Here is a 98725-nt window from a genome sequence, read left to right as displayed (position 1 = left end):
AGACTTCCTCCACACCTACAACCATCACCGCTGCCACACCGCACTCGACGGCAACCCACCCATCAGCCGTGTGAACAACCCTGCGGGTCAATACATCTAGGCCGTGTCTTTCGGATCATCGGATCGTTGGTTGATGTGTGTCGTTGACTGATGCCCAGTGGGCCCGCATCGAGCCGTTGCTGCCGGATCGGGCGCCTCGGCGGGGTGGGCGGTGGCGGGATCACCGGCAGGTGATCGACGCGATCGCGTTCAAGTACCGCACCGGGACGCCGTGGATGGATCTACCCGAGCATTTCGGGTCGTGGAAGGGCGCCCACAACCGGCTGCGGATGTGGGCGGCCGACGGGACGTGGGCGAAGGTCTTCACCGCTCTCCTTGCGCAGGCCGACGCCGAGGGCGACCTGGACTGGGTTGTCCCGGTCGATTCCACGATCGTGCGAGCACATCAGCACACGGCCGGAGCCCGCCAAAAGGGGCCCCGGCCGGCGCGCCCGCCGACCATGACCTCGGACGCTCCCGCGGCGGACTGACCACAAAGATCCACCTCGCCGCGGACAGCCGCTGCCGCCCACTCGCATTCGTCGTCACGCCCGGCCAGGCCGGTGACGCACTCGCGTTCCCCCAGGTCATGGCCCAATTACGAGTACCCCGACGGACCGGCCGCCCCAGGACCACGCCGGACGTGGTCCTGGCCGACAAGGCCTATTCATCCCGGGCGATCCGCCGTCATCTGCGGCGGCGCGGGATCCGGGCGGTGATCCCGCAGCCCGCCGACCAGGCCGCGAACCGCAAGCGCCTCGGCCGACACGGCGGCCGCCCGCTGTCCTTCGACCGCGAGGCCTACAAGCAGCGGAACACCGTCGAGCGGTGCACCAACAAGCTCAAGCAGTGGCGCGGCCTGGCCACCAGATACGACAAGACCGCCACCATCTACCTCGCCGGACTCCACCTCGCCGCCATCTTCATCTGGTCAGCAAGGTGATCCGAAGGAAACGGCCTAAGCCCGGGCCGTACCGGAACAACCCCGGGCGGTCACTCATCCGTCTCGTCCGTCCGACACAAGCCGCGGGTGCCGAGGGGGACATCGGGAAGCTCCCGTTCGACTCTCTCGGCCTCGAAGAAGTCCAGCTCCGTGGGTCCCATGTCCAGCACCGCGCAGAGCTCCTCATGGAGCACGACGAAGGCCAGGAACCGCTCCTCCGCCCAGTCCTCGAAGTCGTCCCTTCCGGTCACTCTGAAGGCGGAAGGCTCCAGGTCGAACACCTCGCTCGCCCAGCTTCGATACCACTCGAAGACACGGTCGGCCGCCGAGGCGACCCCCTCACCGCCCAGCTCGCACAGCTTGTCGGCGGAGGCACGGGCGACGGACGCCGCCCTGCGGACCGGCTTCAGATTGCTGGTCGGAAAGCCGCCGGAGGAGAAATTGACTGCCGCGACCAGCTCGGAGATGGCCTTGTGCCAGCCGGTCATGTCGCTCTGGAACAGCCGGTACGCCCGGATGAGACCCGCTCTCGGAGAAGGATCCTCGGGCGCCACGCGGTTGGGGTTCGGCAGCCGCAGCAGCTCCTTGTAGCGGAACATGGCCTGGCGGTCGATGCCTCCGCGATCGAAGCGGGTGTGGCAGTTCGGGCACAGAACGATCATGTTGTGGAAATCGTGCCTCTGGACGCGGTGCCAGGGCACGATGTGCGCGATCTCCAGAGGAGTCGCACGACAGGTCGGTATAGCGCACCGGTGACCAGTCTCGACGAAGAGCTGCCGGGCTAACGGACGAGGCACCTTGGTGCGATTGGCGGCCATACGCGAAGCCTAGTAGGCGCCACTGACAACAACGTCAGTCGACGAGCGAGGAACCCGCCACCGGCCGCGCCGGCCTCCTGCCGTTGACCACTCCCGCGAATCGAACCCACGCCCTGGACTGCGGCCGCTCCAAACCCGGCGATCACCAGGAGAACTCGCAGAACCGAGCACTGATCAGCGCGTTCGCGGCCGTGGCGTCAGGCCGCCTCTTTCGGATCTTGTCGGTCAAGCCCGCGTATCCCCCAGGTGCCGTTCATCGGCGCCTTGGCGGGGCGCCGCCGTACTGGACGTACTTGGTGCCCCGCCAAGGCGGCGAGGTGCGGTGCCGGGCGGCGCGGGTCCGGGGGCACCTCCCAGCGGTAGCTGGGGGAGCAAGATCCGGAAGAGACGGCCTAGTCGGGTTTGGACGCCAAGAGGTACCCGCCGAAGCCGGCACGAAGCAGACCTGAGAGATGAAACCGAAGCTTGTTTCTGGCGCGTCCGCTTCGCACCATCCCGACCACAAACGGCTCGTGGTCAACCCTGCGTAACCAGCACCGAACCAGCACGGGAGCCAGCACCACCTCCCCAAAACAGGTGTGACTCTGCAATTCCGGCAGAGCTTACCGACCCTCGCCGAGAGGGGGCTGAGGGGATGGGTTCGCACCAAGTGGTGGTCTGACACACCCTGCTGGGGCTGATTGTGATGACTGGCCACATATTCCGCCGACCTGCGGACTTCTACGTTGTGGCCACACCCGCCGTCCCCGCAGACACCCTGGAAGTGGTGCACATGGCCTCCACCGGTACCGACCCGAAGGCGCCAGCCGGAATCCGGCGGATCGTCGCCGCGAGCCTCGTCGGGACCACCGTCGAGTGGTACGACTTCTTCCTCTACGGGTCCGCCGCCGCCCTCGTCTTCAACACCCTGTTCTTCCCCACCAGCGACCCCCTGGTCGGGACCCTCCTCGCGTTCCTCACCTACGCAGTCGGCTTCGCCGCCCGTCCCCTGGGCGGGATCGTCTTCGGGCACTACGGCGACCGGGTGGGCCGCAAGAAGCTGCTGGTGCTCAGCCTGCTGATGATGGGCGGCGCCACCTTCGCCATGGGGCTGCTGCCCACCCACGCGAGCATCGGGGTCGGTGCGCCGATCCTGCTCACCGTGCTGCGGCTGGTCCAGGGCTTCGCGCTGGGCGGCGAATGGGGCGGGGCCGTGCTGCTCGTCGCCGAGCACGGCGACGACCGCAACCGGGGCTTCTGGGCGTCGTGGCCGCAGGCCGGCGCCCCGGGCGGCAACCTGCTCGCGACGGGCGTCCTCGCGCTCCTCGCGGCCGTGCAGTCCGACGAGGCGTTCCTCGCCTGGGGGTGGCGGGTGCCGTTCCTGCTGTCGGGGGTGCTGGTGGTGATCGGGCTGTGGATCCGGGTGTCGGTGTCGGAATCGCCCGCCTTCCTGGAGGCCCGGGCCCGGGCCGAGGCCGAGGAGGCGGCGGGCGAGCGGCGCAAACCGCCGGTCGTCGAGGTCCTGCGCACCGGCCGGCGCGGCATCCTCACGGCGATCGGGACCCGGCTCGGGGAGAACGTCTCGTACTACATCCTGACGGCCTTCCTGCTGGTGTACGTCACCGTCCACCTCCAACTGCCCAAGAGCGACGCGCTGAACGCCGTGCTGATCGGTTCGGCCGTGCACTTCGTGACGATCCCGATGTGGGGCGCCCTGTCGGACCGGATCGGCCGCCGGGCGGTCACGCTCGTCGGGTCGGTCGGCATGGCGGTCTGGGCCTTCGCCTTCTTCGCCCTGCTGGACACCAGGTCGTTCCCGATGATCGCGGTCGCGGTGACGGCCGGACTGCTGTTGCACGGGGCGATGTACGGCCCCCAGGCGGCCTTCATCTCGGAGCTGTTCGACACCCGGGTCCGCTACTCCGGCGCCTCCATGGGCTCCCAGCTCGCCTCCATCCTCGGCGGCGCCCTGGCCCCGATCATCGCGGTCGAACTCCTGCGGGACCACGAGTCCTCCTTCCCCGTCTCCCTCTACCTCTGCGCGGCGGCACTGGTCACGACGGTGACGGTGCTGCTGGCGCGGGAGACGAAGGGCCGCAGCCTCACCGGCACGGACCGCGCCCCCGTCGGGGCCGCCCACTCGGAGTCCGCCCCCGTCGGCCGCTGACCGGCCGCCGACCGTAAGCTCAGCCCCGTGACGAACCCGGACAGCCCGCGGACCCGGGCAGGGGTACGGGACCTGCTCGGGCTGCTGGCCCTCGGCGCTCCCGCCGAGGACCTCGCCCGGCCGCTGGCGGACGCCCGCGCCGCCGGCGCTCCCGCAGGGGAGCTGGCCGATCTGGAGGACGCCACGCGCGCGGCACTGGACGTCCACCGCACGCTGGCCCAGCACCGGACCCGCGAGGCCGAGCTGACGGCGTTGTTCGACACGGCGGGCGACCTCGCGGCGCTGCGCGACCTGGACGCCGTGCTGCGGGCGATCACCCACCGTGCCAAGCAGCTCCTGCACACGGACGTCACGTACCTCTCGCTGAACGACGAGGCCGCGGGCGACACCTTCATGCGGGTCACCGACGGTTCGGTGTCGGCCGCGTTCCAACAGTTGCGGCTCGGCATGGGCGAGGGGTTGGGCGGGCTCGTCGCCCAGACCGCCCGCCCGTACGCCACCGGGGACTACCAGAGCGACCCCCGGTTCCGGCACACGGGTCCGATCGACAGGGCGGTCGGCGAGGAGGAACTGCACGCCATCCTGGGGGTGCCGCTGCGGCTCGGGGCGAAGGTGATCGGCGTCCTGTTCGCCGCCGACCGCAACCCGCGCGAGTTCTCCGCGCGGGAGGTGGCGCTGCTCTCCTCGCTCGCCGACCACGCGGCGATAGCCATCGACGGGGCCCGCCTCCTGGAGGAGACCCGCCGGGCCCTGTCCGAACTGGGCGTCGCCTCCCGCACCATCCAGGAGAACAGCGACGCGCTGCGCCGCGCGGAGGAGGCCCACGACCGGCTCACGGGGCTCGTCCTGCGGGGCGGGGACATCGCGGAGGTGGCCGCGGCCATCGGGACGCTCCTCGACGGGGGCACCCTCGTCCACGACGCCGACGGGACGGAACTGGCCCGGTCCCGGACCGGGTCACGGCCCGCGCCCGACGAGGCCGTGGCGGCCTCCCGGGCCGGCGGGCGGGCCGTCCCGCTGGACGGGACCTGGGTGTGCGCGGTGCTCGCCGGTCCGGAGATCCTGGGCAGCGTCACCCTGACCGGACGCCCCGGACTCGACGCCGCGGGGCGCCGCCTCTTCGAACGTGCGGCCACGGTCGCGGCGTTGTTGCTGCTCCAACGTCGTTCGGTCGCCGAGACGGAGGATCGGATACGGGGCGAGCTCCTCGGCGACCTGCTCGGTAGCGCGGCGGATCCGGCGGGCCTGGCCGTACGGGCCCGCCGGCTGGGCGTCGATCTGGCGCGGCCCCAGGCGCTGTTCGTCCTGCACAGCGATGCCGCGCCCCGGCCGCGGCTGCTCGCCGCGGCGGCGCACCAGGCGCGTGCGCGGCGGGGGTTGGCGGGCGTCCACCACGACCACGCGGTGCTCCTGGCCCCGTCGGACGCGCCCGGGCCCGACGCCGTGGCCCTCGCCGCGGCCCTCGGGCGGGCGGTGGGAGGCCCGGTCACGGTCGGGGCGGCGGGCACGGACGGCGACTGCGTCATGCTGCCGGCGGCGCACGGGGAGGCCCTGCGCTGTCTGTCCGCGCTACGGGCCCTGGGACGCGCCGGGGACGGCGGCACGCTGGCCGGGCTCGGGTTCCTGGGGGTGCTCCTGGGCGAGGGCCCCGACCTGCCCTCCTACGTACGGACCACGCTCGGCCCCCTGTTGGAGTACGACGAGCGGCGCGGCAGCGATCTCGTGCACACCTTGCGGACCTACTTCGCGGCGGGGATGAGCCAGTCCCGGGCGAAGGACCTCCTGCACGTCCACGTCAACACCGTCGTGCAGCGCCTGGACCGCATCGGCCGGTTGCTCGGAGCGGACTGGCAGTCGCCGGACCGGGCCCTGGAGCTCCAACTCGCGCTCCGGTTGCACCAGGTGTCCGAGCGGGTCGACCGACAGGACCCGGTCCGACCGTCCCCGTAGGCGCTCGACGCCCGGCGCTCGACGCCCGGCGCTCGACGCCCGGCGCTCGGCGCTCGGCGCTCCGCGTCCCGTGGTGGACGGCGAAGGCGGTCCACGGCGGCCCGGCAGCACGCGGATGACGAATACCGGCACCGGAGTTCCGCCTCACCGCGCATTGACGTTCCCGCAATTCCCCTGACACGAAAGGGCGATTTCTTGCCCCCGGCTCGCTTGACCGCAATGCTCCGGATCAATGAGTCCGATCATCGGCCCGGGTGAATCGGGTGAATCGATGCGGGGGGCGCGGTGAAATCCAAGGTGTTCGCTGACGCCGTGGTGTCGGGACCGCCGCCACCTCGACGACCACCACCGGACACCGCGAGGCGGACGGGAGTTCGACGACAGGCCCCAGGCCATACCTTTCGGATCTTGTCGGTCGGGTCCGCGTCGTCCGGTGGCCCGCGGCCGTCCCGTCGCGGGTCAGCGGTGGTCGGGGACTTCCGGGCGGTTCAGCCGGGTGTCCTCGTCCGGCGGCGCGCCGGTACGGGTCCCGCGCCGTTGGACGGCGAGCACGACGAGGGCCGCGGCCAGCGAGACCAGCCCTCCGACGTAGAGGCCCGAGCGGGCTCCCCAGTGTTCGGCGAGCCAACCCAGCAGGAGCGCCCCCACGGGGGTGGTGCCCTGCATGATCAGGGCGTAGAGGGCCATGACGCGGCCCCGGAAGGCGGGGTCGCTGCCGAGTTGGATGCGGTGGTTCGTCGCCTGGGCGAAGGTTATCGACGCGAAGCCGGTGGCGGCCAGCAGGACCAGGGCGGTGGCGAAGGTGGGGGCCAGCCCGGTGAGGGTCTCCAGCAGGCCGAAGGCGATGGCGGACGTGACGACCAGGGTGGCGGAGGGCCGGCCCCGACGGGCGGTGGTGACGAAGGCCGCGAGGAGCGAGCCGGCCGCCAGTGCGCTGGCGAGCAGCCCGAACGCCCGCGAGTCGGCGTGGAACACGGTTTTCGCCAGGAGCGGCAGGGTGAGCTGGAAGTTGAAGCCGAACATGCCGACGACCCCGACGAGCGCCATGGGCAGCATGAGGTCCGGCCGGCCCCGGACGTACGCCAGTCCGTGGGAGACCTTGGTGGCGCCCCGTCGCGGGGCACCGTCGCGCCGGAGTTCGGCGGGCCGCATGGCCAGCAGGCTGAGGACGGTGGCCAGGTAGCTGACGGCGTTCAGCGCGATGACGGGCCCGGTGCCGAAGGCGCTGATGAGCAGGCCGGCGAGGGCGGGTCCGACGACGCGTGCCGCGTTGAAGTAGGCGGCGCTCAGGGCCGAGGCGTTGGGCAGGAGTTCCGCGCCGACCATCTCGCTGATGAACGAGAGCCGGGTCGGCACCTCGACGGCGTTGACGGTGCCGAGCCCCAGGGCGAACAGGTAGACGTGCCACAGTTCGGCGCCGGGGAGGAGGACCGCGAGGGCGAACAGCAGGGAGAGGACGCCGGAGGCGGCGTTCGCCCAGATGAGGAGCACGCGCTTGTCGTACCGGTCGGCGAGCCGGCCGCCCGTGAGGGTCAGCAGCAGGACGGGAGTGAACTGCAGGGCGGTGACCAGGCCCAGGGCCGTTCCCGAGTCCCCGGACAGGGACAGGACGAGCCAGTCCTGGGCGACGATCATCATCCAGGTGCAGGTGACGGACAGCAGCTGGCCGCCGGCGAAGAGCCGGAAGTTGCGGACGGACAGGGCCTCGAAGGTGCGTTTGAGTCGGTTCGCTTGCGCACCGGGGGCGGTCACGGCGGCTCCTCCTTCGATCCGGTCGGGTGCGTGCCGCGCCCGACCGGCAGGCGCCCACGTGCCCGGTCTCGGTCGAACCGTAGCCACGGATGATCATCCACTGTCTTGAAATAGCTTTCCTTGACGTGGAATGCACTTTCTCCTGAACGAATTTAACGTTCGGATGTCACACCCACCGGCGTACCGGTCGCCACCGGCGCGGCGCGAATTGTTCGGAACGGCATCGGAACGGCATCGGAACGGCAATTGACGTTCCTTCACCCTCACGAGGCCTGTTTTCCCATGTCCGAATCGAGATCCACCGTCGGACGGAAGGGAGCGCTAGCATCGCGGCATGGTCACAGACCGCTCGCACGGCATCTCGCGGGCCCGCCGTCCGGCGGGCCTGCTTCGCCTGCTCGCTCTGACCATGCTGTTGATGGGCCTGTTCTGCGCGCACGGCACCGCCGCCCAGGACGGAGCCGTCCACCCGGGCCCCGGCACGTCCGGCGCGTCGGTGACCCACGCCGTCACCCGCACGGCGCCGTCCGACGTGCCGGCCGCGCCCGCCGAGGGCCACGGCCCCGTGCACCCGGCGCACGAGTGCGCGCCGCTGCCACCGCACCAGGCGGCCGTGTCGGAGGCCTTCAGCACCGCACCCCACACCGACCCCGGGTGCGTACGGGCCGGACGTCCGGACCACCGCGCCGGGATCGCGCCGGCCGGAGCCGGCCCTGCGCGTCCCGTCACCTCGGCCGTCCTGCGGGTGTAGACACCCCGCCCGGCCGCCCCGCCCGCACGGCCGCGCCCGCGCGTCCCGGCGATCCGCCGACCGCACCACCATGCCCTGCCCCGCCCACGCCCCGGCGGCCACCTCCGGCCGGCGGGCCGCCCGCCGCGCCCGACCGTCGGCGGCGGCCGCCGGCGTTCCCGACCCGGTCCTCCCACACGGGCTCCGCCACCCCCGGCCGATCCCGAAGGACCGTTCGTCCGTGGGAAGGACCGACGACACCCGCACGTGCGACCACCCGGTTCCATCGACCGAGAGCGGAAACGATGCATCCCCCCATCACCGGCCTCACACCCCCCAGCCGCGCCTCCCTGTCCGGGCTGGTCGGCAACACTCCCCTGCTGCGCGTCGGCGACCCCACGTCCCGGACGGATCGCGGGTTCTGGGCGAAGCTCGAAGGCTTCAACCCCGGCGGCATCAAGGACCGCCCCGGCCTGCACATGGTCGAACGGGCCCGCGCCCGGGGCGACCTCGCGCCCCGGGCCAGGATCATCGAGTCCACCAGCGGCACCCTGGGCCTCGGGCTCGCGCTGGCCGGCATGGTGCACGGACATCCCGTCACCCTGGTCACCGACCCCGGCCTGGAACCCTCCATGACCCGCCTGCTCACCGCGTACGGGGCGCGGGTGGACGTCGTCGCCGAGCCGCACCCCACCGGCGGGTGGCAGCAGGCCCGCCGCGACCGGGTCGCCGAGCTGCTGCGGCGGCGTCCGGACTCCTGGTGCCCGGACCAGTACAACAACCCCGACAACACCACCGCGTACACCGGTCTGGCCCTCGAACTGGCCGCCGAGCTGGGGCACATCGACGTGCTGGTGTGCAGCGTCGGCACCGGGGGCCATTCAGCGGGCGTCTCCCGCGTCCTGCGCCAGTTGTACCCGGGGCTGCGGCTGGTCGGGGTGGACACCGTCGGGTCCACGATCTTCGGGCAGCCCGCCCGGAACCGGTTGATGCGGGGCCTCGGTTCGAGCATCCATCCGCGCAACGTGGCCTACGAGGAGTTCTCCGAGGTGCACTGGGTCGCCCCGGCGGAAGCGGTGCGGACCTGCCGGCTGCTCGCCGCCTCCCACTACGCGGCGGGCGGATGGAGCGTCGGCGCGGTCGCCCTGGTCGCCGGCTGGCTGGCCCGGACCCTGCCCCGGAGCTCCCGGATCGCGGCGGTCTTCCCCGACGGGCCGCAGCGCTACCTGGGCACCGTGTACGACGACGACTACTGCGCCGCCCACGGCCTGTTGGACGCCCCGCCGGCCACCGAGCCCGACACGATCGCCCGTCCGGACGAGCGGGAGGTCACCCGCTGGACCCGGTGCGCGAACGTCGTCGATCCGCTGAGGTCCGCCGGCGCGGCGGGCACCGCGGACGCCCCGCACCCGTCCGGCGCCCCGGACCCGGGAGCCGAGGTCGCGCCCGCGGCCGCCGCGAAGGAGCGGTCCTGATGCCGGGAACCCTCGCGCAGGTCCGCTCGTACGACCGCTGCGTCCAACTGCTGATGGTCAACCAGTTCACCATCAACCTCGGCTTCTACATGCTCATGCCCTACCTCGCCGCGCACCTGGCGGGCTCCCTCGGACTCGCGGCGTGGACGGTCGGCCTGATCCTGGGCGTACGCAACTTCAGCCAGCAGGGGATGTTCCTGATCGGCGGGACGCTGGCGGACCGCCTCGGCTACAAGCCGATGATCATCGCGGGGCTTGGTCTGCGCGTCGCCGGGTTCGCCACCCTCGGGCTGGTCGGTTCGGTGCCCGCGCTGATCGCGGCCTCGGCGGCCACGGGCCTGGCCGGAGCCCTCTTCAATCCGGCCACCCGGGCGTACCTGGCGGTGGCCTCGGGTGAGCGCCGGGTCGAGGCCTTCGCCCTGTTCAACGTCTTCTACCAGGCGGGCATCCTGCTGGGCCCGCTGGTGGGGATGGTGCTGACGGGCATCGGGTTCCGCGTCACCTGTCTGACGGCGGCGGCCGTGTTCGCCGTACTGGGCGCGGTGCAGATCCGGGCGCTGCCCGCCCGACGGGGCGACGACGCCGGGGAGCGGGCGGCGGGCCCGCGCGAGAAGGTGCTGGCGCAGTGGCGCGGGATCCTCGCCAACCGGCCGTTCCTGCTGTTCTCCCTGGCCATGATCGGCTCGTACGTCATGACCTTCCAGGTGTACCTGGCGCTGCCCCTGGAAGTCCGGCGCCTCGGCGGCGACGGCGCCTTCGGTACGGCGTCGGTCGCGGCCCTGTTCGCCGTGTCGGGGCTGAGCACGATCCTCCTCCAGACCCGGGTCACCGCGTGGTGCAAGGCCCGGATGGAGCCGGGCCGCGCGCTCACCTGGGGACTGCTCACGATGGGCGCGGCCTTCCTGCCGCTCCTGGCCGCCGCGGCGGTGCCCGTGGAGCCCGGCGGTACGGGGGCGAAGCTGCTGGCAGCGGGGCCACCGGCGGTGGCGGCGCTGATGCTGGCGCTGGGCACGATGATCGCCTACCCCTTCGAGATGGACACCATCGTCCGGCTCTGCGGGGACCGCCTGGTCGCGACGCACTACGGGTTCTACAACACCGTCTGCGGGCTCGGCATCGCCGTCGGCAACCTGCTCACGGGAGCCGCGCTGGACACCGCGCGGGCCGCCGGCCTGTCCGCGCTGCCCTGGCTCGGGCTGTGCGCCCTGGGCCTGGGGTGCGCCGCCTCGGTGTACGCGCTGCAGCGCACCGGGCGCCTGACTCCCGTACCGGCGGCACGGGTTCAGGCGATCCCGACGGTGTAGGAGGCCCGGTAACCCTGACCGTCGGCGAGGGGCTTGAGCGTCATGGCGGCGCCGGACGCCCGGTAGCGGTCGTCGCGCTCGTTGGGGTGCTTCGGGGCCCGCCGGCGGTCGTAGGGGGCGAGCGCGTACGCCCGCAGCAGGAGGTCCTCGGGGAAGAAGAACTGCGAGGTGGTCCCGGCGCCCGCGTCGGGACGCACCTTGAAGTGGATGTGGGGTGCCAGGCCCGCGTACCAGCCGGGCACGATCGTGCGGAACACGGCGTGACCGCCCGCGTCGGTGATCTGCGTTCCGCGCAGGAAGGTGGCCTTGCCGGTCGAGTAGGTGCCGGAGGAGTCGGCCTGCCAGATGTCGACGGCGACGTCCGCGAGGGGCCGGCAACCCGCCGAAGTCCGGACCACCGTGAGGTCGAGCCGGAACGGCACGCCGCCCCGGCCCTCCGTGACGTCCGACCGCACCTTGTCGAGGTCCAGGTAGTACGGGCCCTCGCCCGCCTCGGCCGTGAGCACGCAGCCGGGGACGGTGGAGCCCGCCGACGGCAGGGCCGCCGCCGCGGCGGGCGGCTGCCGGGTCGTGGACCCGCGGTCCCCGACCGCGCCCGAACAGGCCGCGGTCAGCGCGGCCGCCCCGGCCGTTCCCGCCGCCAGCAGCACGGCGCGACGGCTGGTCCGGGAGGTGTCGTCGTACTCGGCCATGCGAACCCCTCACAGCGTTCCTGGACCGTCGCACGCGGACGGCCGCCCACTGCGCACACCGTGCCGGACGCCGACCGCACGCCCCGGCACCGACACGAACGACCAAGCTTTCAGCCCAGCGGCCCGGCGGGCGGGGCCGGCGCCCCGCCCGTCGCACCGCGCCCGTGGTCGTGGCGTGCCGGGGTCGGCCGTGCTCATGAGGAGGAGTACGAGGGGCAGCAGCCGTCGCGGAGCATCTGGTCCAGCACGGCGCGCCAACCGTCCGCGGGCGGGGTTGCAGGAGCCGCGGCCCGCCCGCCGGTCAGGGATTCCTCCAGTTCGACGCGTTCGTGCAGGGTTCCGCCGCGCACGGCCGCCCGGACGCGGACCAGGTCGTCGAAGTCGGCGAAGGGGTCGCCGTCGATGACGGTGAGGTCGGCGATCCGACCCGTCTCGACGGTGCCCAGCCGGTCCGCGACGCCGAACGTGCGGGCCGGGGCGAGGGTGACGGTGGTGAGCGCCTCCGCCGGGGACAGGCCGTACCGGTGCAGGGCGCGCAGGCCGAGGTGGAGGTGGAGGCCGACCGGGGTGAGCGGGGCGTCGGTGCCGAGGACGACCCGGCCGCCGCCCGCGAGGACGTCCCGGTAGGCGGCGACCTCCCGTTCCAGGACGGCGTACTGCTCCGCGCTCGGCGGTCGCGCGGCGGCGGCCCGTACGGCCGCGACGTCCCAGGGCGGCATGAGGGCCGTGACGCGCGGGTCGGCGGCCAGTCCCGGATCGGCGCCGAGCAGCGGGAGCGCCGTGAACGGGGTCGCGATCAGGTCGAAGCCGCCGCGGGCGTAGGTCTCCACGGTGTCCTGGTAGGTGTGGCCGCGCGGAGTCGCCCCGTGACCGTGCTCGGCGCGTTCGGTGGCCACGAGGTGCGTCGTGAGGTCCTGGCCGCTGCCGATGCCGGGGGCGCACAGGTGGGAGCCGGCGAGGACGCCGAGACGCTCGTGCGCGAACCGGGCCGCCTCGGCCATCAGTTCGTACGGGGCCCTGACATAGGTTTTGACGAAGTCCCAGTCCAGGGCCTCGGCGCGGGCCAGGGAGCGGGCGAATCCGGCCCGCGTGCGGTGGGCGCGCCCCATGCTGTAGGCGACCCGGGAGCCGTCGAGGAGCTCCCCGCCGGCCAGCAGCCTGGGGGCGCGGAGCAGGCCGGCGCGGATGTCCTCGCGCAGCCGGGCCTGTTCGTGGGCGGAGCCGCCGAGGGAGACCGTGGTGGTCACGCCGTAGGCGAGGTGGAGCAGGCCCTGGCGGGCGCCGTAGGTGTACGGGTACGGATGGACGTGGGAGTCCCACAGGCCCGGCAGGACGGTGCCCCGGGAGGCGTCGACGGTGCGCGCGGCCCGGCGGCCGGGCCGGTGCGGTTCGACGGCGCCGATCCGTCCGTCCCGGATGAGGACGTCGACGTCGGCGCGGGGCGGGGAGCCGGTGCCGTCCCAGAGCAGGCCGGCGTGCACGACGGTGTCGACGGGCGAGGGCCGCCGGTGGTCCAGGGAGACGGGCACGGTTCGGGGCGGCCCGTCGGGCGCGCCCGTCCCGTCGAGGGTGAGCAGGCGCAGCCGGTTGCCGCTCTGGTAGAGCAGGGTCCGGCCGTCGGCGGACCAGGAGGGGTGGTCGGCGCTCTCGTCGGTGATGCGGCGGGCGGGTCCGGCGGGGGCGCCGTCGGGGGTGACGGGGAGCAGCCAGAGGGCGGATTCGGCGACGCAGGCGAGGTGGCGTCCGTCGGGTGACCAGACCGGCCCGGAGGCGTAGCGGTCCGACAGGGAGGCGTGCGGGGCGAGCGGGTGGAGGCGGTCCGCGCCGGTGGTGGTGTCGACGATCCGGATGAGGTTGTGGCCTTCTCGGAAGCGCCGGTTGAGACGGTTGCGGTCGCAGAGGGCGACGTACCGTCCGTCGGGCGACCAGCTGGGCGGGCCGGGCAGTCCGCCGCCGCCGAGGGCCGTGACCAGCGGGGTCTCCTCTCCGGTGGTGAGGTCACGGACGAGGAGCCGTCCGGTCAGGTCGAGGGCGGCGAGGCGGGCGCCGTCCGGGGAGGGTGTTCCGTAGACGCGGCCGCCTGCGGCGAGGACGCGCTCGCTGCCGTCCGCGAGTTCCCGGCGGCGCACGGTGTTCAGCCCGTCGCGGTCGTCGGTGTAGACGAGTGCCCGGCCGTCGGGGGTCCACACCGGCCCCTGGACGTAGGCCGTGACGGGTGCCCGCACGATCCTGCGGGGTGCTCCGGTGGTGACGGGAGCGATCCAGAGGGCGTTCAGGGCGGCGAAGGCGACGCTGCGGCCGTCGGGCGAGAGGCTGGGCAGGTGGAGGCCGAGCACCGGGCGGCTGCTCTCGGCCTCCAGGGCGTACTCCTTGATCCGGTAGCGGGGCCGGGTCACTTCGAGGGTGGCGTCGAGGGGTACTTCGCGGCCGACGGGGTCGTGGTGGGGGCGGATCGTCCGGAACCGGCCGTCGAGGGTGATCAGGAGCCGGTCGTCGCCGATCCAGCGCGGGGGCGCGGGGGCGAGGTCCCCGTCGAGGGCGACGGGGCGGCCGTCCACGTACAGGGTGTGGAGTTCGGCCTTGCGGGGGCCGGGGGCGGCGCTGAGCCAGGCGGTGCGCCCGGCCGGGGAGAGGGCGGGGGCGAGGAGGGCGCCCTCGGTGGCGGTGTGTTCGGTGCGGACGGGGCCCGCGGCGTCGGCGGCGACGGAGGCGAGGGTGCGGGCTGTCAGGGTCTCCCCGTCGAGGGTGGCACGGACGAACAGGACCCGGGAGCCGTCCGCGGACCAGGCCGGGTCGAAGTCCTCCCAGGCGCCGTCCTGGCCGGGGCCGTCCTGCCCGGGCGCTCCGGTCAGGCGGCGCGGGGGGCCGCCGGTGAGGGCGGCGGTCCAGATGCGGTACGGACAGCCCGTCACGGGGTCGCCGCCGCGTTCGGAGCAGAAGGCGAGGGTGCGGCCGTCGGGGGACCAGGCGGGTGCGCGGTGGTCGAAGGGGCCGTCGGTGACGCGGCGCAGGCCCGAGCCGTCGGCGCGCATCACCCAGATGTGGAAGGCGCCGCCGCGGTAGGCGCTCATCGCGACGTGGCGGCCGTCCGGGGAGAACACGGGACGGCCCGGTTCCAGGTCGGGTGGGGTGAGGGGGGTGGCGGGGGAACCGTCCGGCGGGAGCGACCAGAGGACGTTCTGCACCTCGGCCACGACGCGTCGCCCGTCGGCGGTGGCGGTCGCCGCGCCGTTGGTGGTGCGGGTGAAACGCAGACGGACCCGCCGCCCCGCCGGCGCCGCCGGTTCCGGGACGGCGGCAGGGGCGGTCGCGGCCGTCCCGGGCGCCGCGGCCTCGGCCGGGGTGCGGCCGAGCAGCGTCGCGAGGGCGCCCACCGATGCCGCCCGCAGTACCGTCCTTCGTTCGACCCGCAAACCGACCACTCCGTTCGCCTCGCGCACCCGCGGCCGTCCGACCGTGCGGCCGGCCCGTCAGCCACACGAACGATCAATGCCGGGCTCCGGCAACGGCTCCCGCGCGGCGGGCGTCCGGCCGGCAGCGGGGCGCGGCCCGTGGAGGGTCCGGGCCGCGAGGGCGGCGACGGCGCACAGGAGCACGGGGAGCAGCAGGGCCAGGTCGAGGGAGACGAGGTGGGCGAGGGGACCGATCACGGCGGGCCCGGCGAGCATGCCCAGGTAGCCGAGGCCGGCGATGCGGGCGACGTTGGCGCCGGCGCGGTCCGGTTCCGCGTGTCCGGCCGCGCTGAAGAGCTGCGGGACGGTGCCGGCGAGGCCGGCTCCGAAGAGGGTCCAGCCGACCAGGGCGGGCACGACCGCGGGGGCGGCGACGGCCAGGGCCAGCCCGGCGGCGGCGAGGGCGCAGCCGTACCGCAGGACGGCGGCGGGTCCGACCCGTGCGGTCAGCCGGTCGGTGAGGAGGCGGCCGACGGTCATGGCGGTCGCGAAGGCGGCGTAGGCGAGGGCGGCGGTGGCGGCGGGAGCGCCGAGGGCGTCCCGCAGGTGCAGGGCGCTCCAGTCGTTGGCCACCCCCTCGCACAGCATGAGCATGAAGGCGAGGGCCGCCAGCAGTCCGATCCGCGGGGCCGTGCCGCTCCCTGCCGGGGCGGCGGGTTCCGGGCCCGCGGCGGTCCCGGTGCGTCCGGCGGGTGTCGGGGGGAGCAGGGCGCGGGCGGCGAGGAGGGCGACGGCGATGCCGCCGATGGCGGTGGTGACCAGCGCGGCGGTGACGCCGACGCCGCGGGCCAGTGCCACGGCTCCGGCCAGGGCGGCGAGGACGCCGCCGATGGAGAAGACGGCGTGGAAGGCGGACATGACGGGCCTGCCGTACGCGCGCTCCACCTGGACGGCGTGGGTGTTCATGCCGACGTCGAGGCAGCCGTTGCCGAAGCCGAGCACGAACAGGGCCGCGCCCAGGGTCGGGGCGTCGTGGGCCAACGCCGGTAGGACCAGGGCGGCGCTGCAGAGTGCGGCGCCGGCGGGTACGGCCGTCCTGGCACCGAACCGGTCGGTGAGCGGGCCGGCCAGCCGCATTCCGGCGAAGGCCCCGCCGCCGAGGACCAGGAGGAGCCAGCCGAGAGTCGCGTGCCCGACGCCGGTGCCCGCTTCCACGGCGGGGATGTGGACGATCCACATGCCCATGACGAAGCCGTTCAGGGCGAAGTAGACGAAGGTGGCCGCTCTGCCGCGACGCAACGCTGTATCCATGCAATCGAACATAACAAACATGATTAATGTTCGATAGTTGCCTTTCAAACATTGATACTGTTCACTTCAGGTATGAGCGCAGACCGCCTGAGGCAGATCACCGACGCCGTGCGCGACCACGGCAGCCGAAGCGTCGCGGAGCTCGCGGAGCTCACCGGCGCCTCCGGGATGACCATCCGTCGCGACCTCGAATCACTGTCCGAACAAGGGGTGTTGGAGCGGTACCGCGGCGGGGCGCGGAGCCTGCTGCTGCGCGGGGAGGAGATCCCGTTCGCGCTGCGCGCCCAGGACGGCATCGAGGTCAAGCGGCGCATCGCCGCCGAGGTCGCGGCGCTGATCGCGGACGGGGAGTCCGTCGTCCTGGACAGCGGCACCACCTGCCTGGAGGTGGCCGGCGCGCTGCACGACCGCCGGCTGACCGTCGTACCCCTGTCCCTGCACGCCGCCAACACCCTCGCCGACGCGCCCCGGTTGACGCTGCTGCTGCCGGGCGGCGCACCCCGCAGGGGCGAGCTCGCCCTGACCGGACCGCTCACCGAGGCCTCCCTGGCCGCGCTGCGCTTCGACACCGCCGTCATCGGCTGCTGCGGTCTGACCGCGGCCGACGGCCTCACCGCCCACGACCTCGCCGACGCCGCCGTCAAACGGGCCGCCATCGCCTCGTCCCGCCGGGTCATCGCCGTCGCGGAAGGGGCGAAGCTGTCCCGCACGGCTCTCGCGCACGTCCTGCCCGCCGGGGCACTGCACGCCGTCGTGACCGACGGGACGGCGCCCGAGGACGCGGTGGACGCGCTGACCGCCGCGGGCGTCACCGTACGGAAGGTGTGACCAGGTGTCCTCGACCCTGCTCTTCGACCTCTTCGGGGTCATCGCCCGCCACCAGTCCCCGGAGGGCCGGGAGCGCCTCACGCGAACGGCGGGAGCGGCCCCGGATCCCTTCTGGGAGGCCTATTGGGCGCTGCGCCCCGACTACGACCGCGGTGACGTCGACGGCCCCGGCTACTGGAGCCGGGTGGCCGACGCGCTCGGCATCCGGTTCGGCGCGGGGACGACCGCCCGGCTCGTCGAGGAGGACGTCGCGAGCTGGAGCCTCGTGGACGACCGGATGGTGGACCTGATCGGCGAACTCGCCTCCGCGGGGCGGCGCATCGCGCTGCTGTCCAACATCCCCGAGGAACTCGCCGTCCACTACGAACGGCACCAGCCCTGGTTGGCGCGGTTCGAGGTACGGGCCTTCTCCTGCCGCATCGGCCACGCCAAGCCCGAACCGGAGGCCTACCGGTGGTGCCTGTCGGCGCTCGGCACCGAACCGGACGACGTCCTCTTCGTGGACGACCGGCAGGAGAACGTCGACGCCGCCCGGGCCCTCGGCATGCGCGGCCACCTCTTCACGGGCGCCGACGCGCTCCTCGCCGCTCCGGCCATGCGCTGACCCCTCCCTGCGCCGGCCCGGCCCCGCACCGACCCGGGCCGGCCGCCCGCGGGCGAGGAACCGGTCCTGGAGCCCGCGGGCCGGGACCGGGAAGAGGCCTCAGCGCCTGCGGGCGAGGAAGAGGTCGCCGAACTCCACCAGACCGATGCCGCCGTGCGCGTCCAGCACCCGGGCGGTGTCGGCGAGCAGTTCCTCCCGGTGTGCCGGTGGCAGCACCCGGTAGCAGGACAGCGATGCCAGGTGGCCCAGGTAGCGGGCGGTGTCGTAGTCGCGGTCGGCGCGGAAGCGGGTCGAGCCCAGGTCGGTGAACCGTCCGTCGCGTCGGCACTGCGCGTCGGGCCAGTCCGGCGGCCCGGCCCAGTGCCCGGCCTCGTCGCCGTACGACGAGGCCAGGGTCGCGTGCGGGGCCTGCGTCATCCCGTGGCGGGCGTCGACCTCCGCGAGCGCGGCGTGCAGTCCCCGGTCGCGCACCCCCAGCGGGTTCCAGAACAGGGCGACGGCCCCGCCCGGTTCGAGGGCGTCGTGGACGAGGTCCCAACGCCGCTCCGGGTCCACCCAGTGCCAGGACGTGGCGGCGAGGACCAACCCGAAGCGGCGGCCCCGCCGCTGCCACTGCTCGAAGGCGCCCTCCTCGACCCGGACCGCCGGCAGACGCGCGGTGTTGCGCCTCAGGACCGCCGCCATGCGCGGGTCGGGCTCGACGCACACCAAAGCGGCGCCCGCCTCGGCGAACGGCACCGTCGCCTTCCCGGTCCCCGCACCGATCTCCAGCGCCGCTCCGCCGTCCAGGGCCGCGTACTCCAGCACCTGGGCGACCAGGTCGTCCGCGTAGCCCGGACGGGAGGCGTCGTACAGCTCGGCGGCCTCCCCGAACACCTGGGCGCGCGCCCGGTCGATCCCTGATCCCGCGCTCATGCGACTCCCCTCGCGGCCCGTCCCGGACCGCAACACTATGGCTTCGGCGACGAGGTGGCCGAACCTTTTCGGGAGCGCGACGATGGAGGGATGGAGGCCTCCCTCAGCGATGTCAGCACCCCGGGGCGGATCGCGGACGACGGGGAGGACATCAGCGCGCAGGAGCTCGCGTTGGCCGCCCGCAACCACGGGCTCCCGCTGGAGGCTCTGCGCTACGACGTCACCCCGGCCGGGCTGCACTACGTACTGGTGCACTACGACATACCGCCGGCGGACACGGACACGTGGCGGTTGTCCGTGGGCGGGCTGGTGCGCACGCCCCTGGAGCTGGACCCGGCGGCGCTCCGCGCCCTGCCGGCGGTCACGCACCGGGTCACGATGGAGTGCGCGGGCAACGGCAGGGCGCGGCTCTCACCGCGGCCCGTGAGCCAGCCGTGGCTGGTCGAGGCGGTGGGCACCGCCGACTGGACGGGCGTGCCGCTGCGGACGGTGCTCGCCGAGGCCGGCGTACTGCCGGAGGCCGTCGAAGCCGTCTTCACGGGCGCCGACCACGGGGTCGAGCGGGGCGTCGAGCAGGACTACCGGCGCAGCCTGTCGCTGCGGACGGCCACCGGCGAGGACCCGCCCGTGCTGATCGCCCACACGATGAACGGCGACCCCCTGCCGCCGCAGCACGGGTACCCGCTGCGGCTGGTCGTGCCGGGCTGGTACGGCATGGCGCACGTGAAGTGGCTGCGGGACATCACCCTGACCGACGTTCCGTTCACCGGCTTCCAGCAGAGCGTCGCCTACCGCTACCGGCAGGCCGGCGACCTCCCCGACGACCCGGGCGTACCGGTCACCCGGATCCTGCCGAGGGCCCTGATGGTGCCGCCGGGCTTCCCCGACTTCATGTCACGGGTCCGCGTCGTGCGGCCGGGTCCGGTGCGGTTGGAGGGGCGCGCCTGGTCGGGCGCCGGACCCGTCGTACGGGTCGAGGTGAGCGCCGACGGGGGCGCCTCCTGGACACGGGCCCGGCTGGCGGACCGGGAGCCGGGCGGGTGGGGCTGGCAGGCGTGGCACTGCGACTGGACGGCCACGCCCGGCGCCCACACCCTCACGGCCCGCGCCACCGACGTCGAAGGGCGCGCCCAGCCACTGGAACAGCCCTGGAACCGCGGCGGGTTCGGCAACAACCTGGTCCAGCACGTGCCGGTGCTGTGCTGCCGCTGAGAGTCCGGGGGAGCCGGCGCGGGCGGTCCTACGCGTCGACCAGCAGCTCGGGGCCGTTGTTGCGGACGTTGTTCACGGCGGTGGACACCGCGCGTACGTCCAGCCTGCCGCCGGAGGGGGTCGCGAGGAGCGCGCGCAGGGCGTGCGGGTCCTGGTGGGCGGGGTCGAGCCAGGTGTCGAAGTCGGCGGGGGCGAGGGCCAGCGGCATGCGGGGGTGGACGCGGCCGGCGGCGTCCGTGGCCTCGGTGGTGATGACGGTGCAGGTCGCCCACCAGGCGGCCGGGTCGTCCGCGTCGGCGACCGCGGGGTCGCGCCAGAACTCGTACAGGCCGGCCATCGCCATGACACCGCCGTCCTCGGGACGGATGAAGTACGGCTGCTTGTACGCCTTGGCCCCGTCGGTGGCCGCGACGGGCTGCCATTCGTAGAAGCCGTCGGCGGGCAACAGGCATCGGCGCTTGGCGAACGCCCGCCGGTAGGCGGGCTTCTCCTCGACCGTCTCGACCCTGGCGTTGATCATCCTGGCGCCGCCGGTCGGCGCCTTCGACCAGGACGGCACCAGCCCCCAGCGCAGCGGGCGCAGCTGCCGCTCCAGTACGCCGCTCTCCCGGTCCGCGCGCTCCAGGACCGCCCACACCGGGTCGGTCGGGGCGACGTTCCAGCTGGGCGGGACCACCGGGTCGGCATCCCGTCGGGTGACCCCGAAGAGGTCGGTCAGGTCCTCGGGGCTGCGGGTGGAGACGTATCGGCCGCACATGCCCCCAGCCTGCCACGGCCGGCGCCCCCGGGCCGGGCGGTCGGGCCGTCAGGTCGTGCGGAAGTGCAGTTCGGGGCGTGCCCAGGTGACCGTGGGCGGAGCCGCGGGCACCGTCCCGGTCCGCTCCGCGCCCAGCCGCCGGTAGAACGCCTCGGAGGGCGGATGGGACACGACGCGCACCCGCCCCGCCCCCGCCGCCCGGGCCCGCACGAGCATGTGGTCGATCAGCAGCCTGCCGATGCCGAGCCCCTGCGCCTCGTCGGTCACGAACGCGAGGTCCAGCTCGGCCGGTTCGAGGACGAGGGAGTAGAAGCCGAGTATCCGGTCGTCCGCGTCGACGGCTGCGAACACCTCGTGCCGGGCGGTGTATTCGGCCGTGACGCGGTGGTCGACGACCATCGCGGCGTACTCGCCCCGGTAGGCGCCGGAGGACCGGACCACGGCGGTGAGCCGGTCGGCGTCGTGCGCGGTGGCACGCCTGACGATCACGTTCTGCATCGATCGAGTATAGGATCAACGGGCCCGATCAACCATTACCATGCCGACCTCGACCCCGACCGGGACGGATGATTCCCCGGCGGGCGGAGCCGATCACTAGGCTCCACCCCATGACCAGTGACCTCGGATTCATCTGTGCCCGCTGCGGCGCGCACCACCCCGAGCTGCCGATGAACTACACGGCGGACGCCCCGGCCGTGTGGAGGGCGGAGTTCGCGGACTCGGAAGGCTGCCTGCTCTCCTCGGACCAGTGCGTGATCCACGCGCGGCACCACTTCGTCAAGGGCGTCATCGAGATACCCGTCATCGGCAGTGACACCGTGTTCTCCTGGGGCGTCTGGGTCTCCCTGAGCCCGGAGAACTTCTCCCGCGCGGCAGACCTCTGGCAGACGCCCGGCCGCGAGGCCGAGAATCCGTACTTCGGGTGGCTCACCACCGAACTGCGGCTCTATCCGGGGACGACCCTCAACCTGAAGACCCACGTGCACACCCGCCCGGTCGGGGAACGGCCGTTCGTCGAACTGGAACGCACCGACCATCCCCTCGCCGTCGAGCAACGGACGGGAATCACCATGGACCGCGTGCGCGAGATCGCCGCGGCCCTCCTCCACCCGACCGGCGAGGGCCGGCGGTGACCCTCGACCGCCGGCGAGCCGCCGCGTGAACCGTCACGAACCGGCGGCGGAGGACCAGGCCGACGAACCGGCCGAGCACCTGCGCTTCGCGACGTACCTCCGCGCGCTGGAGAGGGTCGGCGAGGCCGACGAGGTCGACCTGATCGTCGAGGTCCTCACCGACCCGGACCGGGCCATGGCCCGGTCCGCCGTCCTGCGGCACCTGGACCGCCGGGCCACCGACCTCCACACCGGACCCGGCTACGCGACATGGGCCGCTCCGATCACCGCGGCCATCGCCTGCGATCCCTTTCTGACCGGGCGGCTGCGGGAGTGGTCCCTCCTGCGTGCCGTCGCTTCGAGCCGACCCTGGTCGCGGCAGGCCCTGCTCGACGCCTCCGACTGGTTGCAGCTCCAAGCCGCCGGTACGGCGAACGCCGGGGCCGTCGAGCTCCTCGCCGAGCACGGTCGCACGAAGCGGATCCGCACCACCGCCCGGGCCGGCCTCAAGCGGCACGGGACGCGCTGAGAGGGAGACGCGACGTCGGTCGCGGCCCCGCGACCGACCACCGACGAACGACGAACGCGACCGGTCCCGTACGGGACCGGTCGACCAGGAACGAGGAGTTGGGCAGGGTGCTGGTCATCGAGCTGCGGCGGAGGCATTCGACCTCCCGAACCGGCCGAAGGGCGGGGCCGCGCCCCGGGCCCGTCTCTCGGATCCTGCCGGTCCGACGGCCGCGGCGTGCGGCCCGCCCGGATGCGGGAGTGCGGGCTCGGCGCGAGGGTGGAGGGATGGAGCACGCCCCGATCGTCGTACACCGCGTCTCAGCGTCCGGGGGCCGTCGGGTGAGCCTGCGGACCCCGGAGGGGGAGGCCGTCCTCGGTGTCGCGCACGAGGACCGCGACGTGATCGAGTTCCTGCGCCGCGCGGAGGTGCCCGACCCGGACGACCTCGTGCTCGGCGGGAACCGCACCCTGCTGGAGTGGCAGGGCGATCCCCCGCACGTGTACGAGGCCGAGCCGATCGCCTCCGACCTGCCCTGACCCCTGCCCGCGCGGCCACCCTTCGCCGTTCACGTCCCTGCCCCGCCCCGCCCCGGGCGGCATTTCCGCACGGCCCGCCCCGGCTGCCGAAATCCGGCCAATGACTGTTGTGCTCATGACATCTCAAGACCCCTGTGGGAATCTCCGTGGCGCACGAGCTCCGCACTCCGCACCGGCCTCGCACCACACCCCCACAAGGACGTGTCAAGGAGGAGCGACATGAAGCACCTCGCGAAACTCGCCGTGACGATGGTGGCCGTCGCGGCCACGGTCGGCGCCGCCACGACCGCCGCGGCGTCCGGCGGCGCCGCCGATCGCAAGGTCGACGGCGTCATCGTCGTCGCGGGCAACACCTGTACGTGGACCAACGCGAGCACCAGCGCCGAACCGCCCGCCGCCCTCACCGTCGACCGCGCCACCATCAACAAGCCCGGCGGCAACCTCGCCTGCGACGGCGGCATCAAGGCCTCCCTCAACAACAACCCGGCGTTCACCTTCGACGACGCCGCCGCGACCGCCCGGGCCGACCTCATCGACATCACCGGGCAGGCGAGCTTCATCACCTGCCGCTACAGGGCGACGAACATCGTCTGGGACCGCGACGGCGCCACCCGGAAGTACGTGAACCAGCCGTTCACCGCCACCAAGGCCTCGGGCAGCTTCCTGTGCCCGGGATCCGTCGCCACCCCGGCCGGCGGCGCCTCCATGCTGTTCCGCTGACCGCTCCCGTTCCCGGGCGGACCCCGCCCCCTCGCCCGGGAACGGGCCCGGTGCGCCCACCGGATCCCCACACCCGCACCGCCCCGGAACACCCCGCCCGCCACGACCGGCTCGCAGGCCGGCGCACGGGGCCGCAGCATGGAGGCAGACGCCCTGGACGAGGAGGCCGGACATGGCCGAGGAGGACTCCCCTCAGCCTGCCGCCGGCCCCCTCGTGGGGGCGGCGACAGCCGGAGGCTTGCTCGACGTCCTCGGCGTGGCATCCGTGGTCCTGGACGACCAGGGCCGGATCCGACTGTGGAGCCCCCAGGCCGAGACCCTCTTCGGGTACACCGCCGACGAAGCCCTGGGACGGTTCGCGGCGCAGCTGCTGGTCGAGGAGGGTCGGCGCGACGAGGTGCTGGCCCTGTTCGCGCACGTGATGACCGGCGAGGGCGCCTGGGCCGGATCGTTCCCGATACGGCACCGGGACGGCCGGGACGTGCTCGTGGAGTTCCGCAACATGCGGCTGGAGGCCGACAACGGCCGGCGGTACGCGCTCGGCCTGGCCTCCGAGCAGGCCACCCTGCGGCGCGTCGAGCGCGACCTCGCCCTTTCGCTGCGTCTGGTCGACCAGTCCCCCATCGGCCTGGCCGTCTTCGACACGAACCTGCGCTACGTGCTGATCAACCCCGCCCTGGAGCGGATCAACAACGTGCCGGCGGACCAGCACCTGGGCCGGCGGATCGGGGAGGTCCTGCCCTTCCTCGGGGCGACGACCATCGAGGCGCGGATGCGCAGCGTCATGGAGACCGGCGTTCCGATCCTCGACGAGTTCACCACCGGTCGGCTGCCGGGCAGCACGGGCGACGAGCACGCCTGGCTGGTGTCGATCTACCGGCTCGACGACCAGGCCTCCCGGACCATCGGGGTGGCCGTGTCGGTCGTCGACGTCACCGAACAGCACCGCACGGCCGTGTCGGCCGCGCACGCCCGGCGCCGGCTGTCCCTGATCGCGGACGCCTCCGTCCGCATCGGCACCACCCTCGACCTGGACATCACCGCCCGGGAACTGGCCGACGTCGTCGTCCCGGAGGTCGCCGACATCGCAGCCGTCGACGTCCTCGACACGATCCTGACGGGCACCCGTCCCGGCGAGGCGCTGCGGGACGGATCCGTACGGTTCCGCGCGCTGGCGCTGAAGTCCGGCTACCGCAATCCGGCCGAGGACGCCGCCGACCCCGTCGGGGAGGTGACGTTGTACGGTCCCGGCCGGTTGGTGACGCGCTGCGTCCGTACCGGCCGGCCGGTGCTGGTGCCGCGGGTGCTCCCGGCGGACCTGCCGCGCATCGCCCGCAACGAGGAGGCCGCCCGGCTGCTGGGCGCGTCGGGGCTGCACTCCTACCTGGCGGTGCCGCTGATCGCCCGCGGGCAGGTCCTCGGCGCCCTCGACCTGAAGCGGGCCCGCAACCCGGTGCCCTTCGGTCAGGACGACGTCCTGCTCGCCTCCGAACTCGCCGCGCACGCCGCCGTGTCCATCGACAACGCCCGCTGGTACCAGCGCGAGCGGCACACGGCCCTCGCCCTCCAGCGCCATCTGCTGCCGCAGGACCCCCGCACCGCCCCGGGCCTGGAGATCGCCTACCGCTACCAGCCGGCGGGCGCGGCTGACGAGACCGGCGGCGACTGGTTCGACGTCGTCCCGCTCCCCGGGGACCGGACCGCCCTGGTCGTCGGCGACGTGATGGGCAGCGGCATCAACGCCGCCGCCACCATGGGGCAGCTGCGGGCCACCGCCCGCGCGCTGGCCCGCCTCGGGCTGGATCCCGGGACGGTCCTCACGCACCTCGACGCGGCGACCGCCGACCTCGGTGAGGCGATGGCCACCTGCGTGTACGGCGTCTACGATCCGCACACCCGGCAGTGCCACATCTCGACGGCCGGGCACCTGCCGCCCGTGCACCTGCGCCCCGGGCGCCATCCGCAGCTGCTGCGCCTGCGGACGGCGGTGCCGCTGGGGGTGGGCGGCGTCCCCTTCCACACCACGAGCGTGACCCTCGGTCCCGGTGACGAGCTGGTCCTCTACACGGACGGCCTGGTCGAGACCCGCGACCAGGACATCGACACCCGGCTGCTGACCCTGACCGACCTGCTGGCGGGCCCGCACCGCCCGCTGGAGGACACCTGCGACCTGCTGCTGTCGGCCCTGCGCCGCCCCGACACCCACGACGACGTCGCCCTCCTGATCGCCCGCGCCCTGCCGTAGGCCGGCGGCCGTGCGGTCAGCCGTGCGGCGAGCGTTCGCTCGGGCGGCGCGCGTTCAGCCGTGCGGGGTGCGGGCCCTGACGCGGGCGGCGAGGACGGCGACGTCGTCCTCCGCGTGTCGCGCGTCCAGTCCGGCGACGACGGCGTCGGCGACCTCGGCCACTCCCCCGCCGGCCGGGATCCGCAGGGCCGTGAGGCGGTCCAGGGAGGTGTCGATGTCCTCCCCGCGCCGCTCGACGAGCCCGTCCGTGTAGAGCAGCAGGGTGTCCTCCTCGCCGAGCGGGTGGGCCACGGACTCGTACCCGCCGAGGCCGGTTCCGAGTGGCGGTCCCACCGGGACGTCGACCAGCCTGCCGGTTCCGTCCGCCGCGAACAGCGCCGGCGGCAGGTGCCCGGCGCTGGCGTAGACGGCCGTGCCGCGCGCCGGGTCGACGCGTACGAGGAGGCAGGTCGCGGGGCGGCGGGCCTCGTCCTCGGCGACGAGGGAGTCGAGCTGGCGCAGCACCCGGTGCGGGGCCAGGTCGGTGGAGGCGACCTCGCGGAGGGTGGAGCGGTAGGCGTTCATGTCGACGGCGGCGTCGAGGCCGTGCCCCATGACGTCGCCGACCACGAGCAGGGTCCGGCCGAAGTGCAGCCGTACGGTCTCGAACCAGTCGCCGCCGACGAGGGCGCTCGTCCCGACGGGCAGGTAGCGGCCGGCGACGAGGAGGTTGGGGTGCGGCCGGCCCGGGTCGGCGACGAGGGCCCGTTGGAGGTTCAGGGCGACGCTCTCGGTGGCGGCGAGGCGCCGCGCGTGGCGGACGTGGACGGCGGCGACCCGGGCGGCGAAGTGCAGCGCGGCGGCGTCGGCGTCGGTGAACCCCGTCCCGGAACGCACGGCCAGCAGGGTCCCGTACGAGGTCCCGTGCCGGGCGAGCGCGACGGACAGGCCGTGCACCGGGGCGCGGCCGGGGCGCAGGGTCCAGCTGCGCATCGGGTGGCCCCCGTCGACGGCCCGGACCTCGGGCCGCACGGCGCGCAGGGGTGCGCGCAGCAGGTGGGCGGCCCCGGCGACGGCGACGCGTTCGGTGGCGCCGTCGACGGTCAGGTCGACGGCGGCCGCGTCGCCCAGGGTGCGGAAGACGAACGCGGCCAGTTCGCGGCAGGTGGTGCGTTCGTCGTCGGTGGTGCCGATCGCGTCGAGGGCATCGGTGGGGGCGGGCGGGACGTGGGGCCGGGGGCGCGGGTGGGCGCCGTCGCGTTCCGACACTGTGCCTCCGCCCGTCGGGCGGCCCCGTGCGGGCCGCCGGTCCGCCCATTCCACCAGCCGCGACGGCGGACGGGCCGGGCAGCGCGCCGGGGTTTCAGCGCCCGGGCGTGAGGCGTTCCCAGAGGAAGGTGTGCACGAGGGCTTCGTTGAAGGCGGTCTGCGCGTGGTCGGTGGCGCCGGCGTGGCCGCCGCCGAGGTGTTCGTGGAACAGCACGGGGTGGCCGTGTTCGCGCAGCCGGGCGGCCATCTTCCGGGCGTGTCCGGGGTGGACTCGGTCGTCGCGGGTGGAGGTGAGCAGGAGGAGCGGCGGGTACGGGGGGCCGTCGGTGCGGATCCGGTGGTACGGGGAGATCCGCTCCAGGTGGGGCCGGTCGGCGGGGTCGTCGGGATTCCCGTACTCGGCGGTCCAGCTGGCCCCGGCGAGGAGCTTGTGGAAGCGGAGCATGTCCAGGAGCGGTACGTGGGCGACGACGGCCGCGAACAGCTCGGGGTCGCGGGTGAGGAGGGCGCCCATCAGCAGGCCGCCGTTGCTGCCGCCCTCGATGCCCAGTTGGGCGGGGGTGGTGATGCCGCGGGCGGTGAGGTCGCGGGCGACGGCGGCGAAGTCCTCGAAGGCGCGGACGCGGTGCGCGCCGAGGGCGGCCTGGTGCCAGGCCGGCCCGTACTCGCCGCCGCCGCGGATGCCGGCGACGACGTAGGTGCCGCCGCGCGTGAGCCAGGTCCGGCCGGTGACGGCGCTGTAGTGCGGGGCGAGGGAGATCTCGAAGCCGCCGTAGCCGTAGAGGAGGGTGGGGCCGGGGCCGGGACGGTCCTCGGGGCCGATGACGAAGTACGGCACCTGCGTGCCGTCATCGGAGGTGGCGAAGTAGCGGCTGACGGCGAGGCCCGCGGTGTCGAAGAGGGCCGGGCCGCGCTTGACGCTCTCGCCGCCGTCGCGGGCGCCGGCGGTGCCGCGGTGGAGGGTGGAGGGCTGCAGGTAGCCAGAGACGTTCAGGAAGTACTCGTCTCCGACGTCCGGGTCGGTGCACACGACGGACGCCGTGGACAGCGGTGGCACGCCGGCGAGGGGTTCGCGCCGCCAGCCGTCGGGGCCCGGGGTGAGGAGCTCCATGCGGGAGGAGACGTCGGCACGGATGCCGAGGATGAGGTGGTTGCGGGTCCAGCTGAAGTCGGCGAGGGCGGTGCGCTCGTCGGGGGTGAACAGGGCGGCGGGCTCGCGGGCGCCGGCGAGGTAGGCGTCGAAGTCGAACGCCAGGAGACTGCCGGGGGCGTGCCCGAGCCAGGTGGACCGGGTGCTGACCAGGAGCCACTGCCGGTGGACGGAGGCGTGCGCGTCGTCGGGTACGTCGATCCTGATCGGCGGGGCGTCGGCCTCCCGCGGCAGGAGGAACGTCCGCTGGTTCCAGAAGTCGATCTGCCGGTGGACGAAGTCCCTTTCGAAGCCCGGGGTGTCGTCGTGCCAGCCGGCGGCGGAGAGGTCGGTCGGCTCGCCCGTGAAGACGCGTTCTGCCTGGTCGAGGGGGGTGCCGCGGCGCCAGCGGCGGGCTTGGAGCGGGTATCCCGACGGGGACATCGAGCCGGGGCCGAAGTCGGTGCCGATCCAGACGTGGTCGTGGTCGATCCAGCCGATCCGGGTCTTGGCCTCGGCGACCTCGAAGCCGCCTTCGACGAACCGCTTCGTCTCCAGGTCGAATTCGCGCACCACGTTGGCGTCCGCCCCGTCGCGCGAGAGCAGGATCAGCGCGTGCCGGTGGTCGGGGGCCAGGACGCGGCTGCCCGCCCAGGACCACTTCTCGCCCTCGGTGTCGGCGAGCGCGTCGAGGTCCAGGACCGTTTCCCAGGCCGGGCTGTCGGTGCGGTACTCCTCCAGGGTGGTGCGCCGCCAGATCCCGCGGACGTGGTCGGCGTCCTGCCAGAAGTTGTAGAGGTGGCGGCCGCGGCGGACCGGGTACGGGATCCGGCCGTCGTCGTCGAGGACCTCGCGCACCTCCTGCTCCAGCGGCTTGAAGCCGGCGGAGGTGGTCAGCGCGGCCACGGTCTCGGCGTTGCGGTCGCGGACCCAGTCGAGGGCCGCTTCGCCTGCCACGTCCTCCAGCCAGAGGTACGGGTCGTTGGGGGCTTCTTCGCTCATCCGCCGATTGTGCCGCAGGCCCGACCGAACGACCGGCGCTCCCGGCCCGGGCCGGCCGGGTTCCGGCCGGCTCGGGCCCGGACGGGTCCTCAGTCGTCGAGGAGTCCGAATCCCTCCGGGAACTCCTCCAGGAACTCGCGGCGGACCGGGTCCACCTCGGCCTCGGCCATGGCGCCGAGCAGGTCGCCCAGTTCGCCGCGCTGTTCGGCCGACAGTTCGCCCACGAGTTGGGCCACGCCCTCCAGGACCTTGACGGCGTCGTCCGTGTCCATGGACTCCTCCTCGCTGTCCTCGACGAAGCGGAGTACGTCGACCAGGGCCTCGGCCAAGGCATGGGTCAGCGACGGGTACACGGGCATGAGGGTGATCTCCCAGCAGGTTCACGACAATAGAGCCCGCTCATCCCACCACGGACCACCGACACCCCGTGCCCCGGGGCCGGGTTGCTCAGGCGTCCCGGTGGTGGAGGCCCTCCAGCAGGGCCAGTTCGGACTCGGTCAGGCGCAGGGCGCCGGCGGCGACATTGGCGGTGAGGTGGTCCGGGTTGCCGGTGCCCGGAATGGCCAGCACGTGGGGGCCCCGGTGCAGGGTCCAGGCCAGGCGGACCTGGGCCGCGCTCGCGTCGTGCGCCCGCGCGACGGTGAGGACCTCCTCGCTCTCGGCGCCGCTCGCGCCGCCCTCGCGTCCGGTGGTGGCGATCGAGTAGAACGGCACGAACGCGATGCCCTGCTCGCCGCAGAACCGTACGAACTCGTCCTGGTCGGGTCGCATGCCGATGCCGTACGGGTTCTGCACGCAGACCACCGGGGCGATGGCCCGGGCTTCGGCGAGCTGTTCGGGGGTGACGTTGGAGACGCCGAGGTGCCGGATGAGTCCGGCCTGGCGGAGGTCGGCGAGGACGCCGAAGCGTTCGGCGATGGAGTCGGTGCCGAGGATGCGCAGGTTGACGACGTCGAGGTGGTCCCGGCCGAGTTGGCGCAGGTTCTCCTCGACCTGGCCGCGCAGTTGCGCGGGGCCGGCGTGGGCGGTCCACTCGCCGGACTGGTCGCGGCCGGGTCCGACCTTGGTGGCGATGACCAGGTCGTCGGGGTAGGGGCCGCCCAGGGCGCTGTTGATCAGTTCGTTGGCGGAGCGCAGCGGCGAGAAGTAGAACGTGGCGGTGTCGATGTGGTTGACGCCGAGTTCGATCGCCTTGCGCAGGACGCCGATGGCGCGGTCGCGGTCCCCCGATACCGCGTCGGCGCGCAGGGCGGCGCCGTTCTGGGGCAGGCGCATCGCGCCGAAGCCGATGCGGTTGATCTCCAGGTCGCCGAGCTTCCAGGTCCCCGAAGCCGCTGCGTTGATCGTTTCTGTGGTCATGCCGGGGATGATCGCCCATCGGGCGGGCCGCCGCCAATGAAAATGGGCGGCGGCCCGGTGGGGTGCTCAGCCCCGGCGGGCGCGCAGGACGCGGAAGGCGGTGTGGAGCGCGAGGGCGGCCAGGGCCAGGACGGTCGCCGTTTCGATGAGTTGGGTCAGCCAGTAGTGCGCGTACGGGTGGTAGTCGGCGTAGCGGCCGGTGACCTGGAGGTCCGGGGCGCAGGCGCCGAACTCGTCGGACGGGGTGGCGCATCCCCAACTCGGCAGGCGCTCGCCCGTGCCCTTGAGGAGACCGGATTCCATCATGAACGCGGAGCGGGGCACTTCCAGTTCCGGGTGCCCGGTGAGCGGTGCGGTGATGGTCACCGGGGTGAGGACGGACCAGCGCAGGAATCCGAACACCACGAGCACCAGGCCGGTGACGGTGCCCGCAACGAGCAGGGCGGGCAGGGTGCGTCGGATCCACTGCCCGACGACGGCTCCGACGCCGACGCCGAGCAGGCAGTACGCGACGACGACCGGTCCGGTCGCCTCGTAGGTGCCGCGGTCGGCCCAGGAGAGTTGGTAGGAGCCGGACACCGGGGCCCAGCCGAGGCGGTAGATCCCGATCATGAGGGCGGCGCAGGTCGCCGACACCACCGCGGCGACGACGATCTTGGAGGTGAGCCAGGCCCTCGGCGTCGTCGACTGGGTCAGGGCGAGCCGGTACGTCCCGCTCTCCGTCTCCCGGGCCAGCATCGGGCCGGCGACGTACGCGGCGACCAGGACCGGCAGGATCAGCATGCCGCGTCCGGCGCCTTCCAGGGCGGAGCGCAGCGCGTCGTACCAGATGTTCGGTTCCAGGGTGCGCTTCGGCGTGGCCGCCACGCGCAGGGCGACGGTGATGACGAGGCTCGCGGCGACCGCGGCCGGCAGGGCCCACAGCGCGCGCCGGTGCTGGCGGACCGTGACCCAGTGGGGGCCCTTCAGGGTCAGGACGCTCATCCCCGCACCGCCTCGGCGCCGGAGGGCTGGAGCACGAGGGCCGGGGCGTCGGGGGCGCGGAGATGCGCGAGCAAGAGTTCCTCCAGGGTCGGGTGCGCCGCGTGCCAGGTGCCGGTGTCGACCGGGCCCCCCGGCCGTACGAGGGTGATGAGTTGCCGGCCGGTGGTGCGGGATTCGACGACGGTGTGCGCGGCGAGTTCGTCGGCGGCCGTGGCGGGGCCGGTGAGCAGGGTGTGGGCCGTGATGACGTCCTCGATGGGACCGGAGAGGCGGATCCGGCCGCCGTCGACGAGGAGCAGGTGGTCGCAGGCCCCTTCGAGCTCGGTGAGGATGTGCGAGGACATCACCACGGAGGTGCCGTTCTCGGCGGCGTCGCCCATGAGGATGCCCATGAGCTGTTGCCGGGCGAGCGGGTCGAGGTCGGCCATCGGTTCGTCGAGCAGGAGCAGCGAGGGCCGTTTGGCCAGGGCGAGCGCGAGGGCGACGCGGGTGCGCTGGCCTCCGGAGAGGGTCCGTACGCGGGCGTCCTCGCGCAGTCCGCCGGCTTCGACGATGCGTGTCGCCTTCGCGGAGTCCCAGTGGCCGGGGTTGAGTTCGTGGCCCATGCGCAGGGTCTCGCCGATGGTCAGCTGCGGGTACAGGGGCTTGTCCTGGGCCACGTACGCCAGCGATTCGCGGGAGGCCGAGGTGTGGACGGTGCCCTCGGTGGGGCGTCCCAGGCCCGCCAGGAGCGTGAGGAGGGAGGACTTGCCCGCACCGTTGGGGCCCACGAGTGCGCAGACCCGGCCGGCGGGCAGCCGGAAGGAGCAGTCGCGCAGGGCCCAGGCCCCCTTGCGCCCGTAGCGCAGGCCCAGTCCTTCCGCCTCGATCGCCATGTCGTTCACGCGTCGTCCCCCTTGAAGTGTTCGTCGAGTGCCGCGGTGAAGAGGGCGGCCACGTCGTCCCGCGCGAGGCCCGCCTCGCCGGCGCGGCGCGCCCAGTCGGCCAGTTCCTCCCACAGGGGCGAACCGGCGGGCGCGGCGCCGAGGGTCCGGCGGACGAAGGTGCCCATGCCGCGTCGTGCTTCGACGAGGCCCTCGCGTTCCAGTTCCCGGTAGGCCTTGAGGACCGTGTTCGGGTTGATGGCGGTCGCCTCGACGACCTCGCGTGCGGTGGGCAGTTTGTCGCCGGGTTCCAACAGGCCGAGGCGCAGGGCCTGTTTGGTCTGCTGGACGATCTGCAGGTACGTGGCCATGCCGCTGCGCCGGTCGATGCGGTACTCCAGCACGCCCCCACCACCACCCTTTCACTAATTAAGTAGTGAAAGGGTGGTGGAAGCGGGGTCCGGATGTCAACCTTCCGTTTTTCAAGGGCGAGTTCCGGAAGTAGACAGTGTCTACGCCGGCTGGTAGACAGAGCCCATGGAACCCGGAAGCCCGCTGCGCGAGCGGTTGATCGACGTCGGAGTGGAACTCGTCACGACCGAGGGGAGCGGAGCCCTGGGACTGCGGGAGATCGCCCGGCGCGCCGGCGTCTCGCACGGCGCGCCGCGCCGGTACTTCCCCACCCACCGGGCCCTGTTGTCGGCCATCGCCCGGCGCGGGTTCGCCGACCTCGGGGCTCGGTTCGCGGCCGGGGACACCGGGGCCCGCACCCCGCGGGAACAGGTGCGGGCGCTCGCGACGGCGTACGTCGGCTACGCGCTGGAGCACCACGGCATGTTCGAGTTGATGTTCCGTCACGACCTGCTGGACAGCGCCGGGGAGCCCGGCGACGGGCCGCGACTGCGGGAGTCGACCCTGCCGCTGTTCGCCCTGCTCGTCTCGCTGGTCTCCCGGTGCGGGGCGCGGGAGCCGGAGGTGAGCGCGGCCGCGCTGTGGGCCAACCTCCACGGGGTGGTCGGGTTGTGGGCGACGGGCAGCCTGCCGCTCGTCCTCGACGGCGGCCCGGAGACCGGCGTCGAGCGGCTCGTCGCCGCCGCCCTGGACGCCCACCTCGGACCGGAGCCCGCGTGAGGCCCGGGCTCGCGCTGCTGGTCGGTGTGGCGGCGGCGATGCTCGTCGCCCTCGACGGCACCGTCCTGATCGTGGTGCAGCCCGCGCTGCGGCAGGACCTCGGGGCGAGCGCGGCCCAGGTGCAGTGGACGAGCACCGCCTACCTGCTCGCCGTCGCCGCCTTCCTCGTGATCGCCGGCCGGCTGGGCGACCGGTACGGGCACGTCCGGCTGCTGCTCACCGGCGTACTGGGCTTCGGCGCGGCATCGGCGGGGATCGCGCTCGCCCCCGACGTCGGCTGGGTCATCGCCCTGCGGGCCGTCCAGGGTCTGTTCGGCGCCCTGTTGCAGCCCGCCACCCTCGCGCTGCTGCGGCTCACCCACCCGCCTGAGCGGCTCGGCAAGCCGGTCGCGATCCGGACCGCCGCGATCGGGCTGGCCGCGGCGGCGGGGCCGCTGCTCGGCGGCATCGTCGTGGCGGAGTTCGGGTGGCGGGCGGTGTTCCTGGTCAACGTGCCCGTCGCCGTGGTCATCGCCGGCGCGGCGACGGCCGTACGGGTCCCCCCGGCACCGGAAGCGCCCCGCGCCCCGATGGGCGTGGCCGGGCCCGCACTGCTCGCGGTGGCCGTAGCGGCGGCGGTGCACGCGCTGGCCGGCGCCGCGGAGCACGGTTGGACGGCCCCGGCAACGCTGCTGGGCTTCGGCTCGGCGGCCGGACTCGGGACGCTGTTCGTGCGCCACGAGCGGCGCGGCCCGCGGCCGTTGGTACCGCCCGCCGTGGCCCGCGCCAGACCGGTGGCGGCTTCGATGGCGCTGCTGTCGGCCGTCTCGGCGGGAATGTTCGGCGCGCTGTTCACGGCGACGTTCCTGTTGCAGGACGTACGGGGGCTGGACCCGCTGGAGACGGGGCTGCGGGTGCTCCCGATGACGGCGCTGATGATCGCCGGGGCCCCGCCGGCGGCCCTCGCGCTGCGCCGGCTGGGGCCGCGGCGGACCGCTCTGGCGGGGACGGTACTCGTGGTGGCCGGGATCGCGGGGCTGGGGTCGGGCGGGCCGGTGGCGTTCGCGCTGCTGGGAGCCGGGTTCACGGCGGTGATGGTCACCGCCACCGCCTCGGTCGTCGGTGACGCCCCGCCCGGGTACGCGGGGGTCGTCGGCGGGCTGAAGCAGACCGCGATGAACGTCGGCCCGGCCCTGGGCATCGCGGTCGCGGCGGGTACGGGAGCGGGCGCCGCCGGCCCGGTCGCGGCGGGCGCGGCCGGTCGGACGCTCGCCGTGCTCGCCGCGCTCGCCGCGACCGGTCTTGTGGCGGCGGCGTTGCTGCCGGGCCGTGACGGCGCGGTGGTGGGCGGGCGCGGGGCGCGGTCCGGCGTGGGGGGCCGGGCCGAACCCCGCGCACGACGGGTCAGGGGGTGAGGGTCCAGCGCTGGGCCGCGCCGCCCGTGCAGGCTGCCCGGGTGAGCCGCGTCCCGTCGGCGGTGCCCGAACCGGCCGGGGTGAGGCACCGGTCGGCGTTGCGGAGACTGCCGTCCGGGGCGGTCCGCCAGTTCTGACCGGGGCTGCCGTCGCAGGCCCGGACGGTGACCCGGGTCGGGTCGGCGCCGTCGAGACAGACGCCGGCGAGTCCGGTGAGGCGGCCGTCGGAACGCAACGACCAGCGCTGGTTCGGGCCGCCGTGGCAGGAGTACAGGGTGGGTTCGGTGCCGGGGGCGGTGGCGCCGTGCGGGAGGTCCGCGCACCGTGCGGAGGCCGCGTTGACGAGGGTGACGTCGGCCGGGAGCGGTGCGGGTCGGCCCGTCGGAGTGAGTTCGGCGACGCTGGTCCAGGGGCCGCGGCCACCGGCCTCGGTCAGGGCCCGGAGGCGGAGGTAGCGGCCGGTCCGGGGCGCGAGGGTGATGTTCTGGACGCCCGCGCCGTCGGCGAGGGTGCCGGTGGCGGCCGGGGCGCCCCAGTCCGTGGTGGAGTCCGACACGTGGACCTCGTAGCCGCCGATCCGACCGTTGACGCCGCCGTCCTGGCGGGGCAGGACGCCCAGCCCGTCGACGGTGTGACGGGCTCCGAGGTCGGGGACGATCTCGTGCGGCAGCCCGGCCGGGGCGCCGCCGGACCAGGCGGTGTGCCAGTGGGTGGAGGCGTTCCCGTCGAAGGCGTTGCGTGCGGCGCCGTTCTCGGCACCGGTCTCCTGGCTGTCGGCGGAGACCAGGCTCCACTGCGTCGGGTCCAGGGGCGGCGAGCCGGCCGGGACGGGTTCGGCCGCCGGGACGGCCACCCCGGAGGCGGTGACGGTGAACGCCCCCGATTTCGTACCGGTCTTGACCCACAGGACGCCCGAGCGGTCGGCCGGGTCGAAGAACCAACCCGTCGCGGCGGCGTCGTAGGCGCTCCGGTCGGCGAGGCGGGGCGACGGGGCGCCGTCCACGGTGAGGGCGGTGGGGGCGGAGGCCACGTGCAGGTTGAACTCGTAGCCGCGCGAGGCGGGCTTGCCCGTGTACTCGCCGGTCGGCGCTCCGACGGCGACGGTGACCGTCCCGGATCCCGCCGTGGGGGCGGTGACGTCCACGCGCTGGCGGGCGAAGGCCCCCGATTCGTGGGCCCGGGTCAGGCCGTCGTCCTCGTAGAGGCTGAAGGTGGAGGACCCGCGCGGATGGATGTCGTAGGTGAGGGTGGAGACGGGTTTCTCGCCCGTGTGGTTCATCTGCGGCCACATCGGGACGACCGCTCCGCCCTTCACGAAGAGCGGCAGGGTGTCGAGGGGGGCGCGGTAGCCGTTCAACCATCCCGGTCCGGCGTACGTCCTACCGCTCCAGTAGTCCGTCCAGGTGCCGGCGGGCAGGTAGATGCCGTCGCGCACCGAGGTGTCGGAGACGACGGGGGCGACGAGGAAGGAGTCGCCCGCCATGAACTGGCCGCTGGTGGCGTTCCCGCGGGCCACCGGGTCGTCGGGGTGTTCCAGGACCAGGGCGCGGGTGCTGGGCACTCCGCTCTCGTGCGCGACGCGGCTCATCGTGTAGAGGTAGGGCATCAGCCGCATCTTCAGCTGGAGGTACTTGCGGTTGATGGACAGGTACGGCTCGGCGAACCGCCAGGGCTGCTTGTCCTGGTAGCCGGCCGACGGGCCGGTGGCGCCCCAACCGACATGGTCATGAACGCCGGGGTGAAGGCCTTCCACTGGAGGTCGCGGACGTACGTCTTCGGGCTGCCCCCGAAGATCCCGTCGACGTCGCCGGCTGCGTGGTTGAGGGCGGAGAGGCCGGCTCCGGCGATGGCGGGGACGTGCCAGCGCATGTCGTCCCAGGTCCCGTGGGTGTCGCCGGTCCAGACGACGGCGTTGCGCTGGGTTCCCGCCCAACCGTCCACGGTCCAGACGTAGCGGCGGGCGTCGGAGTTCCTCTCGATGCCCTCGACGGCCTGCCGGACCCCGTCGAAGGCGTACTTGTAACCGCTGCCGATCCATGCGACGTCCGTCTTGACCCCGCGACCACCGGTCTTCCCGACCTCGTCGGCGATGGAACCGAGGCCGGTGGAGGTCCACAGGCCCGTCCGGAACCCCTTGGCCGCGAGGGCGTCCACGGTGGACTTCAGGGGCGCGGTGTAGCCGCAGCCGTAACCGTCGTTGGGCAGGAACCAGCCCGAGGGCATGTCGGCGGCGCGGGCGTCGGTCGCGTACCCGATGACGTCGGGGGTGGTTTGGTGCCTCGGTCGGTCGTGCCTGCCCTGGTATTCGGGGTTGGAGGCGTTGAAGCAGTCGGCGTTGCCGAGCTCGAAGCCCCACAGGGGTGCCATGAAGGGTTTGCCGCTGACGTCGGTGTACGCGTCGAGGACGGACTTGAGGGAGTTCCCGGTGAAGTACCAGGCGTCGAAGCGGTCCTCGTCGTGGGTGAGTGCGGTCGGCGAGTCGAAGGCGTACGAGCCGGGGGCCCAGGTGTTGCGCATGACGCCGTAGCCGTTGGTCGACATGTAGAAGGGCGCGGGGCTGGCGTTGTCGTTCTCGCGCCACCTGTTGTCCACGGCGACGGGGACGGTCTTGCCGCGCAGCGCCCATTCGCCCAGCCGCAGGCCGGTGCCGTAGAACTGCTCGTCGGCCCCCCGGGCCAGGTACTGGGTGGTCCTGCCGCCGCCCCAGGTGGTGGGCCTGGTCTCCTGCCAGACCGGGGTGGAGTCGTCGGCGCGGTAGACCGAGAACCGCAGGGGCGACTTCTCGACGCGGATGGACAGGGCCCCGGTGGTGATCCGGTAGTGCCCGCCCGCGTCGGTCCAGGCGGTGTCCACCGGCCCGAAGTCGGTGGTGGGTGCCAGGTCGGAGCCGGCCGGATCGTCGGTGAAGGAGCCGTCGGGCGAGATCCGGAGCCGGAAGATGTCGGCGCGGGCGACCGTCACCCGGGCCTTGGCCCCGCCGGACGTGCTGATGGTGAAGGTGTTGCCGGCCCGGGTGAACCCGGTGAGGTCCCCCGCCGTGACCGCCGGGGCGTTCACGGCCCCGGCCGGGTCGGTTCCCGCCGCGCGGGCGGTGGCCGGTCCGACGGCCGCGAGGCCCGCGACGGCGAGCGCGGCGGCCGGCAGGGCGGCCTTGAAGGGGGTCCGACGGCGGGCGGGACGGTCGGGTCGGGCGGTTCGGTGCGGGGGTGGGGGGTCGTGCCGGTCGCGCCTGGTGCTCGGTGTCATCGGGCAGCTCCTCGTGCGGTCCGGATCGCGGACACACCGCTTTGGCATGCTCCCGGCAACATAGCGGTCCGGCGGGGCCGCTTGAAGGAAGTTGCTCGAAATCGCCCTTCCCCGCGCAGATTTGAGCATCGAAGGGACGCGGACGAGGTCGCCCGCGCCGGGAAGCCGATGCGGCGGCCCCCCGGCGCGGGTCGGTCAGCCCGCCGTGATCCGGAGCTTGGATTGGCCGTGGCCGAGGCGCTCCCAGTCCTCCATGAAGCGGGCCCGCAGGCCGTGCTTGGCCGCGAGGTCCACGAGGGTCTGCGTCCGGTAGTAGAAGTCCTCGCGGAGGACCTGGTGTTCGACGCCTTCCGTACGGTCGAAGGTGAAGTCGAACCGGCCGCCCGGTGCCAGCACCCGTCCCACGTGGGCGAGGCACTCGTCGATGACGTGCAGCGGCGAGTGCGAGAAGACGCTGTGCGCGTGCACCACGTCGAAGTGGTGGTCGGGCAGGAAGTCCAGGGTCAGGTCCTGGGTGATGGTCAGGTGCGGCAGTTTGGCCTGGAGTCCGCGCCCCGTCAGGGTCTGCTTGGCGGCGATGAGGATGTCCGGCGATATGTCGATGCCGTAGTAGTGGCCGGTCTCCAGGTGCTCGATGAAGCGCCAACCGGCCCGCAGGTTGCCGCAACCGATGTCGAGCATCCGGTGACGGGGCTCCAGGCCGTGCTCGATCAGGTAGTCGAACTGCATCTTGCCGAGGGCCAACCACCGGTCGTGGCTCTGGCTGCCGACGGCCGCCTCCGGGTTGCGGCCGGTGTCGGACGCCATGACGGCACGGTAGTAGCCCACGTGGTCGGGGTGCTTGAAGCGCAGCCAGCCGTCCCGGGCGGCCCGCCGGACGTACGGCGCGATGCGGGTCGGGTTGCCCAGCGCGTAGCGGACCTTGTGTCCGACGCCGGCGCGGTTGGCGGTGAGGTTCTTCTTGGTGGCCATGAGGGGTCCCCCTGAGGTACGGAGAAGAGGTGCGGTGGTGTCTGCGGGCCGTGCGGCGGGTCGTCGGACCGCCCGACGGATCGGGCCGCTGCGGCGGGTCTGGCCGTACGGCGGGTCGGGCCCTACGGCGGGTCGGGCCGTACGACGGATCCGGGCCTACGGCGGGTCAGGCCGTGCGGCGGCGCAGGACGGCCAGCGTGACGGCGACCAGGACGGCAGCCAGGCCCAGGTAGAGCGCGGTGTCGATCCACTGGAACGTCCAGAAGTCGCCGCTGGGATAGACCTTGTGGTAGCGGCTGGTGAAGCCGTTCTCCTCCATGCAGCGCCGGGCGTCCTCGCCGGACGTCTGGCACCACTTGCCGATGGAGAACTCCCGGCCGTCCGGCGTGCGGTAGCCGAACTCGCCCGTCGACCAGGCGCTGCCGACGAGCCGCTTGGGCGTCATGCCGGGGGTGATCCGGACCTCCGGGTCGATCCAGGAGGTGCGGAAGAAGTTGATGGCGAGCATCGCCGCGCCGATCGCGCCGAACGCCGCTCCCATCGCCGGCAGGACCTTGCCCACCAGGAGCCCCGCGAGGGTCCCCGCGGCGAGGGCGAACAGCGCCGTGGCGAGCGGGGCCGGACCGGTCGCGTTGTAGACGGCGGCATCGTGCCAGTAGGGGCCTTCGAGGGTGTTCGCGATGGGCAGCCACCACCACGCGACGAGGGCCCCGACGACCGCGGAGGTCAACAGGGCGAACAGCGCCGCGAGACCGAAGCGGGCGGCGAACCAGCCGCGCGGGTCGACACCCTGGGTGAGGCCCACCTTGAAGGTGCCGCTCTCCAACTCCCGGCCGATGAGGGGGGCGCCCCAGAACACGCCGATGAGGGCCGGGATCGAGAACCCGAGGGTGCCGAGCATCCGGATGCCGTCGACGTTGCCGTTCATGATCTCGTAGGTGGCGACGCTCTCACACCCGCCGTTCCACCCCGGGCAGGGCACCCACCCGTACTCCTCGATCAGCTGCACCATCCCGGAGCGTTGGTACGCCACCCACACCGCGCAGCCGACGAGCAGCGCGGTCGCGGTCAGGATGAGCAGGCGTTGCTGGCGCCAGGCCAGCCAGAGCGCGCCCTTCATGCGGCGGCCTCCGTCCTCGTGGGGTCACCGGCAGGGCGCGCGGAGCGCAGGTGGGCGAGCAACAGGGTTTCCAAGGAAGGGGTTTCGGCGATCCACCGGTCCCCCGGCACGAAGGATCCGCCGGGGGGCGTACGGACCAGGGCGGTGACCTGACGGCCACTGGCGGCGACGTGCACGACGGTGTCCCGGTCGAACGCGCGCGGCAGGCCGTCGGGTTCCATCGGGTCGGCGCGGCCGGTGAGCCAGGTGTGCGCGTCGCACAGCTCCGCGGCGTCCCCGGCGAGCCGGACGGAGCCGCCCTGCAGGAGGACCACGTGGTCGCAGACGTCCTCCATCTCGGCCAGGACGTGCGAGGACATCACGATTCCCGTACCGCGTTCGGCGGCTTCCGTCATGAGCAGGCTCATGACCTCGTGCCGGGCCAGCGGGTCCAGGTCGGCGAGCGGCTCGTCCAACAGCAGCAGGTCGGCTCGCTTGCCGAGGACCAGCGCCAGGGCGACCCGGGTCCGGTTGCCGCCGGAGAGCGAGCCGATCCGGGCGCCGAAGGGGATGTTCCCCTGGCGTACGAGCCGTTCCGCCGCGGCCCGGTCCCATTGGCCGGGGTTGAGCCTGCGGCCCAGACCGAGGGTCTCCTCGACGGTGAAGCCGGCGTGGAGCGGCTTCTCCTGGGCCAGGTAGGCCGTGCGCCGGCGGGCCTCGGGGGTGCCGGGGGCGGCCCCGAAGACGCTTATTCGACCGCCGGTCGGGCGCATCAGCCCCGCGGCGAGCTGGAGCAGCGTGCTCTTGCCGGCGCCGTTGGGCCCGACGAGCGCGGTGATGCGTCCTGGGGAAAGCTCCAGGTCGCACCCGCGCAGGGCGGGCCTGCCGCGGAACTCCCGCCCGAGGCCCGTCGCCCGAAGTGCCGGAGCGTGGGTCGGATCGCTCACGCCGTTTCCTCTCTCGACGTACCGGGCCCCTCGGACCCGGATGTGCTGAAACTTTCGTCCACGGCCGCCGCGACGAGCGCCGTGATGTCCTCCCGGCCGAGACCCGCCTCGCGCGCCTGGAGCATCCAGGCGGCCAGGCCCAGGCGCAGCGGCGAATCGGCCGCCGCCCCGGGGTGGGACAGGGACCGCCGCACGAAGGTCCCGGCTCCGGGGCGCGGTTCGACGAGCCCCTCGCGCTCCAGCTCCCGGTAGGCCTTGAGGACGGTGTTCGGGTTGATGGCGGTCGCCGCGACCACTTCGCGCGCCGTCGGCAGCCGGTCACCCGGTTCGAGCACACCCAGCCTCAGCGCCTGCTTCACCTGGGTGACGAGCTGCAGATAGGTGGCGACGCCGCTACGGCGATCGACTCGGAATTCCATCAGCTCCACCTCATTCCACTAACACGTTAGTGGAATAGTGCAGGGTGGTGTCGTGATCGTCAAACCGCGGCGGAGTATGACCGAACGGTCACAGCTTCCGGCGCGGGGAACGCGGTGGCCGGGACGTACATCTAGGGATGCGGCGGGCTCCGACGGGGCGCGCCGACGTGTCGGCAAGAACCGGCCGGACCGGCGCCGCGCGAGCGGCCGGGGCGGCCGTGAGCAGCAAGGTGGGGCGCTGGAGATGAAGGCGGAATCGGTGGCGGGCGAGGCGACGGCGGCCGGTGGCGACGGAGCGTCGGAGAACGAGACGACCGCCACGGCCCCGGATCGGGACCGGGACCGACGGGACGCCCCGGGCCCGCAGGACGCCGAGCGCCGGGTGAAGACCCCGAGCCCCGCGGAGGCTTCCGGAGAACCGGCCGCCCCGGAGGACGCGGAGGGCACGGAGGACCCCGCATCGGACCCCGGCGAGCGAACCGCGCGGGCGGACGCGTCGGAAACGGCGGATGCGGACTCGGACGCGGACACGGACACGGACACGACGGACGCGGACTCCACCGCTGGGGCACATGCGGATGCGGAGATCGAAGCGGAGGCCGACGCCGACTCCGAAGCGAGCGGAAGCGCGGGTACCGACGCGGCCCCGGGCGCCGACGCGCAGGGGGATGCCGACTCCCCGGAGCCGGAACCGGAACCGGCGACCGACCGCACCGGGGAAGGCACCCCGGGCGGGGCCGGTACGCAGCGACCCTCGATCGAACTCCCCGAGGAAGAGGCGGGGCCGGACCCCGCCGACGCCGAGCACGCCGCCGACGAGCAGGCCGCCGAGCCCGTATCCGACCCCCGCGTGCGGCACGACGCCCCGGAAGCGGAAGCCGCGCCGCGGACCTCGGACCCGGAGACCGAGCCCCCGGCCGCCGAAGCCGACGCCGAAGCCGATGCGGACGCGGACACCGATCCGGACGCCGACGCCGACGCCCCGGACACGGAGGCCGACCCCGACGCCCCGGACGCCGAAGACCCCGACGACGCCCCCACCGCACCGGATGCGGAGCCCGCCCCCGAGGGCACGGACCCCGGACCCGCCGATGCCGAAGCCACCGAACCCGAGTCAGACCCCGAACCGGCCGAAGCCGCCGACCCCGAGCCCGCGAAGCCGGAGCCGAAGCCCGAACCCGCGAAGCCCCGACCCGCGAAGCCCGAGCCGGCCGACGACCCCGAGCGGACCAGTACGTTCGTCGCGCTCAAGGACGCCCGTCCGGCCCCCGCGCGGGCGACCGCGCCGCCCGCCCCCGTCGAGCTCCCGGCGGCGGAGCGCACGCGGGAGGCGCCGCTGCCCCCGCTCGACCTGCTGGCCGAGCTGACCAACACCGCTCCCCCGCCGGAGACCCCGCGGCGTACGATCACGCGCCGCGTCAAGGTGTGGACTCCGATCGTGCTGCTGCTCGGCGGCGCCGTCGTCGGGGCGCAGTTGCTGCGCCCCCTGCCGGCGCCGCAGCTCGTCGCCGACTCGACCGCGTACGCCTTCGAGGGGAGCACGCAGATCCCCTGGCCCGCCAAGGGTCAGGCGGCGGTCCGCGTGCCGGGCTCCGGGGACATCGGCTCGTTCGGCGAGCAGAAGCCCGTACCGACCGCCAGCGTCGCGAAGGTGATGACCGCCTACGTCATCCTCAAGGGGCATCCGCTGCGCAAGAACGAGGCCGGTCCCCGCATCGAGGTCGACGCGGCGGCGGTGGCCGACGGCGCCGCCGAGGACGAGTCGCGGATCGAGGGGCTGACGGCCGGGCAGACCTTCGGCCAGCAGGACATGCTCAAGATGCTGATGATCCCTTCGGGCAACAACATCGCGCGCCTGCTGGCCCGTTGGGACACCGGTACCGACTCCACGGCCGCCTTCGTCGCGAAGATGAACGCGGCCGCGAAGGAACTCGGGATGAACGACACCACGTACACGGATCCCAGCGGGTTGGACGCCGGTACCGTCAGCACGGCCGCCGATCAGATCAAGCTCGGCGAGGCGGTGATGAAGGAGGAGGCGTTCCGGGCGATCGTCGCGATGCCCAACGCGACCATCGAGGGCCTGCCGAAGCCGATCATCAACAACAACGACAACCTGTTGCTGGCCAACGGTCTGAGCATCAAGGGGATCAAGACCGGGTCGAGCACGCCGGCCGGCGGCACCCTGCTCTGGGCCGCGTACAAGACGGTCGGGAGCGAGACGCAGCTGATCCTCGGCGCGATGATGGAGCAGCGCGTGGACGGCCCCGACCCGAACGCCACCAAGGCCCTGGGCCTGGTGAAGGACAACAGCCGGAAGGTCATCGAGGCGGTCCGTGCGGCACTGACCTCGACGACGGTCATCCGCAAGGGTCAGCTCGTCGGCCACCTGTCGGACGGCCTCGGGGGTTCGACTCCGCTGGTGGCCACGAAGGACGTCAACGTCATCGGCGTGCCGGGGCAGGAGCTGCGGCTGTCCCTCACCCCGGGCACGAAGTCCGTTCCGCACGAGGCGAAGGCGGGGACCGAGGTCGGCGTGCTCACCGTGGGCGAGGGCGACGGCGCGAAGTCCGTACCGGTCGCCGTGGAGGGGGCGTTGGACGGGCCGTCGTTCGGTGCGCGGGTGACGCGGCTGTCCTGACGCGGTCCCGGTTCAGCAGGACCCCGCCCCGCTCACGCCCGGGCCGTCCGGACGGCGCCGCTCGCCCGTCCGGACGGCCGACCCGGCCGCCCCGCCTACGCGTTCGCGATGACGAGCAGGGTGCGGGCGGGAGCCGTGCGCCCGCCCAGTCCGCAGCGGTGCGGGATCTCGCCCCGGTGGTGGGCGCTCTGGCCGGCGCGCAGGACGAGCGGTTCCTCGCCCTCGACCTCCAGGACCAACTCGCCCTCCAGGACGTAGAGGAAGTCCTCGCCGGGGTGCTCGAACCAGCCGCGTTCGCCCCGGCCGGGTTCGAAGTGGTGCTCGTAGGCCTCCATCAGCCCACTGCTCCCGCCGGGGATGAGGACTTTCGCCACCTGTCCGGCGGCCTCGCTGACGCGGATGACCTGCGGATCGCTCTCGTGGCTGACGACACCGGGCCGGTCGGGGCGGCGCAGGAAGGTGCCCGGCGCCACGTCGAGGGCTTCGGCGATGCGGTAGATCGAGCTGAGGCTGGGCGTGGCGAGTCCGCGTTCCAGCTGGCTGAGGAAGGGCTGCGAAAGGCCCGAGCGGGTGGCCAGTACGGCCATGGAGACGCGGCGGGCGGTGCGGCAGCCGCGGATCGCCCGCCCGACCTCGATCGCTTCGGGGGTGGGTTCGGGTCGAGACACGCTGGTGAACGTACCCCATCGCCGATCTTCGCCCGGGGGGTCCCGGGAGGTTTCGCACCGCTGCAACACCCCGTTAATAAGCGTGGTCAATTATTGACCTCACTTATCAACGAAGGAGTCCTCGCGTGCAAGCCACCCCAACACCCGTGGGCCGGGCCCTCGGCCGGCTCGGGCCCGCCCTGGGCGCGGCCGGTGCGGTGCTCGCCCTCTGGTCACTGGCCGCCTGGTCCGGCGCCGTGGCTCCGGGGCTGCTGCCCACCCCCGCCGAGACGGTCGCGGCGCTCGTCGACAGCGCCCGCAGCGGGGTGCTGGCCACCGACCTGAGCGCCAGCCTGGCCCGGGCCGGCCAGGGCTTCGCGCTCGGCGCCGTGATCGGGGGCGCGCTGGGCTTCGCGACGGGCTACCTGCCCCGGCTGTCGGCCGCGGTGACCCCGGTGGTCTCCTTCCTGCGCCCGATCCCGGCCATCGCGCTCGTGCCGCTGGCCACGGCCTGGTTCGGCATCGGTGAGAGCGCGAAGCGACTGCTGATCGCCTACGCCGTGCTGCTCGCCGTCTGGCTGTACGTCCACGACGGTGTGTCGCGCGTCCCCGTCTCGCACCTGCGGGCGGCCCGCTCGCTGGGGGCACCGCTGCACCGCCGCTTCACCGAGGTGCTGCTGCCGGCGGCCGCTCCCGCCCTGCTCGCCGCGCTGCGGTACGGCGCGTCCGTGGCGCTGCTGGCCCTGGTGGCCGCCGAACTGGGCGGCGCCGACGCGGGGTTGGCGTACCGGCTCCAGGTGGACGGACAGTTCCTCCGGGTGGACCGGATGTTCGCGGGGCTGTTGGTGCTCGGCTTGCTCGGGGTGGCCGCCGATCTCGTGCTCGCCGCCGTCGGCCGTCGCTTCGTGCACTGGAGCGCGTCATGAGCCTGACGGTACGACTGGAGGGGCTGTCGGTCGGGTACGGCGACGCCCCGGTGCTGGAACCCACCGACCTGGAGTTCCCCGCGGGTTCGTTCACCGCGCTGCTCGGGCCGAGCGGCTGCGGGAAGTCCACCGTGCTGAACACGGTGGCCGGGTTCGTCCGCCCGGCGGCGGGGCGGGTGACGGCCGGGTCGGAGCCCGTGCTGGGGCCGGGCCCGGACCGGGGCGTGGTCTTCCAGCACTACGCGCTGTTCCCCTGGCGCACGGCCCGCGGCAACGTCGAGTTCGCGCTCAAACGGTTCGGGTTGCCCCGCCCCGAGCGCCGCGAGCGGGCGCTGGCCGCGCTGGAGGAGGTCGGACTGGCCGACGGCGCGCAGAAGTACCCGGCGCAGTTGTCGGGCGGCATGCAGCAGCGCGTGGCGCTGGCCCGCGCCCTGGCCGCGCGTCCCGAAGTCCTGCTGATGGACGAGCCGTTCGGCGCGCTGGACGCACTGACCCGTTCCCGGATGCAGGGCCTGTTGCGGGAGCTGTGGCGGCGCAGCGGCACCACCGTGCTCTTCGTGACGCACGACATCGACGAGGCGCTCGCCCTCGCCGAGCGGGTCGTCGTCCTCGGCGGGTCCCCCGGCCGGGTCCTGGCCGACCACGCGGTGGCGCCCGGCCCGCCCGACCCTGACCTGCGCGCGCTGATCGCCCGCCACCTCGGCGCGGGCTGAGCGCAGCCCCCGCTCCGCCCACGAACCCTCTCCGCACTCCCCCGCCCTCTCCGTACTCCCCCCTGCCCTCTCCGCACCTCCCCACCCTCTCCGTACTCCCCCTGCCCCGGAAGGACCCCTGGCCATGCCCGGACCCCGATCCACGACCAGACCCCGCGCGGTGGCCGCCGCGTTCCTGGCCTCCCTGCTCTGCGTCCTCGCCACCGCCTGCGGCGGTGGGGCCGCCACCCCGTCGAAGTCCGGCGGGCGGCACGCCGTGACCGTGGCCGGCAGCGATCACTTGGGCGGCGCCCCCGTCCACATCGCCGAGGAGCGCGCCCTGTGGGCCGCCGAGGGCGTCGACGCCACCGTGACCACCCTGCCCACCGGCCGCGACGCCCTGAACGCCGTGCTCGGTGGCCAGGCGCAGCTCGGGATCGTGGGCGACCTGCCCGCCGTGACGGCCGCGCTGAGCGGGCGCGACGTGCGGATCGTCGCCGACCTCTCGCGGTTCTCCGACTGGCGGCTGCTGTCCGCCACCGACCGCGCGATCACCGGTTTCGCCTCGCTGAAGGGCCGCAAGGTCGGGGTGCCCCGGGGCACGAACGTCGAGTACGCGCTGAGCCGGATGCTGGCCTCGGCGCAGCTGACCGCGGCCGACGTGACCGTCGTCAACCTGGCCCCCAACCAGGTCGCGGCGGCGTTGGCCCGCGGCGACATCGACGCCGGCGTCACCTTCCCCAGCTTCTACGACGCGGCCCGCACCGCGCTCGGCGACCGCTATGCCGAGCTCCCCTTCACCGGCTACACCGCGCGGACCCTCCTCATCGCGGGCCCCTCCGCGGGTGACGAGGCCGTGACGGCGGTCCTGCGTACGGTGCTGCGTGCCCAGCAGGCGGCGACCGCAGATCCGGCGGCCGCCCGGGCCGCCGTGGTCGCCCAGTCGAAGGGCGCACTCCAGGCGGGCTACGTCGATGCCTACCAGCCCCGCTACACATACGGCGCGAGCCTGTCGCCCGAGTTGCTGACGCAGTTGACGGACGAGGCCGCCTGGGCCAAGGCCACGCAGTCCCTGCCCGGCGACGCCGATCGGGCGGCCCTGCTGGCGCGGTTGCGCCCGGGTCCGCTCAAGACCGCCGATCCGGCGGCCGTCACCGTCGGCTGACCTCCGGCCCGCCCCGTCGCACCCGGTCACACCTTCCGACCACCCACCACAGGAGCTCCCCCATGACCGTCGATCAGAACACCCTGCGCCGCCGCGGTACCGGCCTGCGCGCCCACGACCCCGAACGCAGCCACGGCGGCTACACGCTCTACACCCCGATCACGGGGGACGGCGAGATCCACCTCGTCGACATCGAGGGCCGCACCGCGCACACCTGGACGTCCCCGTACCCGCCCGGCCGGCAGGCGCAGCTGCTGCCGAACGGCAACCTCTTCTACGCGGCCAAGGACACCTCCGGACCGACGCTCTTCCCGATCTGGGACGTGTACCACGGCGGTATCTTCCAGGAGCTCGCCCCCGACTCCACCGTGCTGCGCGAGGTCCGGCACCCCTTCCACCACCACGACGCCTCCGTGCTGCGCAACGGCAACCTGCTCATCACGGTGGTGGAGCCGCTGTCCTCGGCCGACGCCGCCCGGATCCGCGGCGGCATCCCCGGCTCGGAGGCCGCGGACGGGGTGATCTACGGGGACGTGGTGTACGAGCTGACCTGGGACGGCGAGACGGTGTGGCGTTGGGCGGCCATCGAGCACCTCGACCCCGAGGAGGTCCCGCTCAACCCGCACTTCGCGCGTGAGCACTGGCCGATGGCCAACACCGTCAACGAGCTCGCCGACGGCGGCATCGTGATCGGCTTCCGCAGCGCGTCCACGACGGTGGCCGTGGACCGGGCGGACGGCTCCGTGCGCTGGCGGTTCGGGCCCGACGTCCTGGCGCAGCAGCACCATCCGCACGAGCTGCCGGGCGGCAACATCCTGGTCTTCGACAACGGGACGTACCGCGACACGACGTCCGTGCCGTACTCGCGGGTGCTGGAGCTGGATCCGGTCACGGGCGAGGAGGTGTGGGCGTACGAGGACAACCCGCCGCAGAACTTCTTCAGCCCGTACATGTCCAGTGCGCAGCGGCTGGCGAACGGGAACACGTTCATCGCCGAGGGTTCCTTCGGGCGGCTCTTCGAGGTGACCCCGGAGGGGGACGTGGTGTGGGAGTTCGTCGTCCCCGAGTTCGGCGCGTTCAGCCGGGGCACCGGTCTGGAGTCCTCGCGCGGCGCCCAGAACTCGGTGTTCCGTGCCTACCGGTACGCGGCGGAGCAGATCCCCTGGCTGTGAACGGCGGACGGCCGGTCCCGCGCCCCGGGTGACCGGGGTGCGGGACCGGCCGGAGCCGGTGCGGTCTCGTCAGTTGTCCGAGCCCACGGTGTTGTCGTGACCGGCGTTGAAGATGTCGTCCGCGGCGAACTGGAACCAGTCGCCGAAGACGAGGTTGTAGTTGTTGCCTTCCGGAACGGTCACGGTCACGTCGGCGCTCGCGGCGGAGGCGCCACCGAAGACGAGGGCGCCGGCGGCGAGGACCGTGAGGACGGAACGGACAGATCGCATGGATCCACCTTTCGAAAGGGAGGGGGCAAGCACCGAAGGTAGGCAACCGGGACCCGGCTGTCCCGGCGCCCGACGGCGTGGCCGCGAGTCCCATCCGAATGGACCAGCCCCGCGGAGGCCGCTCGGGGCGGGTGGCCGGAAGCAGACCCATCGAGGTGAACAGAGGGCTACGGGCTGGTAACTTGCGCGAGTTGATCAAGGCCGGGGGGCCCGGTTCCGTCCTGCCGCCCGGCAGAGCCACCCCCCGAGCAAGGAACCACATTGGCCCGCACCGTCCGCACGACGGCCCTCGCCCTCGTACTCTCCGCCGCACTGTTCCCCGCGACCCCGGCCTTCGCGTCCGACGCGCCCACGCCCCACCTGGACTCGGTGGAGCAGACCCTGCGCCAGGTGTCCCCCGGCCTGGAGGGCTCCGTCTGGGAGCGCAGCTCCGGCAACCGGCTGGGCGCCTCCGCCCCCGGCGGCGCCGACTGGCTGCTCCAGACCCCCGGCTGTTGGGGCGACCCCGCCTGCGCCGACCGGCCCGGCACGCGCAGGCTGCTCGACAAGACGCGGGAGGACATCTCCAAGGCCCGCCAGAGCGTCGACATATCGACCCTGGCCCCCTTCCCCGACGGCGGTTTCCAGGACGCGATCGTGGCCGGGCTGAAGGAGGCCGCGCAGAAGGGAAACCGGCTCCAGGTGCGCGTCATGGTCGGCGCAGCGCCGATCTACCACGCCACCGTGCTGCCGTCCGCGTACCGCGACGAGCTGGTCGCCCGGCTCGGCCCGGACGCCGCGAACGTCACCCTGAACGTGGCGTCGATGACGACCTCGAAGACGGCGTTCTCCTGGAACCACTCGAAGCTGGTCGTCGTGGACGGCGAGTCGGTCATCACCGGTGGCATCAACAGCTGGAAGGAGGCCTACCTCGACACCGCGCACCCGGTGAGCGACGTCGACCTCGCCCTGTCCGGTCCCGCCGCCGGCTCGGCCGGCCGGTACCTGGACACCCTGTGGGACTGGACCTGCCGCAACAAGGGGAACTGGGGCTGGAGCGCCGCCTGGTTCGCCTCGTCGAACAACGCCGGTTGCCTGCCCACGCTGCCCCGGCCCGCCTCGCCGCCCGCGGGTGGCGACGTACCCGTGCTGGCCGTCGGCGGTCTCGGCGTGGGCATCCGGCAGAACGACCCCTCCTCGACGTTCCGCCCGGTCCTGCCGTCGGCGCCCGACACCAGGTGCGGCATCGGCCTGCCCGACCGGACCAACGCCGACCGGGACTACGACACGGTCAATCCCGAGGAGAGCGCCCTGCGCGCGCTGGTGGAGAGCGCCACCGAGCACATCGAGATCTCCCAGCAGGACGTGCACGCCACCTGCCCGCCGCTGCCGCGCTACGACGTCCGGCTGTACGACGCGCTCGCGAAGAAGCTGACGTCCGGGGTCAAGGTCCGCATCGTCGTCAGCGACCCCGCGAACCGGGGGCCGATCGGCAGCAACGGCTACTCCCAGATCAAGTCCCTGTCGGAGGTCGGCGACGCCCTGCGCGGGCGACTGACGGCGCTGACCGGTGACGAGGGCCGGGCGAAGGCCGCGATGTGCCAGAACCTGCAGCTGGCGACGTTCCGTTCCGCGGACAGCCCGACCTGGGCGGACGGCAAGCCGTACGCCCAGCACCACAAGCTGGTCTCGGTGGACGACTCGGCCTTCTACATCGGCTCGAAGAACCTCTACCCGTCCTGGCTCCAGGACTTCGGCTACATCGTCGAGAGCCCGGCGGCGGCGCGCCAGCTGGCGAGCGGGCTGCTGGCACCGCAGTGGCAGTACTCCCGGGCCACGGCGACGTACGACCACGCGCGCGGCATCTGCCAGGCCTGACGGGCGACGGCCCGGTGCGCGACGTGCGCACCGGGCCGTACCCCCGCGATCCGGGAAGCCCTACCGCTTGCGCTGGGCCGGGGTGCTCACGAGCGCCTCGGACACCAGTCGCACGCTGCGGGAGAGCCTGCCCAGTTGTTCGAGTTCGATGGCGTACATCCGGATCGTGTTCTCGATGACCGCCTCGGCCATGCCCATCGTCGGCAGGTCGGCCCGGCTGGTGTGGAGCGCGACGCGCACGGCACGCATCTCGTGCTGGAGCTGGAGCTGCACGTGACGGGCGAGGAGGGCGTGGTGACGGTTGAGGGTCAGGTAGCCGCCGTAGCGGGCCGGGAGGAGGTCGCGCAGCCATCGTGCGGCGGTGCGCTCCCAGTCGTGCGTACCGGGGCTCTTGACCTGCAGGGGCCAGTCCGGGCTGCGCGTGAGGGTGGCCGTCTGGGACATTCTCGTCACTTCCGAGGGGTATCGAACTCTGATCGAGACGGTGCTGGTGGGCGGCCTCGGCCCAGGGGTTGACCGAGGCCGCCATGGGCGCCCGACGGGATCCGAAAGCCGACTCGACACCCGGTCGCACCGTGAGGAGGAGCGGTGTACAGGGTGTCCGTTCGAGGAGGACGTGGGGACGTCCGCCTTGGCATCTGGTGGATCCGGGGCGCCGCCGTCAGTAAACATATATACCGTCGAGTAGGCAAGGGTATGAAAAATTTCATGCACCTACCGACACTGAATATTTTCGATCCGTTCACGGTCCGCACCGTGTGCGCACACCCTGCGAGAAGAGGGTGCCGAGCCGGCCGCGAGCGCCCGCGTCCGGCTCGCTAGAGGAAGAATCCGTGCTGGTCGGCGACCTGCTCGTACTGTTCGAGCCGCGCCTGGGTCCGCTCCGGATCGGCGTCGGCCATCGCCTGGAGCAGGGCGGCCGACAGCATGCCGGGGGCCGCGTACGAGTCGAAGACCAGCCGGGAACCCGTACCGGCCGTGAGGGCCACCTCGGCCTCGTCGACCAGCGGCCCCAGGGTCGGGTCGGTGATCAGGACCACGCGCAGGCCGGTGCTGCGGGCCGCTCGCAGGGCCGCGAGGGTCTCGTTGGCGTGCCGGGGCATGGCGAAGGCCAGCACCCAGGTGCCGCCCGCCGCCCGGGACTGCAGGAGGGCGTCGTAGGCGACGCTCCCGCCCCGGGTGACCAGGCGGACGTCGGGGTGGATGCGGCGGGCCGCGTAGGCGAAGTATTCGGCGAGGGAGACGGAGATCCGCAGGCCGAGGACGGTCAGCGGGACGGAACGGGCCAGCTCGCGTCCGATGTCGAGAACCTGGTTGGTGTCGGCGAGCAGCCGGCGGACGTTCTCCAGGTTCTCGATCTCGGCGTCCACGGCCGCCTGGAGCTCGTTCTGGCGGATCTGCTCCCGGCTGTCCGGGGTGCCCGCGACGGCGCTCAGCGCGATCGGCTGGAGGACGTCCCGCAGCGCCGGGTAGCCGCTGAACCCGAGGGAGGCGGCGAAGCGGGTCACGGAGGGTTGGCTCACACCGACCCGCTCGGCGAGCTCGGTGATCGACAGGAACGCCGCCTCGGTGAGGTGGTCGATCAGGTACTGGGCGATCCGCCGCTGCCCCGGGGAGAGCCGGTGGCCGTCGAAGAGCGCGAGGAGACGGTCGGCCGGCGGCCTGACCTGCTCCGGCGCCCGTCCGCCCGGCGTGATCGCGGCCGCCTGGGCGCGTGCCTGCTGCCCCGATGACACCGGCGGGCCTCCTTCTCACGTCACTCGTGTTCCAACATAGCCCACGCTCCGTGTCCGGTGATCAACTCCCTGGTCGGGTACCGCCGCGCCCGGGGACGCGGCGGCACCCGCTCAGGCGGCGGTTCGGGTGCCCGCGGGGCGGCCCGAGCCGCGGGTGAGGGAGTACCCGAGGACTCCCGCGAGGGCGGCGAGCACCCCGCCGGCGGCGGTCCAGACCCAGCGGTCGGACCACCAGCCACCGGACCACCCGCCCTCGGGCGCGCGCGCCGTCCGCTGTTCCTCCGAGGCTCCCGCGATGCCGGGGACCAGCGGTTCGGCCAGGGCGGCGTCCACGGCCACGGCGCCGCCCTCGTCCTTGACGTCGGCCTCCACCTGCGCCTTGACCGGCAGGCCCAGGTCCTCCTCGGGCAGGCCGACGACCGTCAGGCGTACGTAGTAGCTGCCCGGAAGGGGGTCGTTGGCCCAGGGCTCGGCGCCGGAACGCACCGTGCGCAGGGTGCAGGAGAGTTCGGCGGTCCCGGCCTCCTTGGCCGCCGCCTTCGTCTGCGTCCCGTAGGTGCAGGCCTGGCGGCGGCGCAGTCCGTCGTAGACGTCCAGCTGCCAGGTGGCCGGGCCGTGCCGCAGGGCCGGCTCGGGCAGGGTCACCGTCGCCCGTACGGTGACCCGTTGGCCGGCGTCGACCGGGAGCACCCAGTAGAGGTAGTCCCCGGTGGAGGCGGCGGCGGTGGCCCGTTCCCCCGGCCGGAAGGCGGTCGCGGTGCGGAAGCCGGTGCCGGCCTCGGTCGGGCCGGCGGAGTCGCCGGACGCGCTCGGGGTGGGGGTCGGGCTCGGGGCCGCGGTGGCCGGGGCCGCGGCCCCGGCGAGGGCCAGCGCGGCCAGCAGCGCGGCGGCGGGTGTCCGTACAGTCCTTACGGTACGCATCAGTTGGTCCTCCGGACGGAGATGCGCCAGCGCGATATCCAGCCCCATACCAGGCCCGCCAGCAGGCCGGTGAGGGCGAGCACGGCCAGCAGCCACCAGCCGCGACCGAGCCCGAAGGACGCCACGTCGGACGCGTCGTCGGGACCGTCGACCACGTCGATGGTCAGCTCGACGGGCATGCCCGGGGCGGTCTTGACGGCCGGACCCGCGGAGAAGGAGTTGCTGACCTGGAGGCATACGGTCTCGGGTGCCGTCCCGGCGTCCCCGTCGGCGTTGTCCAGGGTTGCCTTGGGGTGGCGCAGGCCCGTCGAGATGACGTCGGTGCGGCCGTCCCCGGACTCCGATCCGCGGACGATCTCCCGTCCGTGGACGGTCGTCGCGCGCAGCAGGATCCCGTAGTCGCGGTTGACGGCGCGGTCCGCCCCGATGCTCACGGAGGCGCGCAGTTCCTGTCCGGGACGGACCTCGACCCGGTACCAGCGGTGCTCTCCGAAGGTCTCGCGGTCGGAGTAGAGGCCGGCCCCGAGCTTCGGGGCGTTCTCGCAACTCTTGGCGCCCTCCGTGGCCACCGGGGTGACGACGGGGTCCGCGGCCCGGTCGACGAGTTGTCTGACCCTGCCGGAGAGTTCGGCGGTGTGCTGCACCGAGGTGTAGGTGCCGCCGGTGGCCTCGGCGATGCAGGTGAGCTGGGCGCGGGTCTTGGCGTCCGGGACCAGGCCGAGGGTGTCCACGACGAGGTGGATGCCCTTCGCGGCGATCTCCCGGGCCACTTCGCAGGGGTCGAGCGGGGCGCAGGTGTCCTCGCCGTCCGTGATGAGGACGATCCTGCGGGTGGCGTCGCCGCCCTCCAGGTCCTGGGCGGCGCCCAGGAGGGCGGGGCCGATGGGGGTCCAGCCGGTCGGGGCGAGGGTCGCGACGGCGGTCTTGGCCTCGGTGCGGTTCAGCGGTCCGACGGGGTAGAGCTGCGCGGTGTCCTTGCAGCCGAGCGCCTTGTCCTCACCCGCGTAGCCGGCGCCGAGGGTCCGTATGCCGAGCCGTACGTCCTCGGGCACCGCGTCGAGGACCTCGTTGAAGGCCTGCTTCGCGGCGGCCATCCGGGACTGCCCGTCGATGTCCGTCGCCCGCATCGAACCGCTGACGTCGAGGACGAGTTCGACCTTGGGCGGTTCCTTGCGGGGTCCGTCGGCGGCGGCCGCGGTCGTCGGGAGGAGTCCCGCGCTGAGGGCGACGAGCAGGCCGCAGGTCGCGGCCGCCAGCCGTTTTGTTGTGATCATCGCCGGATCGTATTGAGGATCCCGCACCAATCCAAAACGGTCCGCGGCGGCCGCCGTTCACCCTGCGGAGGCCGGTACGGCGCAGGGGTTACCAGCGCACCGGGAGGTGGGTCGTGCCGTGCATCAGGGTGCCGGGCAGCCACTCCAGGGGGTCGCCGGATTCGTCGCGGGCCAGGTCGGGGAAGCGTTCCAGCAGTCCGCCCAGGGCGATGCGGCCCTCCAGTCGGGCCAACGGGGCGCCGATGCAGAAGTGCAGGCCGTGGCCGAACGCCAAGTGCCCCTGCGGGCCGCGGCGGATGTCGAAGGTGTCGGGCTCCGGGTAACGCGCGGGGTCCCGGTCGGCTCCGGCCAGGGAGACGAACACCACGGCGCCGGCGGGGATGACCGCCCCGCCGAGCTCCACGTCCCGGGCCGCATGGCGGTAGGTGGCGTTCTGCACCGGGCCGTCGTAGCGGAGCATCTCCTCGATGGCGCCGCCCAGCAGGCCGTCGGGGTCGGCCCGGAGCGCGGCCAGTTGGTCCGGGTGGTCGAGGAGGGCGCGCAGGCCGTTGGAGATCAGGTTGACGGTGGTCTCGTGTCCGGCGATCAGCAGCAGGAACGCCATTCCGATCAGTTCGTCCGGGGAGAGCGAGTCGCCGTCCTCGTCGCGGGTGCGGATCAACGCGCTGAGGAGGTCGTCACCGGGAGCCTTGGCCTTGGACTCGATGAGGTCGGCGAGATAGGCGCTGAGCTGCTGCTGGACCGTCGAGTGCAGGTCGACGGCGACGGGCGCGACGACGGCGTTGGACCACTGCCGGAAGCGCTCGCGGTCGAGGTCGGGCACGCCGAGCAGTTCGCAGATCACGGTCATCGGGAGCGGGAAGGCCAGCGCCTCGATCAGGTCGGCGGACCGTTCGGGTCGGGCCGCCATCGCGTCCAGCAGTTCGTCGGTGATCTGCTGGACGCGCGGCCGCATCGCCTCCACCCGCCGGGCCGTGAACTCCCGCGCCACCAGGCGGCGCAGGCGGGTGTGATGGGGCGGGTCGGACTCCAACATGTTGGCGCCGGCCGCCGTGGTCACGAGGTCCGGGTACATCCCCGAGGTCCGCCAGTCCTTGAGCAGGTCGGGGTGGTTCAGCGCCTGGCGGGCCTCCTCGTAGCCGACGACCAGCCAGTTCGTACTGGTGATGAGGGACATGCCGCTGACCTCGTGCACGGGCCCGACGGCGCGCAGCGCGGCGTAGAAGGAGTGGGGATCGGCGCCGAAGTCCCGCGCGGCGCTCTTGATGTCTACTACATCCATCGCTCCACACTACGAGAGCACCGCTCCCCGGAGGTGTTGGAAACCGGCCACTCCCCCGAGTGGCGGTGGCCGATCGGCCCTACACGCCCCCCTGCGCGTCGGACAACCCGCGCGGGAGGCGGCCGGTGTGGACCACGTCGAGGTGCTGGGTCGCCCGGGTGAGGGCGACGTACAGGTCGCTCGGCTGGAAGTCGGCGGGTTCGACCACGATCACGGTGTCGAACTCCAACCCCTTGGCCTGGCGCGGGTCGAGCAGGACCACCCGACGCGTCAGGTCCGGCTCCTCGCCCGCCCGTACGTCGGGCAGCGCGGCGGCCAGCGCGTCGTGCAGGGGGCGCGGCGCGATCACCGCGAGCCGGCCCTCGGCCGGGGTGGCAGCGAGCAGGGCCTCGGCGACGCCGGCGGCGACGTCGTCCGCCACCCGGACCCGGGGCGGCGTTCCCGTGGACCGCACGGAGCGCGGGGGCTCGAAGCCGGGCAGGTGGGCGCGGAGCACGGCGGCGGCAACCTCCATGATCTCGGCGGGCGTACGGTAGTTGACCCCGAGGCGCACGCGCTCCCAGCGGGCGCCGACGTACGGTTCCAGGATCTTCCGCCAGGAGCCGCAGCCCGCTTCGTCGCCGGTCTGGGCCGGGTCGCCGACCAGGGTCATGGACCGGGTGGGACAGCGGCGCATGAGCAGGCGCCACGCCATCTCGGACAGTTCCTGCGCCTCGTCGACGATGACGTGGCCGAAGGCCCACGTCCGGTCGGAGGCGGCGCGCTCGGCCGTGGTGCGGTGGTCGGCCTCCTCCTGACGCTCCGCCATCCGTTGGGCGTCGATGATGTCGTGGGCGGCGAGGTACTCGTTCTCGGTGTCCTCGAACTCGTAGGAGTCCGATCCCTGGGAGAGGTCGAGGACGCCCTGGGCGTATGCGACGCGTTCCAGCCGGTCGCGCTCCTCGGCGGCCCGCTGGGCGGTGTCGTCGAACCCGAGGAGTTCGGCGGCCTCGTCGAGGAGCGGGACGTCGGCGGGCGTCCATTCGCCCCCGGGGCGGCGGATCAGGTCGGCCTCGTCCGACGGCAGGTGCGTCGGATCGGCGAGGAAGTCCGCGATCAGGCCGAGGGGGGTGAGCGGGGGCCAGAGGCTGTCGATGGCCGCGTGCACCTCGGAGCTGGTGGCGATCTCCTTGCCGAGTTGGGCCACGTCGTCCGGGCCGAGGAGGTTGGGGCCGCCGTACGGGTCGGCGCCTAGCCGGTCGGTGAGTTGCGCGGTGAGGGCGTCGATGACGGCGAAGGCGAAGTAGGGGCGGGCGAGGTTGTGCGGCAGGCCGGTGCCGCGGGCCCGGTCGCGGGCCTCGTGGGCCATGGTGCGGTGCAGCAGCAGGGTGCCGTAGTCGTCGTGGTCGATCTCCAGGGCCGGCTCCGGGACCAGGTCGTTGTCCTCGCCGCTGCCCGCCGGGATGCCCTCGGGCAGGGTCTGGCGGTCCTCGACGACCCGTGCGAGGACCTGCGCCATGGCCGCGCGGCCCTTCACCGCGGCGGCGCCGGGGCGGTCGGTTCCGGTGGCGTGGACTCCGGGGAAGAGGTCGCCGGGCGAGGCGAGGAGCACGCCCGTCTCGCCGAGGGAGGGCAGCACCTCCCCGATGTAACCGAGGAAGGCGGGGTTCGGTCCGACGATGAGCACGCCGCGCTTGGCGAGGAGGTCCCGGTACGCGTAGAGGAGGTAGGCGGCTCGGTGCAGGGCGACGGCCGTCTTCCCGGTACCGGGGCCGCCCTCCACCACGAGGACCCCCTGATGGGGCGAGCGGATGACGCGGTCCTGCTCGGCCTGGATGGTCCGCACGATGTCGTGCATGCGGCCGGTCCGGGCGGCGTCGAGGGCAGCGAGCAGGACGGCGTCCGCGTCGGCCCCCTCGTGGCCGGTGCGCTCGGTGTCGGAGAGATCGAGGATCTCGTCGTGCAGGGCGGTGACCTCGCGCCCCCTGGTGGTGATGTGACGGCGGCGGCGCAGCCCCATGGGGACGTGCCCCGTCGCCAGGTAGAACGGGCGTGCTCTTTCGGCCCGCCAGTCGATTACCAGCGGCGTGCGTTCGGCGTCGTCCTGCCGGATTCCGATACGGCCGATGTGGTGGTCGCGGCCGTCGGTGAACTCCAGCCGACCGAAACAGAGACCGTGTTCGGCCGAGTTCAGTGCGGAAAGCACCCCGGATTGTTCGGCGACGACGACATCGCGCTCCATACGGGCCTGGAACCCGTTGCCGCCCTCCTTCAGGGCCGCCCGAACGGCCCGTTCGGCCTGGTCCCGGAGGTCTTCGAGACGCGCGTACAGCCGGGTGATGAATTGCTGCTCATTTTCAAGTTCCACGTTTGACAATTCCACTCCCGACGCGATACGATGCCACTGCAAAGCTTCTTCACGCCCTCGCCATAAACACCGCGCGAGCGAGACGTGAAACAACGAATATACGCAGGCGCATACCCCGGACGTCAATTCGTCCGGGGCTATTTTTTTGCGCCGCGAGCCCACCGGGCTCCGCACGGACCGGCAGTACTCTTGCGGGATGACGACGCAGAAGACCGTCGATGTGAACGTTGACGCGATGATCGAGGACCTCCGGGCACTCGTCGAGACCGAGTCCCCCTCCCGCGACACCGACGCGCTGGCCGCGTCCGCCAAAGCGGTGGCCTCCCTCCTCGACCGGCGCCTCGGCGGGCACGCCGTCCTGGTCGAGAGCGTCGCCGGTCCGCACGTCCACTGGTCCGGCGGCGGCACCCCCCGCGTCCTGATCCTCGGCCACCACGACACCGTGTTCCCGCTCGGCACCCTCGCGCGCCGCCCGTTCGCCGTCACCGACGGGCACGCCACCGGACCCGGCGTCTTCGACATGCTGGGCGGCCTCGTCCAGGCCGTCCACGGGCTGGCGGCGCTGGAGGACCTCTCGGGCGTCGAGGTCCTCGTGACCGCCGACGAGGAGGTCGGCTCCCACTCCTCCCGCGCGCTCATCGAGGAACGGGCCCTGGCCTGCGGCGCCGTGCTCGTGTTCGAGGGCGCCGCCGAGGGCGGCGGCCTCAAGACCGGACGCAAGGGCTGCGGCACCTTCCGGGTCACCATCACGGGGCGCGCCTCGCACGCGGGACTGGAACCCGCGGCCGGCGTCAACGCCCTCGTCGAAGCCGCGCACCAGGTCCTGGGCATCGCGGCGCTCGGCCGGCCCGACATCGGCACGACCGTCACCCCGACCGTCGCCGACGCCGGGACCCTGGACAACGTCGTCCCCGCGGAGGCGACCGTCATCGTCGACGTTCGGATCGAGTCGCAGGACGAGAAGGAACGCATCGAATCGGCCTTCGCCGCGCTGACCCCCCACCTCGACGGGGCGTCGATCGCCGTCGAGGGCGGTATCGGCCGCCCCCCGATGCCCGAGACCGCGTCGGCCGAACTCTTCGCGGTCGCCAGGCGGTTGATGCCGGGGATCGAGGGCGTGGCCGTCGGCGGCGGCAGCGACGGCAACTTCACGGCGGCGCTCGGAGTGCCGACGCTCGACGGCCTCGGCGCGGTCGGGGGCGGCGCCCACGCCGACCACGAGTACCTCGTCGTCGACGCCATGCCCGAGCGGGCCCGCCTCGTCACCGGCCTGGTCGAAGCGATCCGGGGTGCGCGGGAGGGCCGGGAGGCGTAGGCCGCCGGCGGGCGGGGCGCGGGTACCGGCGGAGCGGCCGACCGTCCCCCGACCGGGCGGCCCCGGGAAGTGACCTCGCGTCGAACGGGGCGGTTTGTCCTGGTTCTTCTAGCATGGGCGTCCCGTCCCGGCCGTCGTACCGAGGAGAGGCATGTCCCGAGCACACCGGTCCGCCACGCGATCCGCAGGCGTGTTCCTCTCCGCTCTGGCGGTCGCGACGACGCTGGCCGTACCGGCCTCGGCGGACCCCGGCGGACCTCGGCTCCCCCCCGGCCCACGACCGTCCGGGCGACCGCTCCGCCGGCCACCCCCACGGCGGCGTCCCCGGCCGGTCCCTCGCACGCGCCGGCGCGGCGGCCGCGCCGGCGGCCGACGAGGTCGCCCTGCTCGGCGAGGAACACGCCCGCGCCCACGCGGGTCGGCGCGCGGCGGCAGCGGGCGCCGCGGGCTACCCGCAGGCCACCCGCACCGCGAGCCTGGAGTCCCTGCGGGCGTCGCAGGCGCGCGCCAACACCGCGTTCGTGGCGTCGGAGTCGGGGCGGTTCACCGACTTCTTCCCCTCCCCCGACTTCGGCGTCCACCTCGCCCAGCTGCCGACAGGCAAGGTGCTGTTGTTCTCCTTCGAGCGCGTCGAGACCGACCCCACCAAGGAGACCGGTCCCACCGACCGCATCGGCCCGACCAACGCCGGCCGCGCCTACCTGTGGGATCCGACCCGCGGTACGGGCCCGAGGGCGTTCAAGGAGGTCCGGCCGCCGACCGTCCTGATGCCCGACGGCACGCACGTGCCGCGCCCCGCGCCGTTCTTCTGCGCCGGGCACGCCTTCCTGCCGAACGGCATGCTCGCGGTGTTCGGCGGCAACACGGGCGGCAAGGGGGGCAGCGGCGCGAAGCTGTCCTTCGTCTTCGACCCGTGGACGGAGACCTGGTACCGCAACCGCGACATGGTCGCGGGCCGCTGGTACCCCTCCGTGGTCACGGGGGCGGACGGCCGCCAGATCATCATGTCGGGCCAGTCCGAGCGGGGTACGGGCACCCCCACGCCGATCGTGGAGCGCTTCCCGGCGAAACGCCTGCCGGTGCCCTGGCGGCCGTACGACATCCCGCTGGACGTCGCCGCCGAGCGGTTCGGCGTCGACGCCCCCTTCCGCAACGACTATCCGCACCTGTTCTCGCTGCGGGACGGCATGATCTACGGCCTGGGTCGGGACGCCGACCAGCAGTGGCTGTTCGATCCCGTCGCGGAGACCCGCCGCGACCTGCCGCGGCGTCCGGCGGACTTCCGCGGCTACGGGTCCGCCGTGCCGCTCCCGGCCGGGTTCCGCGGTCCGGACTCCGTGCTCGTCCTCGGCGGCGACCCGCACGACCCCCACACCTACCGGCTCGCGGGGGGCCGGTGGACCACGGAGCAACCGAGGGCGTTCGGCCGTACCCAGGACGACACGCTGATCCTCCCGGACGCCACGCTGCTCACGGTCAACGGCGCACTGAGCACGCGGGACTACGGCAACGGGCCGTTCAACCCGAAGGCCGACCTCAAGTACCGGCAGACGGAACTGCGCGACGCGCGGGGCCACTGGCGGCTCGGCCCGGCCCAGCGGCTCCCCCGCGGCTACCACTCCAACGCGCTGGTCATGCCCGACGGCCGGGTCATGGTGACGGGCGACGAGCTCCAGCAGATCGCCAACGACCCCGACATCGGGGACGCCATGGACGGCAGCGTGGAGCTCTACGAACCCGCCTACCTGCACCGGGGCCCCCGGCCCTCGCTCGACCGGGTTCCCGGCGGGGAGTTGGCCCACGACACGGTCTTCGAGGTGCGCAGCCGGTCCGCCGCCGCGGTCCGGCGGGTCGTGCTGCTGGCCCCGACGACGGTGACGCACGCGGTGAACACCAGCCAGCGCCACCTGGAACTGCGCGTCACCGGGGTGCGGGGCGAGACGATCGGGCTGCGGACCCCGCCGTCCGCGGCGGACGCGCCGCCGGGTTACTACATGCTGTTCCTGCTCGACGGCCGCGGCGTCCCCAGCGCCGCCAAGTGGGTGAAGCTCGGTCTGCGCTGAAACACCGCCCCTTCACCCTTGTGGCGGTTGCCCGGCGCCGGGTCCGACCGCCCGGGCGTGTCGCACGGATGGGTGTGGACGGAGCCCCCCGGCACGACAGGCCGACGGGGGGCTCGTAGCGTCGTGAGCGTCGGGGTCCCGAGGGCCCCGACGAGGTGAACTCTCCTGCTGAGAGGCCGTGTCGATGCGAAACGACGCCCCCATATCCAGCCTGCTCCGGGTCCACCGGGGGAACGCCGAACCCGAGGAACTGGCCGCCATCGCGGTCGTGTTCGCCTGCCTCGCGGGCCGGGCCGCAGTGGCGCCCACCGACAACGGGAAGGCCCAGCACCGCCGCCCGCGCCCGCGGCCGACGGGCCACGGTTGCTGGTCGGGGTGCTGGGCCTGCGCCTGAGTCTCCCGCCGTCGGTCAGGACCGCGCGAGCAGGTGCGTCATCGCCTCCAGCAGCGCCGCCCGCGGGTCGGCCGCGGCTCCCTCCGCGCGCCAGGCCACGAACCCGTCCGGGCGTACGAGTACGGCCCCGTCGGCCGGCAGCTCGTGCAGCGCGGCCCAGTCGGCCTCGGGCGCCTGGACCAGGTCGGCGTCGGGAGCCGAGCCGATCGTCCAGGCGTCCAGTCGGGCGCCCAGCTCCCGCGCCACCTTCCCGGCGGCCTCCCGCCAGGGCGTGCCCGGCGAACTGAGCAGCACGAACGAGGTCTCGTACAGGTCGAGCGTGGAGATCCGCTCCCCCGCACGGGTCAGCCACATGTGCGGCGCGCGGGTGCCGACGTCGCCGGCGAGGCGCATCTTCTCCGGGATGATCGGCCGGGCGGTGTCGCCGCCGATGACCGCGCCCTTCGGGTAGGCGTAGCCCATGGCGGTGGTCAGGACGCCGCTGCCGGGGCCGCCGCCCATGGTGGGGGGCGGTACGTAGCCCGGGTGGCTGTGCTCGGCCGAACGGGCGGAGGCCCGCTCGCTGGTGGCCTTCGCGACGGGCAGGCGCTCGGCCTCGTACGTGTCGAGGAGGTCGGGGCCGGCGGAGCCGTTGAGCACCGCCGCGATCTTCCAGGCGAGGTTGTGCGCGTCCTGGATGCCGGTGTTGGAACCGAACGCGCCGGTCGGGGACATCTCGTGCGCCGCGTCACCGACGACGAAGACACGACCGACGCGGTACTGCTCGGCCACCCGTTCGGCTGCGTGCCAAGGGGCCTTTCCGCCGATCTCGACGTCCAGGTCGGGCACGCCGATGGCCTCGCGGATCTGCGCCACGCAGCGCTCCTCCGTGAAGTCCTCCAGGGTCTCGCCCGTCTCCGGGTGCCAGGGGGCGTGGAAGACCCACTGGGTCTCGTTGTCGACCGGCAGCAGGGCGCCGTCCGCGCCGGGGCGCATCAGGTAGCAGACGATGAACCGCAGGTCACCGAGGAGACCGGCGAGGTTCTCGGACCGGAAGACGATGCTGACGTTGTGGAACAGCTCGCCGTTGCCGCTCTGGCGGATGCCGAGGGCCTCCCGGACGGGGCTGCGGGGCCCGTCCGCGGCGATCAGGTAGTCCGCTCGGACGGTGAGGTGCTCACCGGTCTCACGGTTCTTGACCAGGGCGGTCACTCCGGTGGCGTCCTGGTCGAAACTCATCAGTTCGGTGGCGAAGCGCACGTCGGCGCCCTGTGCGCGGCTCTGGGCGGCGAGGACCGGCTCGATGTTGTTCTGGCTGCACAGGCACCAACCGGTCGGGCTGAAGCGGGCGAGGGCCCCGGAGGGGTCGACCGCCTTGATCAGCCACTTGTGCTCTCCGCCGATCAGCGCGTGGGTCTGCAGGATTCCCTGGTTGGCCTCCAGCGCGGAGGCCTCCTTGCGGATGGCGGGCTCGGCGCCCGCCGTCCGGAACAGTTCCATCGTGCGTGCGTTGATCCCTCGTCCACGGGGGTGGACGGAGGTACCGGAGTGCTTCTCGACCAGCAGGTGCCTGATGCCGTGGCGGCTCAGGAACAGCGAGGTGGACAGGCCCACGAGGGAGCCGCCCACGACGAGGACCGGTACGCGAACATCGGCATGCTCTTCCATCAGCTGCGGGCTCCTGTTTCGTCTGGGGGGCAGTGGTCGCCTTATGCCCCCGATGAGCCCCGATGCCCTGGTGATTCGCCGCTTGTCACCCGCTTGATCCGGAGATGTAGCGATCCGTACCCGGGCGGATGACGATGAGCGACAGCGGTGGCCCCCGGCCCCGCCGTCCCCGATCGCGCGGGGCGCCGGCCCCATCGACCCGGGCAGTTGCCGCCGAAGACGCACGTGAGCGCGTTCGCGCCGGACTCCGGGCCCTCACGAAGGAGTGAGCAGATGACAACCACACTGTCCGAACGGGTGTCGCAGTCGGCCTTCGACGGCTCCATGCTCCGGGTCGTCCTGCTGATGGACCTGCACGAAGGGGTCCAACAGAAGTTCTTCGAGGCCTACGAGCAGCTGCGGCACGACATCGCCTCGGTCCCCGGTCACCTCGGCGACCAGCTCTGCCAATCGTTCGAGAACCCCGAGCAGTGGCTGATCACCAGCGAGTGGGAGAGCGCCCCGCAGTACCTCGCCTGGGTGAACAGCGAGGAGCACACCGAGCAGGTCCGCCCGCTGGGCGCCTGCGTACGGACGATGCGGCCGATGCAGTTCACCGTCCTGAAGGAGACCGGCCGGCGCTACGAGGCCCCCGCGAAGGGCTTCGGCGGCCGTTTGCAGACCACCCCCCGGCTGGGCGCGGGCGTCGTGCGCCACGCGCTGACCTTCACGGTGAAGCCGGGCACCGAGGCGAAGGTCGCCGAGATCCTGTCCTCCTACTCCTCACCGGCCGCACAGGTCGACGAGCACACCCGACTGCTGCGCACGTCCCTGTTCATGTACGGCAACCGGGTGGTCCGGGCGGTGGAGGTGCAGGGCGACCTGACGGCGGCGCTGCGGCACGTGGCGAAGCAGCCCGAGATCCGGGCCGTCGAGCAGCAGATGGACCCGTACCTGGAGCAGGAGCGGGACCTGACCGACCCGGAGTCGGCCCGGATGTTCTTCATGCGGGCGGCCCTGCCGGCCGTCCACCACGTGGCGGCCACCCGGCGGGAGCCGCAGGATGTGCGCAGGCACGCGCTCTTCTACCCCGCCAAGGCGGGCTGCGGTCCGCTGCTGGCCCGCTTCCTGGCCCGGCAGGACGAGGCGGCCGCGCAGCGTCCGACCAGCCCGGTGGTGAGCAGCAGCGTCTTCCAGCGCGACGACGTCGTCGTTCGGCTCCTGGACGTCGCCGGTCCGTCGGACGGCCTGTTCGCGGCCGGCTTCGGCATCGACGGGCCCCGCAAGGCCGCGGTGCTCCGGCGCCTGCTGGCCGGCGAACCCGGCGCCGTGCCGGACGGCGCTCCCCACCCCATGGACCTGATCACCGACCGTCGGGCTCCGGCGCAGTCCTGATCCGGACGGGCCGCGGCGTCCACCGGCGCGGCCCCGAGCAGCAGTCCCACCACCACCGGCAGCCCGCGGTCGGGCTCCGCACCGCCAGGAGGAAGTCAGTCATGACGCAACATCACCCGCGCATCGTCGATCTCAGCGAGACGCAGCCCAACACCAGGCGTGGAGGTGACCTGCGCGCCGTGCTCACGCCGACCTCGGTGGGTTCGACGAGCGGATTCATGGGGCTGGCCCTGATCGCCCCCGGGGAGTCGATCGCCGAGCACTACCACCCGTACTCCGAGGAGTTCGTGTACGTGGTGAGCGGCTCCCTGGAGGTCGACCTCGACGGGGAACCGCACCCGCTGCGCACGGACCAGGGGCTCCTCGTCCCGCTGAACGTGCGGCACCGCTTCCGCAACGTCGGCAGCACCGAGGCCCGGATGGTGTTCCACCTCGGCCCGCTCGCACCGCGCCCGGAGCTCGGGCACGTGGACACCGAGGAGGCTCCGAACCCCGGGGGCACCGCGTGGGCCGAGCGCCCGCCCGAGCGTACGGGCGTGGTCTCTTGACCCGCCGACGGGTGGCCGTCACCGGTGTCGGTGTCGTCGCGCCCGGCGGGATCGGCGCGGCCGCGTTCTGGGACCTGCTGTCCAACGGCCGTACGGCGACGCGGGGCATCACCCTGTTCGACCCGGCCGGGTTCCGCTCCCGGATAGCCGCCGAGGTCGACTTCGAGCCGACCGCACACGGCCTGGGCCCCGATGACTCGGCCCGGGCGGACCGGTACATCCAGTTCGCGCTGGTCGCCGCCCGTGAGGCGATGGCCGACGCGGGACTGACCCTCGACGGCGAGGACGCGTGGCGCACCGGGGTCTCCCTGGGCACCGCGGTGGGCGGGACCACCCGTCTGGAGCACGACTACGTCGCCGTCAGCCAGAAGGGCGACTGGTGGGACGTGGACCACCGGCTCGCCTCGCCGTTCCTGCACCGCGCGTTCACCCCCGCCACGCTCGCTTCGGCGGTGGCGGAACAGACCGGGGCGCGCGGGCCGGTACAGACCGTCTCCACCGGCTGCACGTCCGGGCTCGACGCCATCGGGTACGCCGTGCACGCCATCCAGGACGGCCGGATGGACGTCTGCGTCGCCGGCGCCTCCGACTCCCCCGTCTCCCCGATCACCGTGGCCTGCTTCGACGCGATCAAGGCGACCTCGGCGAACAACGACGACCCGGCGCACGCGTCGAGGCCGTTCGACGCGGACCGGGACGGTTTCGTGCTCGGCGAGGGCGGCGCGATATTGGTGCTGGAGGAGCTGGAGCACGCCCGGGCCCGCGGTGCGACCGTGTACTGCGAGGTCGGCGGTTACGCCACCTTCGGCAACGCCCACCACATGACGGGGCTGACCCCGGAGGGCCTGGAGATGGCCCGGGCGATCCGGACGGCCCTGGACCAGGCCGAGGTCGACTCCGCGGAGATCGACTACGTCAACGCGCACGGTTCCGGCACCAAGCAGAACGACCGGCACGAGACGGCGGCCGTCAAGCGGGTCCTGGGCGCGCACGCCTACGAGACGCCGATGAGCTCCATCAAGTCGATGGTGGGGCACTCCCTCGGCGCGATCGGCGCGATCGAGCTCGCGGCCTGCGTCCTGGCCATGACCCACCACGTGGTGCCGCCGACGGCGAACTACGAGACCCCGGATCCGGAGTGCGATCTGGACTACGTGCCGCGAACGGCCCGCAACCACACCCTGCGCAACGTGCTGTCGGTCGGCAGCGGCTTCGGCGGCTTCCAGTCCGCCGTGGTCCTGACCCAGCCCAAGGAGGTGCGCGCGTGAACAGCCGTACTGCCACAGCCGGCAAGTCGGTGGTCGTGACGGGCATCGGAGTCGTCGCGCCCAACGGCGTCGGCGCCGATGCCTTCTGGAAGGCGACGCAGTCGGGCGTCAGCGTCCTCGACCGGGTGACCCGGCAGGGGTGCGAGCACCTGCCGCTGCGGGTCGCCGGTGAGGTCCGGGGCTTCGAGCCCGGGTCCCTCGTCGAGGACCGGTTCCTGGTGCAGACCGACCGCTTCAGTCACTACGCCCTGGCCGCGGCCGACCTCGCCCTGGAGCACGCCCGGCTCGGCCGGGCGGACTACGAGGACGATCCGTACGCGGTGGGTGTCGTCACCGCCGCGGGTTCGGGCGGCGGCGAGTTCGGGCAGCGCGAGTTGCAGCGGCTGTGGGGGCGGGGCCCCCGCTTCGTCGGCCCGTACCAGTCCATCGCCTGGTTCTACGCGGCCAGCACCGGGCAGGTCTCCATCCGGCGCGGGTTCAAGGGTCCGTGCGGGGTCGTCGCCTCCGACGAGGCGGGCGGGCTCGACGCGTTCGCCCACGCCGCCCGGCAGATCCGGCGGGGCAGCAGGGCGATGCTGGTCGGCGCCACGGAGGCGCCGCTCGCCCCGTACTCGATGGTGTGCCAGCTCGGGTACCCGGGCCTCAGCACCCGGGAGGAACCGGAGCGCGCCTACCGCCCCTTCACCTCGAAGGCGTGCGGCTTCGCCCCGGCCGAGGGCGGCGCGATGTTCGTCGTCGAGGAGGCGGCCGCGGCCGCCGCCCGGGGCGCGACGGTGCGGGCCGTACTGGCCGGCCACGCCGCGACCTTCACCGGGCCGGGCCGCTGGGAGGAGTCCGCCGAGGGCCTCGCCCACGCGATCCGCGGCGCGCTGGCGGAGGCCGGTGTCGCGCCCGAGGAGGTGGACGTCGTCTTCGCGGACGCCCTCGGCACGCCGGAGGCGGATGCCGCCGAGGTGCGGGCGATCCACGACGCGCTCGGCGCCCACGGGGCCCGGGTGGCCGTGACCGCCCCCAAGACCGGTACCGGACGGGCCTACTGCGCGGCCGGCACCCTCGACGTCGCCGCGGCCGTGATGGCCCTGGAACACGGCGTCGTACCCCCCACGCCGAACGTGTTCGAGGTCTGCCACGACCTCGACGTCGTGACCGGCGGCGCCCGGGTCGCGCCCGTGCGGACCGCGCTCGTACTGAGCCGGGGCCTCATGGGTTCGAACGCGGCGGTCGTCCTCCGCAAAGGGCCCGAATCGCCCGTGTAGGGATCGGGACCCGCTCGTCAGGGCCGCGGCGTCATCGGCGCGGCACTCCGGAAGCAGGAAAGAGAGAAGGCACCCATGTCCGACCGACTGACCATGGAAGAGCTCGCGGCCCTGATGAAGACCGCGGGCATCACCGTCGACCCCTCCGAGATGCGGGACCGTCCGGAGTCGCGGTTCGACGAGTACGGACTCGACTCGCTGGGCCTGCTCGGCATCGTCGGCGAGCTGGAGAACCGGCGCGGTCGGGCGCTGCCCACCGACGCCGACCGCTGCAAGAGCCCCCACGAGTTCCTCGACCTCGTGAACAACAGCCTGATGACCGGAGCCTGACATGCCTGGACACACCGACAACGAGATCCACGTGGACGCGCCCGTCGACGTCGTGTGGGACGTGACGAACGACCTGCCGAACTGGCCGGAGCTGTTCAGCGAGTACGCGTCGATCGAGATCCTGGAGAAGGAGGGGAACACCACCCGGTTCCGCCTCGCCATGCACCCCGACGAGAACGGCGTGGTGTGGAGCTGGGTCTCCGAGCGCACCGTGGACCGCGCGGGCCTGACCGTGAAGGCCCGCCGGGTGGAGACCGGACCGTTCGCCCACATGAACATCCACTGGGAGTACGGCGAGGTGGCCGGCGGCGGCACCCGGATGCGCTGGGTGCAGGACTTCGCGATGAAGCCGGACGCCCCCATCGACGACGAGGGCATGACCAAGCGGATCAACCACAACTCCCGGATCCAGATGGAACTCATCCGGGACAAGATCGAGCAGGGTCGGCGCGGGGTGCGCACCCCGGTCGCCGAGCGGCGCTGAGCCACCGGCAGCGTCCCTCCGTACCCGACCTCACCTCGTCCACCCGCACCTCGCTTCTCCTCACCCGAGACGAAAGGCAAACCTCCCGATGCACCAAGCCCTCATCGTGGCCCGCATGGCGCCCGGTTCGGCACCCGACATCGCCGGCCTGTTCGCCGCCTCGGACGCGGGCGAACTCCCCCGGTTGGTGGGGGTCAAGCACCGCAGTCTGTTCCAGTTCGGGGACGTGTACCTGCACCTGATCGAGTCCGAGACGGATCCCGGTCCGGCCATCGCCGAGGTCACCGGGCACCCGGAGTTCCGCGATCTCAGCGACCGGCTCTCGGCGTTCATCAGTCCGCACGACCCGCAGACCTGGCGGGGACCCAAGGACGCGATGGCGCACCGGTTCTACCGCTGGGAGCGGGACGCCGGGAAGTAGTCCGTACGGGTGCCCTTGCCGCCGCCGGAGCGTTCGGGCGGCCTGGGCACCCAGGACCGTGGCTTGGTTCACCGCTCGTGACCGGAAAGATTCGGCAGGTAGTTTTTGCATGAATACCTGACTGAATTCCCGTCAACAAGATTCCGCCTCATATCTCGATTTGATAACGAGATCCCTTTATTGGCCTGGACCATTCGGGCGCAACGCGCGTAACTTCGTTTATTTTCAAGCAAGTTGACTGTTCATCAGATTCAACCACAAGGTAACGGATAGATTTCTCGGGCCCCATTCCCGTTTGTCCGAATTCTTCTCGGCGTCCTTCTGGCAAGCTTCCGCGCACCCACCCCCCTCACATCGATTTGAGGTGCGCATGACAGTCAGACGCGCGGGCGGCCGACGCCGCAGACCCCGTGAGGACCGGCGCAGACCCCGGCGGCTCATACTCGTCACCGCCGCCGTTGCCGCGGCGGCGGTGATCGCGGGAGGCCTTGCCTACTCCGGGTTCGGCGACCAGGCCGAAGCGGTCCCGCCCGCCATGGCCGCGGGACCCGGCACGGACTCCCCCGAGCCGGCCTCGGCGCCCGCCCGGGACGCGGACCCCGCCCCCATCAAGGCCAAGCCCGCGAACGAGGGCACACGCGGAATGGTCTACGACGGCCTGGAGGCGGCGCCCAAGGGCGACAGTTGCGCCGGTGTCTACCGCACGGACGCAGGCCACTGCACGCACGGCCCCGACGCCCCTCCCGGCGGCGTCGACATCAAGAAGGACATCCCGCCCGCGGTCAAGGCGAAGGCCCCGGCCGCCGACCCCGCCGCCCCCGCTGCGGGCGACCCGGCCGCCACGGAAGGCGGCGGGCGTCCTCAGGACGCGCCCGCGGCAGCCGACGCCGGCAGCGCCCAGGCCGCCGCGGCGCCCGCACCTCCCGCAGCCGGGAGCCAGGCGGTCGCCGCCGGCCCGGCCGGTCAGACCGTCCAGTGCGACGGCGACGGAACCACCGGCAACCGCGTGCAGGTCGTGTACGTGCACGCCCCGGGCCAGGACCGGTACGCCGAGTACCTCGCCTCCTTCCGCAAGTGGGCCGCCGACGCCGACGTCATCTACTCCGCGAGCGCCAAGGAGACGGGCGGTGTCCGTCACATCCGCTACGTGACGGCCGCCGACTGCACGCCTTCGGTGCTCAGCATCGAGCTGCCGCAGTCCGCTCTCGCGGAGTTCAGCGCGACCAACAAGGCGCTCGCCGCCAAGGGATTGGACCGCCGGGACCGCAAGTACATGATCTTCGCGGACGCCAAGATCTACTGCGGCATCGGCACCTTCGCCGGTGACGAGCGCCCCGGCCAGAACAACCTGAGCAACTTCGGTCCGTCCTACGGGCGCACCGACTCGGGCTGCTGGGGCGGCCACACGGCCGCGCACGAACTGGGCCACAACCTGGGCGCGGTCAACAACAGCGCCCCGAACACCAGCCGCGGCGCGCACTGCACGGACGAGTGGGACGTCATGTGCTACTCGGACACCCCGTACTACCCCAAGATGCGCAACGTCTGCACCAACCAGGCGGCCGAGAACATCCTGGACTGCAACCACGACGACTACTTCCACACCAGTCCGAAGGCGGGCAGCTACCTCGCCACCCACTGGAACATCGCGGACAACCAGTTCCTGATGCGCGCGGCCGGCGGAGGCGGCGGCACGGACCCCGGCCCGAACCCGACGCCGACGCCGACCGGCAAGCCGACCCCGACGCCGAAGCCGACGCCGACCCCGACGCCGACGCCCACCGGGAAGCCCACCGGCGGACCGACCGTGACGGCCGGCCAGATCCAGCCGGACTCGGTGGTGCTGAGCTGGCCGAGGACCGAGGGCGCCGCCTGGTACCAGGTCATGCTGAACGGCAAGCACCTCACCTGGGTCCAGTCCACGTCGCTGCGCGTCTACAACCTGCGTCCGGGGACGGCGTACACGGCCGCCGTGTCCGTCCGTGACAACGCCGGTCGGGACAGCGGGGCCGGCAAGGCCGCCTCGTTCCGCACGGCGGACAAGAACGGTGGCGCCACCACCCCGGGCACCCGCTACGTGCTCGGCAACGGCAGCACCGGCATGGCCGCGGAGCTGTGGGGCGGACGGACCGCGGACGGCACCGTCCTCGTCGCCGGGCGCAACAACGGTTACGCGCAGCAGCAGTGGTTCTTCGACGACGCGGGTGACGGACTGGTCCGCATCCGGTCCGCGGTCTCCGGCAAGTGCCTCCAGCCGGGCGGCGCACCCGCCGCCGGCATGTGGGTCGCGCAGCAGCCCTGCGGGAGCGCCGGCGCGCAGCGCTGGAAGGTCTCCACCCGCGACGGCGCGGTGACGGTCTCCGACCCGAGCGGCGGCTTCGCGCTCGCCGTGAGCAACCGCCCCTACTACGGGGACTGGCTGCTCGAACTCCAGCGCGCGGACGGCCGTCCGGCGCAGGTCTGGACGGCCCGCAAGGCCGCCTGACCACCTCCTGAACGGGCGGGCGGCCGTACTCCCCTGCGGCCGCCCGCCGCCTCCCCCCACGCCTCACCTCCCCCACGTCCCCCTCGCCCTCCCCCCACACGTTCCGCTCCCCTCCCGCTCTCCTCATCACCTGGAGCACCGTGCCGATGCGACTGCGCGCCGCCGTTTCCCCGACCCTGGCCGGACTCGGCCTCGCCCTGCTGGCCCTCGTCCAGGGCGTGGCCCTCGCCGGCCCCGCCCACGCCCACGGCGACACCCTGAAGGTGGTGGTCACGGGACAACGCGACGGCCACGTCACCGCGGACGTCACCTGGGAGAACGACGGGGATCCGGTCGACGAGCAGGTCGCCGCCACCGTGAACTCGGTCAGCGCCGACGGCACCCGCACCGAGGGACCCTGGCGGCTGGTCCGCGATCCCGCCAGGCCCGCCGGTTGGACGACGGCCGAGTCGCTCCCGCCCGGCACCTGGACGGTCAGCGTCGACACGGGCTTCCCCGGCCTCGGACACGGCACGGCGGAAGTCGGCGTGCCGGTCGTCGACCCCGCGCCCTCGACCGCGGCGTCCGCGCCCGCGCCGGCCTCGGTGCCGGCCTCCGTGCCCGCGCCGGCGGCGGCCCGGTCCGCCGCGCCCGGGTCCCCCGGGCCGTCCGCGCCCGCTCCCACGGCGGCGGAGTCCGACCCCGCCGGCGACAACACCGGCTGGTGGACCACGGCGGGCGTCGCCGGCATCGCCCTGGCCGGGGCGGCGGCCGGTGTCCTGCTGCGCCGCCGACGCCGCTCGCTCCGCTGACGGAGTGTCTCCGACGCCGCTGCCCGCGGGCCTTGCATGGTGGTCCCGGCGGCGGCCACCGGCCCGGCGGTCGCCTCGACGCGATACGACCGAGGACGGCGCATGAAGGCAACCGATGTACTCGCGGACGGCTTCGGGCGGGTCCGCGAAGTGGTGCACGAGGTGGTCGACGGGCTCTCCGCCGAGGAACTCAACGCCCGGCCCGACCCGGAGGCGAACTCGATCACCTGGCTGGTCTGGCACCTGACCCGGGTCCAGGACGACCACCTGGCCGACGCCGCGGGCACCGACCAGGTGTGGTCCGCCGGGGGCTGGGCCGATCGGTTCGCACTCGACCTGCCCGCCGACGCGACCGGCTACGGGCACGGCCCGCGGGAGGTGGCCGCGGTCCGGGTGGACGCCGGTGAGCTGCTGCTCGGTTACCACGACGCCGTCCACGAGCGGACCCTGGGCCACCTGCGCGGCCTCGCCGCGACCGATCTGGACCGGGTGGTCGACGACCGTTGGGACCCGCCGGTCACCCTGGCGGTCCGGCTGGTCAGCGTCCTGTCCGACGACCTCCAGCACGCGGGCCAGGCCGCCTTCGTCCGCGGAGCCCTCCGACGCCGCTGACCGCCCGGGGCCGGGCCCGCGGGCGCCGACCGACCGGCGCGGGGCCGCCGCCTGCGGGCCCGGCACCGGGCGCGCGGTTTCCGTAAAGCGGAATTCGAATTCCACGAGGTGCGCGTTACGATCCCCGGACCGTGCCCGACCCTGAGCTGGAGGAACGTTGACCGAGTCCCGCGTCGCCCTGATCACCGGCTCCTCCTCGGGCATCGGCGCGTCCATCGCGCGCCGGCTGGCCGCCGAGGGCATCCGTGTGGTGGTCAACTCGGCCCACAGCGAGCGGGCGGGCAAGGCGCTGGCGGCCGAACTCCCCGACGCCGTCTACGTGCAGGGGGACGTGTCCGACGCCGAGGACGCCCGGCGGATCGTCCGGACCGCGGTGGAGGCCTTCGGCCGGCTCGACATCCTCGTCAACAACGCCGGCACCACCCGGTTCATCCCGCTCGACGACCTGGAGGGCGCGGACGCCGACGCCTGGCGCGCCATCTTCGACGTCAACGTCATCGGCGCCTGGCAGATGACCACCGCCGCCGTCCCCCACCTGCGGGAATCCGGAGCCGGGTCGATCGTCAACATCTCCTCCGTCTCGGCGACCCGCGCCCTCGGCAGCTCGATCCCGTACGCCGTGAGCAAGGCGGCCCTCAACCACATGACGCGGCTCCTGGCGTCCCAACTGGGGCCCGACGTGCGGGTGAACGCGGTGGCGCCCGGGCTGATCGACACGCCCTGGTACGACGGGGCGGAGGCCGTCTGGGAGAGCTCGCGCGAGTGGATCACGGACAACACACCGCTGCGCCGGGTCGGTACCGGCGACGACGTGGCGGGGGCGGCCCTGTACCTGGTCAACGCCGCGTACACGACGGGCGACGTCCTCACCGTCGACGGCGGACGCCACGTCGTCTGAGGGCTTGCGCCCTCCGTCGGCGCGACCTCACCCGCAGGACGCCGGTGCCGGCCGCACCGCGCCCTCCTCAGGGGGTGGGCGGGCCCGCCCGGACGCGGCCGGACCCGGCGGTGAGGTCGAGGGAGTGCGCGGACCCCGGGTCGCCGAGGGCCGCGTCGACCTCGCACCGCCCCTCCCCGGTCCGGCACGCGACGCGGAACCGGGAGGACGCCGGGACGGTGATGTCCAGGCGGCCGGACCCGGCGTACCCCGTGACGCGCTCCGGCGGGACCACGAACTCGACCTCCCCGCGCCCTGAACCCGTACGTACCTCCACCCTCGCGGAGCCCAGCGCGCCGGCGCGCAGGATGCCCGACCCGACTGCGGCGCGCAGGGGACCGCGCAGCCCGGTCAGGGTGAGGGAGCCGGAGGTGACCTCCGCGTCGACGGCGCCGTCGAGACCGCTCAGCGAGACCCGGCCGGACCCGCCCGACACCTTCACGGGCACGTCCCGCGGGACGGTGACGAGCAGTTGCGCCGAGCAGCCCGAGTCCTCGCCCGGGCAGTGCGGGGTCAGTCGCAGGGTGCCGCCGAGCCGGTTCTCCTCGACGGTCGGGGCCGACGAGGCGCGGGTGATCCGGGCCCGGTAGGTCACCTCGCGGTCCCCGGCGGGGGTGACCCCGACGTCCGCGCCGCCGCCGACGATCTCCACCGCCGTCACCGGCCGGCCCTCGCTGCCGCCCTGCACGACGACGGGGCGGGGGCTGCCGGCCACCGGCAACCGCAGGGCGACCGCGACCACCACGAGGACGGCGCTCAGCCCCGAGGCGGTGAGCCAGGCGAGCCGGTGCACCGCCGGGCCCGGCCCGTACCGCGAGTCCGTCGCGCCGGGGGTCCGCCCGGGGCGGTCCCCGGGGTCCGTCACGCCGCGCCGTCCAGGAACCGGAGCACCGCGAGGACCCGGCGGTGGGCTTCCGAGGCCGGGGGCAGGTCGAGCTTGGCGAAGATGTTGTTGATGTGTTTGGCGACCGCGCTCTCGCTCACGAAGAGTCCGGCCGCGATGCCCGCGTTGGAGCGGCCCTCGGCCATCAGCGCGAGGACCTCCCGCTCGCGGGGCGTCAGTCGCTCCAGCGGGTCCGGGCCGCCGCGGCGCAGCAGGAGCTGCGCGACGACCTGCGGATCGAGGGCGGTGCCGCCCGCCGCGACGCGCCGCACCGCGTCGACGAACTCCTCGACGTCGGCGACGCGTTGCTTCAGGAGGTAACCGATGCCCGCGCCGCTCGGCGCCGACAGCAGGTCGGCGGCGTAGCGTTCCTCCACGTACTGCGAGAGCAGCAGCACGGCCGTGCCGGGGCTCTGGGCCCGGATCAGCAGGGCGGCGCGGACGCCCTCGTCGGTGAAGGCCGGCGGCATCCGGACGTCGATCAGGGCGAGATCGGGCCGGTGTTCCTCGACGGCGGCGAGGAGCCCTTCGGCGTCGCCCGTCTCGGCGGCCACCTCGAACCCGGCCATTTCGAGGACTTTGACCAGCCCTATGCGCAGGAGGACGGAGTCCTCGGCGATCACGGCCCGCACGGCAGCTCCACGGTGATGACGGTAGGACCCCCGAGGGGGCTGTTGATCGACAGCGTTCCGTCGACCGACCCTACGCGTTTGCGCAGGCCGACCAGTCCGGTGCCGCCGGCCGGGTCCGCGCCGCCCGCTCCGTCGTCGGTGACGACGACCCTCAACAGGTCGCCGCGCGGGCCGGGGACGGAGGCCACGTGGACGCGGCAGTGCGCGGCGCGCGCGTGTTTGGCGACGTTGGCGAGTGCTTCGGAGACGACGAAGTAGGCGACGGCCTCCACGGTGGGGCCGGGCCGGCGGGTCAGTTCCACGGTCAACTCGACGGGCAGGGGGGCGCGGGCGGCGATGCCGGAGAGCGCCGCGTCCAGTCCGCGGTCCTCCAGGACCGCCGGATGCAGGCCCCGTACCAGGTCGTTGAGCTCCTCGATGGCTTCCTTCGCCTCGCGGTGGGCCTCGTCGATGACGGCTCTCGCCTCGGGTGGCAGGTCGGGCAGGGTGGCGCGGGCGATGCCGAGGTTCATGGCGAGGGAGACCAGGCGCTGTTGGGCGCCGTCGTGCAGGTCCCGTTCGATCCGGCGGCGTTCGAGGTCGGCGGCGTCCAGCACGCCGGCCCGGCTCTCGGCGAGGTCCTCCACGCGGCGCTCCAACTCGCGCGCCCGGTTGGGCCCGAGGAGGGCGGTCGCGGCGGCGGCGTCCAGCCGGGTCGTGAGCGCGGCCACGCAGGGCGTCGCGAGCAGGGCCAGCAGGCCGGTCGCGGTGATCAGGTCGTAGTACGAGGACGCCGGGGAGCCGGGGAGCCATCCGTCCGCGGGGAACATCCACTCCCAGGCGTACACGGTGGTCGCCGCGACGGCGACGGTCCAGCCGAGGACGACGACCGCGCCCGCGACGGCGGCGGACGGACCGATCAGCAGGTGGTAGCCGTACTGGCGCCAGGTCGCCTCGGACCGCAGCCTCTCGGCCAGTCCGGGGGCGGAGTTCCACGGGTGTTCCCGCACGACGGGCGGCACGTGCACGCCGAGCAGCGTCCGCAGCCGGCTGCGCTGCAGGAGCGTCAGCAACGGCCGGAGGGCGAGGACGAGGAGCAGGGGCAGCGGGGTGCGGTCCGGGGTCGCGGCCAGGGCCACGAGACCGAGGACGACGGGGAGCGCGGCCGGTATCGCCGCGACGGAGAAGGCGGTGTTGCGTCGGGCCCACGCCGACCAGGGGGTGTGCGCCGCGATCCAGGTGTACGTGCGTCTCGACGCGCCGCGAAGTGCCATGGTCCGTACGGTAATCGGACGGGTGGGGGACGTTGCCACCCCCCTGGCGCCCGGTCCGGGGTGTACCTGGCACCACCCCCGGTTCGGGCCGTGGCACCAGTGATCTTCACGGGGCGCGGAACCAGGGTGGTGGTGTGCCCGGGGGACGGTCCGCCGGGCAGGAAGGAGGCCGCGACCATGGCCCTCGTCACCCAGCGGTTCCCGGCCCGCCCGCAGGCCCGCGTCGTCCGGCGGACGGCGGGAGGGCTCATCGGGGCCGACCGTCGAACCCGGCGGCTCGCCGCGGTGTTCACCGGCGCGGGGCTGGCGCTGCTGCCGTGGATGGTGGTGCTGGCACGGACGGTGCCGAACACCGTGCAGGTGTCGAACTGGTCCACCGCCTGGATCGGCCTCGACGCGGCGCTGGCCGCCGGGCTGACGGTGACGGGCCTGCTGCTGCGCAAGGGGGATCCGCGGGTGTCGCCGGTCGCGGCGGCCACGGCCGCGCTGCTGGCGATGGACGCCTGGTTCGACGTCACGACCTCCGCCGGGACGGGCGGCCAGGGTGTGGCGCTGGCCCTCGCGGTGGGTGTGGAACTGCCGCTGGCGGTGGCCTGCGCGGTGGTTGCCGCGCGGCGCACCGCCTGACGGACCGCCCACGGGCCGGGGCCCGGGTGGTGACTACTCGATGACGAGCTCGACGGGGATGTTGCCGCGGGTGGCCTTGGAGTAGGGGCAGACCTCGTGCGCCTGCTTGACCAGCAGGGCGCCGGTCTCGCCCGCCAGGGCCTCGGGGAGCTCGATGCGCAGGGTGACGGCCAGCGCGAAGCCGCTGTCGTCCTGGCCGATGGAGGTCTCCGCCGTGACGGAGATGTCGCCGGTGTCGACCTTCGCCTGACGGCCGACCAGGCCGAGGGCGCTGGCGAAGCACGCGGCGTACCCGGCGGCGAACAGCTGCTCGGGGTTGGTGCCCTGCCCGTTGCCGCCGAGCGCCGGCGGCATGGCGAGCGCGAGGTCGATCTGGCCGTCGGAGCTGACGGCGCGGCCCTCGCGGCCGTTGGCGGTGGCGACGGCGGTGTACAGCGCGTTCATCGGGAGGTCCTTTCACAGGGGCGGGGCCGGCGGCCGGCCCTCGACCACTACTAGAGCACACAATTAAATTGCGCACAACTCAATCGCTCACAAGAAGCCCTCCGGTACACTGGCCCCCATGACCGAGCAGCCCGCCGACGCCCTCCGCTACCAGGACGTCTTCGACCAGCACGTCCACGACCAGGGCGTCCTCGATCAGGACTTCCTCCGACTGGACGGGCAGATCTGCTTCGCGCTCAACGCGGCGAGCCGCGCCTTCGGCGGGCTCTACCGGGTGGTCCTGAAGGATCTGGGGCTGACGTACCCGCAGTACTTGGTGATGCTCGTCCTCTGGGAGCACGGCAGGATGCCGGTCAAGCGACTCGGACAGCACCTGCGCCTCGATTCGGGCACGCTGTCACCCCTGCTCAAGCGGCTGGAGGCGGCCGGTCTGATCCGGCGGGAGCGCAGCACCGAGGACGAGCGGTCCGTGCACGCGGTCCTCACGGACGAGGGCGCCGCGCTGCGGGCGCGCGCCGTGGAGGTGCCGCGCCGGATCGCGGCGGCCACCGGGTTCGAGCTGTCCGAGATCCGCGACCTCCAGACGCGCCTGGGCCGCCTGACGGCCGCCCTCGACGCCGCGGCGCCGCAGGACTGAGAGCCGACCCGGACGCGGGACCGGCCACCGCCGGAACTCGGGAACGGGCCACCGACCCGAACGGAACCGCTCCGAAGCCGGGCCGCGGCGTCCCTCAGGCCCCGGAGTCGCGCTCCAGGGTGGGGCGCAGCCGCTCCAGCAGGGCGTAGAGGGTCGCGCTCTCGTCGGCGTCCAGCTCGTCGAGGGCGCCGTGCGTGGCCTGCATCTCCTCGCGCACCCGACGGATGACGTCACGGCCGGCCTCGGTCGCGGCGACGTTCTTCACGCGCCGGTCGGCCGGGGACGGCTCGCGCCGCACCAGATCACGGGCTTCCAGCCGGTCGACGATCCCGGTGACGTTCGAGGCGTCGCAGACGAGCAGCGCGGCGAGCCCCCGCATGGGTACGGGCCCCTCCAGCTGGGCCAGGACCTTGGCCTGCGTGGAAGTGAGGCCGTGACGCGCGGCCGCGGCCGCGAAGTCCCGCCATTGGGCGGTGCCGATCGCGGCGAGCAGTTCCAGCAGCTGGAGCTTGGTGGGCCGGGGCGTGGCGGTGGTGCTCATACCTCCGGAGCCTACTCAGAATCGTTGACATTATCAAGCTTTTACTTGACCCCCTTAACTATCGACGTCTACCTTCGACGAAGTACTTGATGACATCAAACATCTTCGTCCTGAAGTAGGTCCTCCCCCTCATGAGCTCCACCGCATCCGCCCCCGCCGAAGCGAGGAACAGGAACGAGACGGTCATCGTCTTCGCCCTGAGCCTGGCCGCCATGGTCGTGTCGATGATGCAGACCCTGCCCGTCCCGATCCTGGGCCTGATCCGCAACGACCTCGGCACCTCGACCGCCAACGTCAGCTGGGTAACCACCGCCACCCTGCTCTCCGCCGCCGTCTTCACCCCGCTGCTCGGCCGCTTCGGCGACCAGCACGGGAAGAAGCCCACCCTGGTCGCCGTCCTCGGCGTCATGGTCGTGGGATCCGTCGTGGCCGCCCTGGCGACCTCGCTGCCCCTCCTGATCCTGGGACGCGTCCTCCAGGGCGCCGCGACCGCGATCTTCCCGCTGGCCCTGTCGGTGCTCCGGGAGGAGGTCCGCCCGCAGAAGCTGCCGGGAGCCATGGCGCTGGTCAGCGGCACGCTCGCGTTCGGCAGCGGGCTGGCGCTCGTCGCCACCGGCCTGCTCACCTCGGGCGCCGACGCGGACTACCGCAACGCCTTCTGGATGGCCACCGGGTTCGCGACGCTGGCCCTGCTCGCCGTCGTCCTCCTCGTCCCCGCCACCCGCCACAAGACCGGCGGCCGCACCGACTTCCTGGGCGCGCTGACCCTGGGCATCGCCCTGCTGCTGCTCCTGCTGCCCATCTCCCAGGGCCACGAGTGGGGTTGGGCCTCGGGCCGGACGCTGGGCAGCTTCGCCGGCGCCGCGGTGATGACCGGCGTATGGGTGCTGACCGAACTCAAGGTGCGCGAACCCCTCGTGGACATGAGGATGTTCGTCCACCGCCCGGTGCTGATGGCCAACCTCGCCGGCATCCTCGTCGGCTTCGGGATGTTCGCGAACTTCCTGGGCGTCTCCTACCTCGTGCAGATGCCGAAGGCGCTCACCGGCTACGGGTTCGACGCCTCCATCCTGCGCGCCTCCGTCCAGTTCCTGCTGCCCGGTGCGATCGTCTCGCTGCTGGCCTCGCCCATCGGGGGGCAGCTGGTGCGCCACCGCGGGCCGCGCGTCGCGCTCGGCCTGGCGGCCGGACTCGGCGCCCTCGGTTTCGGCTGGCTCGCCCTGGACCACGGCCACAGCGCCTCGGTGATCGGCGCCGGTCTCGTCGTCGGCGCGGCCGTCAGCTTCGGCTACGCGGCGATGCCCGCCGTGATCATGGCGAGCGTCCCGCACCACCAGAGCGGCATCGCCAACGGCATCAACTCGATCTCGCGATCCACCGGCAGCGCGATCGGCAGTGCCATCGTCACCACGATCCTGGCCTCGAAGACGATCGAGCACCTCCCGCCGGGCGTTCCCGCGCTGCCCGCGGAGTCCGGGTTCACGCTCACCTTCGGGATCGGAGCCGTCGCGTTCGCGCTGGTCGCCCTGATCAGTTGGCTCGGCCTGCGCGGCGGGCATGGCCCGCGCGTGACCGCAGCCTCCGCCGGCGCGGCTCCCGCCGCCCCCGCCCCCGTCAAGGCGGCCGCCGAGGCCGTCTGAGTCCGCACGCCCGTGAGGACGCCGCCCCCGGTCACCGGACCGGGGGCGGCGTCCTCACGTCACTGCGCCTCCTTGAACTCCACCGGCCCCAGGTCCATCCGGAACACGCCGTCGGCGTAGAGCATCGGACGGTTCTCGACGTTGGCCCCGCTGTACGTCTCCACCTGGCTGATCATCACACCGTCGGGGTGGGTGAAGTCCACGAGGGCGATGGCCGCCCAATAGGCGTTCTCCTGGTCCGAGAACAACGGGACCACCACCGTCGAGCCCCGCCCGTCGGTCACCACGGCCTTCGCACCGAAGCTCCTGAAGCTGCCGGTGCCGTTGTCCAACGCGCTGTACGCGCAGATCAGCACGTATCCCTGGGTGTCCGGCCGGTGGATGCGGATGGTCTCCCGGCCCGGCTCCTTGGCGTCCCCGTCGAGCGTCAGATGGGGCCTGCCCTCCAGGGAACCCTCGTTGTTCCAGTACACGGCCCCGGTGGCGGGCGTCTTCCCCGACTCCCGGTCCGCCGCGCGCCGCTCCTTGTCCGTGAGCTCCCGACGGACCCCGCCGGCGGGCACGAACAGGGCGTACAGGTCGAGGTCGGCGAGGCCCTCCTCCCGGCCTCCGCCGCCCCACTCCAGGGAGGCCGTCACCACCACGCCGGGGTCGCTCTTGTCGAGGGCGATGGTGGCCGTGCCGTTCTTGACCAGCTCGATCCTGCCCAACGCCGACCCGGCGACGGGCTCGACGGCGGGCACCGGCTCGACCACAGCCGCTTCGACAACGGCCGGCTCCACCGCGGCCTGCTCCACCACGGCCGCCTCGACCGCGGCCGGTTCCGGTGCGGCGTGCCCCGCCCCGGCCGCACCACCCTCCACCGCGACGCCGAAGTCGGCGGCCATACCGGCGAGGCCGTTCGCGTAGCCCTGCCCCACCGCGCGGACCTTCCAGCCGTCACCGCGCCGGTACAGCTCGACGAGCAGCAGCACCGTCTCGCCGTCCGTCGGCGGCGGCGGGACGAACACCAGATCCTGCGCCCCGTGGTTCACCGACACGCTCGGGGTCGTTTCCGCGTCGAAGGCGACCTGAGGTCCGGCCGCGTCGACGCTCGCGGCGCAGACCACCGTCTCGATGTCCGACGGGACCGCGTCCAGGTCCACCTCCACGACCGGCCCCGCGACCCGTACGCCGTCCTGCTCGGGGTGGTTGAAGAAGACCAGGTCCTCGTCGTCGCGCACCTTGCCCCGCGCCGTGAGCAGCAGCGCGCAGACGTCCACCGACGCCGGCGTCCGCACGGTCACGGTGACCCGTGCGCCCGGCAGTTCGCCGTTGCCGCCCTTGTCGAGTTCCACAGGTGTCTGAGTCACTGTCCCGCCCCGTTCTGTGCGATTGACGCTTCAACCGCCCTCATTGTCCACGCCCGGCGCGCGACCGTCCCCGAGCCCGCGACGGACGCTGTCAGTGGGCCTCGCTAGTCTCCCCGCATACCGCAGCTCAGAGGCGTTGGCGCCGTCATGAGGGCTGCGCGGAAACGGATACGAGCAGGCGGAGGGGCGCGTTCTGATGGCTTGGCTGGCAGTGGACGAGGGGTACGAGGTCGCCCTCGTGGAAGGGCGGGTCACCGCGCGGCGGCCCGCGGGGCGGCAGTTGAAGGCGCTCCCGAAGGCGCTGCGCGATCACCCCGAGGTGGACCGGCTGCGCCGACTCGCCGAGTGGCTCGACCGGCACGAGGCGTCCTGCGCGGCGCAGGTGGACGCGTGGATGGTGTCCTCGCTCCCCGTGCCGACCGCGCTGCTGGCCCGCGTGTGGCCCGACGAGGCCTGGCAGGCGGCGCTGCGCGACCTGGCGATCGTCGGGGACGACCCGGACGAGGTCGGCTTCCTGCGCGACGCGACGGCCGCGGGCGAGCTGAAGGTGGTCAACCTCGACGGCGAGACCGTACGCCTCTCGCCCCGCACGGTGACCCTGCCGCACCCGGTGCTGCTGCCCGACCTGGACGACGTACGGGACTTCGCGGCCGAGCTGGGCATCACGCAGAAGGTCGAGCAGATCCACCGCCCGACCTGGGTCAGGCCCGAGGGGCTGAGCACGACGGACACCGAGGTGCGGGACTACGCGGGCGGCGTGTTCCCCTCCCGGTTCAGCCTCGCCGCCCGCGCCACCGCCCTGGGCTACCGGGTCTCCGGCGGCTACTCCACCTGCAAGGTCCGCGACACCGGACGGGCCGTGGAGGCCGCCGTGTGGATCGGCGAACCGTACTGGGACAGCGAGTCGGCCACCGGGTCGCTGAACTGGCACGACGACGAGGGCCGGTCGGTACGGCTCGACGAGGTCGGGCCGGTGGCCTGGTCCGAGGGCATGAGGATGGCCGCGGCGCTGTACGCCGGGCGCAGGATCGAAGAGGGCGGGGACGCGTGAACACCACCACCGACAGCACCGGGGCCGCCGAGCTCCTCCGGGCGGGCGCCGTGCTGCCCGCCGACGCCACCGGCGCGGGACCCACCGCCGTGCCGCTGACCGCGCGGACCTACCGTCACCCGGCGCTCGGTGAGGAGCGCGTCGTCGTGCGCCTCGCCGCCGCCGAGCTGGGCGCCGCGGAGGACCTCGCCGCCGGGTTCCTGGGCCTCGTACCGCAGGACGTCGAACCGCCCGTCGTGGGCCTGGGCCGCCGGCAGGCGCTCGGCTTCCCCGAGTGGGTCCTGGTGCACCACCCCGACGACGGGCACCACGCGCTGGCCGTCGTCCCCGAACTGGACCGGATCGCCCGGCAGGCGAAGTCCAAGCCCAAGGCCGCCCTGGACGCCTGCCACGAACTGGCCGGCCGGCTCGCCGCCGCCGTCCCGCACTTCCTTCCCGTCTTCCACGAGCAGGCCGCCCGGCTCTTCCTCGCCGTCGAGAACACCACGTACGCCGCCCAGCTGTTCGGCCGTGCCCGGACGAGCGAGAGCCAGTACGGGCTGAGCGTCGACGAGGACCGGCTGGACGCCGTGTTCCTCGAATTCGCCCTGGCCGGAGCCCTTCCCGTGAAGGTGCTGACCGCCTACGCGAAGGAACTGGCGCTGCGGGTGTCCCCCGCCGAGGCCCTCGACCGCTTCCGCCGGCTGTGCGTGCGCCGCACCGCGGGCGGGCTGCCGCCGTCCGCGCAGGCGGCGGTGGAGCTGCGACGCCTGGCCCGCGCCGCCGGACCGGCCGCCGGCGAGGCCGAACAGGAGTACCTGGCGGAGCTGCTGCCGCTGCCCGCGACGATGCGGGCCGCGACCGGCTGGTGGAAGTCCCACCGCGCCGCCCTCGTCGCGCTCGCCCGGCGCGTGCCGTCCGTACGGGGCACCCTGCTGGGCCTGGCCCCGACCGGCGGCGGCGACGCCGGTGAACTCGCCGCGCTGTGGCTGGAGGTGCTGGAGGAGTCGGGTGCCACCGCCGGACTCACCGACACCACCCTGCCCGCCGAGGAACGCTGCGCCGACGGCACCGCCGGCTGGCTGGAGCGCTTCCACACCGCCCGGTACAGCGGCTGGGGCACCCCGCCCGCCCTGCCGCCGCTGCTGCCGCTGGTGACCCGCTGCGCCGACCCGCTGCGCGACGAACTCTCCTCCCCGGACCGGGAGGAGGGACTGCGGATCGGCCTGCAGGACGTGGACCTCCTCGACCTGCTGCTCTCCCTGGACGTGCCCGTCCACGTCCCCGCCCTCGACGACGACACCGGCCGCCGCGGCCGCGGCGGCCTCCTCGGCCTGGAGCAGTGGGCGGCCACGCCCGAGCGCCGCGACCTGCTTGCCCTGTGCGCCGACGAGCGGCTGCGCCCCTTCCTGCTGCGCGGCCTCGACGGCTTCAACGGGCACATGTCCGTCGGCCGCACGGTCGTACGGCTCCTCGCGACGACCGAGGGCAGCAGGTCACTGGTCGCCGAGTGGGTCCGCGGGGTCGCCGACGCGTCCCGCGCCGCGGCGCTGCCGGACCTGCCCGCGGCCATCCAGCGGCTGACCTGGCTGCCCGCCGAGGCCCTGGCCCTGGCCCCCGGGGCAGTGGGGCGCGCGGCCGCGGCCGACCTGGGCGAGATCCTCGCCCGGACCCTGCGCGGCGGCCTGTTCGACGAACTGGGTTGGCCGGCCTGGGAAGAGGCCGTCACCGAGCTCCTGCCCGGCAACAACCGTCACCACCGCAGGGTCGTGATGGACGCCTGGCCCCACCTCATCGTCGCCAACGCCGGCCAGGTCAGGGTCATCGACGCCCACTCGACGGTCCTCACCCACGATCTGCGGGTCCCCACCGGGAACAACAACGTCATCGGCTTCCACCACGTCGACGGGGACCTGCTGGTCTTCTGGTCCTCCTACGACGGCCCCGTCCAGGGCTACTGGCTGAGCGAGCCCGGGAACGTCCTCACCCTGGATTCCAAGGGCGACTACTGGAACCCGCGCACCGGACACGTCTCCATGCAACTGCCCGGCGGCGGCCGCGCCACCGGCTCGCACCTCCTGCACCCCGGCGACACCCGACTCCCCGAGGAACGGGAGGTCATCTCCGACGGCACCTCCTACTGGGTGTGGGAACACGCCCAGCACCCGGCCGAGCCCGGCTGGGCCGAGTACGACCCCGCCACCGGCCTGACCGGCAGGCGCTCCGCGCCCGGCTTCCTCGCCGACGCGCTGAACGGCCACCCGGCGGGCAGCACCCTGCCCGACTCCGTCGGCCAGAACTGGCTGCGCCCGGTGCCCACCGTCGAGGGCTCCGTGCTCGGCACGCCCGTCGACGGACTGCTGGGCTGGCGCGCCGTGCGCGTGCCCGACCAGGGCTGGCACGGCTCCGACAACGCCGGACGCTCCGTCACGGTCCCCGCCGGCAACCGCATCCCGCGGCACGCCCTTCAGCTCCCCGGCGACGAGCGGCCGCGCACCGCGGCCACCGACTGGCAGACCCTGTCCCTCATCGACCCGGAGGGCGTGGTCACGGCCTCGGTCGGCGCCGACCACCGCACCCGTACCTTCTCCACCCGGCGCATGGAACTCCCGCCGCTCCCCTACTGGTACTGCCTGCGCGCCCGCGACCCCGAGGGTTCGGCCGTGCTGCGCGCCATGGACCGGGACACGGCGGCGACCCTGCTGAAGGCCGCCGCCGAGGTCACGAAGTCCGAGGAGGTGCCGGCGGTGGTGGCCGCGGCGCTGCCGCGGATCACCGACCCCGTGCTCATCGGCGGTGTCGTCGACCAGGTGCGGGCCGCGCTCACCCAGCGCAAGGCCCTGGACCAGGTGGCGCGGTCCCTCGCGCCGGCCGAGCCCCGACAGCCCCGGAAGACGGTGGAACGCGGCCCCGCCGACCGCCTCCTCGACGAGGGTCTGGGCGGGCTCGTCGGCGCCGGCCACTACCGCTACGGCGAGGAGTCCGACACGGTCTTCCAACTCCTGCGCAAGCTCGCGGCAGCGGCCGCCGACACCGCGGCGGAGCCCGTACCCGGACGCCTGCACGTCGACGAGCCCTCCGTCCCCCACTCCGCGCTCCCGTGGACCGGCCCCTTCCTGGAACGGCCCGCCGCGGTCGCCTACCGGTCAGTGGTCACCGGCACCACCGACGCGCAGCGCACCGCGCTGTGCGCGCTGCTCGCGGAGGTCGACGCCCTGGGCCTCGACTCGACCGAGCGGTCCGCGCCCCGGTGGCGTCGGGTGCGCGTACGGATCGACCAGGGCCGCCTCCACGGGGCGGACGGCCGGGAGCGGGGCCGCGGCGCCCGGCACCGCAGCGTCCTGCCGCTCGGCGGAGGGGCCGCGCTCGGCATGGCCGAGCCCATCGACGGCAGGCCCGGGCAGCGCGAGTTCGCCGCGCTCCTGCACGACCCGACCGGCACGTTCACCGTGCCGGCGCCCTACGAGGGCTTCGGCGACCCCACGGCCCCGGGCGACCCGGAGCGCGGCGCCGGCTGGCTGGCCGCGTTCCTGCGGGAGGCCGGCGCCCGCGGCGCGGCCCCCTGGTTCCCCGAGGCCGCCGAGGAGTTCGCCCGACTGACCGGGGTCTCCTCCACCACGGCCCGGCTGGTGCTGGCGGGCCTGCCGCACCTCGACACCCACGACCGGGGCTTCCTGCCCGCCGAGCTGCGGACGGCCCTCGGGATCAAGGCCACCGCCGCCGGGCACGCCCGCGACGACCTGAAGCAACTCGGCTTCGACGTGCGCCGGGAACTGGTCGCCGCGCTCCTGCCCGCCGAGCCGGCCCGGCTGTGGACCGAGGGCCCGGACGCGGTCGCCGCCGCGCGGGTCTGGAACCGGCGCGTGGGGCGTCGTACGCCGATGCCCGACTGGCTGCCCACCGAGGCCGGAAAGGACGTGCGCAGCAGTTGGGCACTGCACCGGGCGCTGCCCGCGCTGCTCGACCCGGCGGCCTCCCCGGTGTTGTCCACCGATGTCGCGTGGGCCGTCAAGAGCGACCACGTGGCGCCCGTCGTGCCGTCCGACGAAGTGTTCGACGCCGCCGTACTGAAGGGGGCGATCACGCTCACGGCGTGGCTGGCGCACCGGCTGCCCGCAGGCGATCCCCTGCGGGCCTGCCTCCCGCCCGCGCTGACCGCCGTACGGCAGCGGCTCGCCTCGCCCGAACTGCTGCTCGGCATCGGCCACTACATCCGGTCCGCCGACTTCCGGAAGGCGGCGGGCACGCCGACGGAGACCGCTCAGCGGTACGAACGGTACGGCGCGGTGGTGCTGTCCACGGCCGACGGGACGCCCCGGCCCGCGCTGCGCACGGCGCTGCTGGACTCCACCGGCTCCGACCCCTACCTGCCGCTGCTGCGCGGCCCCGAGCAGGTGCCGTCCTCCGTCGAGACCGCCCTGCGGCTGGCGCACGACCCGCGTTTCGCCGCGCTGCTGGCCGACCCTGGGGCGCCCGCTGCCGGGGCCCCCGACAAGGACGGCACCTGGTGGCCGCAGGACCCGAGCCGGTCCGTTCCCGAGCTGGTGGCCGAGGTGGAGGCGGCGCACGGGCTGGGCGCCGACGCCGCGGCCCTGTACCTGGCGCTGCTCGCGATGCCCGACCCGACGGACCGCAACACGGCGCGGTGGACGGGCTGGAAGCCGGCCCGACTCAAGGCGGCCCGCGCCGAACTGGCCGCCGGCGACCTGGTCGTGACGGCCGGCCGCAGCCGGGCGGGGCGCACCCTGTTCCTGCCCGGCGGCTGGTCCGACCTGGATTCCCCGGTGCTGCCGGTGGAGACCTGGAAGCTGCCCATGTACGCGGCGGCGCCGGGCGGCCGTCCGACGCTGGGCCTGCTGGCGCCGACCGAACCGGCCGCCGACCTGTACCGGCGGGCGTGGGCGCGGGTCCGCGAGGGCGACGTGCCGCGCTTCGAGGAACTGAAGGTCAAGCGCACGGCGACCCGCCGCCGCCGCTGACCCGACGGCCCCGACGGGGGCGCGCCACGGCGCGCGCCCCCGTTGCCGCCCGGTCCGCCCGTCCCTTCGCCCTCCTCGCCCTTCCCTTCGACTTTCCCCACGCCCTCCCTTCGACCTTGTCGACTCCAGAACACAGAGGACCCGATGACCGTCACCGATCAGCCCGCACCCTCCCGGCAGGTCATGCCGGCCGAGGAGCGGTACGCCGCAGAACTGGCCTTCCTCGCCGCGCACGACACCGGCCCCCGGCCGCCGGGCTGGGCGCTGACCCCGCGCGCCGTCGTGACGTTCGTGTGCGGCAGCGATGGCGCCGAGCTCGCCCTGCCCAAGCGCCGGGCCGGACTGCCGTCGAAGCTGGTGATCACGACGAAGTTCGTGGGCGAGCGCGCCCTGGTGGAGCGGTGCGTGGTCACCCTGGCCGGTGAGCGCAGCCTCCTCCTCACGGGCGAGCCGGGCACCGCCAAGTCCATGCTGTCCGAACTGCTGTCGGCCGCGGTGTGCGGTACCAGCGCCCTCACCGTGCAGGGCACGGCGGGCACCACCGAGGACGCCTTCCGGTATGGCTGGAACTACGCCCTGCTCCTCGCGCAGGGCCCCACCGCCCAGGCCCTGGTCGACTCCCCCGTGCTGTCCGCGATGCGCACCGGACGCGTCGTCCGCGTCGAGGAGATCACCCGCTGCCTGCCCGAGGTGCAGGACGCCCTCGTGTCGATCCTGTCCGACCGGCGGGTCAGCGTCCCCGAACTGACCTCCACCGAGGACGCGTTGGTTTCCGCCGCGCCCGGTTTCACCGTCATCGCGACCGCCAACCTGCGGGACCGGGGCGTCTCCGAGATGTCCGCCGCCCTCAAGCGGCGCTTCAACTTCGAGACGGTCGAGCCGATCGCGGACGCCGACGCGGAGGCCACGCTGATCCGGCGCCAGGCCGTCGCCGCCGTCCAGCGGGCCGGCGCGGCCTTCGGGGTGGACGACTCGGTGCTCGACGCGCTCGTCACCGTGTTCCGGGACCTGCGCTCGGGCCGTTCCGCCGAGGGCTGGGACGTGGAGCGGCCCGGTACGGTCATGTCCACCGCCGAGGCCGTGCAGGTGGCGGCGTCGCTGGGGGTGGCCGCCGCGTACCTGCCGGGCGGTGACGCGCTGGACCTGCTGCCGGGGCACTTGCTGGGCGTCGTGCGCAAGGACGACCCGGCCGACCACGGGCGGCTGCTGGGGTACTGGGACGGCCCGGTCCGGCGCCGCGCCGAGGACGGCTCGGCGATGTGGCGGCGTCTCTGGGACCTGCGCGGGAGCCTGCGTTGACGGTCACCGACCCGACGACGGCCGGCCCGGCGGCCGAACCGCGGACCGCCGTGGCCGCCCTCGCCGCCTCGCGCGAGCCCTACCTGCTCGGCGTACGCCACCACAGCCCCGCCCTGGCGGCGGTCGTGCCGGCGCTGCTGGAGGCGGCGGGCGCCGAGGTGCTGTGCGTGGAGCTCCCCGCCGACTTCCAACCGTGGCTGGAGCACCTCGCGGACCCGGAGACGGTGGCACCGGTGGCCCTGGCGGGCCTCGGACGCGAAGGGCGGCTCGCCTTCTACCCGTTCGCGGACTTCTCCCCCGAGCTGGCGGCGATCCGCTGGGCCCGGGGCCGGGGCGTGGAGGTCGTCTGCTGCGACCTGCCGCTGACCGACCCGGGCTGGTCCGACGCGGCCCCCGGGCCGGGAGCCGAGCACGGAGACGCGCAGGAGACCGGAACGGGACCGGCCGGAGCGGGACCCGAGGGAACGGCAGCGGCCGCGGACGGGCGCACCGGAGCGACGGCCGCGGGTTCCGGGCCACCGGCGGATGCCGGACGGTCGTGGGAGCCGGGGGCCGGTGACCCGGCCGCCGGCGGGCGCGTCTTCGCGGACGCCCTCGTCGCCTCGGGCACCGGGCGGGAGGGCGAGGACCTCTGGGACCGGGCCGTCGAGGTACTGGCCCCCGGGTGCTCCGCCGAGTCCGTCCGCCGCGCCGCCCTCGGCGTCGGCTGGGCACTGCGGTCCGACGCGGGGACGGTGCCGGCGACGGACCTGGCCCGCGAGGCCCACATGCGGCGGGTGATCGCCGCGGCGGGGGCCGGCGGACGTCGGGTGGCCGCCCTGATCGGCGCCTTCCACGCCCCGGCGCTGCTGCCGGCGCAACCGGGCACCGCGGTGCCCGCGCCGAGGGCGGGTACGGACCCGACCGGCGCCGCGCCGGTCCCCGGGAAGCACGCCGTACCGGACACCGGGACGGACGCCGTCACGGGGCCCGGTACGAAGGCGGGCGCGGTCCGCCCCGCAGGCGGCCCCCGGGCCGGCGCGACGGGCGGCGGGGAGGGCGACGCGGGGGTGGTGACCTCCTTCGTGGCCTACTCCTACGACCTGCTCGACTCCCGCTCCGGCTACCCGGCCGGAATCCGGGACCCGTTGTGGCAGCAGGCGGTCCTCGAGGCGGGCGGCGACCCCGTACGGGTGCGCGAGGCGGCGTCGGTCGCCGTCACCGGCGTGTGCCGGGAGCTGCGCCGCGCCGGCCACACCGCCGGAACCGGGGAGGCGGCGGAGACCCTGCGCCTCGCCTGCGACCTGGCGGTGCTGCGCGGGCTGTCCGCGCCCGGGCGGGGCGAGCTGTTGGAGGCGGTGTCCACCGTCCTCGGGCAGGGGGAACCGCTGGGCCGGGGGCGGGCGCTGGCCCGTGCCCTGGAGGCCGTACTGGTCGGTGCGGGCCGCGGCCGGACCACCCCGCACGCCCCCCGTTCGGGACTCGGGCCGTCCGTGGAGGCGGAGCTGGCCGAGCTGCGGCTGCCGTCGCCCGAGGACCCCGCGCCCCGCGAGGTGCGCCTCGACCCGTTGCGTTCCCCGCTCGACGGGCGCCGTGAGGTGCTGCTCCGGCGCCTGCTGGTCTGCGGGGCGTCCTACGGCGAGCCCGTCGCCGTCGCCGCGACCGGTGACGGCACCGCCCTGGGCAGCAAGTGGCGGCTGTCGTGGACCCCTTCGGTCCCGGCCCGCCTGGACCTGGCGGGGGTCCGCGGCGTGACCGCCGCCCAGGCCGCCGCCGGGACGCTGCGGGACACCGCGCGCCGCGAGGCCGACGCGGGCGGTCCGACGGCGGCCCAGGTGCTGGCCGGACTGGCCGCCGCCGCGCGCTGCGACCTGCCCGCGCTGGTCGACGTACGGCTGGCGGAGGCGGCGGAGGTCCTTCCGGAGACCGCCGGGCTGCCGGAACTCCTGGAGGCCGTCGACCTGCTGGAGGCACTGCGCCGGGGGCACCTCCCGGGCACCACCGCCGGGGCCCGCGACACCGCCGGCGGGCTCGTCGGCGATCTGCTGGAAACCGCCGTACGGGCCCTGCCGGGGCTCGCCGGCAGCGACGACCCGTCCGACGCCGGCGCCCTGGTGGCTCTCGCCGACCGGGCGGCGGCCCGCCGGCTGGGCCTGCGCATGGACGCCGCGCTGGGCGAACTGGCCGCCACGGCATCGCCGTTGATGCGTGGCGCGGCACTGGCCGTCCGCGTCCTGCTGGACCTCGATCCGGTGGCGGAGCTCGGCCGGCGCACCGCCGCCTGGGTCGACGGCGCGACCGCCCCCGAGGGACGGCGGGCCCTGGCCCGTCGGCTCGCCGGGGTGCTCAGTGCCGCCGGGCCGCTGCTGGACTCCTCCCCGGCCGCCCTCACCCCGCTCCTGGACCGGGTGGACAGTCTCGACGACGAGGCGTTCCTGGAGCGGTTGCCCGCGCTGCGCGGTGGCTTCGACGCGCTGGCCCCGGCCGCCCGGGAGCGGCTGCTGGAGACGGTGACGGAGCGGCTCGGCGACCGCGTCGACCTCTCCCTCGACGCGCCGCCCGCACTGCTCGCGCTGTGGGCGGCGGCGGACGCCGCCGGCGCGGCCGCCCTCAAGGAGCTCGCGCTCCCCGCGTGTTCGCCCGGGTCGCCGCCGCGGGTTCCCGCGGTGGCGGAGGCGCCGCGTGCCGCGCCGGCCGCGGAACGGCGCCTGGCTCCCGCCGACCGGTGGCGGCTGTTGCTCGGCCGGCAGCGCGACCGGCTCCCGGCCGGTGCGCGGCGCTACGCCCGCGCCCTCGACGAGCTGTACGGGGCGGGGCGCGGCGAGGGCTCCACGGACCTCGACCGGGGCGGTTCCGGAGGCGGGGACGGGCCCTCCTTCCCCACGGCCCGCGAATGGTCGCACGAGCTGGAGTCCCTCTTCGGCGCCGACGTGCGGGAGGAGGTGCTCGCGGACGCGGCCGGAGCGGGCCGCACCGATGTGCTGGCGCAGCTCGACCCGGCGTCCGTACGTCCCTCCGTGGAGCTGCTCAGTTCGGTGTTGTCGCTGGCCGGTGGCATGCCGGAGCAGCAACTGGCCCGGTTGCGGCCCCTGGTGCGGCGGCTGGTCGACGAGCTGGCCAAGGAGCTGGCGACCCGGCTGCGGCCGACGCTCTCCGGGCTGTCCACCCCGCGCCCGACGCGCCGTCCGGGCGGCGCGCTCGACCTGGCCCGCACCCTGCGGGCGAACCTGGCGCACACCCGCCGGCTGGACGACGGTCGGGTGGTCGTCGTCCCGGAGCGTCCGGTGTTCCGCACCAGGGCGTCCCGGGAGAGCGACTGGCGGCTGATCCTGGTGGTCGACGTCTCCGGCTCCATGGAGGCGTCCGTCATCTGGTCGGCGCTGACGGCGGCGGTCCTCGGCGGCGTGCCGACGCTGTCCACGCACTTCCTCGCGTTCTCCACGTCGGTGGTGGACCTCACCGACCGCGTCGAGGATCCGCTCTCGCTGCTGCTGGAGGTCCGCGTGGGCGGTGGGACGCACATCGCGGCGGGCCTCGCGCACGCCCGATCGCTGATCACCGTGCCGAGCCGCACCCTGGTCGTCGTGGTCAGCGACTTCGAGGAGGGCGCGCCGCTGGGCGGGCTGCTCGCCGAGGTGAGCGCCCTGGCCGCCTCCGGCGCCCACCTGATGGGCTGCGCCGCCCTCGACGACGCGGGCGCGCCCCGGTACTCGGTGCCGGTGGCCCGGCAACTCGTGGCGGCCGGAATGCCGGTGGCCGCGCTCAGCCCCCTCGCCCTCGCCCGCTGGGTGGGCGACCGACTCCGTGGAGAGACCCGTTGACCAGCACGACCAGTGGTTCGGAATCGGGTACGGGCCCGGCGGGCGGCGTGCCGTTGCCGCCGGTCGCGCCCGAGGTCCTCGCGCAGGCCGTGGAGGACCTCGGCGCCCGGCTGCGCAAGAAGCTCGACGCGGCCGTCGCGGGCTGCGCCGGCGCGGCCCGGCCGGGGCCCGAGGGCGGTGTCACCGTACGGTTCGGTGAGGACGCGGTGGTCACGCTGCGTCCGGGCCCCTCGGGCGTGGTCACGGAGGCCGGGCAGGCCGTCTGCGGCTGTCTCCTGGCGCCGCGCTGCCTGCACCGGGCCGCCGTGCTGGGCGCCGCGCCCCTCGCCGACCCGTCGGAGCTGCCGGATGCGGCCGGCTCGGAGCCGGCGGACGGAGGGTCACCGGCGGGCGGGACCGGCGCGGCAGCCGGGAACCCGCTCGCGGCGGAGGATCCGCCGGCCGGCCCCGGGGCCGTGACCGGCGCGCAGCCGGCGCCCGGTGGGCGGAACGGCGTCGGGGCGGAGCAGGCGCCCGACGGTGATGCGCCGGACGGGGACGGTGCTGCGCGGCCGCTCACGCCGGGCGCCATGGTGGCCGGCGCCGCGCTGTGGACGGCCGCCGCCGAGGCCCTGGCCGCCGGCGTCACGGCCGGGGGCGCGGTGGTCCAGGCCGAGCTGTTGCGGGCCGCCCACTCGGCGCGCCTGGCCGGGCTGCCGGCCGCCGAGGCGGCCGCGCTGCGCGTCGTACGCGGCCTGCGCTCGGCGCGGGAACGCAACGCCGCCCAGCGTCTCACCGACCTCACGACGGCCTTCGCCGGACTGCTGCGCATCGCCTCGCTGTTGGCCTCCGGGACCGGCGGCCCGGGCGTGAGCGACGGCGGTCGCCGGGCGTACGGGGCCGGGGGCAGCCTGCGCGTGCAGGGCCTGTGCCGGGAGCCCGTGCTCAGCGCGACGGGCTACGGCGGCGTGGTGACCCACCTGTTGGGCGCGGACGGCGCCCCCTACTCGGTGTCCGACGTCCGCCCCGGCGGGCTCGCGCGGGCCCGGGGTGCCGGGGCCGCGTCGGTCGCCCTGGGCGGCGGCGCCCTCGACCACGCGGGGCTCGCCCGCGGGGGTCTGCGCGTGGTCGGGGCGACGGTCTCCGCCGACGGGCGGCTCGGCGCCGGACGCGGGGTGCGCGCGACGCCCGTGCCGGGCCTGTCCTGGTCCGAGGAGCCCCTCGCGGCGCTCTTCGCACGCCCGGCGGCAGAAGCCGTGGCCGCGCGGCAGGCGGACGGGGCGCCGGGGTCCGAGCCGGCGCTGCTGGGCTGCGACGTGCGGGTGGAGGGCGCGGCGGGCGACTGCCTCCTGGTCCGGGAGCTGTCCGCGGACGGCACCGTACGACCGGACGCGCCCCTGCTGCGGCTGCGGCCCGCCCACCCGCATCCGGAACTGGCGCACTCCGCCAACCTGCGCCGCCTCGCGGGGCATCCCGGCCTGGTGGTACGGGTCCTCGGGCGCCCCGACCTGGACCGGGCGGCGACGCTGCGCCCGCTGGCCGTGGGTCCCGTACCGGGTGCGCGGTACACGCTGCGGCTGCCGCGGGAGTGGCTGGACCGGGCCGACCTGGGCTACGACCGGCTCCAGGGCAGCCACTTCCCGGACGCCGGTGGCCCGGGAACGTCGCCGGGCTCCTGCGATCCGGGTCCGGACCCGTTGGCCGACTCGCCGCTGTGGCGGGTGCGCAAGTTGCTGGAGGCGGGGGTCGCGGGCGGCCGTCGCGCGGTGGCCGGGTCCGGCCGGGGCCCGGAGCCGCTGCCCGCGCACGGGCCGCTGCGCCGCGCCGGGTTCGCCACGGCGGCCGACCTGGCGGGGGCGCTCGTCCTGGAGGCGGACCGGCGGCCCCGGAACGCGTTCGGGCGCCTGACCGAGCCCTCGGCCGACGCCTACGCCCGTGCCTGGCTGGCCTCCGCCACCCATCTGGAGGCGGCCGGGCGGTCCCTGGTGGCCGCCTCCTGGAGCTGACCGTGGAGCCGGTGCGGCCCCGTCGGCGCGCCTGCGGGGCGCAACGGGGCGGTCGTTCGTCCCACTTGGTGCGCGCGGGCGGCGTCCCGGGCCGATCCGGCGGGCCCGGCGGGGGGTTGGATGTCCGGTTATGGGTAGGCTGCACCGGACAGTGTGCGGAGTCTGCTCGGGGCGGGGTTTCATGGTGCGTCAGACAGGTCCGGGTGTCGCGGTGGTGACCGTGGCGCTGCTGCTCGGCAGCGTCGGATGCGGTGGGCAGGGCATCGGGGACGGGAAGGGCGGGGACCGACCGGGCGCGACGGCGACTCCGAGCACCGGTCCTTCCGGCCCGTCCTCCTCCCCGCAGGCGTCGTCCTCCCCGCAGGCGTCGCCGTCGGGTGACGACGCGAAGCCGGTCGCCGGCGACGTACTGCCCGGGATGGTCAGCGCGGCCGTGGCCCGGACGCAGTTGGCCGCGCTGACGGTCGGCAAGCCCGGCACGATGGCCGGGTACAGCCGTGCCAAGTTCACCCACTGGGCCGAGCAGGGCAACAAGTGCGACACCCGCGAGACCGTCCTGAAGCGGGACGGCGCGAACGTCTCGCAGGATTCCGAGTGCCGTGCCGTGTCGGGCAACTGGAAGAGCCTGTACGACGGGGAGTCCGTCACCGAGGCCGCGAAGCTGGACATCGACCACATGGTGCCGCTGGCCGAGGGCTGGCGTTCGGGGGCCGCCGGCTGGGACGCGGCGAAGCGCAAGGCGTTCGCCAACGACCTGACCCGGCCCCAGCTGCTGGCGGTGTCCGCGTCCTCCAACCGTTCCAAGGGCGACCAGAGCCCCGACCAGTGGCAGCCGACGGACCGGTCGAGCTGGTGCCAGTACGGCCGCGCCTGGACCACCGTCAAGTCCCACTACGGTCTGACCGTCACCGAAGCCGAGCGGGCCACCCTCACCACCATGATCGACACCTGCGCCTCATGACGGCCCCGGAGGCCTGGCGCCGGCAGGACGGAGTCCTTGCCGGTCCCGGCGGAGCGATGACCGACGAGGTCGGGGTGATCACCGGCCCGCTCACCCTGAGGACCACGGCCGGGTCGAACGGCGAGGTCCGGTTCGCGATCCAGTACGAGGATGCGGACGAGTGGTACACGCTGACCGGCAGCCCGGTCGCGCACGGCGATCCGGCCGCGCTGCACGCCGCGGCGCTGGCCGCGGTGCGCGCCGGCCACGGGGCCGAGGCGCCGCGTCCGGGGGTCTGAGCGGCCCGGAACGGCGGCCCGGACGGACCGGACGGGCGGGCCCCCGACCGGGGGCGGGCCCATCTCGATGGCCTGAGCGCGGCCCGACTGACAGACTGGGGCAACTTGATCACTCCAGGAGGCAGCCATGTCAGACGAGAACGCCACCCCGCAGGCCGACGCGGCGCAGAACGACGCACCGCAGGACGAGACCCCGGCCGAGGAGGCGAAGCGGAAGTTCCGCGAGGCCTTGGCGCGCAACGCCTCCAATGCCCAGTCCCAGCAGGCCCACCAGAGCCGGGCGAAGGTGCAGGGGTCCAGCAGCGGGGCGGGCGGCAAGAACAAGAAGGTCCGTCGCAAGACCGGCTGACCGAGCCGATCGTTGGGCCGCATGGGTGACGCGCGATAACCACCGGCGCCGGACGCAGTTGATCAGGACGTCCCGCCGGGGACAGCTCATGCGACAGAAGGATCAACGATGCTCAAGAAGTTCATGGCCACCGCTGCGGTCACCGCCTCCGTCATCGGCACGGGTGCCGTCATGGCGTCCCCGGCGATGGCGATCGGCAACGACAACGGCGTGAACACCGTCAACGGCAACGGCGCCTCGCAGGTCTACGGCAACCAGTCGACCGAGGGTGCGATGAGCCCGCAGCTCGGCGCCATCCAGGGTTCGCTGAACAAGCTCTGCGTCGGCCTGCCCGCGAAGGTCAACGCGCAGTCGCTGGTCGCGGTCCTCGCCAACGTCGGCGTCCAGGACGTCAACGTCCTGTCCAACCCGCAGAACCAGCAGTGCGCCGAGAACTCCACCCAGGCCAAGGGTGACGAGTCGCTGTCCCACATCGTGGACAACATCCCGGTCCTGTCCGGGAACCTCTCGGCCGGCAGCTGATCCGGTCGGCATCCGAACCGGCGTGACGACCCAGGTCGTCACGCCGGTTCGGCGTTTCCGGCTCCCGCCGGCCCCCCGAATCCCGATTTGGCAGCCGCGGACAATATTTGGTCTAGACCTTGACAGGTCCAGACCACTTCGGTTCAGTGGCGGTAGTCGTCGCCCCCACTCCTCGCGACAACTCCCCCCACCACAGGAGCAGTTACGTGATACGTGCCGTCCGCCGCCGCGCCCTCTCCCTCGTCGCCACCGCCGCAGTCACCCTCGGCCTCGCCGTCGCCCTGCCCGCCTCCTCCGCCTCGGCCGCCCCCGCCTGCGCCACGGCGTGGGCCTCCTCCGCCGTCTACACGGGCGGTGGCACCGCCTCGTACAACGGGCGCAACTGGCAGGCGAAGTGGTGGACCCAGGGCGAGACGCCCGGCACCACCGGCCAGTGGGGCGTCTGGTCGGACCAGGGCGCCTGCGGCGGTGGCGGCGGCCAGGACCCCGACCCGTCCGGCTTCGTCGTCAGTGAGGCCCAGTTCAACCAGATGTTCCCGAACCGGAACCCCTTCTACACCTACAACGGGCTGGTCGCGGCGCTGTCCGCCTACCCCGGCTTCGCCAACACCGGCGACGCCACCGTGAAGCGGCGCGAGGCCGCCGCCTTCCTCGCGAACGTCTCCCACGAGACGGGCGGGCTGGTGCACATAGTGGAGCAGAACACCGCGAACTACCCGCACTACTGTGACGCCACCCAGCCCTACGGCTGTCCTGCGGGGCAGGCCGCCTACTACGGCCGCGGCCCGATCCAGCTGAGCTGGAACTTCAACTACAAGGCCGCGGGCGACGCCCTCGGCATCAACCTGCTCGCCAACCCGTACCTCGTCGAGC

Annotated in this window: 85 protein-coding genes and 1 pseudogene (1 of these 86 cut by a window edge); 50 read left to right on the top strand and 36 right to left on the bottom strand. The window is 73.8% G+C overall.

The genetic code is table 11. The features are described 5' to 3' along the window. Together ACFVS6_RS09150 and ACFVS6_RS09145 are read left to right on the top strand one after the other, a co-directional pair. A pseudogene (locus ACFVS6_RS09150) lies at nucleotides 1-100 on the top strand (IS481 family transposase); the annotation flags it as partial. Between the two features lie 37 nt (nucleotides 101-137). Beyond that, a protein-coding gene (locus tag ACFVS6_RS09145; protein WP_389702049.1) for an IS5 family transposase occupies nucleotides 138-982 on the top strand; the annotation gives its coding sequence in 2 pieces (ribosomal slippage) (nucleotides 138-494 and nucleotides 497-982; 843 coding nt in all). Nucleotides 983-1032: 50 nt separating this feature from the next. Here ACFVS6_RS09145 and ACFVS6_RS09140 read toward each other — a convergent pair. After that, the gene (locus tag ACFVS6_RS09140) at nucleotides 1033-1800 is read right to left on the bottom strand and encodes an HNH endonuclease (protein ID WP_389702047.1); all 768 of its coding nucleotides are present in this window, start codon (nucleotides 1798-1800) and stop codon (nucleotides 1033-1035) included. Nucleotides 1801-2572: 772 nt separating this feature from the next. Between ACFVS6_RS09140 and ACFVS6_RS09135 the strand changes: the two genes are divergently transcribed. Together ACFVS6_RS09135 and ACFVS6_RS09130 are read left to right on the top strand one after the other, a co-directional pair. Beyond that, entirely contained in the window at nucleotides 2573-3946 is a 1374-nt protein-coding gene (locus ACFVS6_RS09135) for an MFS transporter (protein ID WP_389702076.1), read from the top strand. Between the two features lie 27 nt (nucleotides 3947-3973). After that, nucleotides 3974-5896: a helix-turn-helix domain-containing protein gene (locus ACFVS6_RS09130; RefSeq protein ID WP_389702045.1), complete on the top strand. Its 1923-nt coding sequence runs from the start codon at nucleotides 3974-3976 to the stop codon at nucleotides 5894-5896. 459 nt (nucleotides 5897-6355) lie between these two features. Here the strand turns inward: ACFVS6_RS09130 and ACFVS6_RS09125 are convergent, their stop codons facing one another. After that, nucleotides 6356-7648, bottom strand: a complete 1293-nt coding sequence (locus ACFVS6_RS09125; RefSeq protein ID WP_389702043.1) for an MFS transporter — start codon at nucleotides 7646-7648, stop codon at nucleotides 6356-6358. Nucleotides 7649-7982: 334 nt separating this feature from the next. Between ACFVS6_RS09125 and ACFVS6_RS09120 the strand changes: the two genes are divergently transcribed. The 3 genes from ACFVS6_RS09120 (at nucleotide 7983) to ACFVS6_RS09110 (ending at nucleotide 11157) form a co-directional block, all read left to right on the top strand. Then, the gene (locus ACFVS6_RS09120) at nucleotides 7983-8399 is read left to right on the top strand and encodes a hypothetical protein (protein WP_389702041.1); all 417 of its coding nucleotides are present in this window, start codon (nucleotides 7983-7985) and stop codon (nucleotides 8397-8399) included. A 284-nt stretch (nucleotides 8400-8683) separates the two neighbouring features. After that, the gene (locus tag ACFVS6_RS09115) at nucleotides 8684-9853 is read left to right on the top strand and encodes a PLP-dependent cysteine synthase family protein (RefSeq protein WP_389702039.1); all 1170 of its coding nucleotides are present in this window, start codon (nucleotides 8684-8686) and stop codon (nucleotides 9851-9853) included. Next, nucleotides 9853-11157 (top strand): MFS transporter, encoded by a 1305-nt coding sequence (locus ACFVS6_RS09110; RefSeq protein ID WP_389702037.1) that lies wholly within the window; start codon nucleotides 9853-9855, stop codon nucleotides 11155-11157. The genes ACFVS6_RS09115 and ACFVS6_RS09110 overlap by 1 nt, the downstream gene beginning before the upstream one ends. Here the strand turns inward: ACFVS6_RS09110 and ACFVS6_RS09105 are convergent. The 3 genes from ACFVS6_RS09105 to ACFVS6_RS09095 form a co-directional block, all read right to left on the bottom strand. Continuing rightward, nucleotides 11136-11849, bottom strand: coding sequence for an intradiol ring-cleavage dioxygenase (locus ACFVS6_RS09105; RefSeq protein ID WP_389702035.1), 714 nt, complete (start codon nucleotides 11847-11849; stop codon nucleotides 11136-11138). The two genes, ACFVS6_RS09110 and ACFVS6_RS09105, sit on opposite strands and share 22 nt — an antisense overlap. Nucleotides 11850-12043: 194 nt before the next feature. Beyond that, complete coding sequence (locus tag ACFVS6_RS09100; protein WP_389702033.1) at nucleotides 12044-15271, bottom strand: amidohydrolase family protein; 3228 nt, start codon at nucleotides 15269-15271, stop codon at nucleotides 12044-12046. 48 nt (nucleotides 15272-15319) lie between these two features. Beyond that, a complete protein-coding gene (locus ACFVS6_RS09095) occupies nucleotides 15320-16552 on the bottom strand; it encodes an MFS transporter (protein ID WP_389702031.1) in 1233 nt (410 codons plus the stop codon). A 72-nt stretch (nucleotides 16553-16624) separates the two neighbouring features. On the opposite strand from ACFVS6_RS09095, the gene ACFVS6_RS09090 reads away from it, so the two are divergent. Together ACFVS6_RS09090 and ACFVS6_RS09085 are read left to right on the top strand one after the other, a co-directional pair. Then, entirely contained in the window at nucleotides 16625-17380 is a 756-nt protein-coding gene (locus ACFVS6_RS09090) for a DeoR/GlpR family DNA-binding transcription regulator (protein ID WP_389702029.1), read from the top strand. 4 nt (nucleotides 17381-17384) lie between these two features. Then, nucleotides 17385-17984 (top strand): HAD family hydrolase, encoded by a 600-nt coding sequence (locus ACFVS6_RS09085; RefSeq protein WP_389702027.1) that lies wholly within the window; start codon nucleotides 17385-17387, stop codon nucleotides 17982-17984. A 99-nt stretch (nucleotides 17985-18083) separates the two neighbouring features. On the opposite strand, the gene ACFVS6_RS09080 is transcribed toward ACFVS6_RS09085, so the two are convergent. Further along, nucleotides 18084-18899 carry a class I SAM-dependent methyltransferase gene (locus ACFVS6_RS09080; RefSeq protein WP_389702025.1) on the bottom strand — a complete coding sequence of 272 codons (816 nt, stop codon included), beginning with the start codon at nucleotides 18897-18899 and terminating at the stop codon, nucleotides 18084-18086. Between the two features lie 90 nt (nucleotides 18900-18989). Between ACFVS6_RS09080 and ACFVS6_RS09075 the strand changes: the two genes are divergently transcribed. Beyond that, a complete protein-coding gene (locus ACFVS6_RS09075) occupies nucleotides 18990-20111 on the top strand; it encodes a sulfite oxidase (protein WP_389702024.1) in 1122 nt (373 codons plus the stop codon). A gap of 28 nt (nucleotides 20112-20139) precedes the next feature. On the opposite strand, the gene ACFVS6_RS09070 is transcribed toward ACFVS6_RS09075, so the two are convergent. Both ACFVS6_RS09070 and ACFVS6_RS09065 read right to left on the bottom strand, forming a co-directional pair. After that, a complete protein-coding gene (locus ACFVS6_RS09070; RefSeq protein WP_389702022.1) occupies nucleotides 20140-20868 on the bottom strand; it encodes an SOS response-associated peptidase in 729 nt (242 codons plus the stop codon). 48 nt (nucleotides 20869-20916) lie between these two features. Continuing rightward, nucleotides 20917-21366: a GNAT family N-acetyltransferase gene (locus ACFVS6_RS09065; RefSeq protein WP_389702021.1), complete on the bottom strand. Its 450-nt coding sequence runs from the start codon at nucleotides 21364-21366 to the stop codon at nucleotides 20917-20919. Between the two features lie 110 nt (nucleotides 21367-21476). Here ACFVS6_RS09065 and ACFVS6_RS09060 point away from each other — a divergent pair, with 110 nt between their 5' ends. From ACFVS6_RS09060 to ACFVS6_RS09040, 5 genes are all read left to right on the top strand, one after another. Further along, nucleotides 21477-22001 (top strand): DUF2199 domain-containing protein, encoded by a 525-nt coding sequence (locus ACFVS6_RS09060; RefSeq protein ID WP_389702019.1) that lies wholly within the window; start codon nucleotides 21477-21479, stop codon nucleotides 21999-22001. Between the two features lie 25 nt (nucleotides 22002-22026). Then, nucleotides 22027-22509 carry a hypothetical protein gene (locus ACFVS6_RS09055; protein ID WP_389702017.1) on the top strand — a complete coding sequence of 161 codons (483 nt, stop codon included), beginning with the start codon at nucleotides 22027-22029 and terminating at the stop codon, nucleotides 22507-22509. A 266-nt stretch (nucleotides 22510-22775) separates the two neighbouring features. Further along, entirely contained in the window at nucleotides 22776-23027 is a 252-nt protein-coding gene (locus ACFVS6_RS09050; protein WP_389702015.1) for a hypothetical protein, read from the top strand. A 219-nt stretch (nucleotides 23028-23246) separates the two neighbouring features. Next, on the top strand, nucleotides 23247-23747 hold the full coding sequence (locus tag ACFVS6_RS09045) for a hypothetical protein (protein WP_389702013.1): 501 nt from the start codon (nucleotides 23247-23249) through the stop codon (nucleotides 23745-23747). Nucleotides 23748-23919: 172 nt separating this feature from the next. After that, nucleotides 23920-25992, top strand: a complete 2073-nt coding sequence (locus ACFVS6_RS09040; RefSeq protein WP_389702011.1) for a SpoIIE family protein phosphatase — start codon at nucleotides 23920-23922, stop codon at nucleotides 25990-25992. A gap of 54 nt (nucleotides 25993-26046) precedes the next feature. Here ACFVS6_RS09040 and ACFVS6_RS09035 read toward each other — a convergent pair whose 3' ends face one another. From ACFVS6_RS09035 to ACFVS6_RS09005, 7 genes are all read right to left on the bottom strand, one after another. Continuing rightward, the gene (locus tag ACFVS6_RS09035) at nucleotides 26047-27240 is read right to left on the bottom strand and encodes a PP2C family protein-serine/threonine phosphatase (protein ID WP_389702009.1); all 1194 of its coding nucleotides are present in this window, start codon (nucleotides 27238-27240) and stop codon (nucleotides 26047-26049) included. 94 nt (nucleotides 27241-27334) lie between these two features. Continuing rightward, nucleotides 27335-29464 (bottom strand): prolyl oligopeptidase family protein, encoded by a 2130-nt coding sequence (locus ACFVS6_RS09030; protein WP_389702074.1) that lies wholly within the window; start codon nucleotides 29462-29464, stop codon nucleotides 27335-27337. Continuing rightward, nucleotides 29461-29730, bottom strand: coding sequence for a hypothetical protein (locus tag ACFVS6_RS09025; protein WP_389702072.1), 270 nt, complete (start codon nucleotides 29728-29730; stop codon nucleotides 29461-29463). Before ACFVS6_RS09025 ends, ACFVS6_RS09030 begins: the two co-directional genes overlap by 4 nt. Nucleotides 29731-29818: 88 nt before the next feature. Further along, nucleotides 29819-30730 (bottom strand): aldo/keto reductase, encoded by a 912-nt coding sequence (locus ACFVS6_RS09020; protein ID WP_389702007.1) that lies wholly within the window; start codon nucleotides 30728-30730, stop codon nucleotides 29819-29821. Between the two features lie 66 nt (nucleotides 30731-30796). Further along, complete coding sequence (locus tag ACFVS6_RS09015; RefSeq protein ID WP_389702006.1) at nucleotides 30797-31714, bottom strand: ABC transporter permease subunit; 918 nt, start codon at nucleotides 31712-31714, stop codon at nucleotides 30797-30799. Further along, nucleotides 31711-32598 (bottom strand): ABC transporter ATP-binding protein, encoded by an 888-nt coding sequence (locus ACFVS6_RS09010; protein ID WP_389702005.1) that lies wholly within the window; start codon nucleotides 32596-32598, stop codon nucleotides 31711-31713. Before ACFVS6_RS09010 ends, ACFVS6_RS09015 begins: the two co-directional genes overlap by 4 nt. Next, nucleotides 32595-32981, bottom strand: coding sequence for a GntR family transcriptional regulator (locus ACFVS6_RS09005; protein WP_385578848.1), 387 nt, complete (start codon nucleotides 32979-32981; stop codon nucleotides 32595-32597). Before ACFVS6_RS09005 ends, ACFVS6_RS09010 begins: the two co-directional genes overlap by 4 nt. Before the next feature lie 133 nt (nucleotides 32982-33114). Between ACFVS6_RS09005 and ACFVS6_RS09000 the strand changes: the two genes are divergently transcribed. Continuing rightward, the gene (locus ACFVS6_RS09000; protein ID WP_389702004.1) at nucleotides 33115-33708 is read left to right on the top strand and encodes a TetR/AcrR family transcriptional regulator; all 594 of its coding nucleotides are present in this window, start codon (nucleotides 33115-33117) and stop codon (nucleotides 33706-33708) included. 38 nt (nucleotides 33709-33746) lie between these two features. Further along, nucleotides 33747-35102, top strand: a complete 1356-nt coding sequence (locus ACFVS6_RS08995) for an MFS transporter (RefSeq protein ID WP_389702071.1) — start codon at nucleotides 33747-33749, stop codon at nucleotides 35100-35102. Here the strand turns inward: ACFVS6_RS08995 and ACFVS6_RS08990 are convergent. From ACFVS6_RS08990 to ACFVS6_RS08965, 6 genes are all read right to left on the bottom strand, one after another. Beyond that, nucleotides 35092-36744, bottom strand: a complete 1653-nt coding sequence (locus ACFVS6_RS08990) for a discoidin domain-containing protein (RefSeq protein WP_389702069.1) — start codon at nucleotides 36742-36744, stop codon at nucleotides 35092-35094. The genes ACFVS6_RS08995 and ACFVS6_RS08990 overlap by 11 nt on opposite strands. Continuing rightward, nucleotides 36720-38348 (bottom strand): TIM-barrel domain-containing protein, encoded by a 1629-nt coding sequence (locus tag ACFVS6_RS08985; RefSeq protein WP_389702002.1) that lies wholly within the window; start codon nucleotides 38346-38348, stop codon nucleotides 36720-36722. The genes ACFVS6_RS08990 and ACFVS6_RS08985 overlap by 25 nt, the downstream gene beginning before the upstream one ends. A gap of 195 nt (nucleotides 38349-38543) precedes the next feature. Beyond that, entirely contained in the window at nucleotides 38544-39320 is a 777-nt protein-coding gene (locus ACFVS6_RS08980; protein ID WP_389702000.1) for a class I SAM-dependent methyltransferase, read from the bottom strand. 166 nt (nucleotides 39321-39486) lie between these two features. Next, nucleotides 39487-40440 (bottom strand): transporter, encoded by a 954-nt coding sequence (locus ACFVS6_RS08975; RefSeq protein ID WP_389701998.1) that lies wholly within the window; start codon nucleotides 40438-40440, stop codon nucleotides 39487-39489. Beyond that, nucleotides 40437-41366 carry an ABC transporter ATP-binding protein gene (locus ACFVS6_RS08970; protein WP_389701996.1) on the bottom strand — a complete coding sequence of 310 codons (930 nt, stop codon included), beginning with the start codon at nucleotides 41364-41366 and terminating at the stop codon, nucleotides 40437-40439. Before ACFVS6_RS08970 ends, ACFVS6_RS08975 begins: the two co-directional genes overlap by 4 nt. Continuing rightward, nucleotides 41363-41785 carry a GntR family transcriptional regulator gene (locus ACFVS6_RS08965; RefSeq protein WP_389701995.1) on the bottom strand — a complete coding sequence of 141 codons (423 nt, stop codon included), beginning with the start codon at nucleotides 41783-41785 and terminating at the stop codon, nucleotides 41363-41365. The genes ACFVS6_RS08970 and ACFVS6_RS08965 overlap by 4 nt, the downstream gene beginning before the upstream one ends. A 244-nt stretch (nucleotides 41786-42029) precedes the next feature. On the opposite strand from ACFVS6_RS08965, the gene ACFVS6_RS08960 reads away from it, so the two are divergent. Further along, entirely contained in the window at nucleotides 42030-44426 is a 2397-nt protein-coding gene (locus ACFVS6_RS08960) for a D-alanyl-D-alanine carboxypeptidase (RefSeq protein WP_389701993.1), read from the top strand. A gap of 95 nt (nucleotides 44427-44521) precedes the next feature. Here ACFVS6_RS08960 and ACFVS6_RS08955 read toward each other — a convergent pair whose 3' ends face one another. Continuing rightward, nucleotides 44522-45094 carry an XRE family transcriptional regulator gene (locus ACFVS6_RS08955; protein WP_281208527.1) on the bottom strand — a complete coding sequence of 191 codons (573 nt, stop codon included), beginning with the start codon at nucleotides 45092-45094 and terminating at the stop codon, nucleotides 44522-44524. A gap of 125 nt (nucleotides 45095-45219) precedes the next feature. Between ACFVS6_RS08955 and ACFVS6_RS08950 the strand changes: the two genes are divergently transcribed. The 4 genes from ACFVS6_RS08950 to ACFVS6_RS08935 all read left to right on the top strand — a co-directional run bounded on the left by ACFVS6_RS08950 (nucleotide 45220) and on the right by ACFVS6_RS08935 (nucleotide 49028). After that, the gene (locus tag ACFVS6_RS08950) at nucleotides 45220-45999 is read left to right on the top strand and encodes an ABC transporter permease (RefSeq protein ID WP_389701991.1); all 780 of its coding nucleotides are present in this window, start codon (nucleotides 45220-45222) and stop codon (nucleotides 45997-45999) included. Then, complete coding sequence (locus tag ACFVS6_RS08945) at nucleotides 45996-46712, top strand: ABC transporter ATP-binding protein (RefSeq protein ID WP_389701989.1); 717 nt, start codon at nucleotides 45996-45998, stop codon at nucleotides 46710-46712. The genes ACFVS6_RS08950 and ACFVS6_RS08945 overlap by 4 nt, the downstream gene beginning before the upstream one ends. A 124-nt stretch (nucleotides 46713-46836) precedes the next feature. Next, nucleotides 46837-47856 (top strand): ABC transporter substrate-binding protein, encoded by a 1020-nt coding sequence (locus ACFVS6_RS08940; protein WP_389701987.1) that lies wholly within the window; start codon nucleotides 46837-46839, stop codon nucleotides 47854-47856. Nucleotides 47857-47918: 62 nt separating this feature from the next. After that, nucleotides 47919-49028: an aryl-sulfate sulfotransferase gene (locus tag ACFVS6_RS08935; protein WP_389701985.1), complete on the top strand. Its 1110-nt coding sequence runs from the start codon at nucleotides 47919-47921 to the stop codon at nucleotides 49026-49028. A gap of 69 nt (nucleotides 49029-49097) precedes the next feature. Here ACFVS6_RS08935 and ACFVS6_RS08930 read toward each other — a convergent pair whose 3' ends face one another. Then, on the bottom strand, nucleotides 49098-49298 hold the full coding sequence (locus ACFVS6_RS08930) for a hypothetical protein (protein ID WP_389701983.1): 201 nt from the start codon (nucleotides 49296-49298) through the stop codon (nucleotides 49098-49100). 261 nt (nucleotides 49299-49559) lie between these two features. Here ACFVS6_RS08930 and ACFVS6_RS08925 point away from each other — a divergent pair, with 261 nt between their 5' ends. Then, nucleotides 49560-51155 carry a phospholipase D-like domain-containing protein gene (locus ACFVS6_RS08925; protein ID WP_389701981.1) on the top strand — a complete coding sequence of 532 codons (1596 nt, stop codon included), beginning with the start codon at nucleotides 49560-49562 and terminating at the stop codon, nucleotides 51153-51155. Between the two features lie 60 nt (nucleotides 51156-51215). On the opposite strand, the gene ACFVS6_RS08920 is transcribed toward ACFVS6_RS08925, so the two are convergent. From ACFVS6_RS08920 to ACFVS6_RS08895, 6 genes are all read right to left on the bottom strand, one after another. Further along, nucleotides 51216-51599 (bottom strand): hypothetical protein, encoded by a 384-nt coding sequence (locus ACFVS6_RS08920; protein WP_389701979.1) that lies wholly within the window; start codon nucleotides 51597-51599, stop codon nucleotides 51216-51218. 374 nt (nucleotides 51600-51973) lie between these two features. Then, nucleotides 51974-52891, bottom strand: a complete 918-nt coding sequence (locus ACFVS6_RS08915) for a MurR/RpiR family transcriptional regulator (RefSeq protein ID WP_389701978.1) — start codon at nucleotides 52889-52891, stop codon at nucleotides 51974-51976. Between the two features lie 111 nt (nucleotides 52892-53002). Then, entirely contained in the window at nucleotides 53003-53812 is an 810-nt protein-coding gene (locus ACFVS6_RS08910; RefSeq protein WP_389701977.1) for a hypothetical protein, read from the bottom strand. Continuing rightward, nucleotides 53812-55086, bottom strand: coding sequence for a VWA domain-containing protein (locus tag ACFVS6_RS08905; protein ID WP_389701976.1), 1275 nt, complete (start codon nucleotides 55084-55086; stop codon nucleotides 53812-53814). Before ACFVS6_RS08905 ends, ACFVS6_RS08910 begins: the two co-directional genes overlap by 1 nt. A gap of 88 nt (nucleotides 55087-55174) precedes the next feature. After that, nucleotides 55175-56368 carry a cytochrome P450 gene (locus tag ACFVS6_RS08900; protein ID WP_389701974.1) on the bottom strand — a complete coding sequence of 398 codons (1194 nt, stop codon included), beginning with the start codon at nucleotides 56366-56368 and terminating at the stop codon, nucleotides 55175-55177. A gap of 79 nt (nucleotides 56369-56447) precedes the next feature. Continuing rightward, on the bottom strand, nucleotides 56448-58724 hold the full coding sequence (locus tag ACFVS6_RS08895) for a HelD family protein (RefSeq protein WP_389702068.1): 2277 nt from the start codon (nucleotides 58722-58724) through the stop codon (nucleotides 56448-56450). A gap of 187 nt (nucleotides 58725-58911) precedes the next feature. On the opposite strand from ACFVS6_RS08895, the gene ACFVS6_RS08890 reads away from it, so the two are divergent. The 3 genes from ACFVS6_RS08890 to ACFVS6_RS08880 all read left to right on the top strand — a co-directional run bounded on the left by ACFVS6_RS08890 (nucleotide 58912) and on the right by ACFVS6_RS08880 (nucleotide 62487). Further along, a complete protein-coding gene (locus ACFVS6_RS08890) occupies nucleotides 58912-60030 on the top strand; it encodes a M20 family metallopeptidase (RefSeq protein WP_389701973.1) in 1119 nt (372 codons plus the stop codon). Between the two features lie 113 nt (nucleotides 60031-60143). Then, on the top strand, nucleotides 60144-62093 hold the full coding sequence (locus ACFVS6_RS08885) for a galactose oxidase-like domain-containing protein (protein ID WP_389701971.1): 1950 nt from the start codon (nucleotides 60144-60146) through the stop codon (nucleotides 62091-62093). A 184-nt stretch (nucleotides 62094-62277) separates the two neighbouring features. Continuing rightward, nucleotides 62278-62487 carry an acyl-CoA carboxylase subunit epsilon gene (locus ACFVS6_RS08880; protein WP_389702067.1) on the top strand — a complete coding sequence of 70 codons (210 nt, stop codon included), beginning with the start codon at nucleotides 62278-62280 and terminating at the stop codon, nucleotides 62485-62487. 15 nt (nucleotides 62488-62502) lie between these two features. On the opposite strand, the gene ACFVS6_RS08875 is transcribed toward ACFVS6_RS08880, so the two are convergent. Further along, entirely contained in the window at nucleotides 62503-64134 is a 1632-nt protein-coding gene (locus ACFVS6_RS08875; protein ID WP_389701970.1) for an FAD-dependent oxidoreductase, read from the bottom strand. 273 nt (nucleotides 64135-64407) lie between these two features. Here ACFVS6_RS08875 and ACFVS6_RS08870 point away from each other — a divergent pair, with 273 nt between their 5' ends. From ACFVS6_RS08870 to ACFVS6_RS08820, 11 genes are all read left to right on the top strand, one after another. Beyond that, nucleotides 64408-65508 carry a SchA/CurD-like domain-containing protein gene (locus ACFVS6_RS08870; RefSeq protein ID WP_389701968.1) on the top strand — a complete coding sequence of 367 codons (1101 nt, stop codon included), beginning with the start codon at nucleotides 64408-64410 and terminating at the stop codon, nucleotides 65506-65508. A gap of 101 nt (nucleotides 65509-65609) precedes the next feature. After that, complete coding sequence (locus tag ACFVS6_RS08865) at nucleotides 65610-66056, top strand: cupin domain-containing protein (RefSeq protein WP_389701967.1); 447 nt, start codon at nucleotides 65610-65612, stop codon at nucleotides 66054-66056. Then, a complete protein-coding gene (locus tag ACFVS6_RS08860) occupies nucleotides 66053-67324 on the top strand; it encodes a beta-ketoacyl-[acyl-carrier-protein] synthase family protein (protein WP_389701965.1) in 1272 nt (423 codons plus the stop codon). The genes ACFVS6_RS08865 and ACFVS6_RS08860 overlap by 4 nt, the downstream gene beginning before the upstream one ends. Next, entirely contained in the window at nucleotides 67321-68580 is a 1260-nt protein-coding gene (locus tag ACFVS6_RS08855) for a beta-ketoacyl synthase N-terminal-like domain-containing protein (protein WP_389701963.1), read from the top strand. Before ACFVS6_RS08860 ends, ACFVS6_RS08855 begins: the two co-directional genes overlap by 4 nt. Nucleotides 68581-68655: 75 nt before the next feature. Continuing rightward, on the top strand, nucleotides 68656-68910 hold the full coding sequence (locus tag ACFVS6_RS08850; RefSeq protein WP_389701961.1) for a phosphopantetheine-binding protein: 255 nt from the start codon (nucleotides 68656-68658) through the stop codon (nucleotides 68908-68910). Between the two features lies 1 nt (nucleotide 68911). Continuing rightward, nucleotides 68912-69394 carry an SRPBCC family protein gene (locus ACFVS6_RS08845; RefSeq protein ID WP_389701959.1) on the top strand — a complete coding sequence of 161 codons (483 nt, stop codon included), beginning with the start codon at nucleotides 68912-68914 and terminating at the stop codon, nucleotides 69392-69394. Nucleotides 69395-69482: 88 nt separating this feature from the next. Continuing rightward, nucleotides 69483-69815 (top strand): TcmI family type II polyketide cyclase, encoded by a 333-nt coding sequence (locus ACFVS6_RS08840; protein ID WP_389701958.1) that lies wholly within the window; start codon nucleotides 69483-69485, stop codon nucleotides 69813-69815. A gap of 370 nt (nucleotides 69816-70185) precedes the next feature. Further along, nucleotides 70186-72300 (top strand): RICIN domain-containing protein, encoded by a 2115-nt coding sequence (locus tag ACFVS6_RS08835; RefSeq protein ID WP_389701957.1) that lies wholly within the window; start codon nucleotides 70186-70188, stop codon nucleotides 72298-72300. A gap of 146 nt (nucleotides 72301-72446) precedes the next feature. Beyond that, nucleotides 72447-73091 (top strand): LPXTG cell wall anchor domain-containing protein, encoded by a 645-nt coding sequence (locus ACFVS6_RS08830; RefSeq protein WP_389701956.1) that lies wholly within the window; start codon nucleotides 72447-72449, stop codon nucleotides 73089-73091. 102 nt (nucleotides 73092-73193) lie between these two features. Beyond that, a complete protein-coding gene (locus ACFVS6_RS08825) occupies nucleotides 73194-73703 on the top strand; it encodes a DinB family protein (RefSeq protein ID WP_389701954.1) in 510 nt (169 codons plus the stop codon). A 157-nt stretch (nucleotides 73704-73860) separates the two neighbouring features. Beyond that, nucleotides 73861-74601 carry an SDR family NAD(P)-dependent oxidoreductase gene (locus tag ACFVS6_RS08820; RefSeq protein ID WP_389701953.1) on the top strand — a complete coding sequence of 247 codons (741 nt, stop codon included), beginning with the start codon at nucleotides 73861-73863 and terminating at the stop codon, nucleotides 74599-74601. A 67-nt stretch (nucleotides 74602-74668) separates the two neighbouring features. Here ACFVS6_RS08820 and ACFVS6_RS08815 read toward each other — a convergent pair whose 3' ends face one another. Genes ACFVS6_RS08815 through ACFVS6_RS08805 form a run of 3 tightly spaced genes read right to left on the bottom strand, consistent with a single transcriptional unit; the run spans nucleotide 74669 to nucleotide 77408 of the window. Further along, on the bottom strand, nucleotides 74669-75505 hold the full coding sequence (locus tag ACFVS6_RS08815) for a hypothetical protein (protein WP_389701952.1): 837 nt from the start codon (nucleotides 75503-75505) through the stop codon (nucleotides 74669-74671). Then, nucleotides 75502-76155, bottom strand: coding sequence for a LuxR C-terminal-related transcriptional regulator (locus tag ACFVS6_RS08810; protein WP_389701951.1), 654 nt, complete (start codon nucleotides 76153-76155; stop codon nucleotides 75502-75504). Before ACFVS6_RS08810 ends, ACFVS6_RS08815 begins: the two co-directional genes overlap by 4 nt. After that, nucleotides 76143-77408: a histidine kinase gene (locus tag ACFVS6_RS08805; RefSeq protein ID WP_389701949.1), complete on the bottom strand. Its 1266-nt coding sequence runs from the start codon at nucleotides 77406-77408 to the stop codon at nucleotides 76143-76145. Before ACFVS6_RS08805 ends, ACFVS6_RS08810 begins: the two co-directional genes overlap by 13 nt. Before the next feature lie 177 nt (nucleotides 77409-77585). Here ACFVS6_RS08805 and ACFVS6_RS08800 point away from each other — a divergent pair, with 177 nt between their 5' ends. Further along, the gene (locus tag ACFVS6_RS08800; protein ID WP_389701947.1) at nucleotides 77586-78035 is read left to right on the top strand and encodes a hypothetical protein; all 450 of its coding nucleotides are present in this window, start codon (nucleotides 77586-77588) and stop codon (nucleotides 78033-78035) included. Nucleotides 78036-78068: 33 nt separating this feature from the next. Here ACFVS6_RS08800 and ACFVS6_RS08795 read toward each other — a convergent pair whose 3' ends face one another. Continuing rightward, nucleotides 78069-78479, bottom strand: a complete 411-nt coding sequence (locus ACFVS6_RS08795; RefSeq protein ID WP_389701946.1) for an organic hydroperoxide resistance protein — start codon at nucleotides 78477-78479, stop codon at nucleotides 78069-78071. A gap of 118 nt (nucleotides 78480-78597) precedes the next feature. On the opposite strand from ACFVS6_RS08795, the gene ACFVS6_RS08790 reads away from it, so the two are divergent. Beyond that, the gene (locus ACFVS6_RS08790) at nucleotides 78598-79116 is read left to right on the top strand and encodes a MarR family winged helix-turn-helix transcriptional regulator (RefSeq protein ID WP_389701945.1); all 519 of its coding nucleotides are present in this window, start codon (nucleotides 78598-78600) and stop codon (nucleotides 79114-79116) included. A 94-nt stretch (nucleotides 79117-79210) separates the two neighbouring features. Here ACFVS6_RS08790 and ACFVS6_RS08785 read toward each other — a convergent pair whose 3' ends face one another. Beyond that, nucleotides 79211-79657 carry a MarR family winged helix-turn-helix transcriptional regulator gene (locus ACFVS6_RS08785; RefSeq protein WP_389701943.1) on the bottom strand — a complete coding sequence of 149 codons (447 nt, stop codon included), beginning with the start codon at nucleotides 79655-79657 and terminating at the stop codon, nucleotides 79211-79213. A 131-nt stretch (nucleotides 79658-79788) separates the two neighbouring features. On the opposite strand from ACFVS6_RS08785, the gene ACFVS6_RS08780 reads away from it, so the two are divergent. Then, complete coding sequence (locus ACFVS6_RS08780) at nucleotides 79789-81297, top strand: MFS transporter (RefSeq protein ID WP_389701942.1); 1509 nt, start codon at nucleotides 79789-79791, stop codon at nucleotides 81295-81297. A gap of 59 nt (nucleotides 81298-81356) precedes the next feature. Here ACFVS6_RS08780 and ACFVS6_RS08775 read toward each other — a convergent pair whose 3' ends face one another. After that, nucleotides 81357-82649: a TerD family protein gene (locus tag ACFVS6_RS08775; RefSeq protein ID WP_389701940.1), complete on the bottom strand. Its 1293-nt coding sequence runs from the start codon at nucleotides 82647-82649 to the stop codon at nucleotides 81357-81359. A gap of 196 nt (nucleotides 82650-82845) precedes the next feature. Here ACFVS6_RS08775 and ACFVS6_RS08770 point away from each other — a divergent pair, with 196 nt between their 5' ends. The 10 genes from ACFVS6_RS08770 to ACFVS6_RS08725 all read left to right on the top strand — a co-directional run. Then, on the top strand, nucleotides 82846-83700 hold the full coding sequence (locus tag ACFVS6_RS08770) for a DUF4132 domain-containing protein (protein WP_389701938.1): 855 nt from the start codon (nucleotides 82846-82848) through the stop codon (nucleotides 83698-83700). Continuing rightward, nucleotides 83697-88658 (top strand): DNA-binding protein, encoded by a 4962-nt coding sequence (locus ACFVS6_RS08765; protein ID WP_389701937.1) that lies wholly within the window; start codon nucleotides 83697-83699, stop codon nucleotides 88656-88658. The genes ACFVS6_RS08770 and ACFVS6_RS08765 overlap by 4 nt, the downstream gene beginning before the upstream one ends. A gap of 144 nt (nucleotides 88659-88802) precedes the next feature. Further along, nucleotides 88803-89957 (top strand): AAA family ATPase, encoded by a 1155-nt coding sequence (locus ACFVS6_RS08760; protein WP_389701936.1) that lies wholly within the window; start codon nucleotides 88803-88805, stop codon nucleotides 89955-89957. After that, on the top strand, nucleotides 89954-93757 hold the full coding sequence (locus ACFVS6_RS08755) for a DUF5682 family protein (protein WP_389701934.1): 3804 nt from the start codon (nucleotides 89954-89956) through the stop codon (nucleotides 93755-93757). Before ACFVS6_RS08760 ends, ACFVS6_RS08755 begins: the two co-directional genes overlap by 4 nt. Beyond that, entirely contained in the window at nucleotides 93754-95742 is a 1989-nt protein-coding gene (locus tag ACFVS6_RS08750) for a hypothetical protein (RefSeq protein ID WP_389701932.1), read from the top strand. Before ACFVS6_RS08755 ends, ACFVS6_RS08750 begins: the two co-directional genes overlap by 4 nt. Nucleotides 95743-95923: 181 nt before the next feature. Next, on the top strand, nucleotides 95924-96703 hold the full coding sequence (locus ACFVS6_RS08745) for a DUF1524 domain-containing protein (RefSeq protein ID WP_389701931.1): 780 nt from the start codon (nucleotides 95924-95926) through the stop codon (nucleotides 96701-96703). Beyond that, nucleotides 96700-96981 (top strand): hypothetical protein, encoded by a 282-nt coding sequence (locus ACFVS6_RS08740; RefSeq protein WP_389701929.1) that lies wholly within the window; start codon nucleotides 96700-96702, stop codon nucleotides 96979-96981. The genes ACFVS6_RS08745 and ACFVS6_RS08740 overlap by 4 nt, the downstream gene beginning before the upstream one ends. Nucleotides 96982-97108: 127 nt before the next feature. Continuing rightward, nucleotides 97109-97330, top strand: coding sequence for a DUF5302 domain-containing protein (locus tag ACFVS6_RS08735; protein ID WP_389701927.1), 222 nt, complete (start codon nucleotides 97109-97111; stop codon nucleotides 97328-97330). Between the two features lie 108 nt (nucleotides 97331-97438). Continuing rightward, a complete protein-coding gene (locus tag ACFVS6_RS08730; protein ID WP_388892623.1) occupies nucleotides 97439-97852 on the top strand; it encodes a rodlin in 414 nt (137 codons plus the stop codon). A 206-nt stretch (nucleotides 97853-98058) separates the two neighbouring features. Continuing rightward, nucleotides 98059-98725, top strand: partial view of a glycoside hydrolase family 19 protein gene (locus tag ACFVS6_RS08725; RefSeq protein WP_389701925.1) — the 5' portion only. Its footprint extends 242 nt past the window's final position; only the first 667 of its 909 coding nucleotides appear in the window; the start codon lies at nucleotides 98059-98061; the stop codon falls past the right edge of the window.

The organism is Streptomyces sp. NPDC057939 (assembly GCF_042887545.1).
GTDB lineage: Bacteria > Actinomycetota > Actinomycetes > Streptomycetales > Streptomycetaceae > Streptomyces.
This window is presented reverse-complemented; position numbering and strand designations above follow the sequence as displayed.

Bases quoted from the DNA above. Each gene is read 5' to 3' on its own strand.
- ACFVS6_RS09120 (WP_389702041.1), top strand. From the start codon at position 7,983: ATGGTCACAGACCGCTCGCACGGCATCTCGCGGGCCCGCCGTCCGGCG.
- ACFVS6_RS08745 (WP_389701931.1), top strand. From the start codon at position 95,924: ATGGTGCGTCAGACAGGTCCGGGTGTCGCGGTGGTGACCGTGGCGCTG.
- ACFVS6_RS08870 (WP_389701968.1), top strand. From the start codon at position 64,408: ATGACAACCACACTGTCCGAACGGGTGTCGCAGTCGGCCTTCGACGGC.
- ACFVS6_RS08885 (WP_389701971.1), top strand. From the start codon at position 60,144: ATGGGCGTCCCGTCCCGGCCGTCGTACCGAGGAGAGGCATGTCCCGAG.
- ACFVS6_RS08930 (WP_389701983.1), bottom strand. From the start codon at position 49,298: ATGCGATCTGTCCGTTCCGTCCTCACGGTCCTCGCCGCCGGCGCCCTC.
- ACFVS6_RS08825 (WP_389701954.1), top strand. From the start codon at position 73,194: ATGAAGGCAACCGATGTACTCGCGGACGGCTTCGGGCGGGTCCGCGAA.
- ACFVS6_RS09060 (WP_389702019.1), top strand. From the start codon at position 21,477: ATGACCAGTGACCTCGGATTCATCTGTGCCCGCTGCGGCGCGCACCAC.
- ACFVS6_RS08910 (WP_389701977.1), bottom strand. From the start codon at position 53,812: ATGCGTACCGTAAGGACTGTACGGACACCCGCCGCCGCGCTGCTGGCC.
- ACFVS6_RS09040 (WP_389702011.1), top strand. From the start codon at position 23,920: ATGGCCGAGGAGGACTCCCCTCAGCCTGCCGCCGGCCCCCTCGTGGGG.
- ACFVS6_RS08940 (WP_389701987.1), top strand. From the start codon at position 46,837: ATGCCCGGACCCCGATCCACGACCAGACCCCGCGCGGTGGCCGCCGCG.
- ACFVS6_RS09135 (WP_389702076.1), top strand. From the start codon at position 2,573: ATGGCCTCCACCGGTACCGACCCGAAGGCGCCAGCCGGAATCCGGCGG.
- ACFVS6_RS08835 (WP_389701957.1), top strand. From the start codon at position 70,186: ATGACAGTCAGACGCGCGGGCGGCCGACGCCGCAGACCCCGTGAGGAC.
- ACFVS6_RS09080 (WP_389702025.1), bottom strand. From the start codon at position 18,899: ATGAGCGCGGGATCAGGGATCGACCGGGCGCGCGCCCAGGTGTTCGGG.
- ACFVS6_RS08770 (WP_389701938.1), top strand. From the start codon at position 82,846: ATGGCTTGGCTGGCAGTGGACGAGGGGTACGAGGTCGCCCTCGTGGAA.
- ACFVS6_RS08840 (WP_389701958.1), top strand. From the start codon at position 69,483: ATGCACCAAGCCCTCATCGTGGCCCGCATGGCGCCCGGTTCGGCACCC.
- ACFVS6_RS08945 (WP_389701989.1), top strand. From the start codon at position 45,996: ATGAGCCTGACGGTACGACTGGAGGGGCTGTCGGTCGGGTACGGCGAC.
- ACFVS6_RS08875 (WP_389701970.1), bottom strand. From the start codon at position 64,134: ATGGAAGAGCATGCCGATGTTCGCGTACCGGTCCTCGTCGTGGGCGGC.
- ACFVS6_RS08780 (WP_389701942.1), top strand. From the start codon at position 79,789: ATGAGCTCCACCGCATCCGCCCCCGCCGAAGCGAGGAACAGGAACGAG.
- ACFVS6_RS08800 (WP_389701947.1), top strand. From the start codon at position 77,586: ATGGCCCTCGTCACCCAGCGGTTCCCGGCCCGCCCGCAGGCCCGCGTC.
- ACFVS6_RS09045 (WP_389702013.1), top strand. From the start codon at position 23,247: ATGAAGCACCTCGCGAAACTCGCCGTGACGATGGTGGCCGTCGCGGCC.
- ACFVS6_RS08890 (WP_389701973.1), top strand. From the start codon at position 58,912: ATGACGACGCAGAAGACCGTCGATGTGAACGTTGACGCGATGATCGAG.
- ACFVS6_RS08830 (WP_389701956.1), top strand. From the start codon at position 72,447: ATGCGACTGCGCGCCGCCGTTTCCCCGACCCTGGCCGGACTCGGCCTC.
- ACFVS6_RS08805 (WP_389701949.1), bottom strand. From the start codon at position 77,408: ATGGCACTTCGCGGCGCGTCGAGACGCACGTACACCTGGATCGCGGCG.
- ACFVS6_RS08975 (WP_389701998.1), bottom strand. From the start codon at position 40,440: ATGAAGGGCGCGCTCTGGCTGGCCTGGCGCCAGCAACGCCTGCTCATC.
- ACFVS6_RS08735 (WP_389701927.1), top strand. From the start codon at position 97,109: ATGTCAGACGAGAACGCCACCCCGCAGGCCGACGCGGCGCAGAACGAC.
- ACFVS6_RS08985 (WP_389702002.1), bottom strand. From the start codon at position 38,348: ATGACACCGAGCACCAGGCGCGACCGGCACGACCCCCCACCCCCGCAC.
- ACFVS6_RS08960 (WP_389701993.1), top strand. From the start codon at position 42,030: ATGAAGGCGGAATCGGTGGCGGGCGAGGCGACGGCGGCCGGTGGCGAC.
- ACFVS6_RS08980 (WP_389702000.1), bottom strand. From the start codon at position 39,320: ATGGCCACCAAGAAGAACCTCACCGCCAACCGCGCCGGCGTCGGACAC.
- ACFVS6_RS08995 (WP_389702071.1), top strand. From the start codon at position 33,747: ATGCTCGTCGCCCTCGACGGCACCGTCCTGATCGTGGTGCAGCCCGCG.
- ACFVS6_RS09070 (WP_389702022.1), bottom strand. From the start codon at position 20,868: ATGTGCGGCCGATACGTCTCCACCCGCAGCCCCGAGGACCTGACCGAC.
- ACFVS6_RS08905 (WP_389701976.1), bottom strand. From the start codon at position 55,086: ATGATCACAACAAAACGGCTGGCGGCCGCGACCTGCGGCCTGCTCGTC.
- ACFVS6_RS08880 (WP_389702067.1), top strand. From the start codon at position 62,278: ATGCGAAACGACGCCCCCATATCCAGCCTGCTCCGGGTCCACCGGGGG.
- ACFVS6_RS08730 (WP_388892623.1), top strand. From the start codon at position 97,439: ATGCTCAAGAAGTTCATGGCCACCGCTGCGGTCACCGCCTCCGTCATC.
- ACFVS6_RS08965 (WP_389701995.1), bottom strand. From the start codon at position 41,785: ATGGAATTCCGAGTCGATCGCCGTAGCGGCGTCGCCACCTATCTGCAG.
- ACFVS6_RS09090 (WP_389702029.1), top strand. From the start codon at position 16,625: ATGAGCGCAGACCGCCTGAGGCAGATCACCGACGCCGTGCGCGACCAC.
- ACFVS6_RS08920 (WP_389701979.1), bottom strand. From the start codon at position 51,599: ATGTCCCAGACGGCCACCCTCACGCGCAGCCCGGACTGGCCCCTGCAG.
- ACFVS6_RS09095 (WP_389702031.1), bottom strand. From the start codon at position 16,552: ATGGATACAGCGTTGCGTCGCGGCAGAGCGGCCACCTTCGTCTACTTC.
- ACFVS6_RS09075 (WP_389702024.1), top strand. From the start codon at position 18,990: ATGGAGGCCTCCCTCAGCGATGTCAGCACCCCGGGGCGGATCGCGGAC.
- ACFVS6_RS08740 (WP_389701929.1), top strand. From the start codon at position 96,700: ATGACGGCCCCGGAGGCCTGGCGCCGGCAGGACGGAGTCCTTGCCGGT.
- ACFVS6_RS08850 (WP_389701961.1), top strand. From the start codon at position 68,656: ATGTCCGACCGACTGACCATGGAAGAGCTCGCGGCCCTGATGAAGACC.
- ACFVS6_RS08795 (WP_389701946.1), bottom strand. From the start codon at position 78,479: ATGAACGCGCTGTACACCGCCGTCGCCACCGCCAACGGCCGCGAGGGC.
- ACFVS6_RS08760 (WP_389701936.1), top strand. From the start codon at position 88,803: ATGACCGTCACCGATCAGCCCGCACCCTCCCGGCAGGTCATGCCGGCC.
- ACFVS6_RS08785 (WP_389701943.1), bottom strand. From the start codon at position 79,657: ATGAGCACCACCGCCACGCCCCGGCCCACCAAGCTCCAGCTGCTGGAA.
- ACFVS6_RS09015 (WP_389702006.1), bottom strand. From the start codon at position 31,714: ATGAGCGTCCTGACCCTGAAGGGCCCCCACTGGGTCACGGTCCGCCAG.
- ACFVS6_RS08935 (WP_389701985.1), top strand. From the start codon at position 47,919: ATGACCGTCGATCAGAACACCCTGCGCCGCCGCGGTACCGGCCTGCGC.
- ACFVS6_RS08790 (WP_389701945.1), top strand. From the start codon at position 78,598: ATGACCGAGCAGCCCGCCGACGCCCTCCGCTACCAGGACGTCTTCGAC.
- ACFVS6_RS08865 (WP_389701967.1), top strand. From the start codon at position 65,610: ATGACGCAACATCACCCGCGCATCGTCGATCTCAGCGAGACGCAGCCC.
- ACFVS6_RS08845 (WP_389701959.1), top strand. From the start codon at position 68,912: ATGCCTGGACACACCGACAACGAGATCCACGTGGACGCGCCCGTCGAC.
- ACFVS6_RS09110 (WP_389702037.1), top strand. From the start codon at position 9,853: ATGCCGGGAACCCTCGCGCAGGTCCGCTCGTACGACCGCTGCGTCCAA.
- ACFVS6_RS09065 (WP_389702021.1), bottom strand. From the start codon at position 21,366: ATGCAGAACGTGATCGTCAGGCGTGCCACCGCGCACGACGCCGACCGG.
- ACFVS6_RS09115 (WP_389702039.1), top strand. From the start codon at position 8,684: ATGCATCCCCCCATCACCGGCCTCACACCCCCCAGCCGCGCCTCCCTG.
- ACFVS6_RS09025 (WP_389702072.1), bottom strand. From the start codon at position 29,730: ATGCCCGTGTACCCGTCGCTGACCCATGCCTTGGCCGAGGCCCTGGTC.
- ACFVS6_RS09000 (WP_389702004.1), top strand. From the start codon at position 33,115: ATGGAACCCGGAAGCCCGCTGCGCGAGCGGTTGATCGACGTCGGAGTG.
- ACFVS6_RS09050 (WP_389702015.1), top strand. From the start codon at position 22,776: ATGGAGCACGCCCCGATCGTCGTACACCGCGTCTCAGCGTCCGGGGGC.
- ACFVS6_RS09020 (WP_389702007.1), bottom strand. From the start codon at position 30,730: ATGACCACAGAAACGATCAACGCAGCGGCTTCGGGGACCTGGAAGCTC.
- ACFVS6_RS09140 (WP_389702047.1), bottom strand. From the start codon at position 1,800: ATGGCCGCCAATCGCACCAAGGTGCCTCGTCCGTTAGCCCGGCAGCTC.
- ACFVS6_RS09105 (WP_389702035.1), bottom strand. From the start codon at position 11,849: ATGGCCGAGTACGACGACACCTCCCGGACCAGCCGTCGCGCCGTGCTG.
- ACFVS6_RS08900 (WP_389701974.1), bottom strand. From the start codon at position 56,368: ATGGATGTAGTAGACATCAAGAGCGCCGCGCGGGACTTCGGCGCCGAT.